A 115,343-nucleotide genomic window follows, 5' to 3' on the forward strand; every position below is an offset into this window, starting at 1 on the left:
TTAAGCCACAATTGCCGATAAAAATGCGGGTAACGCGCCTGCTCACGAGAGACATGAAGCGAGTACTGAATCCAGGGCAAGGCAAGCATCGCCATCAGCAGTAAGCGCCAACCGTAGAACATAAAAACTTCATGTTGCCGCCACTTATCACTGTCCTCGACTTGCCACTTTAGCCAGACGCTCATCGCCAGCACCACAACAAAGATCAGCGCCATCCAGTACCACAGCGCGCGTTGTTTGAAAGAAACGACAGTAAGCAAAAGTGCCGAGGTGATCGCAATCGTCGCAGGCATGCCATAGAACAGCCAGTCGTCGTTATGGGGAACCAGATATGTCATCAGCAGGTAGCATAATGCCCCCTGCAACAGGCCGATAAATATCATGCCCAAACGCGTCGTACGTGAAATTTCAGCACTATCCATGTCAGTTTCCAGAATGAAGGGAAAAGCTAATTATCGCATCAACTTCACAATTTTGAGCATTGGCAGGCTGATTTCAGACTAAAGCGACGGGAAGTGAATCGATATTGTTTATGTATGAGTTACGTTATTTTCTTACGTGAATGCGATTACACTCACAAGATTCCCGCCAAAAACACTATCCATTAACGTTTTAAGAACATTTTCCACAACAAAAAAGGGTTTCCTGCCATAATATCCGCCTCTTTGTGACAGGAGTCGCAGCGTATTCGGTTATTCGTGGAATTACCGGATGCGTAAATCTATGAGCCTTGTCGCGGTTAGCAATCCCTAAAAAACCTTACTATTCCAGGTAATACATATTGGCTAAGGAGCAGTGAAATGCGTGTGAACAACAGTTTAACCCCGCAAGATCTCAAGGCTTATGGTATCAATGACGTTCAGGATATCGTTTACAATCCAGACTACGACACGCTTTATCAGGAAGAACTTGATCCAAACCTGGAAGGTTACGAGCGTGGCGTGTTAACGAATCTGGGCGCCGTTGCAGTTGATACCGGTATCTTTACCGGACGTTCGCCAAAGGATAAGTACATTGTCCGTGACGACACCACACGAGACACACTCTGGTGGTCAGACAAAGGTAAAGGTAAGAACGACAACAAACCGCTTTCCCAGGAAACCTGGCAGCATTTGAAAGGGTTAGTCACCCATCAACTCTCCGGCAAACGTCTGTTTATCATTGATGCTTTCTGCGGTGCTAATGCGGATACCCGTCTTGCCGTGCGCTTCATTACCGAAGTCGCCTGGCAGGCACATTTTGTCAAAAACATGTTCATCCGCCCGAGCGACGAAGAACTGGTTGATTTCAAACCTGATTTCATCGTGATGAACGGTGCAAAATGCACTAACCCACAGTGGAAAGAACAGGGTCTGAACTCCGAAAACTTCGTGGCGTTTAACCTGACGGAACGCATTCAGTTAATTGGCGGCACCTGGTACGGCGGCGAGATGAAGAAAGGTATGTTCTCCGTCATGAACTACCTGCTGCCGCTGAAAGGCATTGCATCGATGCACTGCTCAGCAAACGTCGGTGAAAAAGGTGATGTGGCGGTCTTCTTTGGCCTGTCCGGTACCGGTAAAACCACGCTGTCCACCGACCCGAAACGCCGCCTGATTGGCGATGACGAACACGGCTGGGATGACGACGGCGTGTTTAACTTTGAAGGCGGTTGCTACGCGAAGACCATCAAACTGTCTAAAGATGCTGAGCCGGAAATCTACAACGCGATCCGCCGTGATGCCCTGCTGGAAAACGTCACCGTGCGCGAAGATGGCTCCATCGATTTCGATGATGGTTCCAAAACCGAGAACACCCGCGTTTCCTACCCGATTTATCACATCGACAATATCGTTAAGCCGGTGTCAAAAGCGGGTCATGCCACCAAAGTCATCTTCCTGACCGCCGACGCATTTGGCGTACTGCCGCCGGTCTCTCGTCTGACGGCAGATCAAACGCAGTATCACTTCCTGTCTGGCTTTACCGCCAAACTGGCTGGCACCGAGCGTGGCGTAACTGAGCCAACGCCAACCTTCTCCGCCTGCTTTGGCGCGGCATTCCTGTCGCTGCACCCAACGCAGTACGCAGAAGTGCTGGTGAAACGCATGCAGGCGGCAGGTGCGCAGGCATATCTGGTTAACACCGGCTGGAACGGTACTGGTAAGCGTATCTCTATCAAAGATACTCGCGCGATTATCGATGCCATTCTGAACGGCTCGCTGGATGATGCGGAAACGTTCCGTCTGCCGATGTTTGACCTCGCAATCCCGACCGAGCTGCCAGGCGTGGATACGCGCATTCTCGATCCGCGTAATACCTACGCGTCTCCGGAGCAGTGGCAGGAAAAAGCCAACGCGCTGGCGAAACTGTTTATCGAGAACTTCGAGAAATACACCGACACCCCTGCGGGTGAAGCACTGGTTAGCGCCGGACCGAAGCTGTAACGAAAAGCGTCGGATAGCGGTTTCGCCATATCCGGTCTACAGCAACAAAAAGGGAGGCATTTCGCCTCCCTTTCTTATACGTCTTTCGTGATACCCTGCGCGCGCGTGAAAGGAACCGGAAGCCAGGCGCGTATCGACAGCCCACCTCGCTCACTGGTCCCAATTTCCAGCATACCGTTATGGTTATCAATAATACGCTGTACAATCGCCAGTCCCAGCCCCGTACCGCTGGTGCTACGCGCGCTGTCACCGCGGACAAACGGCTGGAACAGATGTTTCCGCTGCTCCGGCTTGATGCCTGGGCCATCATCTTCCACCTGGAACCAGGCGCGATGCGCTTCCATACCGCTGCTGACCTTAATCCAGCCATTACCGTAACGGGCGGCGTTAACCACCATATTAGCAACCGCGCGTTTGATAGACAGTGGGTGCATCTTCACCTGAATGACGCCAGGGCGTAATGCAGTATCGATTTCACGCTCGTAACCACTTTCTGCCGCGATCACTTCACCTAATACCGAGTTCAGATCGGCCATCTCCATCGGCATCTCCTGACCAGTGCGCAGGTAATCGATGAACTGTTCAATAATGGCATTACACTCTTCGATGTCCTTGTTGATGGACTCCGCGAGGTATCCGTCTTCTTCGCCCATCATTTCCGTCGCCAGACGGATACGCGTAAGCGGGGTGCGTAAATCATGGCTCACGCCCGCCATTAACAACGTACGGTCATCGGCCAACTGCTTTACGCCGGCGGCCATATGGTTGAAGGCTCGGGTAACAGAGCGCACCTCAGAGGCGCCATATTCGCGCAGCGGCGGCGGAATAATGCCTTTCCCCACCTGTAACGCCGCATGTTCAAGATCCACCAACGGTCGGTTCTGAATACGGATAAATAGCCACGCGCCACCAATAGCCAGCAGCATGATCGCCAGCGTATAGCGGAACAGCGGTGAGAAGTCACCCTGATGTATTTCAGTGAGCGGCACGCGTACCCAAATGTTGGGCGACAGCCAGGTTTTCAGCCAGACGACAGGCGAGCTCTTGTTCACCTCAACGCGGACTTCCGTCGGGCCGCCCAGCTGCTGTGCCATCTGATGGCTTAAGAATTCATAGTGTTGCGCCCAACGCAGACCGGCTTCTTCAGCGGCCTCGTTGGAATAGAGGGAAATACCGAGCTCACGGTAAATTTCCCGACGAAATGCAGGTGGCACTACCAGTTGCGTACCGTCCTCCAGTTGCAGTTTATCAGTCATCAGCATACGGACTTCGTAGGCCAGGACCTTATTAAACTGCTGGAGGCTTGGCAGAATCGCGAAGTTCAGCACCACAAGGTAGGTCGTCACCAGGCTTGCAAACAGCAAGGTGACGATAAGCAATAACGTGCGAGCAAACGAACTTCGTGGCGAGAAGCGCATTCGCCTCATGCTTTAGAACCGTCCGGAACAAAAACATAGCCCAGACCCCATACGGTCTGAATATAACGAGGATGCGCCGGGTCTTCTTCCACCATACGACGCAGACGAGAAATCTGCACGTCGATGGAACGTTCCATCGCAGAGTACTCACGACCCCGCGCCAGGTTCATCAGTTTATCGCGGGACAGCGGTTCACGTGGGTGACTTACCAACGCTTTCAGCACCGCAAATTCACCGCTGGTGAGCGGCATAGGCTCATCTTCGCGGAACATTTCACGAGTCCCCAGGTTCAGCTTAAACTTACCGAAAGCGATAACAGCTTCTTCCTGAGAAGGTGCGCCCGGCAGTTCGTTCGCCTGACGACGCAACACAGCGCGAATACGCGCCAGCAGTTCACGCGGGTTAAACGGTTTCGGGATGTAATCGTCAGCACCGATTTCCAGTCCAACGATACGGTCAACCTCTTCGCCCTTCGCCGTCACCATAATGATCGGCATCGGGTTGCTTTGACTGCGCAGGCGGCGGCAAATTGACAGGCCATCTTCCCCCGGCAGCATTAAATCCAGAACCATCAAGTGGAAGGACTCACGGGTCAGCAGACGATCCATCTGCTCAGCGTTTGCGACGCTTCGAACCTGGAAGCCCTGCTCGGTCAGATAACGTTCCAGAAGCGCACGCAAGCGCATGTCGTCATCGACCACCAGAATCTTATAGTTCTCTTGCATTGTTATTACTCCCAAAGGTTCGCAACAATTAAGTGTATATTCTTAAGAAAGCTAGCGTGAGTCACCAGCGAATTCTGGTATGAATTCCAGGCTAAATTGTTACAAAGCATATTAAACAGCAGCTTAAGTATACAATGTTTCTCGCAATACATTATTTATTCTGTTGATATGCTCATGTAATACTAATTGTGCGCATCATCACAGAGTCGAAGGTAAAACAATAAGATGAAAACGCCCCTGATAACCCGTGAAGGGTATGAAAAACTCAAACAAGAGCTCAATTATCTCTGGCGTGAAGAGCGCCCGGAAGTCACCAAGAAGGTTACCTGGGCCGCAAGTCTGGGCGACCGCAGCGAAAATGCCGACTACCAGTATAATAAAAAGCGCCTGCGCGAGATTGACCGTCGCGTCCGTTATTTGACCAAGTGCATGGAGAATCTGAAAATTGTCGATTACTCCCCGCAGCAAGAGGGTAAAGTCTTCTTTGGCGCGTGGGTCGAGATTGAAAACGACGATGGCGATATCCGTAAATTCCGCATTGTCGGCTACGATGAAATCTTTGGCCGTAAGGATTACATCTCTATCGATTCCCCCATGGCGCGTGCGCTGCTGAAAAAAGAGGTCGACGATCTCGCGGTGGTGAACACCCCTGCCGGGGAAGCCAGCTGGTACGTGAACGAGATCGAATACGTGAAGTGAGACCGGAACAATCCGAAGCCCCTGCAGATGACTGGCATTTTTGCCAGTCAGTCCGTATAACTATCCCCTGATTTTTTATCCTATAGACGAAGCTATCCATGATGAATGATTCTTTCTGCCGCATTATCGCAGGTGAAATTCAGGCTCGTGCTGAACAGGTAGAAGCTGCCGTTCGCCTGCTTGATGAAGGGAACACCGTGCCGTTTATCGCACGTTATCGTAAGGAAATCACCGGCGGTCTGGATGACACGCAGCTGCGTAATCTGGAAACCCGTCTGGGATATCTGCGGGAACTGGAAGACCGCCGTCAGGCGATCCTGAAATCTATCGGCGAGCAAGGCAAACTGACCGACGACCTGGCGAAGGCAATCAACGGCACGTTAAGTAAGACCGAACTCGAAGACCTCTACCTGCCGTACAAACCTAAACGCCGTACCCGTGGACAAATCGCCATTGAAGCAGGTCTTGAGCCTCTGGCGGATCTGCTGTGGAACGAGCCGTCTCACGACCCGGAAACCGAAGCCGCTAAATATCTCAATGCCGAAAACGGCGTGGCGGATACCAAAGCCGCTCTCGACGGCGCGCGCTACATCCTGATGGAGCGCTTTGCCGAAGATGCCGCCCTGCTGGCAAAAGTCCGTGACTACCTGTGGAAAAATGCCCATCTGGTCTCCACTGTGGTGAGCGGGAAAGAAGAAGAAGGTGCAAAATTCCGCGATTACTTCGATCACCATGAGCCGATCTCCACCGTTCCTTCTCACCGTGCGCTGGCCATGTTCCGTGGGCGTAACGAAGGCGTGCTACAGCTTTCTCTGAATGCCGATCCACAGTTTGATGAGCCGCCAAAAGAGAGCCACGGCGAGCAGATAATCCGCGATCATCTGGGCCTGCGCCTGAACAACGCACCAGCAGACAGCTGGCGTAAAGGCGTTGTCAGCTGGACATGGCGCATTAAGGTACTGATGCACCTCGAAACCGAACTGATGGGCACCGTGCGTGAACGTGCGGAAGATGAGGCCATTAACGTCTTTGCCCGTAACCTGCACGATCTGCTGATGGCCGCGCCTGCGGGTCTGCGCGCCACCATGGGCCTCGATCCCGGTCTGCGTACCGGTGTAAAAGTGGCGGTTGTTGACGGTACCGGCAAGCTGGTCGCCACCGACACTATTTATCCACATACCGGTCAGGCTGCCAAAGCCGCCGTTGCCGTTGCGGCGTTATGTGAGAAATACCACGTAGAGCTGGTGGCGATTGGTAACGGTACGGCGTCGCGTGAAACCGAGCGTTTCTTCCTCGATGTACAGAAGCAATTCCCGCAAGTGACCGCACAGAAAGTGATCGTCAGTGAAGCCGGGGCATCGGTTTACTCTGCTTCCGAGCTGGCGGCACAGGAGTTCCCGGATCTCGACGTGTCATTGCGTGGCGCGGTGTCTATCGCCCGTCGTCTGCAGGACCCGCTGGCTGAGCTGGTGAAAATCGATCCGAAATCTATCGGCGTGGGTCAGTATCAGCACGACGTTAGCCAGACCCAGCTTGCCCGTAAGCTGGATGCGGTGGTGGAAGACTGCGTAAATGCCGTCGGCGTCGATCTGAACACAGCCTCCGTCCCCCTGCTGACCCGCGTTGCCGGCCTGACGCGCATGATGGCGCAAAACATCGTCGCCTGGCGTGATGAGAACGGCCAGTTCCAGAACCGTCAGCAGTTGCTGAAAGTCAGCCGTCTGGGGCCAAAAGCCTTTGAACAGTGCGCGGGCTTCCTGCGTATCAACCACGGCGATAACCCGCTGGATGCTTCCACGGTTCACCCGGAAGCCTACCCGATAGTGGAACGCATTCTGGCAGCAACCGAACAATCGCTGCGTGACCTGATGGGCAACAGCGACGAACTGCGCAATCTGAAAGCCGCCGATTTTACCGACGAACGATTCGGGGTACCAACTGTCACCGACATCATCAAAGAGCTGGAAAAACCAGGTCGTGACCCGCGTCCTGAATTCAAAACCGCGCAGTTTGCTGATGGCGTTGAAACCATGAACGACCTGCTGCCAGGAATGATTCTGGAAGGGGCGGTCACCAACGTCACCAATTTCGGCGCGTTTGTGGATATCGGCGTTCACCAGGACGGTCTGGTGCATATCTCTTCGCTGTCGAATAAGTTCGTCGACGATCCACACACCGTGGTGAAAGCGGGTGACATTGTGAAGGTGAAAGTGCTGGAAGTTGACCTGCAACGTAAGCGTATCGCGCTGACCATGCGTCTGGACGAGCAGCCGGGTGAAACCAATGCGCGTCGCGGCGGCGGGAACAACGATCGCGCTCAGGGCAATCGCCCGGCACCGAAAGCCGTAAAACCTCGCGGTCGTGACGCTCAACCCGCGGGCAACAGCGCGATGATGGATGCGCTGGCGGCGGCAATGGGTAAAAAACGCTAGTGTGACCTTTGTGCCGGATGACGGTGTCAATACCTTATCCGGCATATTTAATATATTCCCCGCTTTTCACCACAATATATTTATCACTTTATTAACAGATGAAACTTTAATTAAACATTAAGATTCTCAATAATTACCTTCACGAATCATTCGTTCCAAACCAGAATAAATGTTGAGGCATATCAAAATTGGCGCAAATTATTATCTAATTCCACATTCCGTCACATTTATTCTATTGATGATAGAAACCATTCTCATTATCATTGTTTTGTTGATTATTTACTCTTTCCTTACGTTGGCTAATCATCTGGTCTCATGCCGCCCTGTCGCCCCATGAGGTAATCATCCAGTTAGCGAGATATAAGTAGGTCCCTATGCAATTCACTCCTGACAGTGCGTGGAAAATTACCGGCTTTGCCCGTGAAATCAGCCCGGCTTATCGTCAGAAACTGTTGTCACTTGGCATGCTGCCCGGCTCCTCCTTCAACGTGGTACGCGTCGCCCCGCTCGGCGATCCTATCCATATCGAAACACGTCGCGTAAGTCTGGTATTGCGTAAGAAAGATCTGGCGTTATTAGAAGTGGAAGCGGTTTCCTGTTAATACAGTGAGTCTATAAAAATGAAAAAATTAACCATTGGTTTAATTGGTAATCCTAATTCCGGCAAGACAACCTTATTTAACCAGCTCACCGGTGCACGCCAGCGTGTGGGTAACTGGGCTGGTGTGACCGTCGAGCGTAAAGAGGGCCATTTCGCGACCACAGACCATCAGGTCACGCTGGTCGACTTACCCGGTACCTATTCACTGACGACGATCTCATCGCAGACGTCGCTCGATGAGCAAATTGCCTGCCACTACATTTTAAGCGGTGATGCGGATCTGTTGATCAACGTGGTCGATGCGTCAAACCTTGAACGCAACCTCTACCTGACGTTGCAACTGCTTGAGTTGGGCATCCCCTGCATCGTCGCGCTGAACATGCTGGACATTGCTGAGAAGCAGCAAATCCGTATCGATATCGACGCCCTTTCTGCTCGTCTTGGCTGCCCGGTAGTGCCACTGGTTTCCACCCGTGCGCGTGGTATTGAAGCGCTGAAGCTGGCGATTGATCGCTACAAGGAAAACGACACCGTCGAGCTGGTCCATTATGCCCAGCCGTTGTTGCAGGAAGCGGACTCCCTCGCCGATGCAATGACCAAAGACATGCCACTGAAACAGCGCCGCTGGCTGGGCCTGCAGATGCTGGAAGGCGATATTTACAGCCGCGCTTACGCCGGTGATGCCGCACAAAACCTGGATGCTGCCGTTGCTCGTCTGAGCGAAACGATGGACGATCCGGCGCTGCATATTGCCGATGCCCGTTACCAGTGTATTGCCGCTATCTGCGATACCGTCAGCAACACCCTGACCGCAGAACCCAGCCGCTTCACCACCGCAGTAGATAAAATCGTCCTTAACCGCTTCCTCGGTCTGCCGATTTTTCTGTTCGTGATGTACCTGATGTTCCTGCTCGCCATCAACATTGGCGGTGCGCTGCAACCGTTGTTTGACGTCGGCTCCGTGGCGATCTTTATCCATGGTATTCAGTGGATTGGCTACACGCTGCACTTCCCGGACTGGCTCACTATCTTCCTCGCACAGGGGCTTGGCGGCGGGATTAACACCGTCCTGCCGCTGGTACCGCAAATCGGCATGATGTATCTGTTCCTCTCCTTCCTCGAAGACTCCGGCTACATGGCGCGCGCCGCGTTTGTGATGGATCGTCTGATGCAGGCGCTGGGACTGCCGGGCAAATCATTTGTCCCGCTGATCGTCGGCTTTGGCTGTAATGTACCGTCCGTGATGGGCGCACGTACGCTGGACGCCCCGCGTGAACGTCTGATGACCATCATGATGGCGCCGTTTATGTCCTGCGGCGCACGTCTGGCGATTTTCGCCGTCTTTGCCGCGGCGTTCTTTGGTCAGAACGGCGCGCTGGCGGTCTTCTCGCTGTACGTGCTGGGTATCGTGATGGCGGTGTTGACCGGTCTGATGCTCAAACACACCATCATGCGTGGTGAAGCAACGCCGTTCGTGATGGAGCTGCCGGTGTACCACGTGCCGCACATCAAGAGTCTGATCATTCAGACCTGGCAACGCCTGAAAGGCTTCGTTCTGCGTGCGGGTAAAGTCATCATCATCGTCAGCATTTTCCTCAGCGCGTTTAACAGCTTCTCGCTCAGCGGAAAAATCGTCGACAACATCAACGACTCTGCTCTGGCCTCCGTTAGCCGTGTTATTACCCCTGTGTTTAAACCGATTGGCGTTCACGAAGATAACTGGCAGGCAACCGTAGGTTTGTTCACCGGCGCGATGGCGAAAGAAGTGGTGGTGGGTACGTTGAACACGCTCTATACCGCAGAAAACATTCAGGAAGAAGAGTTCAATCCGGCAGATTTCCACCTTGGCGACGAGCTGCTCGGTGCGGTGGATGAAACCTGGCAAAGCCTGAAAGACACCTTCAGCCTGAGCGTACTGGCTAACCCTATCGAAGCCAGCAAGGGCGACGGTGAAATGGCGACGGGCGCAATGGGTGTGATGGGCGAGAAATTTGGCAGCGCCGCCGCCGCGTACAGCTACCTGATTTTCGTGCTGCTGTATGTGCCGTGCATTTCAGTGATGGGCGCTATCGCACGCGAATCCAGCCGTGGCTGGATGGGCTTCTCGGTTCTGTGGGGGCTCAATATCGCTTATTCGCTGTCAACGCTGTTTTATCAGACGGTTAGCTACAAAGAACACCCGACCTACAGCCTGGTGTGCATTTTAGCGGTCATCCTGTTTAACATCGTGTTGCTGGGCCTGCTGCGTCGGGCTCGTAGCCGCGTAGACCTCGCACTGCTGGCGACCAACCGAACGGCAAGTTCCTGCTGCTCCAGCACCACTGGCGATTGCCACTAAGGTTATCGACAATGGCATCGCTTATTCAGGTTCGTGATTTATTGGCTTTGCGGGGGCGCATGGAGGCAACACAAATTAGCCACACGCTGCACACCCCGCAGCCGATGATTGACGCCATGCTGAATCAGTTAGAAAAGATGGGTAAAGCCGTGCGGATTCAGGAAGATGCCGACGGGTGTCTCTCCGGAAGCTGCAAAAGTTGCCCGGAAGGTAAAGCCTGTCTGCGCGAGTGGTGGGCTTTGCGCTAGTTTGATGCCGGATGGCGCTACGCTTATCCGGCCTACAAATAACTGCAAATGTTCAGGCCGGATAACTCGTTTATGCAGATATCCGTTACTTTAGAAACAATTCAGTTTCTGTTTTAACGCCACCAGCGCTGCGCAAAACTCGGCAGGATGCGAGATAAACGGCGCATGCGCCGCTTTGGCAAACACCAGTGACTCGCTCTGCGGCCACAGGGCATCGAGCATCGGGACGACTTTGCGCGGAACCAACCCGTCAAGATAACCGTACAACCGCAGGAAAGGCATTTCCACCGAGCACAATGGCTCACGCAAATCGACCGTTTTCAGGATCTCCAGTCCGCCATTGAGCACTTCGACGTTCGGCATGGGTAATGCCAACACCGTTTTCTTCAGCGCTCGCGCATCCTGACGGGCGGTTTCCGTGCCCATCGTTTGCAACGCCAGAAAACGCTCCACCGTACGCTGAAAATCTTCGCTCAACTGCTGCTGGAAACCTGCCAGCACGTCTGGCTTGATGCCTGGCCACTCCTCGCGCGCGCTAAAGCAAGGGGAAGATGCCACAGTCACCAGCGCCTGAACGCGCTCAGGATGGGTCAATGCGACCTGGCTCGCCACCAGACCACCCAGACTCCAGCCGAGCCAAATAGCTTTCTCCGGTGCCTGTTTTAATACTCGCTCAGCCATCTCTTCCAGCGACATCGCGCCGAAACCCTGGCTGCGGCCAAATCCTGGTAAGTCGACAAGATGCAGCGTGAAATGCGAGCTCAGTTCCTCGCTTATGCAATGCCACACTTGCGCATTCAGTCCCCATCCGTGCAGTAGCACAAGATGGCAATTTCCCGAACCCTGGGTCTGCCACCAGATGTCATTCATCAGTTATTGTTCTCTTTTAGCCTAACAGGATGTTTCTATGCTAACAGTACCGGGATTGTGCTGGCTATGCCGAATGCCCCTGACGTTAGGGCATTGGGGGATCTGTTCAGTCTGCGCACGGGCAACGCGTCAGCACGTCAGCCTTTGCCCTCAATGCGGACTCCCTGCCGCCCACGATGTCGTTCCCTGCGGACGTTGCCTACAAAAACCACCGCCGTGGCAGCGCCTGGTCACCGTCAGCAACTATGTTCCGCCGTTGAGCGGACTTATCCACCAGTTCAAGTTTTCGCGACGCAGTGAAATGGCCTCCGCCCTTTCACGTTTGCTGTTGCTGGAAGTATTACGGGCCCGGCGCGTCAGCGGTCTTCCCCCGCCGGACAGGCTGGTCAGCGTCCCGCTCTGGCAACGCCGGCACTGGCGCAGGGGGTTTAATCAGAGCGAATTACTGTGTCGCCACCTGGCGCGCTGGCTGGGCTGCGACTGGGACAGCCGGACCATCTCGCGGGTTCGGGCAACCGCCACCCAGCACCATCTCAGCGCCCGATTGCGTAAACGTAACCTGAAAAACGCCTTTCGCCTTGAATTGCCGGTGCAGGGACTCCATATGGTTATTGTGGATGATGTCGTCACTACCGGAAGTACCGTCGCGGAAATCGCGCAGCTGCTTTTACGCAACGGCGCGGCGACTGTCCAGGTATGGTGCCTGTGTCGAACCTTGTAGAGCCTCGATGATGGGCGTATTATAACCGAGTAAAATAGTCAACTATTAGGCCATTACTATGATCCATATTTCCGATGCTGCACAAGCGCACTTTGCCAAACTGCTGGCAAATCAGGAAGAAGGGACACAAATCCGTGTATTTGTGATCAATCCCGGCACGCCTAACGCTGAATGCGGCGTTTCTTATTGTCCGCCGGACGCCGTGGAAGCAACCGACACCGCCATTAAATTTGACCTGCTGACCGCATATGTTGATGAACTGAGCGCACCGTATCTGGAAGATGCAGAAATCGATTTCGTCACTGACCAATTAGGTTCTCAGCTGACGCTGAAAGCACCGAACGCCAAAATGCGCAAAGTTGCCGATGATGCGCCGCTGATGGAACGCGTGGAGTACATGCTGCAATCACAGATCAACCCACAGCTGGCAGGCCACGGTGGCCGTGTCTCCCTGATGGAAATTACCGATGAAGGCTTCGCCATTCTGCAGTTTGGCGGCGGCTGTAACGGTTGTTCAATGGTCGATGTGACGCTGAAAGAAGGTATCGAGAAGCAGCTGCTGGCTGAATTCCCTGAACTGAAAGGCGTTCGCGATTTAACCGAACACCAGCGTGGCGAGCACTCTTACTACTAACGACCAGACTTGTAGGCCCGGTAAGACGCATCCGCGTCGCCACCGGGCATCGATGCCGGATGGCAGCGTAAACGCTTTATCCGGCCTACGCCCTTACATTTCTCTGCACGTATCCTGTAATAATCCCCCTCATAATTTGACCAGCCTCTCATAATTTAAATTTTGCATGTCCAGGTGATTTTCAAGTGCAGCATGTTACCCGTATCATTCGTATCAGCACCCAAGACGCACATAACAGCCAGCTAAACAGATTAGTTTTACGGGCAATCAGCATTGGTGCTGTGAATACGCTGTTCCCGGTCGGGACAATCAGAATTTGTCATCTAAACACTGACGTTACCCATAACAAAGCAAAGGCCAGGTAAATCATGCCATTAGTCATCGTTGCTATCGGTGTAATCTTGTTACTCCTCCTGATGATCCGTTTCAAAATGAACGGTTTCATCGCTCTCGTCCTGGTGGCGCTTGCTGTCGGATTGATGCAAGGGATGCCACTGGATAAAGTCATTGGTTCTATTAAAGCCGGTGTCGGCGGAACCCTTGGCAGCCTCGCCCTGATTATGGGTTTTGGCGCCATGCTGGGCAAAATGTTGGCAGACTGCGGCGGCGCGCAGCGCATTGCGACCACGCTGATTGCTAAATTCGGCAAGAAACATATTCAGTGGGCGGTGGTATTAACTGGCTTCACCGTTGGTTTTGCCCTGTTCTACGAAGTTGGCTTCGTGCTGATGCTACCGCTGGTATTCACCATCGCTGCTGCTGCGAATATTCCGCTGCTGTACGTTGGTGTGCCGATGGCTGCGGCGCTGTCCGTAACGCACGGCTTCCTGCCGCCGCACCCGGGTCCAACCGCTATCGCTACCATTTTCCACGCCGATATGGGTAAAACCCTGCTGTTTGGCACGATTCTGGCAATCCCGACCGTCATTCTCGCAGGTCCGGTGTACGCACGTTTCCTGAAAGGCATCGATAAGCCAATCCCGGAAGGTCTGTACAGCGCGAAAACCTTCACTGAAGAAGAAATGCCGGGCTTTGGCGTCAGCGTCTGGACCTCTCTGGTACCGGTGATCCTGATGGCAATGCGCGCCGTGGCGGAGATGATTCTGCCGAAAGGACATGCTTTCCTGACGGTTGCAGAATTCCTCGGTGACCCGGTTATGGCAACGCTTATCGCGGTGCTGATTGCGATGTTCACGTTTGGTCTGAACCGTGGGCGTTCGATGGATCAGATTAACGACACGCTGGTGTCCTCAATCAAAATTATCGCGATGATGCTGTTGATCATCGGTGGTGGCGGTGCCTTCAAACAGGTCCTGGTTGATAGCGGCGTCGACAAATACATCGCTTCAATGATGCACGGCTCTAACGTGTCTCCACTGCTGATGGCATGGTCTATTGCGGCGGTTCTGCGTATCGCACTGGGTTCAGCAACCGTTGCAGCAATCACCGCAGGTGGGATTGTGGCGCCGCTGATTGCAACCACCGGCGTAAGCCCTGAGCTGATGGTTATCGCAGTCGGTTCCGGTTCTGTCATTTTCTCCCACGTGAACGATCCTGGCTTCTGGCTGTTCAAGGAGTACTTCAACCTGACCATCGGTGAAACCATCAAGTCATGGTCAATGCTGGAAACCATTATCTCCGTCTGCGGTCTGGTAGGGTGTCTGCTGCTGGGTATGGTGGTTTAATCGAGACGGCTTGTAGGCCGGATAAGGCAAAGCCGCCATCCGGCAATATGCGCCAGAATTGCCTGATGGCGCTGCGCTTATCGGCCTACGAGCTATCACCATAAAAAAGCCGGGGAATCCCCGGCTTTTTTACTTCTTCTTCGCGGCTGCTTTTCGCCGCTTATCCAAATCCTTAATCAGTTTGTTCACGCCCTCATCGGCAAACATCTGCTCCAGCGTGGCGGTAAGCTTACGCCGCCAGTTTTTGTACTGATCGCTGGTGCCCGGAATATTGACCGGTTCCGCCATATCCAGCCAGTCTTCCGGTTGCAGACCCAGGAGTGCACTGTTGCTGTCAGCGATGTAGCGTTGCATGCCGCGATTGAGGATCGGCGTCATCGACATCAGCGATGCCTTATGCCCGGCACGTTTTGGCAGACAACCGTACTTATGCAGTGCATCCAGCAGCCCCTGTTTCGCCAGTTCCCGATCCTGATACAACCCTCGCAGCACAACCTCATCCGGATACAGCCCCAGCGCTTTACCCAATGTCAGGTCGCCGCTGTCCCAATAACCTTTAAGCGTAGGAAGGTCATGCGTCGCCGCGACTGCCATTGATTGTTCCGGGTACGCTTGCGGCGCACGGAAGTTTTTCTCATGGTCATTCTCAAAATAGAGCACTTTGTAGGAGTACACGCCGCTGTCGCGCAGCTTGCTGACGATCTCCACGGGCACAGTACCCAGATCCTCACCAATTACCATGCAGTGATGGCGTTTACTTTCCAGCGCCAGAATTGAAAGCAGGTCATCGACCGGATAATGCACGTAAGCGCCATGATCGGCAGTTTCACCGTAGGGGATCCACCACAGACGCAGCATCGACATCACATGATCGATGCGCAGCGCGCCGCAGTTCTGCATATTGGCACGCAGCAGTTCGATAAACGGTTCGTAGGCCCGTGCCGTGATGATGTGCGGATCCATCGGCGGCAGCCCCCAGTTTTGCCCAAGCGGCCCAAGAATATCCGGCGGCGCGCCAACTGAGGCTTTCAGACAATACAGTTCACGGTCACACCAGGTCTCTGACCCACCTTCGGCCACGCCAACCGCCAGATCACGATACAACCCAATCGGCATGGCAAAGCCCTGACTGGTTTCCCAACAATCCGCAAATTGGGTATACGCCAGCCACTGCAGCCACAGGTAGAAATCCACCTCATCACGATGCTCTGCGCAGAACTGTTTGACCTCCGGCGAATCTACCGACTGAAAAGCTTCCGGCCACACCGGCCATCCCCAGCGCAACGCATCCTCTTTCACCTGATGCGCATGCAGCGCATCAAAGGCTGCCTGCCAGTACAGGCTGTCGCCTTGCTGAGTCACAAACTGGCGAAATGCTGCCATCTGCTCGTCGTCACGAGCGGAGAAGCCTTTCCACGCCATGCGCAGCGCGGTCATCTTCAGTGCGGTAACGGCAGAATAATCAACCCACTCGGCATCCCGCGCGCGTTGCAGGGTTTGCTGAGTTGTAGGCTTCAGCCACCAGCTTTGCGCCTCTTTGCTCAGATGAAAATCTTCCACTGCGTTGACGTCGATATATATGACGTTCAACCAGCGGCGCGAAGACGGACTGTACGGACTGGCGCTCTCCGGGTTCGCCGGATACAACGCATGAATCGGATTAAGACCGATAAACGCCCCACCGCGTTTCGCCACGTCCACCAGCATGGTACGGAGATCGCCAAAGTCGCCAATTCCCCAGTTTTTCTCTGAACGCAGGGTGTAGAGCTGAACGCACGCGCCCCACAGTTTTTTCCCCTCCAGCAGCGCCTGCGGTTCATAGCAGCGCCTTGGCGCCACAATGACTCGACAGTGGGTGCGCAGCTCGCCCTGCGTCAATGTCAGTGTGTGATAGCCCTCCGGCAGTTTCGTCGGAAGGTGAAAAGATTTGCCGCCGATGGCATGCCCTTTGTGCTGTACGCCATCTTCAGTGGTCAGCAGCCAGCTAAACTCCCCGCTACCCTCAACCGCCAGCGGCATTTTCTTACCCGCGGTATACACCATGACATTCGGCACCGGAGTTACCGCCACCTGAGTAGCAGCGGTGGTGCGATGCATGGCGTCAAGCAAACGCCGTTTGGTTTCGGCACCAATAGACTGCGGTTTACCGTGAGCGTTAATGTAATTGGGGCTGATCCCCGCCGCCAGCGCGGCATTATCCAGACGTTTGCTTTCCATCGCGATTCCTTAGCGTTTCGCCTGCCAGATACGCGCCTGATAATCGCGGATGGAGCGATCTGAACTGAACATACCGCAGCGCGCGGTATTCAGGATCGCCGCCCGCGTCCAGGCATCCTGGTCACGATACAACACATCAACGTGCTTCTGCGCCTCAACATAGGCCGCGAAGTCCGCCATCACCAGATACGGGTCACCGCCCAGCTTGCCGATACTGTGCAGCATCTGGTCAAAAGCATGTTTATCGCCGTCGCTGTATTTACCGCTTTCAAGCTCCTTCAGAATCGCATCCAGCACTTTGTCTTTCTTACGCCATTTCACCGGATCATAGCCTTTCGCTTTCAGCGCCTTCACCTCTTCCACCGTGTGGCCAAAGATAAAGATATTCTCATCGCCCACCTTCTCAGCGATTTCGACGTTAGCGCCATCCAGCGTACCCACCGTTAACGCGCCGTTCAGCGCCAGTTTCATATTACCGGTACCGGAAGCCTCTTTCCCTGCGGTTGAGATTTGCTCAGAGATATCCGCCGCCGGGATCAGCATTTCCGCCGCCGAGACGCAGTAATCCGGCAGGAACACGACCTTCAACTTATCGCCAACTTTCGGGTCATTATTGATGGTTTCCGCTACCTTGTTTATGGCGAAAATGATGTTCTTCGCCAGGTAGTAACCCGGAGCCGCTTTCGCCCCAAACAGGAATACGCGCGGTACACGATCCGCCTGCGGGTTTTCACGGATTTCTTTGTACAATGCCAGAATATGCAACAGGTTCAGGTGCTGGCGTTTGTACTCATGCAGGCGCTTAATCTGAATATCAAAGATAGCGTTAGTCGTTATCTCAATGCCGGTACGCGCTTTAATAAACTTCACCAGCCGCGCTTTGTTCGCCAGCTTGATGTCACGATACTGCTGACGGAATGTCGCATCGTCGGCGTATTTTTCCAGGTTAATCAGTTGGTCTAAATCGTTGGCCCACTCTTTTTTCAGCGATTTATCCAGCAGCGCGGCCAGCGCCGGGTTGCACTGCTTAATCCAGCGACGTGGGGTAATCCCATTGGTGACGTTATGGAATTTGTTCGGCCACAGTTGGTGATATTCAGGGAACAGATCTTTCACCACCAGATCAGAGTGCAGCGCCGCCACACCATTAACCGCAAAGCCGCTGACTACGCACATATTCGCCATGCGCACTTGTTTGTTGTACACCACCGCCAGCTTCGCCCAAACGGCGGCATCGCCTGGCCAGGTTTTATCGACCAGTTTCTTAAAGCGGTCATTAATCTCTTTGATGATTTGCATATGACGCGGCAGCAGCGCTTTCACCAGTTTCTCATCCCAGCACTCAAGCGCTTCGGGCATCAGAGTATGGTTGGTGTAAGCAAACGTTTTGCTGGTGATCGCCCAGGCATCGTCCCAGCTCATCTGGTGTTCATCGATCAGCACGCGCAGCAGTTCAGGGATCGCAATAGTCGGGTGGGTGTCGTTCAGTTGAATAACTTCGTAGTCGGCCAGTTCGTGCAGTTTACGTCCCGCCAGATGATGACGGCGCAGAATGTCTGCCACGGAGCAGGCACACTGGAAGTACTGCTGCATCAGGCGCAGCTTTTTACCTGCCGTATGGTTATCGTTCGGGTACAGCACTTTAGTGAGTTTTTCGGCGTCGATCCCCTGCTGCTCGGCGCGCAGGAAATCACCGTCGTTAAATTTGGTCAGGTTAAACGGGTGCGCGTGGCTGGCCTGCCACAGACGCAGCGGCTGTGCCACGCCGTTGCGGTAGCCCAGTACCGGCAGATCCCATGCCTGACCGGTGATGGTGAATCCAGGCTCCCAGCACCCATCTTTGGTGACCTTGCCGCCAATGCCGACTTGCACATCCAGTGCTTCATTGTGGCGAAACCACGGGTAGCTGCCGCGATGCCAGTCGTCCGGGGCTTCCATCTGTTGCCCATCGGTAAAGGACTGACGGAACAGGCCGTACTGGTAGTTGAGGCCATAGCCCGTCGCCGACTGGCCAACCGTTGCCATCGAATCAAGGAAGCAGGCTGCCAGACGCCCCAATCCACCGTTACCCAACGCCGGATTGGTTTCTTCTTCCAGCAGGTCGGTCAGGTTGACGTCATGCGCTTTCAGCTCATCGCTCACCGCCTGATACCAGCCGAGGTTGAGCAAGTTGTTCCCAGTCAGACGGCCAATCAAAAACTCCATTGAGATGTAGTTAACATGGCGCTGATTTTTTGCCGGTTTCACCGCAGGCTGGGCGCTGAGTAACTCAGCCAGCGCTCCACTCACGGCCTGCCACCACTGGCGCGACGTCATTTCTTGAGCCGACAGTAAACCGAAGCGCTGCCACTGACGCGTCAGGGCAGCCTGAAATTGATCTTTGTTGAAAGTAGGCTGTGACATAGGGGTTCCAGATCCTTAGGTAATAAAACAACGTTATCGCTAGTTTGCCTGGCTCGTTGTTGACCTTCCTCATCCTGGCAGGGATTAGGCAGGGAGGAGGAGCGGGGATGAGCGTTAAAATGTGATCGCCGCCACTTTAAGAGGGGTATTATGGCTGAGAAATACGCAGGCTCTCCGCATACCCCTGAAATGCATCGCGGTTTTCGCATTAATCAAAAGAGATTATCCAGACATTATCAAACAGGAAGATGACATTTAGAAAAAATATGTAAACGGAGAAATAGTTTCTAACCTGAAATACACATTCTGCTTGAAATATTTCACATGAAAGTTTTAAGTCGAGCACAAAATTCATCGACTTTTATTCATCAGTACAGTAACCACATAAAAAAAGAGGAGTTATTCCACCCCGTAAAAATAACGCTGGATCCAGTTACCATGCCTGTTGCGACTCTTTAAAACAATTATTGCAATAGATGTATAGATTTGTGACATAGTGCAAAATCAGACACACAAAAAGTCCGCTTAGCTTGCAATAAATCCCGTTCTGGCCGACCTTATATCTATTAATTACGAAGCGCAAAAAAAATCATTTTCCCCCATATTCACACAGTGAAGTGACTAACTTATGTTGATTCCGTCTAAATTAAGTCGTCCGGTTCGACTCGACCATACGGTGGTTCGTGAGCGCCTGCTGGCTAAACTTTCCGGCGCGAACAATTTCAGGCTTGCCCTGATAACAAGTCCGGCTGGTTATGGAAAAACAACGCTTGTTTCACAATGGGCGGCGGGGAAGAACGAATTAGGCTGGTACTCCCTGGATGAAGGCGATAACCAGCAAGAGCGCTTCGCCAGCTATTTGATTGCGGCAATCCAACAGGCGACCGGTGGGCACTGCACCACCAGCGAAGCCATGGTGCAAAAACGCCAGTATGTCAGCCTGACTTCACTGTTTGCCCAGCTGTTCATTGAACTGGCGGAGTGGCATCGTCCACTCTATCTGGTCGTGGATGATTATCATCTGATCTCCAATCCAGCCATCCACGAAGCGATGCGTTTTTTCCTGCGCCATCAGCCGGAGAATCTGACGCTAGTCGTGCTGTCGCGTAACCTACCGCAACTGGGCATTGCCAACCTGCGCGTACGCGATCAACTGCTGGAAATCGGCAGCCAGCAGTTGGCCTTTAACCACCAGGAAGCCAAACAATTCTTTGACCGTCGCCTGTCCTCCCCAATTGAGGCTGCGGAAAGTAGCCGCATGTGCGATGACGTTGCAGGCTGGGCCACGGCGCTACAGCTGATCGCCTTATCTGCCCGTCAGAACAACCATTCCGCCCACCAGTCGGCACGACGTCTGGCCGGCATCAACGCCAGCCATTTATCCGATTATCTGGTCGATGAAGTCCTGGACAGCGTCGATATCGGAACCCGCCATTTCCTGCTAAAAAGCGCCATCCTGCGCTCGATGAACGATGCGCTGATTGTTCGGGTCACGGGCGAAGAAAACGGCCAAATGCGGCTGGAGGAAATTGAGCGCCAGGGATTATTCCTGCAGCGGATGGATGATGTCGGCGAATGGTTTAGCTATCACCCGCTATTTGGCAGCTTTTTACGCCAGCGTTGTCAGTGGGAGTTAGCTACCGAACTTCCCGAAATACACCGCGCCGCTGCTGAAAGCTGGATGGCGCAAGGTTTTCCGACCGAAGCCATCCACCACGCGCTGGCGGCAGGTGACGCCCATATGCTGCGCGACATTCTGCTCAATCATGCGTGGGGGCTGTTTAACCACAGCGAACTGGCATTACTTGAAGAGTCATTGAAAGCCCTGCCGTGGGAAAGCCTGCTGGAAAATCCACGCCTGGTGCTGCTGCAGGCCTGGCTGATGCAAAGCCAACACCGCTACAGCGAAGTTAACACCCTGCTGGCTCGCGCAGAGCAGGAAATGAAAGGCGATATGGAACAGACGCTACATGCCGAATTTAACGCTTTACGTGCGCAGGTAGCGATTAACGACGGCAACCCGGACGAGGCAGAACGTCTGGCAAAACTGGCGCTGGATGAATTACCGATTGCCTGGTTTTATAGTCGCATCGTTGCCACGTCAGTGCACGGTGAGGTTCTGCACTGTAAAGGCGATCTCACGCGTTCTCTGGCGTTGATGCAACAAACAGAGCAAATGGCGCGTCACCATGACGTCTGGCATTACGCGCTGTGGAGTCTGATCCAACAAAGCGAAATTTTATTTGCCCAGGGCTTTTTACAGGCCGCCTGGGAAACACAGGGAAAAGCGTTCCAGCTGATTAAAGAGCAGCATCTGGAACAGCTGCCGATGCACGAGTTTCTGGTGCGTATCCGGGCGCAACTCCTGTGGGCATGGGCGCGTCTGGATGAATCAGAAGCCTCTGCCCGTAGCGGCATTGAACTGCTTGCAACCTTCCAGCCGCAGCAACAGCTTCAGTGCCTGGCGCTGCTGGTTCAGTGTTCGCTGGCGCGGGGCGATCTGGACAACGCGCGTAGCCTGCTCAACCGTCTGGAAAACCTGCTGGGCAACGGCCACTATCACAGCGACTGGATCTCCAACGCCGATAAGGTGCGCGTCATTTACTGGCAAATGGTCGGTGACAAAAACTCCGCCGCCAACTGGCTGCGCCACACACCGAAACCAGAATTCGCTAACAACCACTTCCTGCAAAGCCAGTGGCGTAACATCGCCCGCGCGCAGATCCTGCTGGGTGAGTTTGAACCGGCAGAGATTGTGCTGGAAGAACTAAACGAAAATGCGCGTAACCTGCGCCTGATGAGCGATCTTAACCGTAACCTGCTGCTGCTTAACCAGTTGTACTGGCAGGCGGGACGTAAAAATGACGCACAGCGGGTGTTGCTCGACGCCCTGCAACTGGCGAACCGCACCGGGTTCATCAGCCACTTTGTGATCGAAGGCGAGGCCATGGCGCAGCAGTTACGCCAGCTGATTCAGCTCAACACATTACCGGAACTTGAACAGCATCGTGCGCAGCGTATTTTGCGCGAGATTAACCAGCATCACCGCCACAAATTCGCCCACTTTGATGAAGGGTTCGTTGAACGCCTGCTCACCCACCCGGACGTCCCGGAGCTGATCCGTACCAGCCCGCTGACCCAGCGTGAATGGCAGGTTCTCGGTCTGATTTATTCTGGCTACAGCAACGAGCAGATTGCCGGTGAGCTGGCTGTTGCCGCGACGACCATTAAGACGCATATCCGCAACTTGTACCAAAAGCTTGGCGTGGCGCACCGCCAGGATGCGGTGCAACATGCGCAGAAGCTGCTGAAAATGATGGGGTATGGCGTTTAGTTAACGCCTGATGCGCCACGCGTATCAGGCCTGGAACCCGCTTAGCACAGCTCTAACTGGATATGATGGTCGGCGATGACCTGCATCACGCCAGCGGGCGGCAGCGTGTCGGTATATACCGCATCCACCATGCTGATACTGCCCATGTTCACCATCGCATTACGACCAAACTTCGAGTGATCCACCACCAGCATCACATGGCGCGAATTCTCAATAATCGCGCGTTTGGTGCGAACTTCGTGATAATCAAATTCCAGCAGCGAACCATCGCTGTCGATACCGCTTATCCCTAAGATGCCAAAGTCCAGACGGAACTGTGAAATAAAGTCGAGGGTCGCTTCGCCCATAATCCCGCCATCGCGGCTTCGCAGTTCGCCACCGGCCAGAATAATGCGGAAATCCTCTTTTGCCATCAGCGTATTAGCCACATTGAGGTTGTTGGTCACAATGCGCAGGTTGCTGTGATTAAGCAGCGCATGAGCGACCGCTTCCGGCGTGGTGCCAATGTCAATAAACAGCGTGGAGCCGTTCGGGATCTGCGTGGCAACTTTACGGGCAATACGCTCTTTTTCCGCCGTTTGCGTCGCTTTACGGTCATGCCACGGGGTGTTGACCGAGCTGGAGGGCAGCGCCGCGCCGCCGTGATGGCGCAGAATCATGTTCTGATCGGCCAGATCGTTGAGATCGCGGCGAATCGTCTGCGGGCTGACGGAGAAATGCTCCACCAGTTCCTCGGTGCTGACGTATCCCTGTTTCTTTACCAGTTCGATGATCGCGTCATGTCGTTGTGTTTGCTTCATTATGGTTCCCTGAAATTACGTTCGTTTTCGCACATGAATAGTATCAGCAAATGCCATTGCCAGACCGACGGCCAGCCCGGCGATATGTGCGCCGTTCGCCATCGACATGCCGAACACATCAAACCAGCCGGCAACAATCCACATCAAAGCAAAGATAATCAAACCACGCTGCAGGAAAATACCGCTTTGCGGATCGCGCTCTCCACGCAACCACACGTAGCCCATCAGGGCGTACACTACGCCGGAAAGTCCACCGAACCACGGGCCGCTAAATTTCTGCTGCACATAGCCGCTCAACAACGCGCTAATTACGGTAATGACGATCAGTTTTCCGCTGCCGAGTCGTTTTTCAACCGCGCCGCCGAGATACCACCACCACAGCAGGTTGAAGAGAATGTGCATCAGTGAGAAGTGCATAAACGCGTGGGTGAAATAACGCCAGAATTCAAATTTCAGCGTAGGATCAAACGGCCATGCCAGCCAGAGCATAACCGCCTGGTCACCCATCACATTCATTGCGATAAACACCAACACACACGCGGCCATCACCGCCCAGGTCACCGGACCCGCACGTTCGCGCAACGTAGCAAGAAACGGATAGCGTTGATAGCGCAAACCGCTGTCGGTCTGCCCCGACTGCCAGCTTGCCGCCAGATAACGCGGATCGCCCGGATTCTCCAGAAAACGCGCCAGTTCAGCCCGTACACGCTCAGCCTGGGACTCATCCGCCAGCCAGACATCCGTTTGCTGATGTTGTTGAATCGTCAGGATAACGCCCTGTGTTGCCATGTAATCAACAAACGCCTGCGCCACGCGAGGGTTAGCAAAAGAGGTAATCATCAACATGGTTGCTGTCGCTTATTCCACACAAAAGAGGACAGTATATAGACCCTGCCTGTTTCAGGCTGCATCTTTGTTATACCCGCCATACTTAAATGAAGGGGATAGCTTACGAACCAAACGTCACTTCTGCAGGAAAATGTCGATGCCAGGCATCAAAGCCGCCATCGACACTGTAAACCGCATCATAACCTTGCTGAAGCAGATACTGTGCCGCACCTTTACTGCTGTTGCCGTGGTAGCACATCACCATCACGGCGGTATCGAAATCGTGGTCACGCATAAACGTCCCCAGCGTATCGTTCGTCAGATGAAACGCCTGGGGTGCGTGACCCATCGCATAACTTTGCGGATCGCGAATATCCACCAGCACCGCCATTCCGTGCAGTAGTTTCTGATGGGCTTCTTCGACATTGATACATTCAAACTGATCCATGGTGTTCTCTTTTTAAGTTCTACTTATGTTCTGGCAGGTAACCAATATTACCCTCCAGTGTACGTTGCCTGAGCAGGTAAACGCCATAATGTTATATGTATCACTGTAAATTGTTTATCCGATGTTACCAATGGCGCGATTCTTTGCTATTATGCTCGATAACGAACATTAATGAGCTATAACGAAAGTGCGAGAGGCCAGCATGGAAACCAAAGATCTGATTGTGATAGGTGGAGGCATCAACGGTGCCGGTATCGCGGCAGATGCCGCTGGACGCGGATTATCCGTGCTGATGCTGGAAGCACAGGATTTAGCCTGCGCGACCTCCTCCGCCAGCTCCAAACTCATTCACGGTGGCCTGCGCTACCTGGAACACTACGAATTCCGTCTGGTTAGCGAAGCGCTGGCCGAACGTGAAGTGCTGTTGAAAATGGCACCGCATATCGCCTTCCCAATGCGCTTTCGTTTGCCCCATCGCCCGCATCTGCGTCCGGCATGGATGATCCGTATTGGTCTGTTTATGTACGATCATCTGGGCAAACGCACCAGTTTGCCGGGTTCGACCGGTTTGCGTTTTGGCGCGGATTCCGTAATGAAACCCGAGATTGTGCGCGGTTTCGAATATTCTGACTGCTGGGTAGACGATGCGCGTCTGGTTTTGGCAAACGCCCAAATGGTTGTGCGTAAAGGTGGGGAAGTATTAACCCGTACCCGCGCAACCTCCGCTCGTCGCGAAAACGGTCTGTGGGTTGTTGAAGCTGAAGATATCGATACCGGTAAAAAACACACCTGGCAGGCGCGCGGTCTGGTCAACGCCACCGGTCCGTGGGTAAAAGAGTTCTTCGACGACGGCATGCATCTGCCGTCACCATACGGTATCCGCCTGATTAAAGGCAGCCATATTGTGGTGCCGCGCGTGCATACCCAGAAGCAGGCTTACATCCTGCAAAACGAAGATAAGCGTATTGTGTTTGTTATCCCATGGATGGACGAATTCTCGATCATCGGGACGACCGACGTCGAATACAAAGGCGACCCAAAAGCAGTGAAAATTGATGAGAGTGAAATCAATTACCTGCTTAAGGTCTACAACGCGCACTTTAAGAAACAGCTGGGCCGTGACGATATCGTCTGGACCTATTCAGGCGTACGTCCGCTGTGCGATGACGAATCGGACTCACCACAAGCTATCACCCGTGATTACACGCTGGATATCCATGATGAAAACGGCAAAGCACCGCTGCTGTCGGTCTTCGGCGGCAAGCTGACGACCTACCGTAAGCTGGCTGAACACGCGATGGAAAAACTGTCGTCTTACTATCAAGGCATTGGGCCAGCATGGACCAAAGAGTGCATCCTGCCAGGCGGCGATATTGGTGGTGACCGTGAGGATTTCGCGGCAAAACTGCGCCGTCGCTATCCGTTCCTGACCGAGTCGCTGGCGCGCCATTATTCACGCACCTATGGCAGCAACACGGAATGGATCATCGGCGAAGCGACTTCGGTTGCCGAGTTGGGCGAAGATTTTGGCCATGAATTCTATGAAGCCGAGCTGAAATACCTGGTCGAGCACGAGTGGGTTCGCCGTGCAGAAGATGCACTGTGGCGTCGTACGAAAGAAGGGATGTGGCTGAATGCCGAGCAGCAGTCGCGCATGACCCAGTGGCTGACAGAGTACGTTGAGAAACACCAGCTGTCTCTGGCATCCTGATAAAAATGCCGGATGGCAGCTAACGCCTTATCCGGCCTACGAGAGTATATAAACGTAGGCCGGGCAAGCGAAGCGCCCCCGGCATCGTGTATTACAACCGCACCGAATCAATATGCCAGATGTTCTCGGCGTACTCTTTGATCGTCCTGTCCGACGAGAAGTAGCCCATATTAGCGATGTTTATCATCGACTTCGTGGTCCACTCTTCCGGGTGACGATACAGTTCATCAACCTTATCCTGACAATCAACGTAGCTGCGATAATCCGCCAGCACCTGATAGTGGTCGCCAAAGTTGATCAGTGAGTCCACCAGGTCACGGTAGCGTCCCGGCTCCTCGGGGCTGAATACGCCACTGCCGATTTGCGTCAGCACCTGGTGCAGCTCTTCATCTTTCTCGTAATACTCACGCGGCTTGTAGCCCTGACTACGCAGCGCCTCCACTTCTTCCGCAGTATTCCCGAAGATAAAGATATTCTCTGCGCCCACATGCTCCAGCATCTCAACGTTAGCGCCATCCAGCGTACCGATGGTCAGCGCACCATTGAGAGCAAATTTCATATTACTGGTCCCGGAGGCTTCGGTCCCGGCTAGTGAGATTTGCTCAGACAGGTCGGCGGCAGGAATAATCACCTGCGCCAGGCTGACGCTGTAGTTAGGAATAAACACCACCTTCAGCTTGTCGCCAATCTGTGGATCGTTGTTAATCACTTTCGCGACATCGTTAATCAGGTGAATGATGTGCTTCGCCATGTAATAGGCCGAAGCCGCCTTACCGGCAAAAATATTCACACGCGGCACCCACTCGGCGTCAGGATCGGCCTTAATACGGTTGTAGCGGGTGATCACATGCAGCACGTTCATCAACTGACGCTTGTACTCGTGAATACGCTTGATCTGCACATCAAACAGCGATTTCGGATTCACCACCACATTCAACTGCTGCGCGATGAGCGTCGCCAGCCGCTTTTTGTTCTCCAGCTTCGCATGACGCACCGCCTGGTTCACCAGCGGGAAATCGCAGTGTTGTTCCAGTTCGCTGAGCTGACTGAGATCGGTGCGCCAGGTACGGCCAATGTTCTCATCCAGCACATTGGAAAGCGCCGGGTTCGCCAGCGCCAGCCAGCGACGCGGCGTCACGCCGTTGGTAACGTTGCAAAAACGGGTTGGGAAGATCTTCGCAAAGTCAGCGAACAGCGACTGTACCATCAGGTTGGAGTGCAGCTCAGAAACGCCGTTAACCTTGTGACTCACCACCACCGCCAGCCATGCCATACGCACCCGGCGGCCGTTGGATTCATCGATGATCGACGTCCGCCCCAACAGATCCGTATCGCTCGGATACTGCTCCTGCAGCGTTTTCAGGAAGTAATCGTTAATCTCAAAGATGATTTGCAGGTGGCGCGGCAGAATTTTACCCAGCATATCCACCGGCCAGGTTTCCAGCGCCTCGCTCATCAGCGTATGGTTGGTATACGAGAAGACCTGACAGCACACCTCAAAGGCATCGTCCCAGCTAAACTTGTGCTCATCAATCAGCAGACGCATCAGCTCAGGAATCGACAGCACCGGATGGGTGTCATTGAGGTGAATAGCAATTTTATCTGCCAGATTATCGTAGGTTTGGTGCAGCTGATAATGGCGACTCAGAATGTCCTGGATCGTCGAGGAGACCAGGAAATATTCCTGACGCAAACGCAGCTCGCGCCCGGAATAGGTAGAGTCATCCGGATACAGCACGCGGGAGACGTTCTCGGAGTGGTTTTTATCTTCCACCGCCGCAAAATAGTCGCCCTGGTTAAATTTACCGAGGTTGATTGCGCTACTGGCCTGGGCGTTCCACAGACGCAGCGTGTTGGTGGCGTCAGTGTCGTAACCCGGGATAATCTGGTCATAAGCTACCGCCAGAATCTCTTCGGTCTCGATCCAGCGCGTTTTCTTGCCTTCCTGCTGAATACGCCCGCCAAAACGCACTTTGTAGCGTGTATTGTGGCGTTTAAATTCCCACGGGTTACCGTATTCCAGCCAGTAGTCCGGCGACTCTTTCTGTCGGCCATCGACAATATTCTGTTTGAACATCCCGTAGTCATAGCGAATACCGTAACCGCGCCCCGGCAGACCCAGCGTTGCCAGAGAGTCAAGGAAGCAGGCCGCCAGACGACCAAGACCACCGTTACCAAGACCAGGGTCGTTCTCTTCGTCAATCAGATCTTCAAGATCCAGCCCCATGCCTTCCAGCGCATTTTTGACATCGTCATAAATCCCCAACGATAACAGTGCATTGGAAAGCGTGCGGCCAATAAGAAACTCCATTGACAGATAATAGACCTGGCGAGTTTCCTGCGATAATTGCGCACGGTTAGAGCGCAGCCAGCGCTCCACGAGACGATCGCGCACCGCGAATAACGTGGCGTTAAGCCACTCATGTTTGTTGGCAATGACCGGATCTTTGCCAATCGTGAACATCAGCTTGTAGGCGATAGAATGCTTAAGAGCCTCTACGCTGAGTGTGGGCGATGCATAAGTAAATGGAGCATTCATATAGGTGATTCCTGGATATCTATTTCAGGCGATAGTAAAGCTCACGGTAGGACTTCGCCGCGACTTGCCAGCTAAAATCCATTGCCATTGCCTGACGTTGCACAAACCGCCACAGCGAAGGGCGCGACCACAACACGAAAGCACGCCGGATCGCCCGTAACAGCGACCAGGCATTACTATCTTCAAATACAAACCCACTGGCGATACCGTCCGCCAGGTTTTCCAACGAACTATCAGACACCGTATCAGCCAGCCCGCCGGTACGCCGCACCAGCGGCAACGTGCCGTACTTCAGTCCATACAATTGCGTTAAGCCGCACGGCTCAAAACGGCTGGGCACCAATATCACATCGGCTCCGCCCATGATGCGATGCGAGAAGGCCTCGTGATAACCAATCTGCACGCCAACCTGGCCTGGATGTTCCGCGGCCGCAGCTAAGAACCCTTCCTGCAATACCGGATCGCCCGCGCCGAGCAACGCCAGTTGTCCGCCCTGCTCTAACAACCCAGGCAGCGCTTCCAGTACCAGATCCAGCCCTTTTTGACTGGTCAGACGGCTGACTACGGCAAACAGCGGCACTTTATCGTTAACCTTAAGTCCCATCGCAATCTGTAGCTGCCGTTTGTTCTCGGCCTTCTCTTCCAAAGAGTCACGCGTATAGCGCGACGCCAACAGCAGATCGGTTTCCGGGCTCCAGATTTTTTCATCAACACCGTTCAGCACGCCGGAAAGACGCCCTTCGCGATGGCGCTGCTGCAACAACCCTTCCATGCCGTAGGCGAACTGCGGCTCGGTAATTTCCCGCGCGTAGGTCGGACTGACCGCCGTAATGTGGTCGGCGTAGTACAACCCGGCCTTCAGGAACGAAATCTGCCCGTTAAATTCCAGTCCGTGCACGTTAAAGAACGACCATGGCAATTGGATGTCATCCATATGCTTTGCATAAAACATGCCTTGATACGCCAGGTTGTGTACGGTGAACACCGATTTCGCCGGATGGCCGCGCGCCGCCAGGTACGCTGGTGCCAGGCCAGCGTGCCAGTCATGCGCATGCACCACATCCGGGCGCCAGAATGGATCAAGGCCGCAGGCCATTTCACAGCCGACCCAACCCAACAGCGCAAAACGCAGCACGTTATCGGTATACGCAAACAGGTTCGTATCGTGATACGGGCTCCCGGGACGGTCATAGAGATGCGGCGCATCAATCAGGTAAATGCCGACGCCGTTGTAGTGTCCGAACAGCAGCGTGATCCTGCCCGCGAAGGTATCCCGGCGCGTCACGACCTGCGCATCGGGAATGCCGCGACGAATATCAGGAAACGCCGGAAGCAACACGCGGGCATCCACACCGTCCGCAATTTGTGCCGCAGGTAACGCCCCAATAACATCCGCCAGTCCCCCGGTTTTTAACAGGGGGAACATCTCTGAACAAACGTGTAAAACCTGCATTATCGCTCCTGTTTGATTTGCAGTTTGCGTAGCATTTCACGCGTGACCAGCACAATGCCTTCCTCTGAGCGGTAGAAGCGACGAGCATCTTCTTCCGCATTTTCGCCAATCACCATGCCCTCAGGAATGATGCAGGCGCGATCGATAATGCAACGACGTAAGCGACACGAACGTCCCACCCACACTTCAGGTAACAACACTGCCGAATCAATGTTACAGAAAGAATTCACCCGCACTCGCGGGAACAGTACGGACTGCACCACCACCGAACCGGAAATAATACAGCCGCCGGAAACCAGCGAGTTCAGCGTCATGCCGTGGCTACCGGAACGGTCCTGCACGAATTTCGCCGGCGGCAGCGATTCCATATGCGTACGGATTGGCCAGTCCTGGTCGTACATATCCAGTTCAGGCGTCACCGAAGCCAGATCGAGGTTCGCCTTCCAGTAGGCTTCCAGCGTTCCCACATCACGCCAGTATGGCTCGGATTCCGGGTCAGACTGCACGCAGGACAACGGGAACGGATGTGCATACGCCATGCCAGCTTCGGTGATTTTTGGGATGATGTCTTTGCCAAAATCGTGACTGGATTTTTCATCGAGATCATCTTCCGCCAGCAGTTCATACAGATAATCGGCGTTGAAGATGTAGATCCCCATACTGGCAAGCGATTTGGTCGGATCGCCAGGCATCGCCGGCGGGTTGGCTGGTTTTTCAACGAATTCGATAATTTTGTCGTTTTCATCAACAGCCATTACGCCAAACGCACTGGCTTCTTCGATCGGCACTGGCATACAGGCGACGGTGCAACGTGCGCCTTTCTCGACGTGGTCGATCAGCATGCGTGAGTAGTCCTGCTTATAAATATGATCGCCTGCGAGGATCACCACATATTCCGCTTTGTAGCGTCGAATGATATCCAGGTTTTGGGTCACCGCATCCGCCGTGCCGCGATACCAGTTTTCACCCTGCATTCTCTGCTGTGCAGGCAGCAGATCGACGAACTCGTTCATCTCTTCGCTAAAGAATGACCAGCCGCGCTGAATATGCTGCACCAGGGTATGTGACTGGTACTGCGTGATCACGCCAATACGACGGATCCCGGAGTTAATGCAGTTGGATAAGGCAAAATCAATAATGCGGAATTTACCGCCAAAGTGCACGGCGGGCTTGGCTCGTTTGTTGGTTAAATCTTTCAGACGGGTTCCGCGGCCACCGGCCAGGATCAGGGCAACAGATTTTAATGGCAGCTGGCGCGCCAACATTACACGATCGTTCTTCTCTAAACTCACCATGACTAACTCCTTTTTATCTTCTCTGGAACACACACAGTCCGTGCGCAGGTCCCTGCCAGACAGCCGTAAGCACCGGATTATCCTCTCCGGCAAATGGGGGAATGGCGTGCCATTCCCCTTCAGGTAAAACAATATCTGTCACCTCAAGCGTGGCGTTTATTGCAATCAGAAAACGGTCTGAAAGCTGGATTTGCATCTGCCTCGGGCCGTTTTGCCACTCATCCGCACTTAAGGGTTGTGCGTACTTATTCAGCCAACGAACATTGCCATCGCCCTCTTCCCACCAGCAATCACCCGTTAATGCGGGTATTTGCTGACGCAGATGAATCAGCGCCGCAGCAAATGTGGTTAGCCCACTGTTTGCCTGCTGCCAGTCCAGCCAGGTTAAGGCGTTATCCTGACAGTAAGCGTTATTGTTGCCGTGCTGGCTATGACCATGCTCATCGCCCGCCAGCAACATCGGCGTCCCCTGGGAGAGCAACAGCGTGGTTAACAGCGCATGAATGCTGTCGCGCCGCCGCTCAATCAGGTCCAGCGTGCCGCCTAATCCTTCTTTACCATGATTGTCGCTGTAGTTATTGCTAGTGCCGTCCCGATTTTCCTCACCATTCGCTTCATTGTGCTTATTTGTGAAGCACACACAGTCGCGCAGCGTAAAACCGTCATGCGCGGTCACCAGATTGACGGAAGCGCTGGGTTTGCGGCCATTGCGTTTAAACACATCGCTGGATGCGGCGAAACGTCCGGCAAACTCTCCTAAAGACAGATTACGCTGAAGCCAGAAGCGTCGACTTGCATCGCGAAAATGGTCATTCCACTCGGCAAACGGCGGTGGGAAATTACCCACCTGATATCCGCCTTCACCAATATCCCACGGTTCCGCAATCAGTTTGACGCGAGAGAGCAGCGGACAGTTTTGGATCGCGGTAAACAGCGGCGCATCCTGACGAAACGCCGGCGTACGCCCCATGACGGATGCTAAATCAAAACGAAAGCCGTCCACGTGACAGGTTTCAACCCAATAACGCAGGCATTCGCAGGCATACTCCACCACGCCGGGATGGCTCAGATTGAGGGTGTTGCCACAGCCGGTCCAGTTGTAGTAATCGCCATCTTCCCTAATCCAATAATAGCTACGGTTATCAATTCCGCGCAGCGAGAAGACCGGCCCATCAAGATCCAGTTCGGCGCTGTGGTTCAAAACGATATCGAGAATGACCTCAATACCCGCTTTATGCAGTGCTTTTACCGCATCACGAAACTCATCCAACGCACTCTCTGGCGAGCAGGCATAAGCCGGATGCAATGCAAACATCGCTACCGGGTTGTACCCCCAGTAGTTCGACAATCCCAGCCGCTGAAGACGCGGTTCGTTGGCGAAATGCGCGACGGGCAACAGCTCCAGCGCGGTAATGCCAAGACGCTTGAAATAGTCGAGCATCACCGGATGACCCAACGCTTTGTAAGTCCCGCGAATCTCTTCCGGCAGGTCAGGATGCAAATACGTCAGCCCTTTGACATGCGCTTCGTAAATCACGGTATTGCCCCACGGCGTGCGTGGCGGGGTATCGTCTTCCCAGTCATACCGATCTGACACCACCACGCTTTTCAGGGCGATGGCGGCGTTATCATGGTGATCCGGTTCATTTAGCCCGCCGTGTAGCAGCGGGTTATCTTTTAACTCGCCCTCTACCCGACGCGCGCAAGGGTCGAGCAGCAGTTTCGCCGGATTAAACCGGTGGCCCTGCTGTGGTTGCCACGGGCCATGTACACGATAGCCATAGCGCAGACCGGGACGGGCGTTGGCCAGATAGCCGTGCCAGATATCCCCGCTACGCCCCGGCAGGTCGTAGCGGTGTTCGCAACCTTGCTCATCAAATACGCATAACTCAACGCGTTCGGCATGGGCCGAGAAAAGGGTGAAATTGACGCCATGGCCGTCATACGTTGCACCATGGGGTGTGGCGTTGCCGGTTGCCAGTTGCGTCATTACCCCTCCCGAACCAGCCAAATCGTTGCCAGCGGAGGCAACGTAAGGCTTAGTGAGTGCTGCCGACCATGGCTGGCGATTTCATCACTGTGCACTGCCCCACCATTACCGGTATTGCTGCCGTGGTAGTGCATCGAGTCGGTATTGAGGATTTCACGCCATTTGCCCGGTTGATTGATGCCAAAACGGTAGCCATGGCGCGGCACTGGCGTGAAGTTACTGGCGACGATAATTTCATTACCGACCTTGTCACGACGGACAAAAATCAGCACCGACCGTTCGTTGTCATCTACCACCAGCCACTCAAAGCCATAGGCATCAAAATCCAGCTCATGCAACGCTTTATGATGACGATAGGTGTGGTTCAGGTCGCGGACCAGTCGCTGTACACCGTGGTGCCAGTTGTCGCCGCCTTCCAGCAGGTGCCAGTCGAGGCTGGCGTCGTGGTTCCATTCGCGTCCCTGAGCAAACTCATTGCCCATAAACAGCAGTTTCTTGCCTGGGAAGGCCCACATCCAGCCGTAGTAGGCGCGCAGGTTGGCAAACTTCTGCCACGCATCGCCCGGCATGCGGTCGAGAATCGATTTCTTGCCGTGTACGACTTCATCGTGTGACAGTGGCAGAACAAAGTTTTCGGTGTAGTTGTACAGCATGCCGAAGGTCAGCTTATCGTGGTGATACTGACGATGAACCGGGTCCAGTTTCATGTAATCCAGCGTGTCGTGCATCCAGCCCAGGTTCCACTTGTACCAGAAACCTAAACCGCCCATATCCTGCGGTCTTGAGACGCCGGCAAAGTCGGTGGACTCTTCCGCCATGCTCACCGCACCAGGCACCTGTTCACCAAGAATACGGTTGGTATTGCGCAAGAACTCAATGGCTTCGAGGTTTTCGCGACCACCAAATTCGTTCGGAACCCATTCCCCTTCTTTACGGCTGTAGTCGCGATAAATCATCGATGCCACAGCATCCACGCGCAACGCATCGATACCAAAGCGCTCAATCCAGTACAGGGCATTGCCCACCAGATAGTTGCTGACTTCACGACGGCCATAGTTGTAGATCAGCGTATTCCAGTCCTGGTGATAGCCTTCACGCGGGTCGCTGTGTTCATACAAACTGGTGCCATCAAACTGAGCCAGACCAAAGTCGTCCGACGGAAAATGGCCCGGAACCCAGTCGAGGATCACGTTCAGCCCCGCCTGATGGGCGGCATTGATAAAATAGCGGAAGTCATCGCGCGTGCCGAAACGGCGGGTCGGCGCGTACATGCCGGTAGGCTGATAACCCCAGCTGCCGTCAAACGGGTGTTCGTTAATCGGCAGCAGTTCAAGATGGGTAAAGCCCATCCACTTGGCGTAAGGCACCAACTGATCCGCCAGCTCACGATAGCTCAGCCAGAAGTTGTTATCGGTATGACGACGCCATGAACCCAGATGCACTTCATAGATAGAGATTGGCGCATCAAACTGGTTAGCTCTTTTGCGCTCCTCAGTTTGCACCACTTTTTCCGGCAAACCACAGATAAGCGATGCGGTTTCCGGGCGCATTTGCGCTTCAAACGCGTAGGGGTCGGCTTTAATACGCAGCTTACCGTTCGCATCGATCATCTCGTATTTATACAGCTGCCCCTGCTGGGCTCCGGGGATAAACAGCTCCCAGATACCACTCTCTTTACGCAGGCGCATGGGGTGGCGTCGACCATCCCAGTAGTTGAACTGTCCCACGACTGAAACACGCTGTGCATTCGGCGCCCAGACGGAGAAACGCGTGCCGGTAACGCCATCCATAGTGTCCGCATGCGCACCCAGCGTCTCGTAAGGTCGCAGGTGCGTACCTTCAGATAACAGCCAGGCATCCATATCCTGGATTAGCGGGCCAAAACGATAAGGGTCATCAATCAGATTCTGCTGTCCATGCCAGACAACGGCCAACTGATAGCGAAAGAAATTCTTACGGCGGGGAAGTACTGCACAAAAAAAACCGCGAGAGTCGAGGCAATCCAGCTTGCCGACTTTACGTCCGGTTTTTGGTTCGATCACCCACACTTCGGTGGCGTCAGGTAATAGGGCGCGGACTTCAAGTCCAGCGTCAGTTTGGTGCATACCGAGTACGGAAAAAGGATCCGCAAAATGGCCTGCAATTAGCGCATTAATCACGTCTCTATCGATACGAACGGACATGGTTGTCATCCTGTTTTATGGTGTCACCCCTTCCAACTGATTTTCGACATCAGGTAGTGACACTTTTTTTGACCTGAACGGCGCAGCACAATTGTGCATCCTCTCTGCGTCGTCCCACCTTCAGGCAACAACTTAATACCTCCGGTACTAAGTCACCCTTAAAGAATAGCCAATGCTTTATCTTACTCCTGGTAAAAAATGAAACATCTGCGCTTACTCCTGTATTACGCAAAAAAAAGGGCGACTCAGCACCCTTTATTCATTAACAAACCATTACGCCAGTTGACGTAACATGCGGCGCAATGGCTCCGCAGCACCCCAAAGCAGCTGGTCACCTACGGTAAAGGCTGACAGGAACTCCGGTCCCATATTCAGCTTACGTAGACGACCTACTGGCGTGGTCAACGTGCCGGTAACGGCCGCCGGGGTTAACTCACGCATAGTGATTTCACGATCGTTTGGTACCACTTTCGCCCACGGGTTGTGCGCCGCCAGCAGTTCTTCCACGGTCGGAATAGACACATCTTTTTTCAGTTTAATGGTGAACGCCTGGCTATGGCAGCGCAGCGCGCCGACGCGCACGCACAAACCATCAACCGGGATCACCGAAGACGTGTTGAGAATTTTGTTGGTTTCCGCCTGCCCCTTCCACTCTTCACGGCTCTGGCCGTTATCGAGCTGTTTGTCGATCCACGGAATCAGGCTACCGGCCAGCGGTACGCCAAAGTTATCAACCGGCAGGTCACCGCTGCGGGACAGGGTCGTTACTTTGCGCTCGATGTCGAGGATAGCAGAGGAAGGCGTCGCCAGTTCATCGGCCACATGGCTATACAGATGCCCCATCTGCGACAGCAGTTCACGCATATGGCGCGCGCCGCCGCCGGAAGCCGCCTGGTATGTTGCCACGGATACCCAGTCAACCAAATCATTGGCAAACAGGCCGCCGAGCGACATCAGCATCAGGCTAACGGTGCAGTTACCGCCGACAAAAGTCTTAATGCCTTTGTTCAGACCGTCGGTAATGACATCCTGGTTAACCGGATCGAGAATGATGATGGCATCGTCTTTCATGCGCAGTGAAGAAGCCGCGTCAATCCAGTAACCCAGCCAACCGCTTTCACGAAGCTTTGGATAGATTTCGTTGGTATAATCGCCGCCCTGACAGGTCACGATGATATCGAGCGCCTTTAGCGCGTCCAGATCATAAGCGTCCTGAAGCGTGCCGGTCGCGGATCCACCGAACGTCGGTGCCGCCTGCCCGAGCTGGGAAGTAGAAAAGAAAACAGGGCGAATGGCGTCAAAGTCGCGCTCTTCAACCATGCGTTGCATGAGAACAGAGCCGACCATACCGCGCCAGCCGATAAAACCAACATTTTTCATAGCGTTTTTTTCCTGCAGAGATGTGTGCTGTGTATGCTAACCAGTATCCTACTGGCCTATCCTTCACCATACAAAAAGCAGCCAAAGTCGCAAGTGAAATTAATCAATGATAGCGAAGCCATCAGTAATGCGACTTATCCCGCTGCGCAAGCAAGCAGAAAGTCCGTGGTAATTATCAGGGAATTTGAGTTATGAATGAAATCATTTCAGCGGCAGTTTTGTTGATCCTGATTATGGATCCGCTCGGAAATTTGCCCATTTTCATGTCCGTATTAAAACATACCGAACCAAAACGCCGCCGCGCGATTATGATTCGCGAGCTGTTTATTGCGCTGTTGGTGATGCTGATATTTCTGTTTGCGGGCGAGAAAATTCTGGCATTTCTTAACCTGCGCGCGGAAACCGTGTCGATCTCCGGGGGCATCATTTTGTTCCTGATCGCCATTAAGATGATTTTCCCCAGCGCCACCGGGAATAGCACCGGACTTCCGGCAGGCGAAGAGCCGTTTATCGTACCGCTGGCGATTCCGCTGGTAGCAGGCCCAACAATCCTGGCTTCATTAATGCTGTTGTCGCATCAATACCCTAATCAGATGGGGCATCTGGTGATTGCGCTGCTGATCGCCTGGGGCGGTACGTTTGTGATTCTGTTGCAGTCGTCGCTGTTTTTACGCCTGCTGGGGGAGAAAGGGGTGAACGCGCTGGAGCGCCTGATGGGGCTGATTCTGGTGATGATGGCCACCCAGATGTTCCTCGATGGCGTACGGATGTGGATGAAGGGGTGATGTACTCGTTTCACGCCGGGTGGCGGCTTCGCCTTACCCGGCCTACGATGTGGATGTGTGCTCATTTGTATGCCCGGTAAGCATAGCGCCACCGGGCAATCAGCGCCGTGAATGTGTTTATGAGAAACACCTCAATCATCTAATCCCCTGAAAAAACGTATTTTCATTTCTGCGAAGCGCCTTCCGGAATGCCCTCTTGTCAGCATCGTGGATAAGCCTTATCTTCTCGCTGCACCTGCAAAATCAGGTGTCAGAATTAGCCTTCTGAAAATCATACTGGCGACATATACTTCTATGTCGTGCGACCGATTTCGTCTCAATGGCGGGTCGAGCGGAGGCGTCGCAAGACGCGCCGGTATCCAGTATGACCGGTAAGGCTAACTCCGCTCGATTCCGCCACCCGCGAGATTAGCCTCTCCGGTGGTGGTTTAAATAAAACATACTGGAGGCTGCCCTATGGCGACTCCCCCTCTCTTTTCACACTCTTTATTTACCCTGCCCTTTAGCCATGCCACGGACTTCACCGAACTGGCGGATAACTGCGAGCGTTTTGTCGAAGGACTGGTTGAATGCCATGACCCGGTTGAAAAACTGGCGATTTGTGCACGTTTGTCGGCCTGTCTCGCATTATTGCAACCGACCTTAACGGAGCCTGTACCGCAGCATCTGCAGGCCAGTCTGACGGTAGAAACATTCCCGACCCGTTTTCCCCTTTTCGAGCCTGAGCCCGACCAGATGGGGCGTTACTGCCAGCTTTTGACGCATTTGCTGATGAGCAAAACGCTTTCTGATGATATGGAGCGAGTGGCGGGTGATTTGCTGCAGGATTTGGTGGGCTATTTCGCCGACACGCTGAAAGCGCCGCGTTGGTTGAAAACCGAGGATGGGGTGATGGTGCTGTAAAAAAGCCGGGTGACGCTTGCGCTTACCCGGCCTACGATGTGGATGTGTGCTCATTTCCAGGCCCGGTAAGCGCAAGCGCCACCGGGCAACAAGACTCAGCTCAACAGCTGGAAGGCAATCATACCGACAATTGCGCCGACCGTACCGAGGATGGTTTCCATCATCGTCCAGGTCTTCAACGTTTGTGCTTCCGTTGCGCCGGTAAATTTACCGAACAACCAGAAACCGGCGTCGTTAACGTGGCTGACCACGATCGAGCCGCCTGCGATACAAATAGACAGTGCCGCCATCTGTGCGCCGGAGAAGTTTAGCTGTTCAATCACCGGCATCACCAGACCGACCGCCGTTAAGCACGCCACGGTCGCAGAACCCTGAATGATACGCACCGCTGCCGCCAGCACGAAGCAGGTAATGGCAATCGGCAGACCCATTCCGGTTAACGCTTCGCCCAGCGCCGGACCGACGCCGGAATCAACCAGCACTTGTTTAAACACGCCACCTGCACCAATCACCAGCAGGATAATCCCCGCCGGTTGCAGCGCATGACCGCAGATCTCCATCACTTTGTCTTTTGGCATACCCTGGCGAATCGCCAGGCCGTAAATAGCCACCAGACACGCTACCAGAATCGCGGTAAACGGGTGACCGATAAACTCGAACCATTCATAGGTTGTAGAACCGACCGGCACAAAGCGCGCGGCGATAGTTTTCAGACCAACCAATACCAGTGGCAGCAGGATCAGCGACAAGCTAAAGCCGAAGGACGGCATTTTACCTTCGCCCAGATGCGGCTCGGTAATGTCATCAGGAATGTTCAGCTCAACGTAACGGCTGATGAAATTACCCCACAGCGGCCCGGCGATAATCATGCCCGGAATCGCGGCACACAGGCCAATCAGGATCATCCAGCCAAAGTCAGCGTGCATCTGTGAAGCCAGCAGCATTGGCGCAGGCCCCGGCAGGAGAAACGCCGCCGCCGCCGCCACACCCGCAAACAGCGGAATGACTAATTTAACCAGGTTGGTACCGGTGTGACGCGCCATCGAGAATGCGACACTTATCAGCAGCACAATCGCCACTTCAAAGAACAGCGGCAGCGCGCAAATCAGACCGGCCAGGCCAATCGCGTAATGTGCGCGGCTGTGGCCGAAGGATTTCAGCATTTTGACGGCAATTTGATCGACTGCACCGGTCTCATGCAAAATCTTGCCGAACATCGCCCCCAGCGCCACAACAATCGCCAGGAAACCGAGCGTGCCTCCCATCCCTTTTTCCATGGTCGCAGCGATTTTATCGAGCGGCATACCGGAAAAGAGACCTGCACCAATAGACACCACCATCAAAGCAAGGAAGGCGTGCATACGCGCCTTCATCACTAAAAACAGCAGTAATAAAACGGACCCTACTGCTGTTAAAACAAGCGTTAATGTACTCACTACTTACTGCCCTGGTTAATAACCTCAATGGTGCTGGCGACCACACCGTCCAGTGGTTGATCGATATCGACCACCAGTACATCGTTTTCATTCGCACCTGGTTCTTCCAGCGCTTCAAACTGGGTCACCAGCATCTGCGTTTTGAAGAAGTGGCCTTTACGCGCTTTCAGGCGGCTTTCGATAACGTCAAAATCCCCTTTCAGATAGATGAAAGAGAGGTTCGGGTTACCGTCGCGCAGCTGGTCGCGATAGACTTTTTTCAGAGCGGAACAGACGATCAGCGAAACCTTGTTGGTACGCTGCATCGCAAAGGCGGCGTCGTTCAGCGCCTGTAACCACGGTTTACGGTCATCATCGTTGAGTGGCTCACCGGAAGCCATTTTCATGATGTTGCTGCGCGGATGGAGAAAATCGCCATCAAGAAACGCGGCCTGCAGTTGATGCGCCACAAGGCTTGCGACAGCAGATTTACCGCTGCCCGATACGCCCATCAGAACGTAAACGTGGTGATCATGATTAGTCGTGCTCAAAGCGTTGCCCCCACTGGTACAAGAATCTGGAAATTGTTACGGGTAACTGTTATCGGTAACATTGTCCAGCCGGATAAATAGAGAAGCAATATCCATTCGTGCCCGAAGTGTATAAGTGTGAGCTACTTCAAACTTGTTGGCTTAAATAGATCCGCCCGGTGACAAGGTGAAACCTAAATCTAACATTTTTGGTGTGACTGCTTCACCACGGATGCGCGCCAGCAGGCGTTCAGCGCCAATGCTGCCCATGCGTTCACGCGGCGTGAGCACGCTCGCCAGACGCGGCTCCATCACCTGTCCGATGTCGTGACCGTGGAATCCGGCAATCGCCATGTCATCCGGGATTTTTAGCCCTAAACGCTGGCATTCGAAGGCCGCCCCTACCGCCAGGTCATCGTTGGTACAGAAGACGCCATCGAGCTGCGGGTATTCACGTCGCGCCTGACGGATGAGTTCAATACCGGAGGAGTAGGAAGAAGACTGTTCCACCATTACGCTGTACGGCACCAGGTTGGCATCGCGCATTGCCTGCTCGTAGCCTCTCTGTTTGATGATAGTACGTTCATCAAGACGTGCGCCAAGATAGGCAACATGACGGTGCCCGCGGGCAATGATCGCGGCAGTCATTTGGCGCGCGGCTTCGAAGTTGTCAAAACCGACGGCGATATCCAGACACGGGGACTGGCTGTCCATCAGCTCAACCACCGGGATACCGGCGACCTCAATCATTTTCAGGGTACGAGGCGTGTGGCTACGTTCGGTAAGGATCAGGCCATCAATATTCCACGACAGCATCGATTCCAGACGCTCCTGTTCCATCTCGGGTTTATAGCCGTAGTGCGCCAGCATGGTCTGATACCCATGGGCGTCGGTAACGGCCTCAATACCGCGTAGCACTTCAGCAAAAACCTGGTTGGTAAGAGAGGGCAACAGGACGCCGATAGCACGGCTGGTGGCGTTAGAAAGGATATCAGGAGCGCGATTGGGAATATAACCCAGCTCATCAAGTGCAGCGGCAATTTTGCCCCGCAGCGCCACGGAGACCTGCTCCGGATTACGCAAAAAGCGGCTGACCGTCATTTTGGTCACGCCCACGCGGTCGGCTACATCCTGAAGTACGGGTCTTTTCTTTTTCATCGTCCTGAAGCGTTAAAAAGGGATAGATTTTCCCAGTTTACCACGGACGTGCGTGAACCTTCGCAGAGAAAAAAAGGAGTTTTTGATTGTGAGAAATACACAAAATCATTCGAGTTGCATCAAGGCGGCGACGCAGTGAATCCCCGGGAGCGTACATTAAGTACGCGACCGGGGTGAGCGAGGAAAGCCAACACAGGTGCGGCTTGAAGGATGACGTGTATTTTTATACAGGCGGCAGGTCAAACAGTAACACTTCGCTGTCGCTGTCGGCATGAATAGAAATAGCCTGCTCATCCCAGATTGCCAGACCATCGCTGGTGGTCGCTTTGGTTCCGTTAATGGTGACGTTGCCTTTAACGACCTGGATCCAGACGCGACGTTCAGCGGCAATCTGATGTACCGACTGCTCATCTTTAAGCAGCGCCCAACGGTACAGCTCCATATCCTGGTACACTTTCAGCGAACCATCGCGGGCATCCGGCGACAGCACCAGTTGTTTACCCTGAACAGCATCGAAACGACGTTGCTCGTAACGCGGCGTAATGCCATTTTCCTGCGGCATGATCCAGATCTGATACAGATGCAGCTTCTCAGTATTGCTCGGGTTGTACTCCGAGTGACGGATCCCCGTCCCGGCGCTCATAATCTGAAACTCTCCGGCCGGCACCTGCTCTTTGTTGCCCATGCTGTCCTGATGTTCCACCGCGCCTTCCAGCACGTAGGTCAGGATTTCCATGTCTTTATGGGGGTGAGTGCCAAAGCCCTGGCCTGCGTCAATCACGTCATCGTTAATCACGCGCAGTGCCGAAAACCCCATAAAGTTCGGGTCATAGTAGTTGGCAAAAGAGAAGGTATGCCAGGAATCGAGCCAGCCATGATTCGCATGACCGCGGTCGTTAGCTTTGCGTAAATAGATCATTGTGTTCACCCCCAGATGTTTTCGATGGAGTAAGTGTGGACTCAATCCGCCCGGGATCATAGAGGGTGAAAATTGACTCCTCTGTTCAAAAAATATGAACAAGCCCAGAGGAGTCTGTGCAAGCTATTTAGCGAGGGTTATCGTCGCCGGAGACGCCTGTTCAAAGGCGCGTTCGAGAAGTTCCAGGTTGGTAAGAACTTCAGATTCCTTGACGTAATTAGGCGTACCGGCGGTCAGCGTCTGGTATAGCGCATCATAGACGCGACCATAGTCCCCGACTTCCGGTTTCATCTCTTCTTTTACCGTCAGGCCGTCATCGTTGACATACTCCAGTACCCCGATGGAATCGTCAGCAGCGAAACCTGGCTCACCCGGCATGATATTGGCCTTCAGGCTGGTTTCCTGCTGGTCGATGCCGTACTTCACAAACGAGCCTTTGGTGCCGTGAACGATAAATTTCGGATAGTCAATTTTCACCAGATGACTGGTTTTAACAATGGCTTTCAGGTCGCCGTAAAACAGCTGTGCTTCAAAGGTATCGTCCGGGTTCGCTTTATTACGCAGGCTGCGGATGTCATAGGCCACATGATCGGGGCGTCCGAACAGCGAGATAATCTGATCCATGGTGTGTACGCCCAGGCCATAAAACGCGCCGTCCTGCGGCAGTCCCGGCTTAGTTTCCGCCACCGGACGGTAGTAATCGAAATGGCTTTCAACCTCAACAATTTCGCCGAGTTTGCCGCTCGCAATCGCCTTTTTAGCGGTGAGGAAGCAGGAGTCAAAACGACGATTCTGATATGGCGTAACGGTCAGCCCTTTGCTTTGCGCCAGTTCGAACAGCACTTTTGCTTCTGCCAGCGTCGGCGTGAACGGTTTCTCAACCAACACGTTTTTACCCGCCTCCAGCGCACGTTTGGCGTAGTCAAAATGGCTGTCAGCATGAGTACAAACGATCACTAACTTCACCTGCGGATCGTTTAAGATCTCGTCGAGGTCACTGGTGAAGTGAATATGCGAATACTGCGGCGCCTGCTCTTCCGGTTTCGCGTTGCGGCGGAAAATATGTGCGACATGCCAGCTGTCTTTGCGGTTGAGGACGTAAGGTAAATGGTAGCGAGTGGTACTTTTACCAAAACCAATAAATGCGCAGTGTAAGGTCATGAGACAATCCTTTTGAAGATGATTATCTACACCATAGCGCAAAGCGGCTGGAGACTGAATGTTGGATTCTTTGCCGGATGCGGCGTTGCCTTATCCGGCCTACAAAGCAGATGCCTCAAGCTCAAGCTCGGGCGTCAGTGGCGCAGGCAGATTATTCACGGCCTGCGCGCAGCAACCGGAGCGTACACAGAGTACGTGAGGATTGCGAGCACAGCCCGGGATTAAGCTGACAAGCAAACTAGCCCGAAACCCAGCCTCAAAAAAAAAGCCAGCAAAAGCTGGCTAAAGTAATACTGGAAGCAATGTGAGCAATGTCGTGCTTTCAGGTTCTCCGTAGGGGTTCCCCTGAACGCAGAGCAATAATAATCATTCTCATTCGCACTTGTCTACTTCTTTTTGCAAAAAAATGCAGTTGACGGAATTTTCTTTCTCAGCGAGGGTAAAGACTCAATTAACCCTGAAGGAGATAAGGAATGAGTGAGATAGTGATTCGCCACGCTGAACCTAAAGATTACGACGCCATTCGTCAGATCCATGCCCAGCCGGAGGTGTATCACAACACGCTACAGGTTCCTCATCCTTCCATGGAGATGTGGCAAGAGCGACTAACCGAACGGGTCGGAATCAAACAACTGGTCGCGTGCATTGATAATATCGTCGTCGGACATCTCTGCATCGACGTTGCTCAGCGCCCCCGCCGCAGCCATGTCGCCGATTTTGGTATCTGCGTTGATGCCCGCTGGCAGAATCGCGGCGTTGCCAGCGCGCTTCTCCGTACGATGATCGACATGTGCGACAACTGGCTACGCGTCGACCGTATCGAATTAACGGTGTTTGTTGATAACGAACCTGCGGTTGCGGTCTATAAAAAGCATGGCTTTGAGATCGAAGGGACAGGTAAGAAATACGGCCTGCGCAACGGCGAGTACGTGGATGCGTACTTTATGGCGCGCGTGAAATAACGGGTAAGAAACCAACCGCCAGGAAGCACTCGCCGGGCCTGCATCAACGGCAGACCCGGCAATACCATCAATATCCTGCAGTTAAATCATCCACGGAACGCGGGTCGGATGCGCCATACAGTGCGCCATCCGGTCCTACCATAATGCTCTGTGTGCTACCCATCGCTTCCTTCAGCGCGACTTTCTGCCCTTTCTGCTCCAGCAGCTTAATGGTGTCCGGGCTAAACCCTTTCTCAACGCGCAGTTCATCGGGCAACCATTGATGATGGAAGCGCGGCGCGTTGGTCGCTTCAGCGACATTCATTCCAAAATCAATGCTGTTGACTACCATTTGCAGCACGGTAGTGATAATTCGGCTCCCGCCAGGGCTACCGGTAACCAGCCAGGTTTTCCCGTCTTTTACCACAATAGTCGGCGACATCGACGACAGTGGGCGCTTCTTCGGCCCAACAGCGTTAGCATCGCCGCCCACCAGCCCGTAAACGTTCGGCACACCCGGCTTGGCGGAGAAATCATCCATCTCATTATTGAGCAGAATGCCGGTGTTACCCGCTACAATGCCGGTTCCGAAGGTGGTATTCAGGGTATAGGTCACTGCCACGGCATTCCCGTCTTTATCTACCACCGAGAAGTGAGTGGTCTGGTTACTTTCATAGGGAGCAAGTTTGCCAGGCTTGATTTGGCTGGAAGGCCTGGCCTTGTTGATATCAATCTGATCGGCAAGCGATTTGGCATAAGCTTTGTTGGTCAGCGCCTGCCATGGCACTTTCACAAAATCCGGGTCGCCCAGATACTCCGAGCGGTCGGCGTAGGCATATTTTTCTGCTTCAGCCATGATCTGCATGGCATCGGCGCTGCCAAACCCGTACTTCTTCATATCAAAGTTTTCGAGAATATTGAGGATCTGCACGATGTGAATACCGCCAGAGGACGGCGGTGGCATCGAGAAGACTTGATACCCGCGATAGTCGCCGCTAATCGGCGTACGCTCCACGGCTTTATAGCTGGCTAAATCCTCTTTGGTCATCAACCCGCCGTTTTTCTGCATTTCCCCAGCTATCTGATCGGCAATCGCCCCTTTATAAAACGCATCCGGGCCATTTTCGGCAATCATCTCGAGGCTTTTCGCCAGGTTCGTTTGCACCAGCTTGTCGCCCTTTTTCAGCGGCTCGCCGTCTTTCCAGAAAATGGCTTTGCTGTTCTCGTGATTAGGGAGCACTTCGCTGCCATAGGTTTTCAGATCGTCAGCCAGCGCATCGTTAACCACAAAGCCTTCTTCCGCCAGCTTCATTGCCGGGCGCACGACTTTGTTCAGCGGCATCGTGCCGTATTTCTCCAGCGCCAGCGAGAAACCCGCCACCGTACCCGGCGTACCGGATGCCAGATGCGATGTCAGCGACTTTTTCGCATCAGCGTTGCCCTGCTCATCAAGGAACATATCGCGAGTCGCGCCAGCTGGCGCCATTTCACGAAAATCAATCGCCGTGGCGTTACCGTCTTTGGTACGCAGTAGCATAAACCCACCGCCGCCCAGATTGCCCGCCTGCGGATGCGTCACCGCCAGCGCGTAGCCAACGGCTACAGCGGCATCAACGGCATTCCCGCCCTGTTTCAGAATATCCACCCCAACCTGCGTGGCCAGCGCATCCACGGAAGCCACCATCCCCTGCTGCGCACGCACAGGATGGAACACATCTTCTTCAACACCGTAGGATACCGGCGGTGGCGCAGCCGGTGCAGCAGCCACGCTAAAACAACTTCCTGAGAGCAGAGCAGCAATGGCTACCCGGCGTAAAAACGTCGGTTTTATCATCGTTATTCTCCAGATTTATGGGGTCGGCCCCCACTAAGCCTGGTGCATAACTCTGAAATAATCATCGTAACGGTAAGAAAGGAGTAAACTTAAGCGATCCCCGAGAGGAGAAAAGCGATGAAACGACTCTTACTTTTAGCCATGCTATTGCCGTTTGCAGGTTTTGCACAGCCCATCAACACCATGAATAACCCGAATCAACCCGGTTATCAGATCCCGAGTCAACAGCGTATGCAAACACAAATGCAAACGCAGCAAATTCAACAGAAAGGGATGCTCAACCAGCAGTTGCAAACGCAGACACGCATGCAGCAACAGCATATGGAAAACCAAATCAACGCCAATTCCCAGCGAGTACGTCAGTCTCAGCCAGGTGAGTTGAATTCCGGCCAGCAGCAAATGCTGCCCAACAGCAATGGCGGGATGTTAAACGGAACGCATAACCCGGACAACTCGCTGAATAAACAGCAACAGATGCTGCCGGAAAAAAAGAATGGCGACATGCTGAAGCCCTCCAGCACGCCGCAACCTAACGTTCCGTTAAAAACGCTTGGACCTTAACAGGGCTGGAAATCCGGCCCGATGACATCAATGGCATCGGTACAGATGCAGTCTACCCCCCAGCGTAGCAGTTCTGCCGCGCGCTGGGGTCGGTTGACGGTATACACCAGAATCCGCAGCCCCGCATCGCGCAACGCATCCACGCGCGCTTCATCCAGCAGCTTATGATTAAGATGAATAGAGACACAGTCCAACCGGGTGGTGAGCTCTCGCCAGTCCTCGCGCCACTCATCAAGCAGTAAACCACGCGGCAGCTCAGGCACCGACTGCTGCGCCGCTTCAAGCGCATCAATTTCAAAAGATGACAGTAGCGGCGACGTCATTCCCGACCACAGTTCACGCGCGGCCAGCGCCACGGCTTTCCCGGTCAGCACCCCGGTTCCCGTGGTCGGTTTGATTTCAATATTCGCCATCATGCCATGCTGGCGGCAGCGCTCAGCGACTTGCGAGAGCAGCGGCAGCGGTTCGCCTTTAAACTCACCGCTAAACCAGCCCCCGGCATCCACACGCAATAAATCCTGCCAGTTCAATTCGCCAGCCACGCCCCAGCCGTTGCTGGTGCGCTCCAGGTTGTCGTCATGCAGCAAGAAGATCTCACCGTCTTTCGACAATTTAGCGTCAAACTCAATCATGGTGTGACCGTATCGCGCTCCCATGTCGATTGCCGCCAGGGTGTTTTCCGGTGCCAGCTTACCGCCGCCACGATGGGCGACAATATGGGGGTAAGGCCAGTTACTCATACACGTTGTCCTGTTTCGCCATCAAAAAGATGCAGATGATTTTCTGGCAGATGCAGCCACAGCGTGCTGCCTGCCGTCGGGCGATGCTGATGCGCCAGTCGCACCACCAGCTTTTGCTCACCCCAACGTCCATGTGCCAGATTATCCGCACCCAGCATTTCCAGCGTGTCGACGACCAGCGGCACGCCACCTTCGGCCTGCGAGCTTAGCGCAATATGCTCCGGGCGGATACCCAGCGTCATGTTACGCCCAATACACTCCCCGACGCTTTTCCCTATAGGTAACGACATGCCATCGCCCAACTCAAAATGCGTACCCGAGGCGCTGATGCGACCATCCAGCAGATTCATCGCCGGGCTGCCGATAAAACTCGCCACAAAGCGGCTGGCGGGTTTTTCATACACCTCAACCGGGGTACCGATTTGCTCGGCAATGCCTTTGTTCATCACCATTACCCGTTGGGCGAGGGTCATCGCTTCAACCTGATCGTGCGTCACGTACAGCGAGGTGGTTTTCAGTCGGCGATGCAGATGTTGTAACTCCAGACGCATCTGTACGCGCAGCTTGGCATCAAGGTTAGAAAGCGGCTCATCGAACAGGAATACCGCCGGGTCGCGGACAATCGCCCGCCCCATGGCCACACGCTGGCGCTGGCCGCCAGAAAGCTCGCGTGGACGACGTTTAAGCAGGCCATCCAGCTCAAGAATACGCGCCGCCTCTTTCACCCGCTCAGCAATATGCTCCTTGCCCATCCCGCGGATTTTCAGTCCCCAGGCCATATTTTCTTCCACGCTCATATGCGGGTACAACGCGTAGTTCTGGAAGACCATCGCAATACCGCGATCTTTCGGTTCCATCTCGGTGACGCGCTTATTATCAATCCAGATATCGCCACCGCTCACCCGTTCAAGCCCGGCCACCATCCGCAGCAGCGTAGATTTACCGCAACCGGATGGCCCAACCATCACAATAAATTCCCCGTCCGCAACGTCCAGCGTCAGCGGTTTAATCACCTGGGTTTTGCCGTCCCAGCTTTTGGTTACTGCCTGTAGTTTTAAACCAGCCATTTTATTTCTCACTGTCCACTAAACCACGCACAAACGCGCGCTGCATGGCTAACACGATGATTACCGGAGGGATGAGCGTCAGCAGCATGGCTGCCATTACCTGGTTCCACTGCGTGGTGCCTTCACCGGTGGCAATCATGCCTTTAATACCCGCCACCGCAGTGCCCAAATTGACGTCGGTAATAATTAACAACGGCCACAGATACTGGTTCCAGCCGTAGATAAAGGTGATCACGAACAACGCCGCCAGATTGGTTTTTGACAGCGGTAGTACGATATCGCGGAAAAAACGCATCGGTGACGCGCCGTCAATACGCGCCGCCTCAACCAGTTCATCCGGCAGGGTCATAAAGAACTGACGGAACAGGAAAGTCGCTGTCGCAGATGCCATCAACGGCAGCGTCAGCCCCGCATAGCTGTCGAGCATCTTCAGGTTGGCGATCACTTCTACCGTCGGGAAAATACGCACCTCAACCGGTAGCATCAGGGTGATAAAAATCATCCAGAAGAACAGGTTGCGCAGCGGAAAGCGGAACCAGACGATGGCGAATGCGGAGAGCATAGAGACGGTAATTTTCCCTACCGTAATGCTGAACGCCATGATGAAACTGTTGAGCATCATCAACCAGAACGGTGCGCTATTCACGCCTACGCCGTTGACCCAGATGTATTTCATGTTTTCCAGCAGCTGTGTGCCGGGAACCAGCGTCATCGGCGTCTCAAACACCGCTTTATTGTCCAGCGTCGCCGCGACAAACGCGACGTACAACGGAAACAGGATCACCATGATTCCCATAATCAACATGGCATGGCTGAATATTGTCAGCCCACGACGGTTCTCAATCATTGGTAACGCACCTTACTTTCCACATAGCGGAACTGCACCACCGTCAAAATAATGACCAGGAACATCAACACCACCGATTGTGCAGCGGAAGAAGCCAGATCCAGTCCGACAAAACCTTCGCGGTAGATCTTATAAATCAGCGTCGTCGTCGCCTGTACCGGCCCGCCCGCAGTGGCAGCATCAATCACCGGGAAGGTGTCAAAGAAGGCATACACCAGGTTCACCACCAGCAGGAAGAAGCTCACCGGGGCAATGAGCGGCAGCGCCAGTTTAAAGAAGCGGCGAACCGGCCCCGCACCATCAATCGCGGCGGCTTCGATCAGCGAGCGAGGAATAGACTGCAGTGCGGCAAAGAAGAACAGGAAGTTGTAACTAATCTGCTTCCAGACCGACGCAAACACCACCAGGAACATCGCCTGACCGCTGTTTTGCGCATGGTTCCAGTCATAGCCAAACTCACCGAGAAAATGGGTAATCAGCCCGCGCCCGGGGTTAAACAGGAAGATCCACAGCACAGCGGCAACGGCGGGCGCAACGGCGTAGGGCAACAGCATCAACGTTTGATAAAAACGGCTGCCGCGCACCACGTAATTCACCAACGCGGCAAAAAATAACGACACCAACAGGCCGCTCACCGTAACCAACGAGCTGAACTTAATAGTGGTCCAGAATGAATCAAGGTAGTACGGGTCATGGAACAGTGCGACAAAGTTTTCCAGTCCGACAAACTGGCTGGAAAGACCAAACGGATCAACGGATTGTAGTGAGTACCACAGCGCTTCACCGGCGGGCCAGATAAAGAAAATAACGGTGATGACCAACTGCGGAGCCACCAGTAAATAGGGAAGCCAGCGCGAGCGGAACACCGGACGGGATGAGGACATGTAGATTTGATTCCTGAACAGCGCCGGATGGCGCTACGCTTATCCGGCCTACGCGCATTTGTAGGCCGGGTAAGGCGCAGCCGTCACCCGGCATTTCACATTACGATTTGGTCGATTGCTCAAAGCGGCGCAGTAACTGATTGCCACGCTCAACGGCGGCATCCAGCGCCTGCTGCGGGGTTTTCTTCCCGGTCCAGACGCTTTCCAGCTCTTCATCCACAATGGTACGGATCTGCGGCATATTGCCCAGACGCAGCCCTTTGGTGTACGGCAACGGCGGCTTGTTCAGCATTTGACGGGTGGCGATATCCGCGCCCGGGTTCTTCTCATAGAAACCCTGCTCGCGGGTCAAATCGTAGGCGGCGGTGGTGATCGGCAGATAACCTGTTTTCTGATGCCATTCGGCAGCAATTTCAGGTTTCGCCAGGAAGTTGAGGAACTCCGCCACGCCTTCGTAGGTGGCTTTGTCTTTACCCTGCATCACCCACAGACTGGCCCCACCGATAATGGCGTTCTGCGGCGCGCCCTTCACATCGGCATCGTACGGCATCATCCCGACGCCATAGTTGAATTTCGCGTAGTGGCGGATGTCAGCCAGAGAACCGGAAGACGCGGTGGTAATGGCGCAATCCCCGTTGTAGAACTTCTCGGTCGACTCATCTTTACGCCCGAAGTAGCTGAAATCGCCCTTTTTATTCAGCTCTTCCAGCAGCGCGATATGCTTCACCTGTTCCGGCTTGTTGAACTCCAGTACTGCATCAGTACCGTCAAAACCGTTATTTTTAGTCGCGACTGGTAATCCGTTCCAGGCGCTGAAGTTTTCAATCTGGATCCAGCCCTGCCAGCCGCTGGCATACCCGCACTTCATACCTGCGGCTTTCAGCTTCGCGGTGTATTCCGCCAGATCCTGCCAGGTTTTCGGCGGTTGCTCAGGGTCTAAACCGGCTTTTTTGAAGGCATCTTTGTTGTAGTACAGCACCGGGGTGGAGCTGTTAAAAGGCTGGGAGAGTAAATGTCCGCTTTTAGAGTCGGTGTAATAACCGGAAACCGTCGGTACAAACTGAGACTCATCGAAGTTAATGCCAGCCTCTTTGAATACTTCATACACCGGTTTAATGGCTTTCGAAGCCATCATCGTTGCCGTACCCACTTCATAAACCTGCAGCAGCGCAGGCGCGTTTCCGGTACGGAAGGCGGCAATACCTGCGCTCAGGCTCTGCTCGTAGTTGCCTTTGTACTGCGGAACAATTTTGTAGTCGGGATTGGCGGCATTAAAACGTTGCGCCAAAGAATCAACCTCTTTACCCAGTTCGCCTTCCATTGAGTGCCAGAATGGGATGGTGGTGACCGCCAGTGCCTGACCTGCAAACGCCAGGCTAAGCGCCAGTCCTAAAGCTGTATGTCGTAACGATATCATCGGTTATCTCTCTTGTTGTGCCGGATGCGCGATATCACGCGTTTTATGCTCGCGGGGGTAACATGACATGCTCGAATGACAGAAAAATAACTTTTTTATTACAAAAAAAAGATAGTAAGGCGACAGAGAGATGGCAAGGCAGTGACGATTGCAAGAAGGGAAAGTGGGAGCTGAGACACGTACAGGCTATTTGGGTGATACGCCGGATAGCGGTGCTCACGCATCGTATCCGGCCTATACATACTGTAGGCCGGATAAGGTGTTTACACCGCCATCCGGCAAGGTGGCTGAGAGTTAACCGCCCAGATACGCACTACGCACCGCTTCGTTAGCCAGCAATGCATCACCGGTATCTTCCAGCACCACGTGGCCGTTTTCCAGCACGTACCCACGGTCAGCGAGTTTCAGTGCCTGGTTGGCGTTTTGTTCGACGAGGAAAATCGTCATCCCCTGCTCGCGCAATTGCTCAATGGTGTTAAAGATCTGCTGGATGATAATCGGCGCCAGACCCAGCGACGGTTCATCAAGCAGTAGCAGCCTCGGCTGGCTCATCAAAGCCCGGCCAATCGCCAGCATCTGCTGCTCACCACCAGACATAGTTCCCGCACGCTGGATACGACGCTCATGCAGACGTGGAAACAGGTCATACACCCACTTGATGCGTTTCTGAAACTGGTCTTTCTCGGCAAAAAAGCCCCCCATCGCCAGGTTCTCTTCTACCGTCATACGGGAAAACACGCGACGCCCTTCCGGGACAATCGCCACTGCTTCACGCATGATTTTTGCCGTCTGCCAGTCGGTAATATCTTTACCATCAAAGACAATACGCCCACTTGTTGCCCGAGGATCGCCACACAGCGTTCCGAGCAGCGTGGTTTTTCCCGCGCCGTTGGCACCAATAAGCGTCACGATTTCACCCTGGTTGATATACAAGCTGACGTCGTGCAGCGCCTGGATCTTGCCGTAGTGGGCGTTGACGTTGTCAAAAGACAACATGACTTTTTCCATCTTATGCCTCACCACCATTATGCTTCGCCTAAATAGGCGCGGATCACGTCCGGGTTGTTACGAATCTGCTCCGGTGTCCCGTTCGCCAGCGGCGTCCCCTGGTTCACCACGTAAATACGGTCTGAAATGCCCATCACCAGCTTCATGTCGTGCTCAATGAGCAGGATGGTGGTGTCGTGATGGTCGCGCAGCTCAGCAATCAGCTCATCCAGCTCTTTGGTTTCTTTCGGGTTAAGACCCGCAGCAGGTTCATCGAGCATCAGAATTTCCGGCTGAGTGACCATGCAACGGATAATCTCAAGACGGCGCTGGTCGCCATAGGCCAGGTTGCTCGCCTGCCGGTTAGCATGCTGCAGCAGGCCGATACGATCAAGCCAGGTGGCGGCGCGCTCCAGCGCTTCATCCTGCGCGCGGCGAAAAGCAGGGGTTTTTAGCAGCCCGGAGAAAACCCCAGCTTTCAGTTGCTGATGCTGCGCCACCAGCAGATTTTCAATCACTGTCATTTCGCGAAACAGACGCACATGCTGGAAGGTACGCACCACGCCCATGCGCGCAATTTGCTGGCCCGGCAGCCCTTCCAGGTGCTGGTCGCGCAGCTTAATCGTCCCGCCGGTCGGCTTATAGAACCCGGTCAGGCAGTTGAAGACCGTGGTTTTCCCCGCGCCGTTCGGGCCAATCAGAGAGACAATCTCTTTTTTATGCAAATCCAGAGACACATTGTTGACTGCCAGCAGGCCGCCAAAACGCATCATCAGGCCGCTAACCGATAATAATGGCTGACTCATGCCTGCTCTCCTTTTGCTTCCCCGTTTTTCAGCTTCAACTGTGGACGGGTCATCGGCAGCAAGCCCTGCGGACGCCAGATCATCATCAGTACCATCAAACCACCCAGCATTAACATGCTGTATTCATTGAAATCACGCATCAGTTCACGTGAGACCACCAGCAGGATGGCCGCCAGGATCACCGCAAACTGCGATCCCATCCCCCCCAGCACGACAATCGCCAGCACAAAGGCCGACTCGGCAAAGGTGAATGATTCCGGACTGACAAAACCCTGGCGCGCGGCAAACAACGTACCGGCAAAACCGGCAAACGCGGCGCTGATGGTAAAGGCGGTCAGCTTGATACGCGTAGGGTTTAAGCCCAGTGAACGGCAGGCAATTTCATCTTCACGCAGCGCTTCCCATGCACGGCCCAGCGGCATACGCAACAGGCGGTTGATGACAAACAGCGAGAACACCACCAGCAGCAGCGCCACCAGATAAAGGAAAATCACACGATCAGAGGGATCGTACTTGACGTTAAAGAAGTTGCTGAAGGTATCCCAGCCGCCTTCACGGGCGCTACGGCTGAATTCCAGACCGAAAAAGGTCGGTTTAGGGATCTGGCTGATACCGTTCGGGCCACCGGTGACTTCTGTATTATTGAGCAACAGGATACGCACGATTTCGCCAAAGCCTAAGGTCACTATTGCCAGGTAGTCGCCGCGCAGACGCAGAACCGGGAAGCCAAGCAGGAAACCTGCCGCCGCCGATACCAGTCCCGCCAACGGCAAACAGGTCCAGAAACCAAGACCGTAATAGTGGTTCAGCAGCGCAAAGGTATACGCACCAATGGCATAGAATCCGCCGTAGCCCAGCACCAGCAAGCCGGAAAGGCCGACCACCACGTTTAAGCCGAGGCCGAGGATGATATAAATCATCGTCAGCGTAGCGATATCCACCGTGCCGCGCGACACCATAAATGGCCATGCGACAGCAATGACCAACAGCGCCACCAGAAACAGCTTCTGTTTGACGGTTGAGCCATCAATCGCCGGCAGAATGAACTTCGGTCCGGAGACGCTCTTCAGGCTCTTCTGGAAAACGGGACGCAGCAGTTGGAAAAGAAAGACCACGCCGGTACCGATAAACACCCACTGCCAGCGGATATCCGCAGCGGTATCCACCACCAGCTTCGTGCCATCCAGTTCCAGTTGAACGCCCATGAAGACGCCCGCCAGGATGAAAAACATAACCGCTGAAAGCAGCGCCATTGCAAAATGCATCGGTTTCATACTTTCTCTACCTCCGGGCGACCCAGAATACCGGTCGGCATTACCAGCAGCACCAGAATCAGCAGTGCGAACGACACCACATCTTTGTATTCCGTACTCAGATAAGCAGAGGAGAGCGCTTCCGCCACGCCCAGAATCAGGCCGCCGATCATCGCCCCTGGAATGCTACCGATACCGCCAAGAACCGCCGCGGTAAAGGCTTTCATCCCGGCCATAAAGCCAATATAGGGGTTAATTACACCGTAGAACTGTCCAAGCAACACACCTGCTACCGCCGCCATTGCTGCGCCAATCACAAAAGTCAGCGCGATCACGCGGTCAGTGTTAATGCCGAGCAGGCTGGCCATTTTCAGGTCTTCCGCGCAGGCACGACAGGCGCGTCCCATACGCGAATAGCGGATAAACAGCGTCAGCGCCAGCATCGCAAGGAAGGTCACAATCCAGATAACCAGCTGCATGGTAGTGATGGACGCAGAGAAGTTTTCACTGCTGCCGACAGTCCACTGACCGTTAAACAGGCTGGGCAGCGCCACGTCGCGCGAGCCTTCCGTCAGGCTGACGTAGTTTTGCAGGAAGATAGACATCCCGATGGCGGAAATCAGCGCGATCAGGCGCTTGGAGCTGCGTACGGGCCGATACGCCACGCGTTCAATGCTCCAGCCGTAGGCGCTGGCAATCACGATAGCACCGACGAAGCCTGCGGCAACCAGCAGCCAGCTGGAATCAATACCCATCATCATTAGCGCAGCGATGATCATAAAGGAGACATAACTGCCGATCATATACACCTCGCCGTGGGCGAAGTTGATCATGCCGATAATGCCGTACACCATCGTGTAGCCAATGGCGATCAGCGCGTAGGTGCTTCCCAGCGTGACGCCGTTAAACATCTGCTGCAAGAAATAGAGGAACTGCTCGGACATAAGGTAACCTTTTTAAACCCGCCCGTTTTGCACGGGCGGTGGGATAACGCGTCTTCAGGTATTACTTCGCGACAGTCGATGAACCATCCGCGTGCCACTGGAAGACACCAAACTCAAATCCCTTCAAATCGCCTTTTTCGTCCCATTTCAGCGGCCCAATCACGGTATCAGCCCCGTGTGCTTTCAGATCTTTCACCAGATCCAACGGCTCTTTGCTGCCGCTACGATCCATCGCTGTCGCCAGTGACTGAACGGCTGCGTAAGTGATCCATACGTAAGGTCCGCTTGGATCTTTCTTGTCAGCGTTGAGCGCATCAACGATAGCTTTGTTAGCCGGATCCTGGTCATAGCGTTTTGGCATGGTAACCAACATCCCTTCAGCGGCATCACCGGCAATGTTAGACAGGGAGGCATTTCCCACGCCCTCTGGTCCCATAAACTGCGTCTTCAGGCCAACTGAACGCGCCTGACGCAGCATTTGCCCCATTTCCGGGTAGTAGCCACCGTAATAAACGAAGTCGATATTTTCTTTTTTCAGGCGGGCGATCAGCGCAGAAAAATCTTTCTCCCCGGCGGTGATCCCATCAAAGAAGACGATGTTGGCTTTACCTGCTTTCAGGCTGTCCTGCACCGAACGCGCCAGGCCTTCACCGTACTGCTGTTTGTCATGAATGATGGCGATACGCTGTGGCTTCACCTTCTCCAGGATGTATTTCGCGGCAGTCGGCCCCTGAGAGGAGTCCAGACCCGCGGTGCGCATGATGTGCGCGTAACCACGCTGCGTCAGTTCCGGGTTGGTCGCGCCCGGGGAAATCATCAGAATGCCTTCATCTTCGTAAATATCTGATGCCGGTTGAGTCGACGATGAGCACAGATGTCCTATCACATACTGAATGCCATCGTTGACGATTTTGTTCGCGACGGCAACGGCCTGTTTCGGATCGCAGGCATCGTCATATTCCACGGCGACCAGCTTGTCGCCTTTGATCCCACCTTTGGCATTGATATCTTTAATCGCCTGACGTGCGCCATTAAATTCCATATCGCCCCACTGCGCGACCGGACCTGACATCGCGCCAACAACAGCGACCTTGATATCTTCCGCCATGACAGCGTGCGACATTGCCAGTGCTATCACCCCTGCGATGATGGTTTTCGCATTCCGTTTCATATTCCTGAATCCCCATTCGTGACGTGTTTACACTTCATCCTTCAAGCTGCCTCTGTGTTGGCTACGTTAGCTCACTCCAGTCACTTACTTATGTAAGCTTCTGGGGATTCACTCTCTTGTCGCCTTGATGCAACTTGAATGATTTTGTGTATATATGTTGTATTTATATGGTCAAAAAGCAGACTGTGCTTTTTTTGAACTGTACTATTTTTACCAGTCTCATTAATGGTTTAGCGCAGTTTTTTAAGCAAATTACGGCTAAAAGCTCTATTTTTCAGTCGATTAAGAAAAGATAATATTCTGCTTTTCACTATAGATAAACAAAAAAAAGTGCATTTGTCAGCATAAAATAACGGTACAAAGAGCCGAATAAAATGCTGCATTCCAGGGGATTATCCTGCCTGTTTTTCAATCTCTGATGTTTCAAACTGTCAATATCGTTGTTACAAAACTATTAACCTGGTTAATCGAATAAAAAAGAGAAAGCATCCGGGTGAATTATTTCGGTACACTGATTCCATCTTTTGTGATTTGGACATGCTGTTAATGAAGCTGACCATCGTTCGTTTAGAAAACTTCAGTGCTCAGGATCTCATCGATCTTGGCAAAATCTGGCCGGAATATTCCGCCTCATCATTAAGCGTAGATGAAACGCACCGGATCTATGCCGCACGCTTTAACGAGCGCCTGCTTGGCGCAGTACGCGTCACACTGAGCGGTACGCAAGGTGCACTGGATTCCTTACGTGTACGCGATATCACCCGCCGTCGTGGCGTTGGGCAGTATTTGGTTGAAGAAACTCTCCGCGAAAACCCGGACGTGAGTTCATGGTGGATGGCCGACGTCGGCGTGGAAGACCGCAGCGTGATGGCCGCGTTTATGCAGGCATTAGGTTTTACGGCCCAGGAGAATGGCTGGGAAAAAAGATAAAAAAGCCGGATGGCGCTGACGCTTATCCGGCCTACGAAGTACTCGTTGTAGGCCCGGTAAGCAAAGCGCCACCGGGCAGTTACTCATTTAGCGTCTGTCGCCGTACCATTTGCATGCCAGTCAAACACACCGAATTCGAAGCCTTTCAGGTCGCCTTTCGCATCCCATGACAGTGGCCCCATGACGGTTTCCACCGAGTTTGCTTTCAGGTATTTGGCAATTTCAGCCGGATCGTCAGACTGGTTCAGACCGGCCTGCAAAGATTGCAGCGCGGCGTAGGTCGTCCACACAAATGCACCGCTTGGGTCCTGTTTTTTGGCTTTGATCGCATCCACAATCGGTTTGTTCGCTGGTACCTGGTCGTAGTTCTTCGGTTTCGTTACCAGTAAACCTTCTGCTGATTCACCGGCAATGTTAGACAGCGACACGTTCGCGACCCCTTCAGGTCCCATAAACTGAGTTTTCAGACCCGCGGCGCGAGACTGGCGCAGGATCTGCCCCATTTCCGGGTGGTAACCGCCGTAGTAAACGAAATCGATGTTCTCTTTCTTCAGACGTGCCACCAGCGTAGAGAAATCTTTCTCACCGGCGGTGATCCCGTCGAAGAACACCACGTCAGCGTTGGCTTTCTTGAGGTTGTCCTGCACGGAGCGCGCCAGACCTTCGCCGTACTGTTGTTTGTCATGCACGATAGCAATGCGCTTCGGCTTCACTTTATCGACAATGTATTTCGCCGCAGTTGGGCCCTGATCGGAATCCAGACCGGTGGTACGTAACACCAGGTTATAGCCGCGTGCGGTCAGTTCCGGTGCCGTTGCCGCTGGAGTGATCATCAGAATACCTTCGTCTTCATAGATATCTGACGCAGGTTGAGTGGAAGAAGAACACAGGTGGCCGATAACGTATTTAATCCCGTCGTTGACCACTTTGTTAGCAACCGCTACCGCTTGTTTCGGGTCACAGGCATCGTCATATTTTACCATGACCAGTTTGTCGCCTTTCACGCCGCCCTTGGCGTTGATATCAGCAATGGCCTGTTCTGCGCCGGTAAACTCCTGATCGCCATACTGCGCCACCGGGCCGGACATCGCGCCGACGACGGCAACTTTAATATCCTTAGCAAAGGCCATATTGCTCAAAGACAGGGCGATACATCCTGCCAATAACGCTTTACCCTTCATATTCATCCTGACAATCCCCATTATTGTGGTTATTACGTGTGTTGTGATGTTGTTGTTCAGCACTTTATGTCGATTATTGGATAGCCACCCGTGCTTTAGCAGCATACTCTGCTAAAACATACCCGATTTTTATTATTTTGGAATAGCTAAATTTACATCCAGATAACAAATTCGTGTCGGTGGAGGGGAGGAAAGGAAAGGTCGTAGGCCCGATAAGCGAAGCGCCATCGGGCCTACGTGTTGCCGGATGGCAGCGTAAACGCCTTATCCGGCCTACAAAAAACAAAACCCCCGAATTCACATTCGAGGGTTCATTGGCAATGCGCGAAGATTACGCTTCGATCGCCGCACGCAGTTTTTTCATCGCGTTCTTTTCAAGCTGACGAACACGTTCAGCGGAAACGCCGTAGCGATCGGCCAGTTCCTGCAACGTCGACTTGTTGTCTTCGTCCAGCCAGCGGGCACGAATGATGTCCTGGCTACGCTCGTCCAGACCTTCCATTGCGTGAGTCAGCTTGTTTGCGGCCTGATCTTCCCAGTTATCCTCTTCAATGCCATCGGCAAAGTTGGAGGATTTATCCTGCAGATACAGAACCGGAGCCATCGGCTGGCTGTCGGACTCATCGTCCGAAGACATGTCAAACGTCATGTCCTGCGCCGCCATACGGGATTCCATTTCGCGCACGTCTTTGCTGGAAACCCCCAGCTCGCGGGCAACCATTTCCACTTCATCCTGGTTAAACCAGCCCAGACGCTGCTTGGTTTTGCGCAGGTTAAAGAACAGCTTACGCTGTGCTTTGGTGGTCGCGACTTTCACGATACGCCAGTTACGCAGAACGTATTCGTGGATCTCGGCTTTGATCCAATGCACGGCGAAGGAAACCAGGCGCACACCCACTTCGGGGTTGAAACGGCGCACGGCTTTCATCAGGCCGATATTACCTTCCTGAATCAGATCCGCCTGCGGCAGGCCATAGCCCGCATAGTTACGAGCAACATGAACAACAAAGCGCAGGTGAGACAGGATCAGCGTTTTAGCTGCTTCCAGATCGCCCTGGTAATGCAGCTTTTCAGCAAGTAGCCGCTCCTCGTCAGCCGACAACATCGGCCACGCGTTCGCAGCCCGGATGTAAGACTCCAGGTTACCAACAGGGGCTAAAGCTAAATTTTGCATTTCTTTGGTCATTCAAATCCTCTCAATCTTTGTCATCTGGCGTTGGTAAAAACCAATAGCAACAACCATGCCAGAGCTTATGAGCAACGAGAATATCATTCAATCTTTTATCAGACAGTGATTTTATCCACAAGTTCCATGTCGTAATGTGTATAAATTACGCACAAAATGTGACATCACGATGAATGCGCCGGGAAGAGAAAACAGAGCTCTTTCCCTGCAGAGCGAACTACTCAGTGCAGGGAAAGATTATACCAGAGATTTTTTAATCGGGGGTAAAGTGGCGTAAATGTTGAACCGTGGCAAGCCAGGCTGCCACCCAGCCAATCATTGAGCATACCAGCAGTAACAGCAAGCACTCATCGAATGATAAGCCGTTGATATCAAACTTCGTTCCGAAAACTTGCGCCACTTCCGTGACCGCTGACGACAGTCGCATCACCAAAATTTCTGACAAAATCAGTGAAAGAAATGCGCCAGAAAAACCGAGCAGCGCGCCGCCGTAAAGGAACGGACGCAGGATAAATCCATCCGTCGCACCAATCAGTTTCTGTACGTTAATAGTATCGCGACGCGCAAAAATGCTCAGACGCACGCTGTTACCGATGACGAGGAAGACCGCCGCCACCATCAACACACCAATCATCGCGGAAACGCGTCCGACAAGGCCCGTCAGCGCAGCCAGTCGCGCAAACCAGCTGTCATCCATACGTACTTCATCGATACCGTTGATTTGTGCAATACGATCACGCAGCGTGTTCAGTGATTCCGTGCCCTGGAAATCCAGTTTCGGGATCACCACCGCCACGGCCGGAAGTGGGTTTTCTTCCAGCATATCCAGCGCACCGCCAAAGCCAGACCAGTTACGGAATTCGCCCAGCGCATCGTCACGGGAGAGGTAATTCACTTTCTCCACGCCCTGCTCGGCCTGTAACTGCCCCACCACACGTGCTGCCGCATCATCATCCAGCGTTTTTTGCAGATATACGGTGATCTGCGGGGACGGGTAATACTGGCTTGCCGCCTGATTCACGTTCTTGTAGACCATGTAACAAACACTTGGCAACGTCAGTGAGATAGCGATAACCATCACCGTCAGGAACGTCGCCAACGGTTTACTTTTCAGGTCCTGCAACGCCCCCTGGAACGCATAGCGCACTTGCTCGTTAAAGACGTTGGTTTTACGCGAGTTCGGTTTTGGCGACGCTTTCGCACGTTTTGGCGCGTTGCGACCGCCCTCTCCTGGCGCACCGCCCGATTTACGGAAACGATCCAGTCGTCCACCGAACTGTTTGATTTGATTAATAGCGTCGCGTCTATTCATTCGCCAGGCCTCCATGCAGGTGTCCGTCACTCAGGACAAGCTGGCGATAAGAACGACGGGAGATTAGCCCAATATCGTGCGTCGCCATTAATACCGTTACCCCGACGCGATTAAACTCTTCGAACAGACGTAGGATCCCTTCTGACAGCGCGTCGTCAAGGTTCCCCGTCGGTTCATCCGCCAGCAGTACCGCAGGCTTGTTCACCACCGCACGGGCGATGCCCACACGCTGCTGTTCACCGCCGGAGAGTTGAATCGGGAAGTTCTTCGCTTTGTCCAACAGCCCGACTTTATCCAGCGCCGCTGACACGCGACGACGAATATCGTCCCCGCTGGCACCCGCAATGATCAGTGGGATTGCCACGTTGTCGAAGACGGTTCTGTCCATCAACAGGTGGTGATCCTGAAAGATCATGCCGATCTGGCGACGCAGAAACGGCACTTCACGGTTTTTCAAACGACTGATGTCGTGCCCGCTGAAGTAGATCTTCCCGGCACTGGGCCGTTCAATTCCACAGATCAGCTTCAGCAGGGTACTTTTACCCGCGCCGGAGTGGCCGGTCAGAAACGCCATCTCGCCAGGCTGCATATGGAATGTGACTCCCTGCAGCGCTTGTCTCCCACCGAGATAGGCCTTGCTGACATGTTCAAAGCGAATCATTGTTAATCCTCTCGGGCAAAAAGTGCCTCTATAAAATCGCCCGCTTTAAACGGACGTAAATCCTCGATACGTTCGCCCACACCGATATAGCGGATAGGGATGCCAAACTGATCGGCAACCGAGAAAATGACCCCGCCTTTCGCCGTTCCGTCCAGCTTGGTCAGGGTGATACCGGTTAAACCCACCGCTTCATGGAACAGTTTGGCCTGGCTTATCGCATTCTGCCCGGTACTGGCATCGATAGTCAGCATAACTTCATGCGGCGCATCAACGTCCAGCTTCTTCATCACGCGAACGATTTTTTTCAATTCTTCCATCAGGTGCGATTTGTTCTGCAAACGCCCTGCGGTATCAGCGATCAGCACATCTACGTTACGCGCCTTCGCCGCCTGAATGGCGTCAAAGATAACGGACGCGGAATCCGCGCCGGTATGCTGAGCAATCACCGGGATGTTGTTTCGCTGACCCCAGACCTGCAGTTGCTCCACCGCCGCCGCACGGAAGGTATCGCCCGCCGCCAGCATCACCGATTTACCCTGCTGCTCAAACTGACGCGCCAGCTTACCGATGGTGGTGGTTTTACCCACACCGTTAACGCCAACCATTAAGATAACAAATGGCGTTTTACCCTCAACATTCAGCGGCTCGTCAACCTTTGCCAGAATCTCGCCCATCTCATCTTTCAGCAGGCCGTACAACGCTTCTGCATCTTTGAGCTGCTTGCGGCTGGCGCCTTCTGTCAGATTTGTAATGATCTTGCGGGTTGTTTCTACGCCCACATCGGCAATCAGCAGTTGCTCTTCCAGCTCTTCAAACAGATCATCGTCGATCTTTTTACCACGGAACAGACTGATAAATCCGGAACCGAGGTTTTCTTTGGTTTTCAGCAGACTACGCTTCAGGCGTGCAAAGAAACCTTCTTTGGTTGGTTTTTCCTGCTCCTGCACAGCGTCTTCTACCACAGCCTCTTCTGCTGCAGGCGTGTCTTCAACAGGCTCAACAGTCGCGGCATCTTCAGCAATTTCTGCCACCGCTTCAGCGGCCAACGCCTGTGCTTCCAGCTCTTCATCAGTTAGCTGTGGCTCGTTTTCGGCTTCTTCTTCAACCGCCTCAACGATTTCAACGGTTTCCACTTCAGCCTGCCACTCTTCGGCAGAAACGTCTTCGGCTTTAACCTCTTCCGGCAGCGGTAATTCTTCGCGTTCGGTCACTGCCGCGGGTGCCGGTGTTTCCACTATTGATTCAACGACCGGTTGCTGTTGTTGAGCTACAGGCTCTTCTTCCGGCTGCAGTTTCTCAATTTCCGCAACCTGTTCAGTGACTTCAACGACTTCAGCAGCAAAGGCTTGCGTTTCCGCCTCGCTACGGGTTTCCTCGACGTGCGGCTGTTCGTCAACGACGGTAGTTTCTTCAGCAACCGGTTGTTGTTCTTCGTTTTTTAGTTCTGTCTCGTTTTCCGGTGCCTGCTCTTTTTGACCAAAGCCCAGCCAGGAAAAAAAGCCACGTTTTTTCTCTTTCGCCATTTGCGACTACACTCCCCCGCTGTTGCTTCATGGCACAGCGTCAACGCTATGTACATAGCAGCTAAAAAAATGATGAAATAGTCTATCACTTATACCCAATGAATTTCGAGTTACGTCAAGACGGCAAGCGCACGAATCCCGATAAGCTTACTTTTAGTAAGTGATTCGGGTGAGTAAGTGCAGCCAACGAAGAGGTAACTTGAAAGGCGAAGGGTTAACTTAACTCACATCACCGCCTGGAATGACATGCTATAGGCGGATTGAGCAATAATAGAAATGAAAAAACCGAATCACTCAGGCAGCGGTCAGATCCGCATTATTGGCGGGCAATGGCGAGGCCGTAAACTCCCGGTTCCGGACAGCCCCGGACTGCGTCCAACCACCGACCGCGTACGCGAAACGCTGTTTAACTGGCTGGCACCGGTAATGGTTGATGCCCGTTGCCTGGACTGCTTCGCCGGAAGCGGCGCGTTGGGTCTGGAAGCACTCTCCCGCTATGCGGCAGATGCCACGCTTCTGGAGATGGATCGCGCGGTTTCGCAACAGTTACAAAAAAATCTCGCCACGCTGAAGGTAACACATGCCCGCGTCATCAACACCAACACCCTGACGTTTTTAGCTCAGACGGGCACACCGCATAACGTGGTGTTTGTTGATCCACCGTTTCGCAAAGGATTACTGGAAGAAACATTAACACTTCTGGAAACTCGCGGCTGGCTGGCAAACGAAGCGTATATTTACGTGGAAAGCGAGGTTGAAAACGGTTTGCCGCCGGTTCCGGTGAACTGGTCGCTATACCGTGAGAAAGTCGCCGGACAGGTCGCCTATCGCCTGTATCAACGTGAAGCACAAGGAGAGCAACATGCTGATTAATCTGGGACGTCTGTTAATGCTGTGTGTCTGGGCATTCCTGCTACTGAATATTTTTCAACCGTTCCCACGTCCGCTCAATATCTTCGTGAATGTGGCACTGGTGTTTATGGTGCTGATGCACGGCATGCAGTTGGCGCTGCTGAAATCAACCATGCCGAAAGATGGCCCGCAAATGACCAGCGGCGAGAAAATCCGCATTTTCCTGTTTGGCGTATTTGAACTGCTGGTCTGGCAGAAGAAGATTAAAGACCAGTTGAAGAAGTAATGGTGCTCACTTTGCCCGGTATCACGTAGCGAGCCGGGACGGCAAAACCTGTAGGCCGGATAAGGCGTAAGCCGCCATCCGGCATCAGCCAAATGAAACCTTAGCGTTCAGCCGTAAAATCAACAAAACGCGAACCCTTGTAGCTCAGTGTCCCTTTGTCGCCAACCGTTAACGTATGATACTGCTGGGCGTCCAGACGAAACGTCTGCTCCAGGCCGCCGCTTTGCGGTTTGAAGCTGGCTTCATAGCGCATGCTGGTGCCCGCTGGCGTAACATCCTGTTGACGTGAACGCCGGTCATTTAGCGGCTTTTCCCGCTTATTACTCACCACCACCCTTTTTTGTACCAACGGTGCAGCATCATTTTCCGCTTTTTCCCGCCGCTGCTGGACAAAGCGAAACGACGCGGCAATAACGATTAAGGCAATGATCACAATAAAAAAAAGGGGTGGCTTACTCATAGTATTAACCCATCAGAAAATGCGGAAATAAGCATACCTTGCCTGTTATGGTGTTGTCATCCTGCGGTATCGGACTCTACACTGGTCAATAGAGCCGTAAGCACCCCGCTTACGAAAAAATAACGAATTCAAGGAACTAAGATGCTTTGGTCGTTTATCGCTGTTTGTCTTTCCGCATGGTTGTTCGTGGATGCTTCTTATCGTGGGCCCGTCTGGCAACGCTGGGTCTTTAAACCCCTGACGTTATTGCTCCTGCTGCTGCTGGCCTGGCAGGCACCAATGTTTAACGCCATCAGCTACCTGGTACTGGCCGGCTTGCTGGCTTCGCTGCTGGGCGACGCGCTGACGCTATTGCCGCGCCAACGCCTGCTGTACGCAATTGGGGCATTCTTCCTGTCGCATCTGCTGTATACCATTTACTTCGCCAGCCAAATGACGCTGTCGTTCTTCTGGCCTTTGCCGCTGGTACTGGTGGTGCTGGGGGCGTTGCTGATTGCCGTGATCTGGACACGTCTGGAAGAGCTGCGCCTCGCTATTTGTACCTTTATCGGCATCACGCTGATGATGGTCTGGATGGCTGGCGAACTGTGGTTCTTCCGCCCGACCGCTCCGGCGCTGTCAGCATTTATGGGCGCATCGCTCCTCTTCATCGGCAATATTGTCTGGCTGGGGAGCCATTACCGTTACCGCTTCCGCGCGGATAATGCGATTGCTGCCGCCTGCTACTTCGCCGGACATTTCCTGATTGTTCGTTCGTTGTATCTTTAAAAACCCTTGACTCTGGAGTCGACTCCAGAGTGTATCCTCCGGTTAATACGAAATGATTATCAATCGGAGGATGCCATGTCGACACCAGAGACCAATGGCAAAAAAGCCCCACAATTCTCTTCTTTCAAGCCAGCGCCTGCGCCACAAAAGGCGGATGACTGCTGCTGCGACGGAACTTGCTCCACTACACCACCCGTATCCGATACCGTTGACGGGACTCGCTATTCCTGGAAAGTGGCGGGCATGGACTGCGCGGCCTGTGCGCGTAAAGTCGAGAATGCAGTCCGCCAGGTCAGCGGCGTTAACCAGGTTCAGGTTCTGTTCGCCACCGAAAAGCTGGTGGTAGATGCCGGTTCCGATATCCGCGAGCAAATTGAAAGCGCAGTGCAGAAAGCCGGCTACACCCTGCGTGATGAGCAGGCGCCAGAAGAAGCCCCCGAATCACGGTTTAAAGAAAATCTGCCACTGATTTCATTGATTATCATGATGGCCATCAGTTGGAGACTGGAGCAGTTCAATCACCCCTTCGGCCAGATAGCATTTATCGCCACCACCCTGGTGGGTCTGTATCCCATTGCACGTCAGGCGCTGCGCCTGATGAAAACCGGTAGCTACTTTGCCATTGAAACGCTGATGAGCGTCGCCGCCATCGGCGCACTGTTTATCGGCGCGACAGCGGAAGCCGCTATGGTGCTGCTGCTGTTTTTAATTGGCGAGCGCCTGGAAGGATGGGCTGCCAGCCGAGCCCGTAAAGGGGTCAGTGCGCTAATGGCGCTGAAGCCGGAAACCGCCACGCGTCTGCGTAACGGCGAGCGCGAAGAGGTTGCCATTAACACCCTCCAGCCAGGCGACATCATTGAAGTTGCTGCCGGGGGACGTTTACCCGCCGACGCTAAACTGGTTTCTGGTTTTGCCAGCTTTGATGAAAGTGCATTGACGGGTGAATCTATTCCGGTTGAGCGGACATTGGGCGAGAAAGTCCCAGCAGGCGCCACCAGCGTGGATCGTCTGGTCACGCTGGAAGTGCTCTCCGAACCGGGCGCCAGCGCCATTGACCGTATTTTGAAGTTGATTGAAGAAGCGGATGAACGTCGCGCCCCCATTGAGCGCTTTATTGACCGTTTCAGCCGGATTTACACCCCAGCCATTATGGCGGTTGCGCTGCTGGTCACCCTTGTACCACCGCTGCTGTTTGCCGCATCCTGGCAGGAGTGGATTTATAAAGGGCTGACGCTGCTGCTGATTGGCTGCCCATGTGCACTGGTGATTTCAACCCCCGCAGCTATTACCTCTGGTCTTGCCGCCGCGGCGCGGCGCGGGGCGTTAATCAAAGGCGGTGCCGCACTGGAACAGTTGGGCAGAGTCACACAGGTGGCGTTTGATAAAACCGGCACCCTGACCGTGGGTAAACCGCGCGTCACTGCGATTCACCCGGCGAGCGGTATTGGCGAAGCTGAACTGCTGGCGCTGGCGGCAGCGGTAGAGCAAGGCGCAACGCATCCGCTGGCCCAGGCCATTGTCCGTGAAGCACAGACGCGTGAACTGAGTATTCCGCTGGCGACAGAACAGCGTGCGCTGGTTGGCTCAGGGATTGAAGCACAGGTAAACGGTGAGCGCGTACTGATTTGCGCGGCGGGCAAACATCCTGCTGATGCCTTTGCCGGGCAGATAAGCGAACTGGAAAGCGCAGGCCAAACGGTGGTGCTGGTGCTGCGTAACGATACTGTACTCGGCGTACTGGCCCTACAGGACACGCTGCGCGACGACGCTCACAGCGCTATCGCCGAGCTTGATCAGATTGGCGTGAAAGGGGTGATCCTGACCGGCGACAATCCTCGTGCGGCAGCTGCTATTGCCGCTGAACTGGGGCTTGAATTCAAAGCGGGGCTATTACCGGAAGACAAGGTACAGGCCGTTACCCAGCTCAACCAACGGTCACCGCTGGCGATGGTCGGCGATGGGATCAACGATGCACCAGCGATGAAAGCCGCCACCATCGGCATTGCCATGGGTAGCGGAACCGATGTTGCACTGGAAACCGCCGATGCGGCTCTGACGCATAACCGTCTTCGTGGCCTGGTGCAAATGATTCAGCTGGCGCGCGCCACCCACGCCAATATTCGACAAAATATTGCGATTGCGTTAGGTCTGAAAGGGATTTTCCTTGTTACCACGCTGCTGGGGATAACCGGATTGTGGCTGGCAGTGCTGGCAGATACCGGGGCGACGGTACTGGTGACCGCTAACGCGCTGCGGTTGTTACGTAAAGGATAGTTTTTTGCCGGATGGCGGCGTTGCCTTATCCGGCCTACGGGTTACACGTTCTTTGTAGGCCGGATAAGCGTTAGCGCCATCCGGCATAACATGATTACTGGCCTTTGCGCAGCAGATAGCGGTATGGCAAAGAGTCGGTCTCTTTTGCCACCAGCTCATGTTCCATAAAAGTACAGAAGCCGGGAATATCGCGGGTTGTCGCCGGATCGTCTGCAACAATCAGCAGCGTCTCACCGGCCTGCATGCCGCGCACGGTTTTACGCACCATCATGACGGGTTCCGGACAGCGTAACCCCTGCGCATCAAGGGTATGGTCAGGAGAAGTAAACAGATCGCTCATCGTAGTCTCATTCATACAAAAACGGCGTTATTTTACGCTCTGTTGTGGCGTAAGCCAATCAGGTTAACGATTGCGTGAAAAACAGCCATTGCAATGTGTTTTTAAAGCAGTATCATGCGACGGTTTTTTATTGGGTTCCCTCACCCCATCCAACAAAAAGGTCACAATATGACTCCGTTTACACAAAATCAGCGCGTAAAAGCGTTGTTCTGGCTATCGTTATTTCATCTGCTGGTGATCACCTCCAGCAACTATCTGGTGCAACTTCCGATCTCCATCTTTGGTTTTCATACCACCTGGGGCGCGTTTAGCTTTCCGTTTATTTTCCTCGCCACCGATCTGACCGTGCGTATCTTTGGCGCACCGCTGGCAAGACGCATCATCTTTGCCGTGATGGTTCCGGCGTTGCTGATCTCGTATGGTGTGTCGTCACTGTTCTATATGGGCTCCTGGCAAGGTTTTGATGCGCTGCTGCACTTTAACCTGTTTGTCGCCCGTATCGCCGCCGCCAGCTTTATGGCTTACGCACTGGGACAAATTCTGGATGTGCATGTCTTCAACCGCCTGCGTCAGAACCGTCGCTGGTGGCTCGCGCCTACGGCTTCCACGCTGTTTGGCAACATCAGCGATACGCTGGCGTTCTTCTTTATCGCCTTCTGGCGCAGCCCGGATGCCTTTATGGCCGAGCACTGGATGGAAATCGCGCTTGTCGATTACTGCTTCAAAGTGCTGATCAGTATTATTTTCTTCCTGCCGATGTACGGCGTGTTGCTGAATATGTTACTGAAAAGGCTGGCAGATAAATCTGAAATCTCTGCATTGCAGACGAGTTAAAGGTTCATTTTCCGAGTTGTGATAAGATGGACGAATGAGCCGTTATGGCCGTTTATCGAAAGGAAGAAGTCAATGCGCAATCTGGTTAAATATGTCGGTATTGGCCTGCTGGTTATGGGGCTTGCGGCCTGTGATAATAGCGATACAAAAGCGCCAGCAGAGGGTGCTGCCGCACAAAGCAGCGCCGCCGGACAACCGGTTAACCTGCTCGATGGCAAACTCAGTTTTTCCCTACCGGCGGATATGACCGATCAGAGCGGTAAGCTGGGTACTCAGGCGAACAATATGCACGTTTATTCTGACGCAACCGGCCAGAAAGCGGTAATTGTGATTGTCGGTGACGATACCAGCGAAGCACTGCCTGTACTGGCAAAACGTCTGGAAGATCAGCAGCGTAGCCGTGACCCGCAGCTGCAGGTGGTCACTAACAAGTCAATTGAGCTGAAAGGCCACACGCTGCAGCAGTTAGATAGCATCATTTCAGCGAAAGGCCAGACTGCTTACTCCTCCGTGGTGTTGGGCAAAGTGGACAACCAACTGCTGACCCTGCAAATCACGCTGCCTGCTGACGATCAACAGAAAGCACAGACCACGGCAGAAAACATCATTAACACGCTGGTTATCCAGTAATCGTTATGACGATGATGCGGCCTCCGGTGACACCACCTGAGGCCGTTTTTTTAGCCGCCATGTCAGCAATAACGCCACCGCCACCAGCCCAGCTGCCGCCAGATAGATAACCGGCACGCCCGCCCATGTCATTACCAGTCCCGCCAAAGGCCCGGTGACACCCAGCGACAAATCCATAAATACCGTATAGGTCGCCAGTGCCGCGCCCTGATTCTGCTGCGGGACCGCTTTTACCGCTACCACACCCAGCGCCGGGAAGACCAACGAGAACCCTGCGCCGGCCAGTAGCACGCCAATTTTCGCCATCCACGGCATGGAAGCCATCCCGACCAACAATAGCCCAACAATTTCGACGCTAAAGCAGATCATCGCGACATTCAGCCCGCCTAATCGGTTGATGCCATTTGGGAATAGCAGACGAGTACCGACAAACGTGCAGCTAAATAGCGTCAGCGCGAAAGCCGCGCCGTCCCAGCCTTTGGCATCATAAAACAGGGTAATAAACGTGGCGATCACCCCAAAGCCGGCAGAGGCCAACGCCAGTGCCATACCGTACGGCCAAACTCGCCCAAGCACCGCGCGAAACGGCAACGGTTTGCCTTTGCTGGCCTTTACCGCCGGACGAGGGAGCGCCAGCAATATTGCCAACAGCGCCACGGCCATCACGGTCAGCGCCAGCCCCTGTAAGCCACCCCAGGCGTAACATAGCACTCCCAACGGCGCACCGATCGCCATCGCCCCATAGGTGACAATACCGTTCCATGAAATCACCCGTCCAATGTGCATTGAGCCAACCACTCCAACGCCCCACAATGTAGAGCCGGTCCCGGCAAAACTTTGCCCGATACCCAGAATCACGCGCCCCAGGCACAGCAGCAATAAACTGGCCAGCGGCCAACCATGAGAGCTCCCTGCCAGCAAATAGCCCAGACCACTTAAAAAACAGCCACACAGCCCAAATACCACAATCTTTTTCGGCCCCAGCAAATCGGCATAGCGACCGGCATGAGGACGGCTCAACAACGTCGCGAAATATTGCAGACTGATAACCAGCCCGGCCCAGAAGGCACTAAACCCCATAACATCATGGACATAACCAGGTAAAACCGCGAGCGGCAGGCCGATGGTCAGATAGCTGGCGAAGTTAAACATCACCACGGAGACAATGCGCAGATTAAGGCGTAAACCGCTCAGCGTCGGTTCAGCGACGGGTTCGGGCATGGAGGGTCACCACATATTCACAACAGTGTTTCATTTCTACCATGTTGCCGCGCAGAAATCAGTAACCAGATTAGGAATATCGGTAGCAAGCCAGCCGCTACACTTAATGCAAAAACGCAAACAGGAAGAAAATATGACAACCGCTCAGCCCGATAAAACGGGTTTGCACATTTTACTCAAACTGGCTGCTTTGGTGGTGATCCTCGCCGGTATTCATGCCGCAGCGGATATCATTGTGCAACTACTGCTGGCCCTGTTTTTCGCCATTGTGTTGAATCCGCTGGTCACCTGGTTTATTCGCCGGGGAGTACGCCGCCCGGTTGCCATTACGCTCGTCGTGGTGGTCATGCTGTTCGTCCTCACGGCACTGGTCGGCGTTCTGGCGTCGTCGATCACGGAATTCATGGCTATGCTACCCAAATACAACAAAGAGCTGACGCGCAAGATCCTGTATCTGCAAGAGATGGTGCCCTTTCTGAATTTGCATATGTCGCCAGAGCGCATCCTGCAACGTATCGATTCCGACAAACTCATGACCTTCACCACCACGCTGATGACCAGCCTTTCCGGTGCGATGGCAAGCGTCGTTCTGCTGGTAATGACGGTGGTCTTTATGCTGTTTGAGGTACGCCACGTCCCCTATAAAATGCGCTTTGCGCTGAACAATCCGCAGATCCATATTGCGGGGCTGCATCGGGCATTAAAGGGCGTATCTCACTATCTGGCACTGAAGACGTTGCTCAGCTTATGGACTGGCGCCATCGTCTGGCTGGGGTTGGCGCTAATGGGCATTCAGTTTGCTCTGATGTGGGGCGTGCTGGCCTTCCTGCTCAATTATGTGCCCAACATTGGCTCAGTCATTTCCGCCGTCCCGCCCATGATTCAGGCGCTGCTGTTCAATGGTCTTTACGAGTGCGTGCTGGTCGGCGCGCTGTTTCTGGTGGTGCATATGGTGATTGGCAATATCCTTGAGCCGCGTATGATGGGGCATCGCCTGGGATTGTCGACACTGATCGTTTTCCTTTCCCTGTTAGTATGGGGATGGCTGCTCGGCCCGGTAGGCATGCTGCTCTCTGTGCCGTTAACCAGTGTGTGTAAAATCTGGATGGAAACCACCACCGGTGGCAGCAAACTGGCCATTTTGCTGGGTCCCGGCAGACCCAAAAGTCGGCTACCCTGAAAAACTACCAACCGAGGTAGTTTTTATCTTTTTATATGCCCGTTAAACTGATATCCATACAGGTATATATCGCAATTTATCTTAAATAAAGAGTGAAAAGGATTTCATTTTTTAATAAAGAAAATACATAAGTCAACGTACGGATATCTTTGCCAAACCACATAAGAATAATGAATCCCCCCACAGCATTTAACTCAAACTATCTGCCTATATTTAAAGGTTATTTTATTTGATACGTTTTATCTAAAAATCTATACTTCTCGCCGATGATTACGCTGAAAAATTTCCGTTGAAGAAAGTCACCGAATATTACCATCCGGCAACCTCATCGCCTTGCTATCGGACACGTGAAATAACATGCTGATTTAGCTTAAATAAAATCACAGGTGCTGCAGGGTGATCATTATTTCGAAGCTTATTATTAAACACGTATAAACAGTACTTTGAGAGGGAGTTTTAATGAAACAGTATATTAAGTGGTTTGCGGCCATTGCCGTTGTCGGTGCGCTGGCGGGATGTGCGCGTACTGCGCCGATCGATCAAGTTCACACCAGCGTAAGCGCGGGGCACACTCAGGATCAGGTTAAAACCGCGATTCTGAAAGCGGGCATTCAACGCCAATGGGTCATGTCTGAAGCCGGTCCTGGTGTCATTAAAGCACGCCAACAAACCCGCGATCATGTGGCTGAAGTCCGTATCACCTATACCGCCACCAGCTATGACATTAAATACGACAGCAGCCTTAACCTGCAGGCTTCTGGTGGAAAAATCCATAAAAACTACAACCGCTGGGTACGCAATCTGGATAAAGACATCCAGCTCAATCTGTCAGCCGGCGCCAATCTGTAATTACGCCTAAAGTCGGGCCGAAAAGGCCCGATACTCTTATTCTCCGTCATTTAACAGGTTGTCCCCACATGTACGAACAGGATTCGCTTAGCGCGCTGGATGCCATTACTGAAGCACAACGTATCGCCTTTGCCCCTATGCTTTTTCAAACCGCGTTGTGTCTGCGAAATGCGGGAGTACTCACCTGGCTGGACAAGCAAGGTAAACGCGGCGCCACGCTCGACGAAATTACCGAGAACAGCACCATCAACGAATATGCCGCCAGCATCCTGTTAGATATGGGGTTAAGTGGGCGAATCATTACCCACAAAGAAGGATATTATTACCTCGCAAAAGTCGGCCACTTCCTTTTACATGACACGATGACGCGTGTGAATATGGATTTCACCCAGGATGTTTGTTATCAGGGACTGTTCTATCTGGAGAATGCGCTGAAAGAAGGGAAGCCCGCGGGATTAAAAATTTTTGGCGACTGGCCAACAATCTATCCTGCACTGTCGCAATTACCCCTGGCGGCGCGTGAAAGTTGGTTCGCTTTCGATCATTACTATTCAGATGGCGCATTTGATGCCGCATTGCCATATGTATTCGCCAGCGCCCCTGCAACCCTGTACGATGTCGGCGGAAATACCGGGAAATGGGCATTATGTTGTTGTCAACATGATGACAATATTGCAGTCACTCTATTAGATTTGCCGCAACAAATTGCACTTGCCCGCGAAAATATCGAAAATACGGGATTATCCCATCGCATAAATTTCCATGCTGTGGATATGCTTAGCGACTCGCCTTTACCCGCAGAGGCAGATATCTGGTGGATGAGCCAATTTCTGGACTGTTTTTCCCCGGAACAAATTATCGCCATACTGAGCAACATTGCTCGGGTGATGAAACCGGGCGCGAAGCTGTGCATTATGGAACTGTTTTGGGATGCCCAAAAATTTGAAGCGGCCTCATTTAGCCTGAATGCGTCTTCGCTTTATTTTACCTGTATGGCAAATGGCAACAGCCGTTTCTACAGCGTAGAGAAGTTTTACCACTATCTGAATCAGGCAGGTTTTCAGGTAGATGAACGTCACGACAACTTAGGTGTTGGGCATACTTTATTGATATGTCAGAAGAAAAAATAAGAAACAATCGGAACAACCGATTTACCGCGGATACGCGTTGATGAAATTTGCTTTCAACATTATCGACTGGCAGGCCAAGGCGCCAGGATTAAGCGAAACAGAACAGTGGCATGAATGGTCACGGTTTTCGCACGCCATCGATCCCACCGCGCCATTGGCTAAACTCAGCGAGTTACCGATGATGACGGCTCGCCGCCTCAGCTCCGGTAGCAAACTGGCCGTTGATTGCGGGCTGACGATGCTACGCCGTCATGATATCGATGCCGTGTTGTACACCAGCCGCCATGGTGAACTGGAGCGTAACTACAGGATCCTGCACGCCCTTGCGACTGAGCAGGCACTCTCACCGACCGATTTTGCCCTCTCCGTGCATAATTCTGCTGTGGGAAACCTGACCATCGCCGCGAAAAAGCCGATTGTCTCCTCCTCGCTTTCCGCTGGCAGGGATACGTTCCAGCAGGGGCTATGCGAAGTCATCGGGCTGTTGCAGGCGGGATATCAGCGCGTATTGATGGTCGATTTCGACGGTTTTCTTCCCGAGTTTTATCATCCACAGTTGCCGCCTGATATGCCGACATGGCCGTTTGCCGTCGCGCTGGTTATTGAATCCGGTGATCGCTGGCAATGCGAAACCCGTCCACACTGCGCGCAAGGTGAGACGCCATTGCCGCAAGGCCTGTTGTTTTTACAACATTATTTGCAAGATACCGCGGCGTTTACCCTACCAGGCGAGCGCGTGCAGTGGCAGTGGAGTCAGGGATGAACACGATTTTCCTGCGGCTTAATTGGGTATGGCGACTGGTGATGACCGGTTTTTGCTTTGCCCTGTTTGGCCTCGGCGGGCTCCTCCTTTCTACTGTCTGGTTTAACGTATTGCTCATCGCAGTATGGGATAAAACCCGACGTCGGCGTATCGCCAGACGCAGCATTGCTGCCAGTTTTCGCCTCTTTTTAACGGTGGTGAAACGACTTGGCGTGCTGGATTACCAGATTGCAGGACGAGACATTTTACGCAACGAACAAGGGTGTCTGGTCGTCGCCAATCACCCGACGCTCATCGACTACGTGCTACTGGCCTCGGTCATGCCAGAAACCGACTGTCTGGTGAAAAGCGCATTACTAAAAAATCCGTTTCTTGGCGGCGTGGTTCGGGCAGCAGATTATCTAATTAACAGTCAGGCTGATGCACTGTTACCCGCGTGCCAGCAACGTCTGGAACAAGGCGATACCATTTTAATTTTCCCCGAGGGAACCCGTACACGCCCCGGAGAGGAAATGACGTTACAGCGTGGCGCGGCGAATATCGCCGTACGCTGCAGCAGCGATTTACGCATCGTAACCATAAACTGCAGCGAACAAATGCTGGATAAAGAAAGCAAATGGTACGACGTCCCATCGATAAAGCCCATGTTTACCATTTCAGTACACGAACGGGTTAAGATCGACCAATTTTACGACGCAAATTCACAAGAACCGGCGCTGGCCGCAAGGCAGTTGAACCGGCATCTTTTGCTTCAATTACAACCAGGTACTTTACCTCTTTCAGGAATTAATGATGCAAGCGCTTTATCTTGAAATCAAAAACCTCATTATAACGACATTGAATCTCGACGAACTGACAGCCGACGATATTGATACCGAAGCGGCACTCTTTGGCGATGGATTAGGTCTGGACTCAATCGACGCCCTGGAGCTGGGGCTGGCGGTGAAAAACGAGTATGGCGTGGCCCTCTCAGCAGAGAGCGAAGAAATGCGCCAGCACTTCTTCTCCGTCGCCACGCTGGCATCGTTCATTCACGCGCAACGTGCCTGAGGATAGTCCGTTATGACCGAACAAAAAGCCATTTACGAAGAAGTCTCCTCACTGCTGGTCAAGCTGTTTGAAGTCGACCCGCAGGACATTAAGCCTGAGGCGCGCCTGTACGAAGATCTGGAACTCGACAGCATCGACGCCGTCGACATGATCGTGCATCTGCAAAAGAAAACCGGCAAGAAAATCAAGCCGGAAGAGTTCAAAGCAGTACGCACCGTACAAGATGTCGTCGACGCGGTAGAACGCCTTCTCAAAGAAGCGTAATTCACCGTGTCGGGCACTCGCTCGCTGCCAGTCGTACAACTGCTAACAGGCCTACTGTTGTTGGCCTGGCCGTTTTTGATCTGGTTTGGCCTTGCGCATAACAGTCTGCACTGGTTGCTACCGTTGATGGCGCTACTCCTTTTTTTACGCTTTCGCCAGACCCGGCGACAGGCGGGGCCGTTGCGCGTCGTGACACAGGTCGTGGCGGTCGCGGGTATCACGTTGTGCATTGCCAGTTATCTGCTCAAAACGCATCAGTTGCTGCTGTTTTACCCGGTAGTGGTAAACGGCGTCATGCTGTCGGTATTTGGTGGCTCTCTGTGGTCCGCGATGCCCATTGTTGAACGCCTGGCGCGGCTGCGCGACCCAAATCTGCCCGAGGCAGGAGTACGCTACACACGCCGTGTGACACAAATCTGGTGCGCCTTTTTCATCATCAACGGCAGCGTTGCGCTCTTTACCGCACTGAATGGCGATATGACCCTGTGGACGACCTGGAACGGTATGGTTTCCTATCTGCTGATGGGAACATTGATGGCCGGCGAGTGGTTAGTTCGCCAGCTGGTGATAAAACGAGATACCCAATGAAGCAGCCCCTCACACTTGCTCAATGGCTCTGTGACCCACGCCCGAACGACGTCCCTGTTGCGTGGCAGGAAGAGCATACCTGGACGCTGGGTCATCTGCGCCATGATGTGGCCCAGTTGATAACGTACCTGCAGCAGCAGGAAGGTGAACGCTGGGCATTGTGCTTCGAGAACAGCTATTTATTTATCGTCGCGCTGCTGGCCACGCTCCATGCTGGCAAAACGCCGGTGATCCCAGGGCACTGTCGCGTTTCGTTGTTAAACGAGCAGCACAGGCTGTTTGACGGCGTACTGAGCGATAAAGCGCTGGAATGGCAGGGGACACTGCGGGTGGTCAGTTCTGCCATGGCATCCGTAACCCACGACATCACGTTTCCGGCAATACGCAGCGATGCCTTTGTGGAGCTGTTCACTTCCGGTTCGACCGGCCAGCCGAAACGCGTGATCAAACCGATCGCTCGTCTGGATAGCGAAGCGGCATTGCTCGCGACACGCTTTGCCGATCGCCTCGCAGGTTGCCGGGTGGTCGCGTCAGTGGTTCCGCAACATCTGTATGGTCTGACGTTTCGTATCTTCTTGCCGATGGCCTTAGGTCTGCCGCTGCACGCGGCAATGCTTTGGTATGCCGAACAACTGGCGGCGCTGAGCCATGAGCATCGGTATGCGTTTATCAGCAGTCCGGCGTTTCTGAAACGCCTCGACCACCACCTGGCACCGCCGCCGGTCGAACTGATTCTGTCTGCGGGCGGTATGCTGCCCTGGCAGGACGTCGCGCAGGCTGCTGACTGGCTGAATGTCTGGCCCGATGAGATCTACGGCAGCACTGAAACCGGGATCCTTGCGTGGCGTTATCGCCATCAAGATGATGTGGCATGGCGGCCTTTTCCCGGCGTCAGATTTCAGCCAGAAAATGATGCGTTTCGCGTATTTTCACCGCTAATTGCCGCTGATGATGGCCTGTTGCTCGATGATATTCTGCAATTTACCGAAAACGGTCAGTTTCGCCTGATGGGCAGGCGCGGGCGAGTCGTCAAGATTGAAGAGAAACGCATTTCACTCAGCGAAGTGGAGCAACGCTTGCTGGCACTGGACGGTATCCGTGATGTCGCGGCATTGCCGGTCTCACGCGGGGGGCGCCAGGGCGTTGGCGTCCTGCTGGTACTGGATGACAAAGCCCATCAACGCTGGCTCGCGTGCGGAGGAAAACCGCAAGAACTGACCTGGCGACGTTCGCTGTTGCCCTGGCTGGAGCCGGTCGCCGTTCCCCGCTACTGGCGGGTGATTGATGAGATTCCGGTCAACAGTATGAACAAGCGTGTCTATGCGCAATTACAGGAGTTATTTCATGAAACCCCATGAAATCGAGCGCCATCAGGCACAGCCTCAACAGGCTGAGATTGTTTTACATCTCGACCCTTCGCTGTTTTGGTTCAGCGGGCATTTTGCCGTGCAGCCACTACTGCCAGGCGTTGCACAGCTGGATTGGGCGATGCATTACGCCACCACGTTGCTGGTTCCTGGCTGGCGTTTTCACAGTATTCAGAATGTGAAGTTCCAGTCACCGCTATTGCCTGGAACCACCGTCACCCTGAGTCTGAGCTGGCAGGAAGAACGTCAGATGCTCTCTTTTAGTTATCAGCGCCACGACGGTGAAGCGCGCCATACCGCCAGCAGCGGGAAGATTCGGTTATGCCGCTGACGTTTTCCCCCTGCGTGTTGATCCCCTGCTATAACCACGGCGCGATGATGTCGGGCGTTTTGGATCGTCTTCAGCCATTCAATCTCCCCTGCATTGTGGTGGACGATGGCAGCGACAAGGCCACACAAGATCAACTGGCACGCCTGGCGGCAGAATACAGCAATCTGACGTTAATTCGCCTGCCGGTCAACGCAGGCAAAGGCGCGGCGGTGATTAGTGGAATTCAGGCGGCGGCAGATGCCGGTTTCAGTCATGCCGTGCAGGTCGATGCCGACGGTCAGCATGCCATTGAAGATATTCCCAGGCTGCTTGCATTGGCAAAAGAACATCCGGCAGCGCTCATTTCCGGGCAACCGATTTACGATGATTCTGTCCCTCGCTCGCGCCTGTACGGACGCTGGGTAACCCACATCTGGGTGTGGATAGAAACGCTTTCGTTGCAGCTAAAAGACAGCATGTGCGGCTTCCGGGTGTATCCGGTGGCACCAACACGGCAACTGGCACAGCGCGTGACGCTCGGCAAACGAATGGATTTTGATACCGAAGTAATGGTGCGCCTCTACTGGCAAGGCAACCCCAGCTATTTTATCCCCACGCGAGTCATCTATCCGCAGGACGGGCTATCCCATTTCGACGCGCTCAAAGACAATCTGCGCATTTCATTAATGCACACTCGCCTGTTTTTTGGCATGTTGCCGCGCATCCCCGCCCTGCTTTTTCGTCGTTCATCAACACACTGGGCGCAGCAGCAGGAAGTCAAAGGGCTGTGGGGAATGCGTCTGATGCTGCTGGTCTGGCGTTTACTCGGTCGCAAAGCCTTCTCCCTGCTACTGTATCCGGTAGTCGGCGTTTACTGGCTCACCGCATCAACTGCCCGAAAAGCCTCTCAGAGCTGGATTCGCCGCGTACGGGCGCAGCTGATCGCACGCCGGATGCCAGTACCGTCAAACCTGACCAGTTATCAGCATTTCCTGCGTTTTGGCAGCGCAATGCTGGATAAGATTGCCAGCTGGCGCGGTGAGCTGCATGTCGGCCGCGATGTTGTTTTTGCACCAGGCGCAGAAGAGACGCTAAATGTCAGCGACCCGCGAGGAAAACTGCTGCTGGCCTCACATTTGGGCGACGTCGAAGCCTGTCGGGCACTGGCCCAGCTACAGGGCAGTAAAACAATCAATGCGCTGGTATTTAGCGATAACGCCCAACGCTTTAAACAAATTATGGAAGAGATGGCCCCGCAGGCTGGGTTAAACCTGCTACCGGTGAACGATATTGGCCCGGATACCGCCATTCTGCTCAAAGAGAAACTGGATCGTGGCGAATGGATAGCCATCGTTGGCGATCGCATCGCAGTCACTACCCAACGTGGCGGCGAATGGCGTGTCTGCTGGAGCCGCTTTATGGGGCAAGTTGCGCCATTCCCACAGGGCCCGTTCATTCTTGCGTCTATTTTACGCTGTCCGGTGGATCTGATTTTCGCCCTGCGCCAGCAGGAGAAACTACGCATCCACTGCGAACCATTTGCTGACCCGCTGCTCTTGCCGCGAGCCACCCGACAACAGGCATTACAGAATACCGTCGATCGCTATGCCGAACGTCTTGAGCACTATGCACTTCAGTCGCCACTCGACTGGTTTAACTTTTTCGATTTCTGGCAGCTGCCGGACACCAAAGACAAGGAGTAAAGGGTGCTTAACGATCCCCGCTTTACGGCTGAAGTCGAGCTGACTATTCCGTTTCACGACGTCGATATGATGGGTGTAGCGTGGCATGGCAACTACTTCCGCTATTTCGAGATTGCCCGCGAGGCACTGCTGAACCAATTCAATTACGGTTATCGGCAGATGAAAGAATCTGGCTATCTGTGGCCCGTGGTCGACACGCGGGTAAAGTATCGCAACACCCTGACTTTCGAGCAGCGTATCCGTGTGCGTGCCCGTATTAAAGAGTTCGAAAATCGCCTGCGTATCGACTACGACATTTTCGATGCTGAAACAGGAAAACGCGCCACAACGGGCTATACCATCCAGGTCGCCGTGGATGAAAAAAGCCGTGAGCTGTGCTTTGTCAGCCCGGACATTTTGTTTGAACGAATGGGAGTGACGCCATGAAATTATGGCCATTGTTGGTGCTGCTCATCAGCCCTTTTGTGAGCGCCCTGACGCTTGATGACCTGCAACAGCGTTTTACCGAACAGCCGGTCGTTCGCGCCCATTTCGATCAAACCCGGACGATAAAAGATCTGCCGCAGCCGCTGCGGTCTCAGGGCAAAATGCTGATCGCCCGTGACCAGGGTCTGTTGTGGGACCAAACCGCGCCGTTCCCGATGCAACTGTTGCTTGATGATAAGCGGATGGTTCAGGTGATTAACGGTCAGCCACCGCAGACCATCACCGCCGAAAACAACCCGCAAATGTTCCAGTTCAATCATCTGCTACGTGCATTATTCCAGGCGGATCGTAAGGTGCTGGAGCAAAACTTCCACGTGGCCTTTACCGACGTAGGGGAGGGGCGCTGGACGTTACGCCTGACGCCAATCACCACGCCGCTGGATAAGATTTTCGCGACGATTGATTTAGCCGGCAAGACCTACCTGGAGAGCATTCAGCTCAATGACAAACAGGGCGATCGCACCGCTATCGCGCTTTCCCAACACCAACTGACGCCAGCGCAACTGACCGATGATGAACGCCAACGCTTTGCCGCCCAGTAAACGTCCTGCGCTATTATGGGGGCTCGCCTGCCTGATTATGCTGGGCGTCTTGTTGACGCTACTCCCGCAGGCCAGGCTCAATAGCAGCGTGCTGGCCATGCTGCCAAAACAGGCAATGGGCGACATTCCACCGAGCCTGAACGAGGGCTTTATGCAACGCCTCGACCGGCAGCTGGTCTGGCTGGTGAGCCCCGGTAAGCAACCGAACCCGTCGGCGGCCCACGACTGGCTGACGCTACTGCAAAAATCGCACGCGCTGGCCCAGGTGAAAGGCCCGATGGACGCCGACAGCCAGCAGGCATGGGGCGCTTTCTTCTGGAAACACCGTAACGGCCTGATAGATAACGATACCCGCACTCGTCTGCAAAACGGCGGCGAAGCCCAGGCCCAGTGGATCCTGTCCCAGCTATACTCCGCGTTCTCCGGCGTCAGCGGCAAAGAGTTGCAAAACGATCCCCTCATGCTGATGCGCGGCTCGCAGTTGGCCATGGCTAAAAATGGGCAGCGTTTGCGCCTGATGGACGGTTGGCTGGTCACTCAGGACGAGCAGGGCAACTACTGGTATCTGTTACATGGCGAGCTGACCGGCTCATCGTTTGATATGCAACAGACGCACCAATTGGTCACCACGCTGAATACGCTGGAAGGTGAGTTCAAAGCCCACTATCCGCAGGCACAATTGCTGTCTCGCGGTACGCTGTTCTACAGCGATTACGCCAGCCAGCAGGCGAAACAGGATATCTCGACCCTCGGCATAGCGACCGTAATCGGGGTGATCCTGCTCATCGTGGCCGTGTTTCGTTCACTGCGTCCGCTGCTGCTGTGCCTGATTTCAATTGGTATTGGCGCGCTGGCGGGAACCGTCGTCACGTTGCTGATTTTTGGCGAACTCCATCTGATGACGCTGGTGATGAGCATGAGCATCATCGGTATTTCCGCCGACTATACGCTCTACTATTTAACCGAACGGATGGTGCACGGTGCAGAAACATCACCATGGCAAAGCCTTGCCAAAGTACGCAATGCCCTGCTCCTGGCACTACTCACTACCGTGGCGGCTTATCTGATTATGATGCTGGCCCCCTTCCCCGGTATTCGCCAGATGGCGGTATTCGCGGCGGTGGGTCTGAGTGCCTCGTGCCTGACGGTCATTTTCTGGCATCCATGGTTGTGTCACAGGTTACCGGTGCGCCCGGTTCCGGCAATGGTACTCATGCTACGCTGGCTTGCCGCCTGGCGGCGGAATAAGAAATTATCCGTTGGCCTACCGGTGGCGCTGGCGGTGTTCTCGTTGGCAGGCATGGCGACGCTACGCGTAGACGATGATATCTCACAGTTACAGGCGCTGCCGCAGGGCATTCTCGCTCAGGAAAAAGCGATTACCGCCCTGACCGGGCAAAGCGTCGACCAGAAGTGGTTTGTCGTGTACGGCAAATCCGCTCAACAAACGCTGGAGCGACTGGAAGCCTTTACTTCCGCGCTGGAAGAGGCAAAAAAAGACGGATTACTCAGCGGATATCGCACTATTCCGTTAAATTCGCTCGCCCGGCAGCAGCAGGATCTCACCCTGTTAAAAGATGCCGCGCCCGCCGTCACAAAGGCCTTAAACAGCGCCGGACTGGCAACGGTGAAACCCGATCTTAGCGCCATGCCGGTCACCGTCGATGTCTGGCTTTCCAGCCCGGCCAGTGAAGGCTGGCGCTTACTGTGGCTGTCGCTGGCGGATGGTGAAAGCAGCGTGCTGGTTCCCGTTGCAGGAGTGAAACAAAGTGATGCTTTAAACACGCTCAGCACGAAATATTCCGGCGTTGCGTGGGTGGATCGTAAGAGCAGCTTTGACAATCTGTTTGCCCTTTATCGCTATATTCTGACGGGCTTGCTATGCGTTGCGCTGGCGGTAATTGCCTGTGGCGCCGTCATTCGACTTGGCTGGCGTAAGGGCTTTATTAGCCTGGTCCCCTCGGTGCTGTCTTTAGGTTGTGGTCTGGCGGTACTGGCTCTGAGTGGTCATGCGCTCAACCTGTTCTCGCTGCTGGCACTGGTGCTGGTGCTGGGGATTGGCATTAACTATACGCTGTTTTTCAGTAATCCACGCGGTACGCCACTGACGTCGCTACTGGCTATCACACTGGCGATGATGACCACGCTCCTGACGCTCGGCATGCTGGTCTTTAGCGCCACTCAGGCAATCAGCAGTTTTGGCATTGTATTGGTGAGCGGTATTTTCACTGCATTTTTGCTGTCACCCCTGGCGATGCCAACGAAAAGAGAGAAGAAGAAAAGATGATGTTATCGACATTTTTTGCCGGGTGGCGGATTCGCCTTATCAGGCCGTTAATGATGGCGCTCGCCGCACTGGTTCTTGCCGGTTGCAGCCACACACAGCCGGAACAGCAAGGCCGCCCGCAAGCCTGGCTCGCACCGGGCAGCCGTGTGACGCTACCTGCTCCGGGGATTTCTCCCGCGGTGAATTCACAACAGCTGCTGACCGGAAGTTTTAACGGCAAAACTCAGTCGCTGTTGGTCATGCTTAATGCTGATGATAAGAAAATCACACTGGCCGGGCTGTCATCAGTTGGCATTCGCCTGTTCCTCGTGACTTACGATGAAAAAGGATTGCACACCGAACAATCGATCATCGTTCCGCAACTGCCGCCCGCCAGTCAGGTGCTGGCTGACGTGATGCTCAGTCATTGGCCAATTAGCGCCTGGCAACCGCAATTACCTCAAGGCTGGACGCTCGTCGATACGGGCGATACACGTGAACTGCGCAATAGCAGTGGCAAACTGGTCACGGAAATCACGTATCTGAATCGCAAAGGAAAACGCGAACCGATCAGCATTGAACAGCACGTATTTAAATACCACATCACCATTCAATACCTGGGTGACTGAGATGATCTACATTTCTGCCGTTGGCATGATTAACGCGTTAGGCAATAACACCGATGAAATCGCCGCCAACCTCACACGTGGCATCGCGCCGGGAATGCGTCCGCGCGCGAACTGGCTGCAAGGACACCCACCCGCCGTATTAGCAGGCGTTGACGGTGATCTACCCGCGATCCCTCAGCAATTTAGCGCACATCGTTCGCGCAATAACCAGCTACTGCTGGCAGCACTGGCACAAATCCAGCCACAGGTGGATGACGCTATCGCCCGGTTTGGTCGCGATCGTATTGCTGTCGTTCTCGGCACCAGCACCTCCGGTCTGGATGAAGGTGACGTTCACGTTGATCTGATGCTCAACGACAAAGAGAGCACCGACTGGCGCTACCCGCAGCAGGAACTGGGCGATCCGTCGCGTTTTCTTAGCCACTGGCTGGCGCTGGATGGCCCGGCCTTTACGCTCTCAACCGCCTGCTCGTCCAGTGCACGGGCTATCATGAGCGGGCGTCGCTTAATCGAATCTGGTCTGGTGGATATTGCCATTGTCGGCGGTGCCGATACGCTAAGTCGGATGCCCATCAACGGTTTCCACAGTCTGGAATCGCTCTCCCCAACGCGATGTCAGCCGTTTGGCCGCGACCGCAATGGGATCACCATCGGCGAAGGCGCCGCATTGATGGTATTAACCCGCGAGCCACAGCCCATTGCGCTGCTGGGCGTCGGCGAATCCAGCGATGCATACCATATTTCGGCTCCCCATCCGCAGGGAGAAGGTGCCATTCGCGCCATAGGCCAGGCGCTTAACGACGCAGGAATGACACCGGAACACGTGGGCTATATCAATCTGCACGGAACGGCCACTCCGCTAAACGATCAGATTGAGTCCAACGTCGTAAGCACGCTATTTGGCGACACGGTCCCATGCAGTTCAACCAAACACCTGACCGGGCACACGCTGGGCGCGGCGGGGATCACCGAAGCAGCAATCAGTATGCTGATTCTGCAACGCAACCTGCCCCTGCCACCGCAGGATTTTAGCCAGTCGCCGCGCGATGAAACATTGCCACCCTGCGGCATCATTGAACAGCCGCAGCCGCTGACTCGCCCGGTAATCTTATCTAACTCGTTCGCCTTCGGCGGTAATAATGCCAGCATCCTGCTCGGGAGAATCTCATGAGCCACTATTTATCACCGGGCGACTATTTACCGCATGACGCGCCGATGCTACTCCTTGAAGAGGTCGTCAGTGTGGCGGACGAAACCGCCACCTGCCACGTAACAGTATCGGCAAACAGCGTACTGGCTCCTTTCCTCGACCCCGATGGCAATCTGCCCGGCTGGTTCGCACTGGAATTAATGGCGCAGACCATTGGCGTCTGGTCTGGTTGGCACCGCCAGCAACAAGGTCAGGCGAGTATTGCATTAGGTATGGTGCTGGGCGCACGCGAGTTAGTCTGTGCTGCGGGTGTTCTGCCTGCCGGGAAGAGGCTGAGCATTCATGTCAAATTGCTGATGCAGGATGCACGATTCGGTAGCTTTGAATGCGTCATTCAGGCAGACAACACGACGCTGGCAACCGGTCGCGTCAACACCTTCCAGCCGACAACAGAAGAAATTAACACGCTATTTCAACAAGGAGCGTCCACATGAGTCGTTCAGTTTTAGTTACGGGTGCCAGCAAAGGTATCGGTCGCGCCATCGCCAGACAACTGGCGGCAGATGGCTTTGTGGTCGGCGTGCACTATCATCGCGATACGCAAGGTGCACAAGACACGCTGGAGGCTATCCTCGCCGCTGGCGGCGCAGGGCGTCTGTTGGCGTTTGACGTTGCCAATCGCGAGCAGTGCCGTGAAGTACTGGAGCACGATATTGAGATTAACGGCGCATGGTACGGCATTGTCAGCAACGCCGGAGTGACGCGTGATGCCGCCTTCCCTGCGCTCAGCGATAACGACTGGGATGCGGTGATCCACACTAACCTCGACAGCTTTTACAACGTCATTCATCCGTGCATTATGCCGATGATTAGCGCACGCCAGGGGGGGCGTATCATCACACTGTCTTCAGTATCCGGCGTGATGGGCAACCGCGGTCAGGTTAATTACAGTGCAGCAAAAGCCGGTATTATTGGCGCCACCAAAGCGCTGGCCATCGAACTGGCAAAACGCAAAATTACCGTAAACTGCATTGCACCAGGGCTGATTGATACCGGGATGATCGAGATGGAAGAAGCCGCATTGAAAGAGGCGATGTCGATGATCCCCATGAAACGGATAGGTCAGGCTGAAGAAGTGGCCGGGCTTGCCAGTTATTTAATGTCGGATGTGGCGGGCTATGTCACTCGCCAGGTGATTTCCATCAATGGAGGGATGTTATGACACGTCGTGTCGTGATTACAGGCATGGGCGGCGTCACCGCCTTTGGGGAAAACTGGCAGGATGTCTCCGCCAGGCTATTGGCGTATGAAAATGCGGTACGCAAAATGCCGGAGTGGCAGGTTTATGACGGACTGCACACGCTGTTGGGTGCGCCGATCGACAACTTCACTCTGCCGGAACACTATACCCGCAAGCGCATTCGCGCCATGGGTCGCGTGTCGCTGATGTCCACTCGCGCATCGGAACTGGCGTTAGAACAGGCCGGACTGATTGGCGATCGGGTACTGACCAACGGTGAAACCGGAATAGCATACGGTTCCTCCACAGGCAGCACCGGGCCGGTGAGTGAGTTCGCGACCATGCTGACCGAGAAGCACACCAATAACATCACCGGCACGACCTACGTGCAAATGATGCCGCACACCACGGCTGTTAACACCGGATTGTTTTTCGGCCTGCGTGGGCGAGTCATCCCGACATCCAGCGCCTGCACCTCCGGTAGCCAGGCAATTGGTTACGCATGGGAAGCCATCCGACACGGTTATCAAACGGTGATGGTTGCCGGCGGTGCAGAAGAACTGTGCCCTTCCGAAGCCGCCGTATTTGATACGCTGTTCGCCACCAGCCAGCGCAACGACGAACCGAAAACCACCCCCTCCCCATTCGATGAAAAACGCGATGGTCTGGTCATCGGGGAAGGTGCTGGTACGCTGGTGCTGGAAGAGTTGGAACACGCTAAAGCGCGCGGAGCAACGATTTACGGTGAAATCGTCGGCTTTGCCACTAACTGCGATGCTGCCCATATCACCCAGCCACAGCGTGAGACAATGCAGATTTGCATGGAAAAATCGCTGAGCATGGCCGGTATTAGCAGCCGGGATATCGGCTATATTTCAGCGCACGGTACCGCAACCGATCGTGGCGATATTGCAGAAAGTCAGGCGACTGCCGCAATTTATGGTGATAATGTGCCGCTATCCTCGCTTAAAAGCTATTTTGGGCATACCCTTGGCGCTTGTGGCGCACTTGAGGCCTGGATGAGTCTGCAAATGATGCGTGAAGGCTGGTTTGCGCCTACGCTGAATTTGAGTCAGCCAGATGCCAATTGTGGCGCGCTGGATTACATTATGGGTGAAGCCCGCAAGATTGATTGCGAGTTTTTGCAGAGCAATAACTTTGCGTTTGGCGGCATCAATACTTCTATCATCATCAAACGTTGGCCGTGATATGTACCGGATCGTTCTAGGGAAAGTTTCTGATTTAAGCACCGGCGTGCTGCCTGATGCGCTCTATGAGCAGGCACCGCAGGGCGCACGCCGCGCACGCTGGCTGGCGGGCCGCGTGCTGCTTTCCCATGTCCTTTCGCCATTGCCTGATATCGTCTACGGCGAGCAAGGAAAACCGGCCTTTTCGGCCGACACGCCGCTGTGGTTCAATCTTAGCCACAGCGGTGATGACATTGCTCTGCTGCTTAGCGACGAAGGGGAAGTGGGCTGCGATATTGAAGTCGTGCGCCCGCGCGAAAACTGGAAGACGCTGGCGAATACGGTGTTCAGTCTTAGGGAGCATGCCGAAATCGAAGCAGAACATCCGGACCACCAACTGGCGGCTTTCTGGCGCATCTGGACGCGCAAAGAAGCCATCGTTAAGCAGCGTGGCGGCAGCGCCTGGCAAATTGTCAGCATCGATAGCACTACGCTGACATCCTCGCTCTCCGTTAGCCAGTGCCAGCTCGAAACCCTGAGTCTGGCCGTGTGCACGCCAACGCCATTTACCCTGACAGCCGACGCCGTGCAGAGGCTGTAACTCCCGCATTCCCTGTGCGCCGACGCGCGACATGAAAGGTTAACTGCAGATGCAACGAGTCACCATTACTCTCGATGACGATTTACTGGAAACGCTGGATAGCCTGAGCCAGCGCCGTGGTTACAACAATCGTTCTGAAGCGATTCGCGATATTTTGCGTGGTGCGCTGGCGCAGGAAACGACCCAGGAACATGGCACTCAGGGCTTCGCGGTACTCTCATATGTTTATGAACATGAGAAGCGTGATTTGGCCAGTCGCATTGTTTCGACGCAGCACCATCACCATGATTTGTCGGTCGCTACGCTACACGTTCACATCAACCATGACGACTGCCTGGAAATCGCCGTTCTGAAAGGCGATATGGGCGATGTTCAGCATTTTGCCGATGATGTGATTTCCCAGCGCGGGGTGCGCCACGGTCATTTGCAGTGCCTGCCAAAAGAAGAGTAATTACCTTATTCGTTGCCGGGGGCGCTTCGCTTGCCCGGCCTACACCCGTTCTCGTTTGTAGGCCGGATAAGGCGCCGCCGCCATCCGGCAATAATATTCACGCCATCGTGCCAATCGTCTTGCGAAAGCGTAACAGCGCTATCAGGAAAAACGCACCGCCAATCGCCAGTAGCGTCAGGAACTGCGGCCAGACGATACTGAACCCAGCCCCACGATAAAGAATCGCCTGCGCCAGGCTGACAAAGTGGGTGGTCGGCATGGTTAGCATGATGTCCTGCACCGCCTGCGGCATACTTTCACGCGGCGTAGAGCCGCCGGAGAGCATCTGTAACGGCAGCAACACCAGAATCATCAGCAGTCCCAACTGCGGCATGGAGCGCGCCAGTGTGCCCATAAAAATACCGATCGAGGTGGTCGCGAACAAGCTCAGCGCCACGCCCAGCATAAACAGCGGTATCGAACCTTCAATGGGTACGCCGAGCACGCCTTTTACCATCAACATCAACGACAGGCCAGAAACCACCAGCACCACCAGCCCCATCGACCAGATTTTTGCCATCATGATCTCAAATGGCGTTACCGGCATGACCAGCAGATGTTCTATCGTCCCGTGCTCACGCTCGCGGATCAGCGCCGAGCCGGTGAGCACAATCGCCAGCATGGTGATGTTGTTGATAATCGCCATCACCGCGCCAAAGCGGGCGGGTTCCAGATTGGGGTTAAAACGCATGCGCATTTCCAGCGCCACCGGCGGCTCGCTGTTGTCACGGTAACGCGCCACAAAGCTGTTCACCTCGCCGCTGATGATATTCTGAATATAGCTGTTGCCGGTAAAGGCCTGGCTCATCCGCGTGGCATCGACGTTAACCTGAATATCCGGCTGCCGCCCGGCCAGCACATCACGCTGAAAATCAGGCGGAATATTCACAGCAAAGGTATAGCGTCCGGCATCCAGCCCGGCATCCATCTCATCGGCGGTGATCATCTCCGGCGGTAAAAACCACGGGCGATAAAAGCTGTTCACAATGCGATTCGACAACTGCGACTGATCCATATCGGCGATGGCTATCGGTGCCAGGTGCAGCGAACCTGGGAGCACGGTGGCGGAAGAGTAAACCGAAATCGTGAAGGCGAAGACGATCAGCGTCAGCATCGCTTTATCACCCAGCAGGCTGCGTAGCTCTTTGATGCCAAGGTTATAAATATTACGTAGTCGGCGCATCACACCTCCTGTTTTTTCAGCAGTAATACGCTCAAACCAATCACCACCGGAATGGCTACCGCCAGCGGCATAAACAGCTGCCAGAGATCCGTCAGATCCAACGCTTTAGAGAACGTCCCGCGCGCAATGGTCAGAAAATGGCTGGTCGGATAAATTTCGCCAATCCAGCGTCCAGGTCCTTCGAGCGAGGCGACCGGGTCGATCATCCCGGAAAACTGCGTCGCCGGGATCAGCGTAATAATTGCCGTACCAAAAATGGCGGCGATCTGGCTTTTCATAAACGTGGAGATTAACAACCCCAGTCCGGTGGCAATGGTGACGTACAGCAGCGCGGCCAGCGTCAGAGTCATAAAGCTGCCCTTATGCGGGACGCCGAACACAAACACCGACAGCGCACACAGCAGCAGGAAGTTCAGCATCCCCAGCACGATGTACGGCAACTGTTTGCCGAGTAAAAACTCGCTGCGAGTCGTGGGTGTAACGTACAGGTTGATAATCGATCCCAGCTCTTTTTCGCGCACCACGCTGAGGGCACTGAGCATGGAAGGGATCATCATCAGCAGCAGCGGGATCACTGCCGGAACAATCGCCGGCAGGCTCTTCACATCCGGGTTGTAACGATAGCGAGTTTCAATGGTCATCAGCCCGTTTTGCCCACTGGCATTGGGTTGATGCGCCATCACGTCCTGTAGCCAGGTCTGGTGCATCGCCTGCACGTAGCCTCTGACCGTTTCAGCGCGGCTCGGCATTGCGCCATCGACCCAGACGCCAATCTTCACCGGCGTGCCACGCGCGATATCGCGGCCAAAGTTTGGCGGGATCTCTATTGCTACCGCCACTTCGCCCGAACGCATCCGTTTGTCCAGCTCGTCATAACTGGTGAGCGGCGGCTGTTCGATAAAATAGCGCGATCCCGCCAGATTCAGCGTCCACGCCTGGCTACTGACGGTCTGGTCACGATCGAGCACCGAAAAACGCAGGTTTTCCACATCCATGCTGATGCCATAACCCATGATCAGCATCAGGATCACTGTGCCCATCAGCGCCAGCGTTGAACGAACCGGGTCACGTCGCAGCTCCAGCGCTTCACGGCGGCTGTAGCTGAACAAGCGCCGCAGGCTAAAGCCCTGCCGCGGCGGCTGACTGTTTTCATGCACTGCCGGGACATTGGCTGGCGCTAACTGAGCTTCCGGCGCCGGGCCTGCCGCTTCCTGTAACCAGGAGATAAACGCCTCTTCCAGACTGGCGGCACCACGCTGTTTCACCAGTTCCTGCGGTGTGCCGCTGGCCAGTACTTTTCCGGCGTGCATCAGCGACATCCGGTCGCAGCGCTCCGCTTCGTTCATAAAGTGGGTAGAGATAAAAATGGTCACTTTGTCCTGCCGCGACAGATCGACCATCAGTTGCCAGAACATGTCCCTCGCCACCGGATCGACCCCGGAGGTCGGCTCATCAAGAATCAACATTTCCGGGCGATGGATCACTGCCACCGCCAGCGACAGGCGTTGACGGATCCCCAACGGCAGCGCGCCGGGCAACGCGTCTTCGACATCGGTCAGCGAAAAGCGCTCGCTCATCTCTTGTACCCGCCCGGGGATTTCCGCTTCGGGGATATGGAACAGTCGCGCATGTAGTTCGAGGTTTTGCCGGACGGTCAGCTCGCTGTAGAGCGAAAACGCCTGCGACATATAGCCCACCCGGCGGCGGGTATCGATATTCTTCGGGTCAACCGCTTGCCCAAACAGCCACGCCTCACCTTCGCTTGCGGGTAGCAGACCGGTGAGCATCTTCATGGTGGTGGATTTACCGCAGCCGTTGGAGCCGAGAAAACCGAAGATTTCCCCGCGGGGAATACGAAAGTTAACGTGGTCAACGGCGACAAACTTGCCGAAGCGCATGGTCAGATCTTTCGCTTCAATAGCAATTTCTTCCTGCTCAGCGTGATACGGCGGGATCACCACCGGTTTATGCGCCTGGCGCTGGGCTTCAGGTAGCAGCGCGATAAACGCCTGCTCCAGCGTGTTGCTGTTGGTTTGTTCGCGTAGCTGCTGGGCGCTCCCAGTGGCTAACACCTCCCCGGCGTTCATCGCTACCAGCCAGTCAAAGCGCTCGGCTTCTTCCATGTAAGCGGTCGCAACCAGCACGCTCATGTTGGTCTGTCGCTGGCGAATGCTGTTAATTAGATCCCAGAACTGGGCGCGGGACAGCGGATCGACCCCGGTGGTGGGTTCATCGAGAATTAACAGTTCCGGGTCGTGGATTAACGCGCAGCACAGCCCCAGCTTTTGCTTCATCCCGCCCGAGAGTTTCCCGGCGGGACGGTCGCGAAACGGTGCCAGGCCGGTGCTGTTCAGCAGCTCGGTAATCCGCGCTTCGCGTTCCGCTTTATCATGACCAAACAGCCGGGCAAAGAAATCGACGTTCTCATACACCGACAGCGTATGGTACAGGTTTTTCCCTAACCCCTGCGGCATCCAGGCAATGCGCGGGCAGACATCCCGTCGATGTTTTGGGTCGCGCATATCGCCGCCCAACACCATCACGTTGCCGTGTTCAATGACTCGCGCACCGGAGATGAGCGACAGCAGGCTCGATTTTCCGACGCCATCCGGGCCAATAAGCCCCACCATGCAGCGGGCGGGGATATCCAGCGTGATATTGTTCAGCGCGACCGTTGTCCCGTAATGCTGACTCACGCCGTCAAGGTGCGCCACGGGAGGAACGGGAACCAGCGCCAGATGCGTCATTGCGGCAACCTCACCACCAGGTCGTCAGGCCAGGGGCGATTTTCATCAACACGCACCCAGGCCATGCCCGGCAGACCGGTTTTCACGTACTCCAGGTGCTGCTGTAACAGCTCCGGCGGGATACGCGCTTTCACGCGGAACATCAGTTTTAGCCGCTCATCACTGGTTTCAACCGTTTTCGGCGTGAACTGCGCGACGCTTGCGACAAAGCTGATGGTCGCAGGAATACGCAGATCCGGCGCGGCATCCAGCACCAGTCGCGCTTCACCGCCAATCTTCAGCAGGCCAGCCTGTTCGGTCGGCAAGAAGAATGTCATGTAGACATCGCTGAGATCGACCATATTCAGCACGCGCCCGCCTGCTGACAGCACTTCGCCCGGTTCAGCCACGCGGTACTGCACGCGACCATCGCGCGGGGCTTTAAGCTCGCTGTCATCGATATCTGCCGCAATGCGTCGTTCGGTAGCCTGTGCGGCTTCGACCCGGGTTTGCGCCTGAATGATGCTGGTACGGGCGGCTTCAATCGCCGCTTTCGCGGCAGAGACCTGCGCCTTTGCCGATTCCAGCGCAGCACGCGCACTTTCAGCGGCGGCCCTGTCGTCATCCAGTTGTTGCTCAGATACCGCACCACGCAGGGACAGTGAACGGGAGCGTACGTGGCGTTTAGAGACCGACTGCAACTCTGCTTCACGCTGTTTTACCACCGACTGCGCGGCGCGCATTTCGCTTTGCCGTTGTTCCAGCAACGCCCGTGCCGCCGCCACCGCACTTTCCGCTTCTTTGATTTGCGCGACCGCTTCCAGCCGCTGCTCGTGCAGCACGCGGGTATCCATTTTCGCCAGCACCTCGCCCTGACGAACGAACTGCCCTTCCGACACGAGGATCGTATCAATACGTCCGGCAATTTTGGTGGCAATATCCACTTCAGTGGCTTCAATTCTGCCGTTGCTGGCGGCAAACCCTTCCGGTATCCCCGCAGGACGCAACATCCACCATGCTATTGCAGCAACCACCACCACAATACCCGCGCCCCACCACACCAGATGACGCTTAATCTTATCCATATTCGACCCGCCGTAATCCCTGTTATCAAACGATGCGTGTCACAAAACCCACTGAACTGCTATTCAGTGAGAGATTCCATCCGGGATGAGAAGGAATGAGAAATAATGGCCAAAGAGCGGACAGGCGTTAAGGCAACGCATACCGCGAAGGAAGTGAGTGACGAAAATGCTGTGAAATCGGGTAGTAATGTTGTCATCATCAGCGTTCCTGGCCGGAAATGAAACACGCATACTCATAACTGCTGTCTATTGAATACTAACACCTGGTTTCGATATGTCTATTCGGTTGTCGTTTCCAGTTCAGCCCTGGCACAAGAAATATTTCGTATATCAACGATTGATAAACAATCGCAACTATAAACATAATCAATGATTAGGCATCCCTATAATAGCGGCTCATTTACCGATCTCGTTATGGCGAGGCTCCTGTACAAATACAAGTTACCGCCCTGCTGGTATCGAGAGAGACCACTCAGGGAAATACAGGCATCCATCGAATCAAGGTGTTGCCAAGGTAACTTCTGACGATTTCACCATCGGACAGATACGTTGTTCAGTGCTAAAACCAGGACGTAGGGATCTGCCTGTGCTAACCCTGTCTTGTTCGCCCCTATGAGAGATTTTTATAGGGAATTACACCATGTCATCTATGCCACTCTGCGCCGCTCATCATCCTATGCCGGATTTCAATGGCGACGCTATCGCCCAATATATGCGCACCGATTTTATTACTCTGCCGGACCATCTCAGCGTTAACGGCGCTCGCGAGTACTTTGTCTCCCAACTCAAAACGGATGACATCCCAGGCCAGGTCTTTGTTGTGGCTGGAAAAGCGCTGCGCGGGGTGTTATCCATCAAGCGCTTATTGCAGGAAAAAGATACGTCGCTGAACATCAACCATCTTACGGACAGCTGTTTATTTCATGTAAAGCCTGATGATGAACGGGCGCAGGTCGTTGCCGAGTTAGCCGAACGCGAAGTCGATCTGGTTGCTGTCGTTGAGAGAGGTGAGCTGGTCGGTTGTCTGATGGAAAAAGAGATCGCTCATCTACAGGAAGATGATGTTACCGAAGACGTTCAGCTTCAGGGCGCCACGCTACCGCTGGAAAAACCCTATCTGGAAATTAGTCCGTGGACATTGTGGAAAAAGCGTTCGGTCTGGCTCCTGCTGCTGTTTGTCGCAGAAGCCTATACCAGCAGCGTGCTTCAGCATTTTGAAGAGGCGCTGGAATCCGCAATTGCCCTGGCCTTTTTTATTCCGCTATTAATTGGTACTGGCGGCAACAGCGGTACGCAGATCACTTCGACGCTGGTACGTTCAATGGCGCTGGGAGAAGTGCGACTGCGCGATATGGGCCGGGTGATCCGCAAAGAAGTTTCAACTTCGCTGCTGATCGCTCTGACGCTGGGCCTGGCAGGGTGCTTGCGCGCGTGGATGATGGGCATCGGCATGGAAATCACGCTGATCGTCAGCCTGACGCTGGTTTGCATTACATTGTGGAGCGCCGTGGTGTCATCAGTGATCCCCATGGTGCTTAAGCGTATCGGCATTGATCCCGCCGTGGTTTCAGCCCCGTTTATCGCCACGCTTATCGACGGTACCGGGTTAATTATCTACTTTAAAATCGCCCAGCACTTTCTTGGTCTGAACTAATGATAACGCCCGGCAGCTCAGGTTGTCGGGCGTCACAGTCAGGCTGGCGCTAAATCTTGCGCACATGCCCAGGCGCTCGACCACGCCCACTGGAAGTTATACCCACCCAACCAGCCGGTGACATCCATCACTTCACCAATAAAGTACAGCCCTGGCACTTTGCGGGCTTCCATCGTGCGCGAAGACAGTTCGTTGGTATCCACGCCACCCAGCGTGACTTCCGCTGTGCGATACCCTTCGGTACCGTTCGGCTGCACCCGCCATTCAGTGAGCGTCTCCACCAGCGTTTGCTGATCGCGCACGTTAAGTTGTTTCAGCGTCGCATCCGGGATTTGCCCTAATTGCTGCAGGCATTCCACCAGACGTTTCGGTAACTGCATCGCTAACGTGTTCTTTAAGCTCTGATTTGGATGTGCGCTTCGTTGTTCGTCGAGAAAGCTCGCAAGGTCAACATCCGGCAACAAATTAATGCTGACAAATTCGCCGGGCTGCCAAAAACTGGAAATTTGCAAAACGGCCGGGCCTGAAAGCCCACGGTGCGTAAAGAGCAGGTTTTCACGAAATACGGTGCCGTCTTCAGCGGTGATAACGGAAGGAACAGACACGCCTGAGAGCACCTGAAGCTGCTCCAGCAATGGCTTATGCAACGTAAAGGGCACCAGGCCTGCGCGCGTCGGCAACACCTTCAGTCCAAACTGTTCGGCAATTTTATAACCAAACGGCGTTGCCCCCAGACCCGGCATGGAAAGCCCACCGGAGGCAATAACCAATTTTTTCGCACCGACCGTCATCCCGTTCAGTTCCAGAATGAAGCCATCATCATCCTGTGCGACGCTCAGGACTTCGCTACGTAACCGCATCGTAACGTTACCTTTTTCGCACTCGGCAACCAGCATATCGACGATTTGTTGGGCCGAATCATCGCAGAACAGCTGACCGAGCGTTTTTTCGTGCCAGGCAATGCCGTGTTTACCCACCAGATCAATAAAGTCCCACTGCGTATAGCGAGCCAGCGCCGATTTGCAAAAATGCGGGTTTTGACTCAAATATGCAGCCGGTTCCACATAAAGATTGGTAAAGTTACAACGACCTCCGCCGGACATGAGGATCTTACGTCCAGGCTTTTTACCATTATCAATCAGCAGTACTTGACTGCCTGCTTGCCCTGCCTGCGCGGCACAGAACATACCCGCTGCGCCAGCGCCTATAATAACGGTATCAAACCTTTCCACGTTGCGATCCTCTCTAAAAAGCGGGCGTGAATTGTAAAGATTCCTCAGTGGTCGCACCAGCACCAAACTATCAATAATAGGTATTTATATGAATTCTATAGGATAATTCTTTAGTGGTGTAAAACAAAGCAGGAGACAAATCAAAAAAACTCTATATTTCACTTTGCCCGCGCCGCCAAAGTCACTGATAATGCGCCGCGTTCATGTCCTCAAAATGGCGTAACGTCCTATGCTACATTTGTTTGCTGGCCTGGATTTACATACCGGGCTTTTATTATTGCTTGCTCTGGCTTTTGTGCTGTTCTACGAAGCAATTAACGGCTTCCACGATACAGCCAATGCTGTCGCAACCGTGATCTATACCCGTGCAATGCGTTCGCAATTGGCGGTGGTCATGGCTGCGTTGTTCAACTTCTTTGGTGTTTTGCTGGGTGGTCTCAGCGTAGCTTATGCCATCGTGCATATGCTACCAACGGATCTGCTGCTCAACATGGGTTCTTCACATGGCCTCGCCATGGTGTTCTCTATGCTTCTGGCGGCAATTATCTGGAACCTCGGTACCTGGTACTTTGGTCTGCCTGCATCCAGCTCCCACACGCTGATTGGCGCGATCATCGGTATTGGTTTAACCAATGCGTTGATGAACGGGACTTCAGTGGTGGATGCACTTAACATCCCGAAAGTGCTCAATATTTTCGGTTCGCTGATCATTTCCCCTATTGTCGGTCTGGTGTTCGCTGGCGGTCTGATCTTCTTGCTGCGTCGTTACTGGAACGGCACCAAGAAGCGGGCGCGTATTCACCTGACTCCTGCAGAGCGTGAAAAGAAAGACGGTAAGAAAAAGCCGCCGTTCTGGACGCGTATCGCACTGATCCTCTCCGCTATCGGTGTGGCGTTCTCTCATGGCGCTAACGATGGGCAGAAAGGTATTGGTCTGGTAATGCTGGTACTGATTGGCGTAGCGCCTGCAGGCTTCGTGGTGAATATGAATGCTTCTGGTTACGAAATTACGCGTACCCGTGATGCTATCAATAACGTCGAAACCTACTTCCAGCAGCGTCCTGATTTGCTCAAACAGGCGACCGGCGTTGATCAGTTGGTTCCGTCTCCGACGGAAACGGCGACAACGACCCCAGCAGAGTTCCATTGTCACCCGGCAAATACCATCAACGCGCTTGAGCGTGCAAAAGGTATGCTGGCGAACCTGGAAACCTACGACAAGTTAAGCGTTGATCAGCGTAGCCAGCTGCGTCGCATTATGCTGTGCATTTCTGATACGACCGATAAAGTCGTGAAACTGCCTGGCGTAAGCAGCGACGATCAGCGACTGCTGAAGAAACTGAAAACCGACATGCTGAGCACCATTGAGTACGCACCCGTCTGGATTATCATGGCTGTTGCTCTGGCTCTGGGCTGCGGTACGATGATTGGCTGGCGTCGCGTGGCGACCACTATCGGTGAGAAAATCGGTAAGAAAGGCATGACCTATGCTCAGGGGATGTCGGCACAGATGACTGCCGCAGTCTCTATCGGTCTCGCCAGTTACACCGGTATGCCTGTTTCCACCACGCACGTTCTCTCCTCTTCTGTTGCAGGGACGATGGTTGTTGACGGTGGCGGTTTGCAGCGTAAAACGGTAACCAGCATTCTGATGGCCTGGGTCTTCACCCTGCCAGCAGCGATTATGCTTTCCGGGGTGCTGTACTGGCTATCCCTGAAGCTAATCTAAGCGCATGCACAGTAAAAAAGCGGGTCAGCAAACTGACCCGCTTTTTTTGTATCTGTCGTTGACATCAGTGCCAGATAATCAGCGCGACCATACTGATTAACACCAGCCCACATAACGCGCTGGTAAGGATGAACTGACCGCGAACCCGCTCACAGCGGCGAATAAACTCATCGTCATGATGATCACGGTAACGCTGAGCGTAGATATACCACACCAGACGCATCTGCTTGTTAGGTTGCCCATGCGAGGTAAAAAAGCCGCCCCCATCAACATACTGGTAAAGTAATGGATCGCAACCACGAAGTACCACTAACAGTGCGCGTAGCGAAGAAAAATAACGCGCCATATTAACAATGCAAACGACACATAAAGCCCAGAATAACGCAATGGTGCTTATCATATCTCCTCCCCGGCGACCCGCCCACGGAACTCCTTTCCGGGACTACCGCTCCCCGATACCCTGCCAAACCATTCAGTGAAGAGCACAACCGAAACCGCTCGTGTTAGTGTCACGCATCCGAGCGCCTCTCTAAATAGTGTAGGAGATTAGTTAATTTTTTTGCCAGAAGGTTAATCACTATCAATGCAATTAACTAAAAAATTTGTTTAACTACTTGGCAAGCAAGGCGGATTGACGGATTATCCCGGTCGCTATAATGTAAGGATAGTCCTTAAAAGGTACGTTTTTACGACTGGGCTAGCCCCGCGCATAAAGTTCGCAGGACGCGGATGACGCGGCGGCAAATGAACGCCAGCAGGCTAGTCATCGACAACTTATGGAAGGAGTAACACTATGGCTTATAAACACATTCTTATCGCGGTTGATCTTTCTCCAGAAAGCAAAGTTCTGGTTGAAAAAGCGGTCTCTATGGCGCGGCCTTACAATGCGAAAGTCTCCCTTATCCACGTTGACGTAAACTATTCTGACCTGTACACCGGGCTAATCGACGTGAATCTGGGCGATATGCAGAAACGCATTTCTGAAGAAACCCACCACGCGTTAACCGAGCTGTCCACCAATGCAGGCTACCCAATCACCGAAACCCTGAGCGGTAGCGGCGACCTGGGTCAGGTTCTGGTTGATGCCATCAAAAAATACGACATGGATCTGGTCGTTTGTGGCCACCACCAGGATTTCTGGAGCAAGCTGATGTCCTCCGCGCGCCAACTGATCAACACCGTCCACGTCGACATGTTGATTGTTCCGCTGCGTGACGACGAAGAAGCATAAAACGCTGGCCGTCGGGAGATAACCCGGCGCGCTGCAAGTCGTTAAGCCTGTAAACGCCCGCCTGTGCGGGCGTTTTTGTTTTTATCATTCAGACACAATTAGTACATCAATCCAACAAACAAATCATAATTAGTGTGATCAACTAATTGGATCGAAATCTATCTCTATAATACTCTACGACTGCGGCCAATCACCGCAGTCTATAACAAAATAAGACTTTTTCGGCGCGTTTAAGCATACGCGTTCATACTTTTCGGGATGGCTTTGAAAGGCGAAGGAATATGAATACTACTGCACCTACGGGCTTGCTGCAGCAACCTCGTCCGTTCTTCATGATCTTCTTTGTGGAATTATGGGAACGATTTGGCTATTACGGCGTTCAGGGCATCCTGGCGGTATTTTTTGTTAAGCAACTCGGATTTTCTCAGGAACAGGCATTTGTCACCTTTGGCGCGTTTGCGGCATTGGTATACGGCCTGATCTCCATCGGCGGCTATGTCGGCGACCATCTTTTAGGTACCAAACGCACGCTGGTGCTCGGCGCTATCGTGCTGGCACTTGGTTACTTCATGACCGGGATGTCACTGCTCAAGCCCGACCTGATTTTTATTGCTTTGGGTACCATTGCCGTCGGTAACGGGCTGTTTAAAGCCAACCCGGCAAGCCTGCTGTCAAAATGCTATCCGCCGAAAGACGCCCGTCTGGACGGTGCTTTCACCCTGTTTTATATGTCGATTAACATCGGCTCGCTGCTGTCGCTATCGCTGGCGCCGGTGATTGCCGATAAGTTTGGCTACGCGGTGACCTACAACCTGTGTGGAGCCGGGCTTATTGTCGCGCTGTTGGTCTACTTTGCCTGCCGTGGAATGGTGAAGAATATCGGTTCAGAGCCAGACCATAAGCCGCTGAATTTCCGTAATCTATTCTGCGTGCTGGCCGGAACGGTAGTGATGGTATTTATCTGCGCCTGGCTGATGCACAACGTGCAGATTGCCAACCTGGTACTGATCGTCCTGTCGATTGCCGTGACTATCATCTTCTTCCGCCAGGCATTCAAACTGGATAAAACCGGACGCAATAAGATGTTCGTGGCCTTTATCCTGATGCTGGAAGCGGTGGTGTTCTACGTGCTGTACGCGCAGATGCCAACTTCGCTGAACTTCTTTGCTATCAATAACGTGCACCATGAAATTCTTGGTTTCGCCATCAACCCGGTAAGCTTCCAGGCCCTGAACCCGTTCTGGGTGGTACTGGCGAGTCCGGTGCTGGCCGCAATCTATACCCGTCTGGGAAACAAAGGCAAAGATCTGACCATGCCGATGAAGTTTACGCTTGGCATGTTCCTGTGCTCGCTGGGCTTCCTGACGGCCGTCGCTGCCGGAATGTGGTTTGCTGATGCGCAAGGGCTGACGTCGCCGTGGTTTATCGTGCTGGTTTATCTGTTCCAGAGCCTGGGTGAACTGCTGATTAGCGCCCTGGGACTGGCGATGGTCGCCGCTCTCGTGCCGCAGCACCTGATGGGCTTCATTCTCGGGATGTGGTTCCTGACGCAGGCCGCCGCCTTCCTGATGGGGGGTTATGTCGCCACGTTCACCGCCGTACCAGAGAACATCACCGACCCGCTGCAAACGCTGCCTATCTACACCAACGTCTTCAGTAAGATAGGCCTGGTCACCCTGGCGGTAACGGTGGTGATGGCGATTATGGTGCCATGGCTGAACCGCATGATTAATACGCCGAGCACCGAGCAATAACCTTCAGTGCCGGATGGCGGCTATTGCCCAATCCGGCCTACATTCAACATGCCCGGTCGCCTTGCGCTATCGGGCATTTTCACTCACTACCCTTTACGCGCGTCTATCCACTCCTGCACTTCCACCACAAAGGTGTCCGGCGCTTTGCGGTACATTTTGCGCGCCAAGTCCAGAATCGTATGCTGGCCGAGCGCTTCTTCCATCCGCTGCTGGGCCATGTCCATTACCGAACGCACACCACAAATGCCTTCACAGGCCCACTCTGGTGGATGCTCCTCAAATACCGCCAACCGCTGGCGAATTTCACGACATTCAAAGATGCGCTTATCACCATCAATAGCATTCACCACATCCAGCACGGTGATGTGTTCAGCAGGTTTAGCGAACTGGAAACCACCGCCCTTGCCTTCGATGCTGCGCACCAGACCCGCTTTGGACAGACGGGTGAAAATTTTAGCCAGGTAGTCATATGGCACACTTTGCAGTTCGGCAATTTCCCGCACGCTCATATCCCGCGCGTCGCCCTTACTGTCGACCATACACATCAGGCTATGAATGCCGTACTCAACCCCGGAACTGTAAAATGCCATTTTTATCTCAGCCAAAATGAATCTGAGTTTATTGTAGCTTTTTCATCTAAGGCATTCCAGAGAACAGAGTAACTCCTTATGAGAATAAAAAGATAAATAGATAATTATCAGATAGATAACAAAATACCCTGGCGCAATACAGAAAAAAGGATCAGGATCGCATTGCAATCCATAACTACGACCAATAAAATCCGAGTAAATAAATCGTAGTCACCAGTGAGATAAAACCAATGCAAAAACAAATTCTGATCGTGGGCGCCGGTTTTGCCGGTATGTGGGCAGCATTGAGCGCCGCACGCCTGGCGGATAAAAACCAGCAAACCATTGATATTACGGTGATTGCGCCTCAGCCAGAGCTGCGTGTACGCCCGCGTTTTTATGAAAGCGCGGTCCACTCGCTGGTCGCCCCGCTGCAACCGTTATTCGACGCCACCGGCGTTAACTTCCTGCAAGGTCACGTCGAGCAGATCCTCCCGGCCTCTAAAGAAGTCAGTTGGAAAGATGCCAACGGTGATATTCATCTACGCCGCTACGACCGCCTGGTACTCGCCAGCGGCAGTCACGTAAACCGCGACGCCGTTGCCGGTGCTGCAGAACACGCCTTCGACCTCGACCAGCTCGAAAGTGCCGCCGTACTGGAACAACACATTAAGGATCTGGCGCAGCAGCCAGAGAGCGAGGCTCGTAATACCGTGGTAGTCTGCGGCGGCGGCTTTACCGGGATTGAGATGGCGCTGGAATTACCGGGCCGTCTGCGCGAGATTTTGGGTGCCGATGCTAAGACCAGAGTTGTCGTAGTTGAACGCGGTGCACAGCCGGGCGCACGCTGGAGTCAGGAGCTGCGGGATGTCATCGCACAGGCATCAGCCGAACTGGGCGTTGAATGGCGGGTGAATACGGAAGTAGAGTGCGTGGATGCGTCCGGCGTAACGCTGAAAGATGGGCAGACCATCGCCTCACAGACCGTTATCTGGACGGTTGGCGTGCAGGCAAACGGGCTAACGGCACAAATTGACGCACCGCACGATCGTCAGGGCCGCCTGCATGTGGACGCAAACCTTCAGGTCATCGGCCATGATGATATCTATGCCACCGGCGATGTGGCTTACGCCGCCACCGATGACAAAGGTAATCACGCGCTAATGACCTGCCAGCACGCTATTTTACTGGGCAAATTTGCCGGTAACAACGCCGCCGCCAGCTTGCTGAACGTTGCGCCATTGCCGTATCGTCAGGAAAACTACGTCACCTGTCTGGATCTTGGCGCATGGGGCGCGGTATATACCGAAGGGTGGGATCAGCAGGTGAAACTGACGCGTGAAGACGCGAAGAAGCTGAAGGTATCAATTGTCAGTGAGTTGATATATCCACCGAAGGCTGACAAGGCCGTGGCGTTTGAGATTGCCGATCCTTATGCTCCGTTTGTTTAACCCGTGATGCCGGATGGCGGCTAACGCCTTATCCGGCCTACTAACGGCGCCGAACTGTAGGCCCGATAAGCGTAGCGCCATCGGGCACTATAGCTGACCATCTGGCCTATGCCGTTCCCGCATAAATATCGAACCGATGCCCTTTGGTAACTACCGCGTTCGGCGTGGCGACATCCGCCAGCGGCGGCGCGTAGTCCGGGCGCTTCACTACCACACGTTTAGTCGCCAGCTGACGTGCTGGTGCCAACAAACCATCGGCATCTAAGTCTGGCCCCACCAACGACTGAAACACGCGCATCTCTTTTTTCACCAGCGCGCTTTTCTGCTTATGCGGGAACATCGGATCGAGGTACACCACCTGCGGGCGCGGCGTGATATCGGTCAACGCCGTCAGACTGGACGCATGGATCAGTTGTAATCGCTCCTGCAGCCACAGCCCGATTTCCGGATCTGCATAACCACGGGCCAGGCCATCGTCGAGCAGCGCCGCCACCACCGGATTACGTTCCAGCATCCGTACATGGCAGCCAACGGAGGCCAGCACAAACGCATCACGCCCCAGTCCTGCGGTAGCATCTACCACATCTGGCAGGTAATCGCCTTTAATGCCGACAGCCTTCGCCACCGCTTCACCGCGGCCACCGCCAAACTTGCGCCGATGGGCCATGGCACCGCCCACGAAATCCACGAAGATACCGCCGAGTTTAGGTTCATCGCGTTTGCGCAGTTCCAGATGCTCCGCTGTCATCACCAACGCCATCAGGTTGTCTTCATCGTGCTCCAGTCCCCAGCGGGCGGCAAGAACAGATAAGGCGCCGTCTCCGGCGCCTGTTTCATCAAGTAAGCAGATTTTCACGCGAATAATCAGCCTTTAATCCCGTAATGCTCCAGCATTGCATCCAGCTGTGGCTCGCGGCCACGGAAGCGCTTGAACAGTTCCATAGGCTCTTCAGAACCGCCACGGGTGAGGATATTATCGAGGAACGATTGTCCGGTTTGACGGTTGAAAATCCCTTCATCTTCGAAGCGAGAGAAGGCATCTGCCGCCAGTACGTCGGCCCACAGATAGCTGTAGTAACCCGCCGCGTAGCCACCAGCAAAAATGTGGCTGAAGGCATGCGGGAAGCGACCCCATGTTGGGCCAGGCACCACGGCGACCTGTTTCTTGATTTCGGCCAGCGTGTCGAGGATTTTCGCCCCTTGCTGCGGGTTAAACTCAGCGTGCAGACGGAAATCAAACAGGCCGAATTCCAGCTGACGCAGAATAAACAGTGCAGCCTGGTAGTTTTTCGCCGCCAGCATTTTATCCAGCAGCTCCTTCGGCAGCGGTTCACCGGTCTCAAAGTGACCAGAAATAAACGCCAATGCTTCCGGCTCCCAGCACCAGTTTTCCATAAACTGGCTCGGCAGTTCGACCGCATCCCATGGCACACCGTTGATACCGGAAACACCGGCGGTTTCGATACGGGTCAGCATATGGTGCAGACCGTGGCCGAACTCGTGGAACAGGGTAATCACTTCATCGTGGGTAAACAGCGCCGGTTTACCGTTCACCGGACGGTTAAAGTTACAGGTCAGGTAGGCGACCGGTTTTTGCAACGTGCCGTCGGTTTTACGCATCTGGCCGACGCAGTCGTCCATCCACGCCCCGCCGCGTTTATGTTCACGGGCATACAGGTCGAGGTAGAAGCTGCCGCGCAGCTCGTTGTTTTCGTCATACAGCTCGAAGAAACGAACTTCCGGGTGCCAGACGTCAACATCGGCGCGCTCTTTGGCGGTAATGCCATAGATACGTTTAACCACTTCAAACAGACCGTTAACGGCTTTGTTCTCCGGGAAATAGGGGCGCAGCTGCTCGTCGCTGATACTGTAGAGATGCTGTTTTTGTTTCTCGCTGTAGTAAGCGATATCCCACGGCTGCAGCTCATCAACACCAAATTCCGCTTTCGCGAAGGCGCGCAGTTGAGCCAGCTCTTTCTCCCCCTGCGGACGGGCACGTTTCGCCAGATCGGTCAGGAAGTCGAGGACCTGCTGCGGGTTTTCCGCCATTTTGGTAGCCAGAGATTTAAAGGCGTAGCTTTCAAAGCCCAGCAGCTGTGCCAGTTCGTGACGCAGCGCGAGGATCTCTTCCATTATCGGGCTGTTATCCCATTTACCCGCGTTTGGCCCCTGGTCAGACGCGCGGGTGGAGTAAGCGCGGTACATCTCTTCGCGCAGCCCCTGGTTATCACAGTAGGTCATCACCGGCAGGTAGCTTGGGATATCCAGCGTTAACAGATAGCCTTCCTGCTCTTTGGCTTCCGCCTGAGCCTTCGCCGCAGCCAGCGCGCTTTCCGGCATACCTGCCAGTTCGGCTTCGTCGGTGACTAACTTCGTCCAGCCCATCGTGGCATCAAGGACGTTATTGCTGTACAAGTTGCCGAGCTCAGACAGGCGGGTGGCAATTTCACCATAGCGCTGCTGTTTTTCCTTCGGCAGGCCAATACCAGAAAGCTCAAAATCGCGCAGCGCGTTATCAACCGCTTTTTTCTGTGCGGTGTTCAGGGTGGCGTAATGATCGCCATCGCGCAGGTCGCGGTAGGCTTTGTACAGCCCCTCATGTTGCCCAACCCAGGTGCTGTATTCAGACAACAGCGGCAGCGTTTGTTCGTAGGCTTCGCGCAGCTCCGGGCTGTTTTTCACCGAATTCAGGTGACTGACCGGAGAGAAAATACGTCCCAGGACATCGTCCACTTCCGCCAACTGCTGGCAGAGATTTTCCCAGGTATACGGCGCGCCCTGCGCAACCACGCGTTCAACGTTTTCGCGGCAATCGTTTAGCGCCTTAGTCACAGCGGGCACGACATGCTCAGGCTGAATTTTAGAAAACGGTGGCAGTTCGAAGGGAGTCAGCAATGGATTGGTCATTAGCGCGGTCCTGTTGAAAAGAGTGAATGAAGCGCGTATCCGGCGCTGTACATATTATTTGTAGAATGGGGTTAAGTGTAGAGGATTTCAATGCTAACCGTGACGGAAAGACGCCCGGTGGTGCTGCGCTTACCGGGCCTACGGGTAATCTGTGCCAATCTGCTGTAAACTGTGGCAAATCGTCATTTCAGCGGAATTTCATTACCCATGCTCAGTTATCGCCACAGTTATCACGCAGGCAACCACGCCGACGTCCTGAAACACACCGTCCAGAGCCTGATCATTGAATCGCTCAAAGAGAAAGAAAAACCGTTTCTCTATCTGGACACCCATGCTGGTGCTGGCCGTTATCAGCTGAGCAGTGAGCATGCCGAACGTACTGGTGAATATCTGGAAGGGATCGCCCGTATCTGGCAACAGGACGATTTGCCAGCCGAACTGGAACCCTACATTGGCGTGGTGCAGCACTTCAACCGCAGCGGTCAGCTGCGCTACTACCCGGGTTCTCCGCTGATTGCCCGCCAGTTGTTGCGTGAGCAGGACAGCCTGCAATTGACAGAACTGCACCCGAGCGACTTTCCTCTGCTGCGCGGCGAATTTCAGAAAGATGAGCGCGCGCGCGTGGCCAAAGCCGATGGTTATCAGCAACTGAAAGCAAAATTGCCGCCGGTTTCACGTCGTGGGCTGATCCTTATCGATCCACCCTATGAAATCAAAAGCGACTACCAGGCGGTGGTGACCGGTATTAACGAAGGCTACAAGCGTTTCGCGACCGGCACCTATGCGCTGTGGTATCCGGTGGTTCTGCGCCAGCAAATCAAACGTATGATTCATGATCTGGAAGACACCGGCATTCGCCGCATCCTGCAAATTGAGCTGGCGGTGCGCCCGGACAGCGATCAGCGTGGTATGACGGCTTCCGGCATGATTGTGATTAACCCGCCGTGGAAGCTGGAACAGCAGATGAACAACGTCCTGCCGTGGCTACACAGCAAACTGGTTCCGGCAGGAACCGGGCACACCTCCGTCAGCTGGATCGTGCCGGAGTAATCGCAGCCATCGGTGGAACCTTTTAAATTCAGGTATACAATCGCGGATATTTTGGCGGATGGCATAACGCTTCTCCGCCCTACAATGAACATGAAGGAGCGGTCATGACCAAGCACTATGATTACATCGCTATCGGCGGCGGCAGCGGCGGTATTGCTTCCATTAACCGTGCGGCAATGTACGGCCAGAAATGCGCACTGATTGAAGCCAAAGCGTTAGGCGGCACTTGCGTCAACGTTGGCTGCGTACCGAAGAAAGTGATGTGGCATGCCGCGCAGATCCGCGAAGCTATTCATATGTATGGCCCGGATTATGGTTTCGACACCACTATCAATAAGTTTGATTGGGATAAACTGATCGCCAGCCGTACCGCCTATATCGATCGCATCCATACCTCTTATGATAACGTGTTAGGTAAAAATAACGTCGATGTCATTAAAGGCTTTGCCCGCTTCGTTGATGCTAAAACCATTGAAGTGAACGGTGAAACAATCACTGCCGATCATATTTTAATTGCGACCGGCGGCCGCCCAAGCCATCCGAATATTCCGGGTGTGGAATACGGCATCGACTCCGACGGTTTCTTTGAGCTGCCCGCGCTGCCGAAACGCGTGGCGGTCGTCGGCGCTGGCTACATCGCCGTTGAACTGGCTGGCGTGATTAACGGTCTGGGCGCGCAAACACATCTCTTTGTGCGTAAACACGCGCCGCTGCGCAGCTTTGATCCGATGATTGTCGAAACCCTGGTTGAAGTGATGAACACTGAAGGCCCGACCCTGCATACTCACGCTATTCCAAAAGCCGTGGTTAAAAATGCAGACGGCAGCCTGACTCTGCAACTGGAAGATGGTCGTAGCGAAACGGTAGATTGCCTGATTTGGGCGATCGGTCGTGAACCGGCAACCGACAACTTCAATCTGGCTGCAACGGGTGTGAAAACCAACGAAAAAGGCTACATCGTCGTGGATAAATACCAGAACACCAGCGTTCCGGGGATTTATGCCGTCGGCGATAATACCGGTGCCGTTGAACTGACGCCGGTTGCGGTTGCCGCAGGCCGTCGTCTGTCCGAACGTCTGTTTAATAACAAGCCGGACGAGCATCTGGACTACAGCAACATTCCAACCGTGGTCTTCAGCCATCCGCCAATTGGTACTGTAGGGTTAACCGAGCAGCAGGCACGCGAACAGCACGGCGATGACCAGATAAAAGTGTATAAATCATCGTTTACCGCGATGTATACCGCCGTTACCTCTCACCGCCAACCGTGCCGCATGAAGCTGGTCTGCGTTGGGCCAGAAGAGAAGATTGTCGGTATTCACGGCATCGGCTTTGGCATGGACGAAATGCTGCAAGGCTTCGCGGTGGCACTGAAAATGGGCGCCACCAAGAAAGACTTCGATAACACCGTTGCCATTCACCCGACGGCGGCAGAAGAGTTCGTGACCATGCGTTAATCGCACTTCATGAGTGTTAAAGGGCAAAGAGGGGTTAGCTCTTTGCCCTTAGTTACGTTTCCTCTATCAGTTCAAAAGTTGCAGCAGATAGCGGATCAGCTCCAGCAACGCGATTAACGCTCCCAGAACGATGATTGCTTTATCAATCACCCGTTTTCTCCATCAGATGGAGTGAGAATGCACCCGCTTACTCATCCATTGCCTGTCACGGGGCATGCTCCATTGTTAGATGATAACTATCTCACCCCGGCCAGAGCATCGGCCAACGGCACCACCCGTTTCGCCGATCAGGACTTAGAAAGCGTTTAGCGCGCGTCCGGAAGGGATAAGTTACAGAGCCAACTGGATAAATATACAGTTCTTTTAATCGTAACTGCCAGCGCATTCTTGCAATAGTACCGTTAAGGTAATAGGATTGAAGCGTTAGATGATAACTATCTCACTCCGGCCAGAGCCACCAACTCGGGCTGAAGCGTAAAAAAACCGACGTGAAGTCGGTTTTTTTACGCCCGAATCAGGACCAGGGCAAAGTCTATTTACCCTGCATATACGGCGTATACACCCCATTCAGACTCTCAAGGAATACCACAATATCGTCGATATCTTCCTGCGGCAGTTCCTTACCGACCTGATAACGCAGCATCAGTTTTACCGCGCCATCGAGCGTCGGTACATCGCCACGATGGAAATAAGGTGCAGTTAGCGCAACGTTACGCAGACCAGGCACTTTCTGACGCAGCTTGTCACGTAATTCATTCGTAACGTTCATCCGGCCAATATCTGCCGCGGTGACGTCACCAAAATTAAAGTCCTTTTTCAAACCCAATGGTTCAAATGAGCGTCCGCCTAAAATAATACCACCATGACAGGTCGCACACTTATTATCCTTAAACAGCTGATAACCCTTTTTTTGCTGGGCAGTTAACGCCGTTTCATCACCACGTAGCCATTTATCAAACGGCGAATTTGGCGTAATCAGCGTTTTTTCAAACTCAGCAATCGCATCAGTAATATTGTCACCACTAAATCCCTGCGGATAAACCGCGATAAATTGTTGCTTCAGAAGCGGATCTTTATCCAGTTTCTGGATAATTTCATCCCAGGATTTCGATGCCATTTCAATGGGATTTAACGGCGGGCCCCCCGCCTGAGCTTGCAACGTCGGCGCACGCCCATCCCAGAATTGCTCCACATTAAACACCGAGTTAAATACCGTCGGCGCATTAATAGGACCGACAGCGCCCCCCACGCCGATTGACGTTTTTCTGCCATCCACGCCGCCCGCATTCAGGGCATGGCAATGCGCACAAGAAATCGTGCTATCACCGGAAATCCGTGGGTCATGATAGAGCGAGAAACCGAGCGCCACTTTACGGGCATCTGTCGGGATACTTTCCGGTATCGGTTGAACCGGTTCATTGCGATGTTGAGCTGCCGTATCACTGCTGGCGTAGTACTGCTCACGTTGTTTTGCTACCCAGCCAAGAATCTCTTGGCGTTCAGCATCACTAATCTTACCGGCCCAGTGCAGCGCGGTATAACGCGTCGGCGGCATAGTATCGTACTGCATCACCCATTCAATTTTATTCAGATCGCTTTGCGAAACGGGTTTATCCGCGACCAGTGCCGCACGTACGGCTTCAAGATTGAAGGATTTATATCCCAGTTGAATATCGTAATTCATCAACTGTTTAGCGACAGGAAAAGAAGAATAGAAAGGTAATTCCGCTGAAGGGGTATGACAATAATCGCATCCTTTTTCGCGTAAAAACCCTAATACTTTATTATTTTCTTCCAGCGTAGAAGCCTGGACATCAGCTTGTTTACTACGTTGATTATCGTGATACCACACATAACCGGATAATCCAAAATAACAAATCACGATGCCTGCTATAGCCATCGCGGTAAGACGGGTAATGATTTTCATTATTTTACCCTCACCGTTGTGAGTTATTGTGACCCAGAAAATTAGAATAATTAATGCACCGTCTTTGTCAGACCTGACCATCATAGGAAATGGGGGGATTACTTTTTTGATAAGTATCAATCAATTACATGGGCGGGAACTATCGATAGAATAGCCTGCGCCTATTATAAGAATGAGCCGTTACCTGGTTCTATTCACACCTCGTTGCAATCGAATGTTCTGAAAATGAAATAGTTTTAGATTGTGAATAATTATAAATTTCTCATTGTTATCATTGGGATAGTTTTATTTCTTTATTATTGGAAAGCATAAAAACGTGATCGACCGCACGCTTTACTCACCCGGCATCGAAGCGAATGTCTACGCTTAACAGACAACCAGGCAATAGCCTTAGCATTTCAACAGTTACCGGAGGTCTTTCTCATTATGCTCAACCAGAAACTACCCCACGCCCCTTCAGAAGAACTGACGATCGACGTCGATCTACTTTATGAAATGGATCCGTGCGAGTTAAAGCTGGATGAAATGATTGAGGCGGAGCCTGAACCGGAAATAATTGAGGGACTTCCCGCCTCGGACGCGTTAACCCCCGCCGATCGTTACCTTGAGCTTTTTGAACACGTCCAGTCATCAAAACTGTTTGCTGATAGCAAAACCTTTCCAGACTGCGCACCCAAAATGGACCCGCTGGATATTTTGATTCGCTATCGCAAGGTTAAACGCCACCGGGACTTTGACCTGCAACGCTTTGTCGAGAACCATTTCTGGCTGCCGGAAACCCCCACCAGCGAATATGTTTCCGACCCTGAAAGCTCGCTGAAAGAGCATATTGATCAACTGTGGCCCGTGCTGACTCGCGAGCCGCAGGATCATATTCCCTGGTCTTCGCTGCTGGCGCTACCGCAGTCATACATCGTGCCAGGCGGACGCTTTAGCGAAACCTACTATTGGGATTCCTACTTCACCATGCTGGGTCTTGCGGAGAGTGGCCGGGAAGACTTACTGAAATGTATGGCAGATAACTTTGCCTGGATGATCGAAAACTATGGTCACATCCCGAACGGCAACCGCACCTACTATCTGAGCCGCTCCCAGCCACCGGTCTTCGCGCTAATGGTCGAACTGTTTGAAGAGGATGGCGTACGCGGTGCGCGTCGTTATCTTGAACATCTCAAAATGGAGTACACGTTTTGGATGGATGGCGCCGACTCGCTGGTGCTTAATCAGGCGTACCGCCACGTGATCAGAATGCCGGACGGTTCTCTGCTCAACCGCTATTGGGACGATCGTGATACCCCGCGCGATGAGTCCTGGCTTGAAGACGTAGAAACGGCTAAGCATTCAGGCCGACCACCTAATGAGGTTTATCGGGATCTGCGTGCAGGTGCGGCCTCCGGTTGGGATTATTCATCACGTTGGTTGCGCGATGCCGGTCGCCTCGCCAGTATCCGCACCACCCAGTTCATCCCGATTGACCTGAATGCGTTCCTCTACAAGCTGGAAAGTACGATTGCGAACATTTCTGCATTAAAGGGAGAGCGAGATACCGAAGCGTTGTTTCGCCAGAAAGCCAGCGACCGCCGTGCCGCCGTGAACCGCTATTTGTGGGACGACGAAAATGGCTGCTATCGCGATTACGACTGGCGACGTGAGCAAATGGCCCTCTTCTCTGCCGCCAGCATCGTTCCGCTGTATGTCGGCATGGCGACCCACGAACAAGCTGACCGACTCGCCAACACGGTACGCAGTCGCTTACTCACGCCAGGCGGCATTTTAGCAACCGAGTATGAAACCGGTGAACAGTGGGATAAACCCAACGGCTGGGCACCGCTGCAATGGATGGCGATTCAGGGATTTAAACTGTATGGCGATGACCATCTCGGCGATGAGATAGCCCGTAACTGGCTGAAAACGGTTAATATTTTTTATCAGGAACACCACAAGCTAATCGAAAAATACCATATCGCTGACGGCACGCCGCGCGAAGGCGGCGGTGGGGAATATCCGTTGCAGGACGGCTTTGGCTGGACGAATGGCGTGGTGCGCCGATTAATCGGTTTGTACGGTGAACCGTAAATGTCTGACGGCCTGATGCCACGAAATGCATCGGGCCGTTAGTTAATGGCATCGTACAGCGCGGTGTGGATTTTCTGCCATTTCTTGTTCTCTGCATTTGGATCTGCACGCACACGCAGTTGGGCCTGTTCCACATCATATAGCTGACGAGCAACGACCTCCGGTGTCGAGCAGAAACTTTGTAGGTAGCTTTTATGCAGTGACGTCAGTGATGCACCATTCGACATGGCATGACTGATCGTAGTCATAAACTGCTGGCAGGGTTTAGCCTCATCCATCTGTGAGGGATACCGCAGCAGCAGCTTCAGAACTGCGGTGTTCCCTGCGGAAAATGCCTGCTCCGTCCACGCCAGCTTCCAGTCCATCCCCCCTTGCAGGAACAGTGACGTGACGCGGGTATCGTTGCGATCGATAGCCGCTCGCATATTAAAGGTATCCCATGTAATGCCCATTCGGGTCACCGAGTCTCGCGCGGAAGGCGCATCACGCCGCGGCTCTTCCTGCACTATCTCAACAGTTTGCCCTGAAGATGCTTGCGGTGCAGGTGCATTAAATAGCCAGAAAGCGCCCAGCGAGATCGCCAGAACCATGACACCGACAGCCACCCACAGCATGCCGGAAATCAGCTGTTCACGCTCTTCGGCCGTGCGCTGCGCTCGCTTTTCAGGAGGATCGATACTGTCGGCAATTTCCTTTTTATCGCCTCCAGCCTGCTCGTCTTTTTGCCTTGCCGTTTCCCAGAATTGACGAACCGTCGGCTCATCAGATTCCAGATACGATGCAGGATTGATACGCGTTCGGCGCTCTTCAAACGCCCGCTGCACAGAATGCGTAATTTGTTGGTACTGGTAATTTAACAGCATCAGCTGTACTGACGTCAGCGGTTGCTGAGCAATGACAGCGTTTCGCGCCAGTCGGCAATCATCCAGAAACATTCGCAGCGTTAAGCGCGGTTCGACAAACAGCATCAACACTGACGTATCATTAAAAATCTGCGTAAAGTGGCGAACAAATAGCTTCTTATCGACCACCATCAACGCCAGTTCGCTAAACAACATGCCGTCCAGCGCATCACGCCCTTCGCCCAGCTTTAACCAGCGACGCAAGCGTTCGGCGCCAAAGTGCTGCTTCAGGAAACTGTTTAGCGGATGCTGATCTGGCCATACCCGGGCGACGAGGGCTTTGAGCGTTAACTCTATTGCGCGAAGCTGACGCTGCGCCCACATCTGCGCATCCGGCCCCCCGATTTCGATATCGGTTTGATAGTTCAGGAGCGGCTGTTGCTGGCGTAATTGCTCCAGTGCTGCCACAAAACGCAGCGCGGAAATCAGCTGGTTTTCACTGACATCCTGACCGCTTTC

The 115,343-nt window shown here is 53.8% G+C and carries 103 protein-coding genes and 1 riboswitch (2 of these 104 only partly in view); of the genes, 53 read left to right on the forward strand and 50 right to left on the reverse strand.

Translation table 11 applies throughout. From position 1 onward, the window contains the following. Positions 1–422, reverse strand: the 5' end (the start) of a protein-coding gene (locus OGX91_RS07920) for a DUF4153 domain-containing protein (RefSeq protein ID WP_199947419.1). It extends 1,297 nt beyond the left edge of the window; the window shows 422 of its 1,719 coding nt (coding positions 1–422); it begins with the start codon at positions 420–422; its stop codon lies off the left edge, out of view. Between the two features lie 378 nt (positions 423–800). On the opposite strand from OGX91_RS07920, the gene pckA reads away from it, so the two are divergent. Further along, positions 801–2,423 (forward strand): phosphoenolpyruvate carboxykinase (ATP), encoded by a 1,623-nt coding sequence (gene pckA, locus OGX91_RS07925; RefSeq protein ID WP_005121629.1) that lies wholly within the window; start codon positions 801–803, stop codon positions 2,421–2,423. Positions 2,424–2,497: 74 nt separating this feature from the next. On the opposite strand, the gene envZ is transcribed toward pckA, so the two are convergent. Further along, positions 2,498–3,850 carry a two-component system sensor histidine kinase EnvZ gene (gene envZ / locus OGX91_RS07930; RefSeq protein ID WP_040231728.1) on the reverse strand — a complete coding sequence of 451 codons (1,353 nt, stop codon included), beginning with the start codon at positions 3,848–3,850 and terminating at the stop codon, positions 2,498–2,500. Continuing rightward, positions 3,847–4,566 carry an osmolarity response regulator transcription factor OmpR gene (gene ompR / locus OGX91_RS07935; protein ID WP_001157751.1) on the reverse strand — a complete coding sequence of 240 codons (720 nt, stop codon included), beginning with the start codon at positions 4,564–4,566 and terminating at the stop codon, positions 3,847–3,849. The genes envZ and ompR overlap by 4 nt, the downstream gene beginning before the upstream one ends. Positions 4,567–4,791: 225 nt before the next feature. On the opposite strand from ompR, the gene greB reads away from it, so the two are divergent. The 5 genes from greB (at position 4,792) to feoC (ending at position 10,884) form a co-directional block, all read left to right on the forward strand. Then, on the forward strand, positions 4,792–5,265 hold the full coding sequence (gene greB, locus OGX91_RS07940) for a transcription elongation factor GreB (protein WP_286625895.1): 474 nt from the start codon (positions 4,792–4,794) through the stop codon (positions 5,263–5,265). A 98-nt stretch (positions 5,266–5,363) separates the two neighbouring features. After that, entirely contained in the window at positions 5,364–7,697 is a 2,334-nt protein-coding gene (locus tag OGX91_RS07945; RefSeq protein WP_040231727.1) for a Tex family protein, read from the forward strand. Between the two features lie 374 nt (positions 7,698–8,071). Continuing rightward, positions 8,072–8,299 carry a ferrous iron transporter A gene (gene feoA / locus OGX91_RS07950; RefSeq protein WP_003023519.1) on the forward strand — a complete coding sequence of 76 codons (228 nt, stop codon included), beginning with the start codon at positions 8,072–8,074 and terminating at the stop codon, positions 8,297–8,299. Between the two features lie 18 nt (positions 8,300–8,317). Beyond that, on the forward strand, positions 8,318–10,636 hold the full coding sequence (gene feoB / locus OGX91_RS07955) for a Fe(2+) transporter permease subunit FeoB (protein ID WP_188232006.1): 2,319 nt from the start codon (positions 8,318–8,320) through the stop codon (positions 10,634–10,636). Positions 10,637–10,647: 11 nt separating this feature from the next. After that, a complete protein-coding gene (feoC, locus tag OGX91_RS07960) occupies positions 10,648–10,884 on the forward strand; it encodes a [Fe-S]-dependent transcriptional repressor FeoC (protein ID WP_003023516.1) in 237 nt (78 codons plus the stop codon). A gap of 90 nt (positions 10,885–10,974) precedes the next feature. On the opposite strand, the gene bioH is transcribed toward feoC, so the two are convergent. Then, positions 10,975–11,754 (reverse strand): pimeloyl-ACP methyl ester esterase BioH, encoded by a 780-nt coding sequence (gene bioH / locus OGX91_RS07965; protein ID WP_005121623.1) that lies wholly within the window; start codon positions 11,752–11,754, stop codon positions 10,975–10,977. A 37-nt stretch (positions 11,755–11,791) separates the two neighbouring features. On the opposite strand from bioH, the gene gntX reads away from it, so the two are divergent. From gntX to gntT, 3 genes are all read left to right on the forward strand, one after another. Beyond that, on the forward strand, positions 11,792–12,475 hold the full coding sequence (gene gntX, locus OGX91_RS07970; protein ID WP_286625898.1) for a DNA utilization protein GntX: 684 nt from the start codon (positions 11,792–11,794) through the stop codon (positions 12,473–12,475). A gap of 58 nt (positions 12,476–12,533) precedes the next feature. Beyond that, positions 12,534–13,109 carry a Fe-S biogenesis protein NfuA gene (gene nfuA, locus OGX91_RS07975; RefSeq protein WP_005121621.1) on the forward strand — a complete coding sequence of 192 codons (576 nt, stop codon included), beginning with the start codon at positions 12,534–12,536 and terminating at the stop codon, positions 13,107–13,109. Positions 13,110–13,477: 368 nt separating this feature from the next. Further along, positions 13,478–14,794: a gluconate transporter gene (gene gntT / locus OGX91_RS07980; protein ID WP_003023507.1), complete on the forward strand. Its 1,317-nt coding sequence runs from the start codon at positions 13,478–13,480 to the stop codon at positions 14,792–14,794. Positions 14,795–14,923: 129 nt separating this feature from the next. Here gntT and malQ read toward each other — a convergent pair whose 3' ends face one another. After that, entirely contained in the window at positions 14,924–17,011 is a 2,088-nt protein-coding gene (gene malQ / locus OGX91_RS07985; protein WP_005121620.1) for a 4-alpha-glucanotransferase, read from the reverse strand. Positions 17,012–17,020: 9 nt separating this feature from the next. Next, positions 17,021–19,414: a maltodextrin phosphorylase gene (gene malP / locus OGX91_RS07990; RefSeq protein WP_286625901.1), complete on the reverse strand. Its 2,394-nt coding sequence runs from the start codon at positions 19,412–19,414 to the stop codon at positions 17,021–17,023. Between the two features lie 628 nt (positions 19,415–20,042). Between malP and malT the strand changes: the two genes are divergently transcribed. Continuing rightward, positions 20,043–22,748, forward strand: coding sequence for an HTH-type transcriptional regulator MalT (gene malT, locus OGX91_RS07995; protein WP_286625902.1), 2,706 nt, complete (start codon positions 20,043–20,045; stop codon positions 22,746–22,748). Between the two features lie 41 nt (positions 22,749–22,789). Here malT and OGX91_RS08000 read toward each other — a convergent pair whose 3' ends face one another. From OGX91_RS08000 to glpE, 3 genes are all read right to left on the reverse strand, one after another. Then, on the reverse strand, positions 22,790–23,548 hold the full coding sequence (locus OGX91_RS08000) for a DeoR/GlpR family transcriptional regulator (RefSeq protein WP_003023499.1): 759 nt from the start codon (positions 23,546–23,548) through the stop codon (positions 22,790–22,792). A gap of 15 nt (positions 23,549–23,563) precedes the next feature. Continuing rightward, positions 23,564–24,394: a rhomboid family intramembrane serine protease GlpG gene (gene glpG / locus OGX91_RS08005; protein ID WP_005121615.1), complete on the reverse strand. Its 831-nt coding sequence runs from the start codon at positions 24,392–24,394 to the stop codon at positions 23,564–23,566. A gap of 103 nt (positions 24,395–24,497) precedes the next feature. After that, positions 24,498–24,824: a thiosulfate sulfurtransferase GlpE gene (glpE, locus tag OGX91_RS08010; RefSeq protein WP_005121614.1), complete on the reverse strand. Its 327-nt coding sequence runs from the start codon at positions 24,822–24,824 to the stop codon at positions 24,498–24,500. Positions 24,825–25,026: 202 nt separating this feature from the next. Between glpE and glpD the strand changes: the two genes are divergently transcribed. After that, complete coding sequence (glpD, locus tag OGX91_RS08015; protein WP_005121613.1) at positions 25,027–26,535, forward strand: glycerol-3-phosphate dehydrogenase; 1,509 nt, start codon at positions 25,027–25,029, stop codon at positions 26,533–26,535. Positions 26,536–26,626: 91 nt separating this feature from the next. Here glpD and glgP read toward each other — a convergent pair whose 3' ends face one another. The 6 genes from glgP to asd all read right to left on the reverse strand — a co-directional run bounded on the left by glgP (position 26,627) and on the right by asd (position 37,375). After that, complete coding sequence (gene glgP / locus OGX91_RS08020) at positions 26,627–29,074, reverse strand: glycogen phosphorylase (protein ID WP_005121612.1); 2,448 nt, start codon at positions 29,072–29,074, stop codon at positions 26,627–26,629. Positions 29,075–29,093: 19 nt separating this feature from the next. Then, positions 29,094–30,527: a glycogen synthase GlgA gene (gene glgA, locus OGX91_RS08025; protein WP_040231717.1), complete on the reverse strand. Its 1,434-nt coding sequence runs from the start codon at positions 30,525–30,527 to the stop codon at positions 29,094–29,096. Further along, positions 30,527–31,822 carry a glucose-1-phosphate adenylyltransferase gene (glgC, locus tag OGX91_RS08030; RefSeq protein WP_005121610.1) on the reverse strand — a complete coding sequence of 432 codons (1,296 nt, stop codon included), beginning with the start codon at positions 31,820–31,822 and terminating at the stop codon, positions 30,527–30,529. Before glgC ends, glgA begins: the two co-directional genes overlap by 1 nt. Before the next feature lie 13 nt (positions 31,823–31,835). After that, positions 31,836–33,812: a glycogen debranching protein GlgX gene (gene glgX, locus OGX91_RS08035; protein ID WP_286625905.1), complete on the reverse strand. Its 1,977-nt coding sequence runs from the start codon at positions 33,810–33,812 to the stop codon at positions 31,836–31,838. Beyond that, positions 33,812–35,995, reverse strand: a complete 2,184-nt coding sequence (gene glgB / locus OGX91_RS08040; protein WP_040231714.1) for a 1,4-alpha-glucan branching enzyme — start codon at positions 35,993–35,995, stop codon at positions 33,812–33,814. Before glgB ends, glgX begins: the two co-directional genes overlap by 1 nt. A 273-nt stretch (positions 35,996–36,268) precedes the next feature. After that, on the reverse strand, positions 36,269–37,375 hold the full coding sequence (gene asd, locus OGX91_RS08045) for an aspartate-semialdehyde dehydrogenase (protein WP_182289698.1): 1,107 nt from the start codon (positions 37,373–37,375) through the stop codon (positions 36,269–36,271). A gap of 191 nt (positions 37,376–37,566) precedes the next feature. Here asd and yhgN point away from each other — a divergent pair, with 191 nt between their 5' ends. Further along, positions 37,567–38,160, forward strand: coding sequence for an NAAT family transporter YhgN (gene yhgN / locus OGX91_RS08050; RefSeq protein ID WP_003023480.1), 594 nt, complete (start codon positions 37,567–37,569; stop codon positions 38,158–38,160). Between the two features lie 456 nt (positions 38,161–38,616). After that, entirely contained in the window at positions 38,617–39,063 is a 447-nt protein-coding gene (locus tag OGX91_RS08055; protein WP_286625908.1) for a hypothetical protein, read from the forward strand. 95 nt (positions 39,064–39,158) lie between these two features. On the opposite strand, the gene gntU is transcribed toward OGX91_RS08055, so the two are convergent. The 5 genes from gntU to OGX91_RS08080 form a co-directional block, all read right to left on the reverse strand. Further along, positions 39,159–40,499, reverse strand: coding sequence for a gluconate transporter (gene gntU, locus OGX91_RS08060; RefSeq protein ID WP_005121605.1), 1,341 nt, complete (start codon positions 40,497–40,499; stop codon positions 39,159–39,161). Continuing rightward, positions 40,499–41,029: a gluconokinase gene (gene gntK / locus OGX91_RS08065; RefSeq protein ID WP_040231708.1), complete on the reverse strand. Its 531-nt coding sequence runs from the start codon at positions 41,027–41,029 to the stop codon at positions 40,499–40,501. Before gntK ends, gntU begins: the two co-directional genes overlap by 1 nt. Positions 41,030–41,170: 141 nt before the next feature. Then, on the reverse strand, positions 41,171–42,166 hold the full coding sequence (gntR, locus tag OGX91_RS08070) for a gluconate operon transcriptional repressor GntR (protein WP_008786351.1): 996 nt from the start codon (positions 42,164–42,166) through the stop codon (positions 41,171–41,173). A gap of 223 nt (positions 42,167–42,389) precedes the next feature. Beyond that, positions 42,390–43,085, reverse strand: a complete 696-nt coding sequence (yhhW, locus tag OGX91_RS08075) for a quercetin 2,3-dioxygenase (protein ID WP_005121602.1) — start codon at positions 43,083–43,085, stop codon at positions 42,390–42,392. Positions 43,086–43,208: 123 nt separating this feature from the next. After that, positions 43,209–44,246, reverse strand: coding sequence for an oxidoreductase (locus OGX91_RS08080; protein WP_005121601.1), 1,038 nt, complete (start codon positions 44,244–44,246; stop codon positions 43,209–43,211). Between the two features lie 58 nt (positions 44,247–44,304). On the opposite strand from OGX91_RS08080, the gene OGX91_RS08085 reads away from it, so the two are divergent. Further along, a complete protein-coding gene (locus tag OGX91_RS08085) occupies positions 44,305–44,445 on the forward strand; it encodes a hypothetical protein (RefSeq protein ID WP_286625911.1) in 141 nt (46 codons plus the stop codon). 274 nt (positions 44,446–44,719) lie between these two features. Continuing rightward, complete coding sequence (gene yhhY / locus OGX91_RS08090; protein ID WP_005121599.1) at positions 44,720–45,208, forward strand: N-acetyltransferase; 489 nt, start codon at positions 44,720–44,722, stop codon at positions 45,206–45,208. 67 nt (positions 45,209–45,275) lie between these two features. Here the strand turns inward: yhhY and ggt are convergent, their stop codons facing one another. After that, a complete protein-coding gene (gene ggt, locus OGX91_RS08095) occupies positions 45,276–47,021 on the reverse strand; it encodes a gamma-glutamyltransferase (RefSeq protein ID WP_182289694.1) in 1,746 nt (581 codons plus the stop codon). A gap of 117 nt (positions 47,022–47,138) precedes the next feature. Here ggt and OGX91_RS08100 point away from each other — a divergent pair, with 117 nt between their 5' ends. Beyond that, positions 47,139–47,582 carry a DUF2756 family protein gene (locus tag OGX91_RS08100; protein WP_005121597.1) on the forward strand — a complete coding sequence of 148 codons (444 nt, stop codon included), beginning with the start codon at positions 47,139–47,141 and terminating at the stop codon, positions 47,580–47,582. Here the strand turns inward: OGX91_RS08100 and ugpQ are convergent. From ugpQ to livK, 10 genes are all read right to left on the reverse strand, one after another. Continuing rightward, positions 47,579–48,322, reverse strand: coding sequence for a glycerophosphodiester phosphodiesterase (ugpQ, locus tag OGX91_RS08105; RefSeq protein WP_286625912.1), 744 nt, complete (start codon positions 48,320–48,322; stop codon positions 47,579–47,581). The two genes, OGX91_RS08100 and ugpQ, sit on opposite strands and share 4 nt — an antisense overlap. Continuing rightward, complete coding sequence (locus OGX91_RS08110) at positions 48,319–49,389, reverse strand: sn-glycerol-3-phosphate import ATP-binding protein UgpC (RefSeq protein ID WP_005121595.1); 1,071 nt, start codon at positions 49,387–49,389, stop codon at positions 48,319–48,321. Before OGX91_RS08110 ends, ugpQ begins: the two co-directional genes overlap by 4 nt. Before the next feature lies 1 nt (position 49,390). Next, on the reverse strand, positions 49,391–50,236 hold the full coding sequence (ugpE, locus tag OGX91_RS08115) for a sn-glycerol-3-phosphate ABC transporter permease UgpE (RefSeq protein ID WP_003023450.1): 846 nt from the start codon (positions 50,234–50,236) through the stop codon (positions 49,391–49,393). Further along, positions 50,233–51,120: a sn-glycerol-3-phosphate ABC transporter permease UgpA gene (gene ugpA / locus OGX91_RS08120; protein WP_182289692.1), complete on the reverse strand. Its 888-nt coding sequence runs from the start codon at positions 51,118–51,120 to the stop codon at positions 50,233–50,235. Before ugpA ends, ugpE begins: the two co-directional genes overlap by 4 nt. 100 nt (positions 51,121–51,220) lie before the next feature. After that, entirely contained in the window at positions 51,221–52,537 is a 1,317-nt protein-coding gene (gene ugpB, locus OGX91_RS08125; protein WP_040231703.1) for a sn-glycerol-3-phosphate ABC transporter substrate-binding protein UgpB, read from the reverse strand. Between the two features lie 294 nt (positions 52,538–52,831). After that, on the reverse strand, positions 52,832–53,545 hold the full coding sequence (gene livF, locus OGX91_RS08130) for a high-affinity branched-chain amino acid ABC transporter ATP-binding protein LivF (RefSeq protein ID WP_137378492.1): 714 nt from the start codon (positions 53,543–53,545) through the stop codon (positions 52,832–52,834). A 17-nt stretch (positions 53,546–53,562) separates the two neighbouring features. Beyond that, on the reverse strand, positions 53,563–54,330 hold the full coding sequence (livG, locus tag OGX91_RS08135) for a high-affinity branched-chain amino acid ABC transporter ATP-binding protein LivG (RefSeq protein WP_061068754.1): 768 nt from the start codon (positions 54,328–54,330) through the stop codon (positions 53,563–53,565). Next, positions 54,327–55,604 (reverse strand): branched chain amino acid ABC transporter permease LivM, encoded by a 1,278-nt coding sequence (gene livM, locus OGX91_RS08140; RefSeq protein WP_005121591.1) that lies wholly within the window; start codon positions 55,602–55,604, stop codon positions 54,327–54,329. The genes livG and livM overlap by 4 nt, the downstream gene beginning before the upstream one ends. Beyond that, positions 55,601–56,527: a high-affinity branched-chain amino acid ABC transporter permease LivH gene (gene livH / locus OGX91_RS08145; RefSeq protein ID WP_003023435.1), complete on the reverse strand. Its 927-nt coding sequence runs from the start codon at positions 56,525–56,527 to the stop codon at positions 55,601–55,603. Before livH ends, livM begins: the two co-directional genes overlap by 4 nt. Before the next feature lie 61 nt (positions 56,528–56,588). Continuing rightward, entirely contained in the window at positions 56,589–57,698 is a 1,110-nt protein-coding gene (gene livK / locus OGX91_RS08150) for a high-affinity branched-chain amino acid ABC transporter substrate-binding protein LivK (protein WP_149691838.1), read from the reverse strand. Positions 57,699–58,244: 546 nt separating this feature from the next. Between livK and panM the strand changes: the two genes are divergently transcribed. Beyond that, complete coding sequence (gene panM / locus OGX91_RS08155; protein ID WP_005121587.1) at positions 58,245–58,628, forward strand: aspartate 1-decarboxylase autocleavage activator PanM; 384 nt, start codon at positions 58,245–58,247, stop codon at positions 58,626–58,628. A gap of 83 nt (positions 58,629–58,711) precedes the next feature. Here the strand turns inward: panM and OGX91_RS08160 are convergent, their stop codons facing one another. From OGX91_RS08160 to ftsY, 5 genes are all read right to left on the reverse strand, one after another. Beyond that, positions 58,712–59,815 (reverse strand): branched-chain amino acid ABC transporter substrate-binding protein, encoded by a 1,104-nt coding sequence (locus OGX91_RS08160; protein WP_005121586.1) that lies wholly within the window; start codon positions 59,813–59,815, stop codon positions 58,712–58,714. Positions 59,816–60,140: 325 nt separating this feature from the next. After that, the gene (gene rpoH / locus OGX91_RS08165) at positions 60,141–60,995 is read right to left on the reverse strand and encodes an RNA polymerase sigma factor RpoH (protein ID WP_005121585.1); all 855 of its coding nucleotides are present in this window, start codon (positions 60,993–60,995) and stop codon (positions 60,141–60,143) included. 253 nt (positions 60,996–61,248) lie between these two features. Continuing rightward, a complete protein-coding gene (gene ftsX, locus OGX91_RS08170; protein WP_005121584.1) occupies positions 61,249–62,307 on the reverse strand; it encodes a permease-like cell division protein FtsX in 1,059 nt (352 codons plus the stop codon). Further along, positions 62,300–62,968 carry a cell division ATP-binding protein FtsE gene (ftsE, locus tag OGX91_RS08175; RefSeq protein ID WP_005121583.1) on the reverse strand — a complete coding sequence of 223 codons (669 nt, stop codon included), beginning with the start codon at positions 62,966–62,968 and terminating at the stop codon, positions 62,300–62,302. The genes ftsX and ftsE overlap by 8 nt, the downstream gene beginning before the upstream one ends. A 2-nt stretch (positions 62,969–62,970) precedes the next feature. Further along, positions 62,971–64,491 carry a signal recognition particle-docking protein FtsY gene (ftsY, locus tag OGX91_RS08180; protein WP_199947410.1) on the reverse strand — a complete coding sequence of 507 codons (1,521 nt, stop codon included), beginning with the start codon at positions 64,489–64,491 and terminating at the stop codon, positions 62,971–62,973. A gap of 276 nt (positions 64,492–64,767) precedes the next feature. Here ftsY and rsmD point away from each other — a divergent pair, with 276 nt between their 5' ends. Together rsmD and OGX91_RS08190 are read left to right on the forward strand one after the other, a co-directional pair. Continuing rightward, positions 64,768–65,364 carry a 16S rRNA (guanine(966)-N(2))-methyltransferase gene (gene rsmD, locus OGX91_RS08185; RefSeq protein WP_199947409.1) on the forward strand — a complete coding sequence of 199 codons (597 nt, stop codon included), beginning with the start codon at positions 64,768–64,770 and terminating at the stop codon, positions 65,362–65,364. Beyond that, complete coding sequence (locus OGX91_RS08190; protein WP_005121580.1) at positions 65,354–65,629, forward strand: DUF1145 family protein; 276 nt, start codon at positions 65,354–65,356, stop codon at positions 65,627–65,629. Before rsmD ends, OGX91_RS08190 begins: the two co-directional genes overlap by 11 nt. Positions 65,630–65,729: 100 nt before the next feature. On the opposite strand, the gene OGX91_RS08195 is transcribed toward OGX91_RS08190, so the two are convergent. Further along, entirely contained in the window at positions 65,730–66,089 is a 360-nt protein-coding gene (locus OGX91_RS08195; RefSeq protein WP_040231698.1) for a DUF2500 domain-containing protein, read from the reverse strand. Positions 66,090–66,230: 141 nt separating this feature from the next. Between OGX91_RS08195 and OGX91_RS08200 the strand changes: the two genes are divergently transcribed. Together OGX91_RS08200 and zntA are read left to right on the forward strand one after the other, a co-directional pair. Further along, positions 66,231–66,857 (forward strand): lysoplasmalogenase, encoded by a 627-nt coding sequence (locus OGX91_RS08200; RefSeq protein WP_199947408.1) that lies wholly within the window; start codon positions 66,231–66,233, stop codon positions 66,855–66,857. A gap of 75 nt (positions 66,858–66,932) precedes the next feature. Beyond that, a complete protein-coding gene (zntA, locus tag OGX91_RS08205; RefSeq protein ID WP_286625922.1) occupies positions 66,933–69,131 on the forward strand; it encodes a Zn(II)/Cd(II)/Pb(II) translocating P-type ATPase ZntA in 2,199 nt (732 codons plus the stop codon). Positions 69,132–69,225: 94 nt separating this feature from the next. Here the strand turns inward: zntA and tusA are convergent, their stop codons facing one another. Next, positions 69,226–69,471: a sulfurtransferase TusA gene (gene tusA, locus OGX91_RS08210; protein WP_005121576.1), complete on the reverse strand. Its 246-nt coding sequence runs from the start codon at positions 69,469–69,471 to the stop codon at positions 69,226–69,228. Positions 69,472–69,639: 168 nt separating this feature from the next. On the opposite strand from tusA, the gene OGX91_RS08215 reads away from it, so the two are divergent. After that, positions 69,640–70,305, forward strand: a complete 666-nt coding sequence (locus OGX91_RS08215) for a 7-cyano-7-deazaguanine/7-aminomethyl-7-deazaguanine transporter (protein ID WP_005121575.1) — start codon at positions 69,640–69,642, stop codon at positions 70,303–70,305. Positions 70,306–70,377: 72 nt separating this feature from the next. Continuing rightward, positions 70,378–70,935, forward strand: a complete 558-nt coding sequence (locus OGX91_RS08220) for a DcrB family lipoprotein (protein WP_005121574.1) — start codon at positions 70,378–70,380, stop codon at positions 70,933–70,935. 3 nt (positions 70,936–70,938) lie between these two features. Here the strand turns inward: OGX91_RS08220 and OGX91_RS08225 are convergent, their stop codons facing one another. Beyond that, entirely contained in the window at positions 70,939–72,156 is a 1,218-nt protein-coding gene (locus OGX91_RS08225; RefSeq protein ID WP_005121572.1) for an MFS transporter, read from the reverse strand. A 133-nt stretch (positions 72,157–72,289) separates the two neighbouring features. On the opposite strand from OGX91_RS08225, the gene OGX91_RS08230 reads away from it, so the two are divergent. The 21 genes from OGX91_RS08230 (at position 72,290) to nikR (ending at position 89,912) form a co-directional block, all read left to right on the forward strand. After that, positions 72,290–73,336, forward strand: a complete 1,047-nt coding sequence (locus tag OGX91_RS08230) for an AI-2E family transporter (protein ID WP_040231696.1) — start codon at positions 72,290–72,292, stop codon at positions 73,334–73,336. 471 nt (positions 73,337–73,807) lie between these two features. Beyond that, positions 73,808–74,185, forward strand: coding sequence for a hypothetical protein (locus OGX91_RS08235; protein WP_122973906.1), 378 nt, complete (start codon positions 73,808–73,810; stop codon positions 74,183–74,185). A gap of 68 nt (positions 74,186–74,253) precedes the next feature. After that, positions 74,254–75,315 carry a methyltransferase gene (locus tag OGX91_RS08240; RefSeq protein ID WP_286625925.1) on the forward strand — a complete coding sequence of 354 codons (1,062 nt, stop codon included), beginning with the start codon at positions 74,254–74,256 and terminating at the stop codon, positions 75,313–75,315. Between the two features lie 40 nt (positions 75,316–75,355). Then, positions 75,356–76,078 (forward strand): beta-ketoacyl synthase chain length factor, encoded by a 723-nt coding sequence (locus OGX91_RS08245; protein WP_286625927.1) that lies wholly within the window; start codon positions 75,356–75,358, stop codon positions 76,076–76,078. Beyond that, the gene (locus OGX91_RS08250; RefSeq protein WP_286625929.1) at positions 76,075–76,890 is read left to right on the forward strand and encodes a lysophospholipid acyltransferase family protein; all 816 of its coding nucleotides are present in this window, start codon (positions 76,075–76,077) and stop codon (positions 76,888–76,890) included. The genes OGX91_RS08245 and OGX91_RS08250 overlap by 4 nt, the downstream gene beginning before the upstream one ends. Next, the gene (locus OGX91_RS08255) at positions 76,871–77,128 is read left to right on the forward strand and encodes a phosphopantetheine-binding protein (RefSeq protein ID WP_040231687.1); all 258 of its coding nucleotides are present in this window, start codon (positions 76,871–76,873) and stop codon (positions 77,126–77,128) included. The genes OGX91_RS08250 and OGX91_RS08255 overlap by 20 nt, the downstream gene beginning before the upstream one ends. A 12-nt stretch (positions 77,129–77,140) precedes the next feature. Further along, positions 77,141–77,392 carry an acyl carrier protein gene (locus OGX91_RS08260; RefSeq protein ID WP_005121566.1) on the forward strand — a complete coding sequence of 84 codons (252 nt, stop codon included), beginning with the start codon at positions 77,141–77,143 and terminating at the stop codon, positions 77,390–77,392. A 6-nt stretch (positions 77,393–77,398) separates the two neighbouring features. After that, positions 77,399–77,980 carry a COG4648 family protein gene (locus tag OGX91_RS08265; protein WP_040231686.1) on the forward strand — a complete coding sequence of 194 codons (582 nt, stop codon included), beginning with the start codon at positions 77,399–77,401 and terminating at the stop codon, positions 77,978–77,980. Further along, complete coding sequence (locus tag OGX91_RS08270; protein WP_005121564.1) at positions 77,977–79,338, forward strand: AMP-binding protein; 1,362 nt, start codon at positions 77,977–77,979, stop codon at positions 79,336–79,338. The genes OGX91_RS08265 and OGX91_RS08270 overlap by 4 nt, the downstream gene beginning before the upstream one ends. After that, positions 79,325–79,678, forward strand: a complete 354-nt coding sequence (locus tag OGX91_RS08275; RefSeq protein ID WP_172741969.1) for an ApeI family dehydratase — start codon at positions 79,325–79,327, stop codon at positions 79,676–79,678. Before OGX91_RS08270 ends, OGX91_RS08275 begins: the two co-directional genes overlap by 14 nt. Beyond that, a complete protein-coding gene (locus OGX91_RS08280; protein ID WP_005121562.1) occupies positions 79,669–81,360 on the forward strand; it encodes a glycosyltransferase family 2 protein in 1,692 nt (563 codons plus the stop codon). The genes OGX91_RS08275 and OGX91_RS08280 overlap by 10 nt, the downstream gene beginning before the upstream one ends. 3 nt (positions 81,361–81,363) lie before the next feature. Beyond that, positions 81,364–81,786, forward strand: coding sequence for an acyl-CoA thioesterase (locus tag OGX91_RS08285; RefSeq protein WP_005121561.1), 423 nt, complete (start codon positions 81,364–81,366; stop codon positions 81,784–81,786). Next, a complete protein-coding gene (locus OGX91_RS08290; protein WP_286625935.1) occupies positions 81,783–82,388 on the forward strand; it encodes a LolA family protein in 606 nt (201 codons plus the stop codon). Before OGX91_RS08285 ends, OGX91_RS08290 begins: the two co-directional genes overlap by 4 nt. Beyond that, complete coding sequence (locus OGX91_RS08295; RefSeq protein ID WP_286625936.1) at positions 82,357–84,675, forward strand: MMPL family transporter; 2,319 nt, start codon at positions 82,357–82,359, stop codon at positions 84,673–84,675. Before OGX91_RS08290 ends, OGX91_RS08295 begins: the two co-directional genes overlap by 32 nt. After that, on the forward strand, positions 84,672–85,283 hold the full coding sequence (locus OGX91_RS08300) for a DUF3261 domain-containing protein (protein ID WP_072041456.1): 612 nt from the start codon (positions 84,672–84,674) through the stop codon (positions 85,281–85,283). The genes OGX91_RS08295 and OGX91_RS08300 overlap by 4 nt, the downstream gene beginning before the upstream one ends. A 1-nt stretch (position 85,284) precedes the next feature. Then, complete coding sequence (locus OGX91_RS08305) at positions 85,285–86,454, forward strand: beta-ketoacyl-[acyl-carrier-protein] synthase family protein (RefSeq protein ID WP_005121557.1); 1,170 nt, start codon at positions 85,285–85,287, stop codon at positions 86,452–86,454. Beyond that, a complete protein-coding gene (locus tag OGX91_RS08310; RefSeq protein WP_040231676.1) occupies positions 86,451–86,927 on the forward strand; it encodes a hotdog family protein in 477 nt (158 codons plus the stop codon). Before OGX91_RS08305 ends, OGX91_RS08310 begins: the two co-directional genes overlap by 4 nt. Next, positions 86,924–87,655 (forward strand): 3-ketoacyl-ACP reductase FabG2, encoded by a 732-nt coding sequence (locus OGX91_RS08315; RefSeq protein ID WP_199947402.1) that lies wholly within the window; start codon positions 86,924–86,926, stop codon positions 87,653–87,655. The genes OGX91_RS08310 and OGX91_RS08315 overlap by 4 nt, the downstream gene beginning before the upstream one ends. Further along, positions 87,652–88,881: a beta-ketoacyl-ACP synthase gene (locus tag OGX91_RS08320; RefSeq protein WP_005121552.1), complete on the forward strand. Its 1,230-nt coding sequence runs from the start codon at positions 87,652–87,654 to the stop codon at positions 88,879–88,881. The genes OGX91_RS08315 and OGX91_RS08320 overlap by 4 nt, the downstream gene beginning before the upstream one ends. Before the next feature lies 1 nt (position 88,882). Beyond that, on the forward strand, positions 88,883–89,461 hold the full coding sequence (gene acpT / locus OGX91_RS08325; RefSeq protein WP_040231672.1) for a 4'-phosphopantetheinyl transferase AcpT: 579 nt from the start codon (positions 88,883–88,885) through the stop codon (positions 89,459–89,461). 49 nt (positions 89,462–89,510) lie between these two features. After that, positions 89,511–89,912: a nickel-responsive transcriptional regulator NikR gene (gene nikR / locus OGX91_RS08330; RefSeq protein WP_005121550.1), complete on the forward strand. Its 402-nt coding sequence runs from the start codon at positions 89,511–89,513 to the stop codon at positions 89,910–89,912. Positions 89,913–90,009: 97 nt separating this feature from the next. On the opposite strand, the gene OGX91_RS08335 is transcribed toward nikR, so the two are convergent. From OGX91_RS08335 to OGX91_RS08345, 3 genes are read right to left on the reverse strand one after another with little or no spacing between them, the layout of a single operon-like run. Further along, the gene (locus OGX91_RS08335; protein WP_005121549.1) at positions 90,010–91,134 is read right to left on the reverse strand and encodes an ABC transporter permease; all 1,125 of its coding nucleotides are present in this window, start codon (positions 91,132–91,134) and stop codon (positions 90,010–90,012) included. Further along, a complete protein-coding gene (rbbA, locus tag OGX91_RS08340; protein ID WP_286625937.1) occupies positions 91,134–93,881 on the reverse strand; it encodes a ribosome-associated ATPase/putative transporter RbbA in 2,748 nt (915 codons plus the stop codon). Before rbbA ends, OGX91_RS08335 begins: the two co-directional genes overlap by 1 nt. Next, on the reverse strand, positions 93,878–94,945 hold the full coding sequence (locus OGX91_RS08345) for an HlyD family secretion protein (protein WP_005121547.1): 1,068 nt from the start codon (positions 94,943–94,945) through the stop codon (positions 93,878–93,880). The genes rbbA and OGX91_RS08345 overlap by 4 nt, the downstream gene beginning before the upstream one ends. 401 nt (positions 94,946–95,346) lie before the next feature. Continuing rightward, positions 95,347–95,530: riboswitch (M-box (ykoK) riboswitch) on the forward strand. 55 nt (positions 95,531–95,585) lie between these two features. Here OGX91_RS08345 and OGX91_RS08350 point away from each other — a divergent pair. Beyond that, positions 95,586–96,599, forward strand: a complete 1,014-nt coding sequence (locus OGX91_RS08350) for a magnesium transporter (protein ID WP_040231669.1) — start codon at positions 95,586–95,588, stop codon at positions 96,597–96,599. Between the two features lie 38 nt (positions 96,600–96,637). On the opposite strand, the gene OGX91_RS08355 is transcribed toward OGX91_RS08350, so the two are convergent. After that, positions 96,638–97,831, reverse strand: a complete 1,194-nt coding sequence (locus OGX91_RS08355) for a BaiN/RdsA family NAD(P)/FAD-dependent oxidoreductase (protein WP_182289677.1) — start codon at positions 97,829–97,831, stop codon at positions 96,638–96,640. Between the two features lie 229 nt (positions 97,832–98,060). Between OGX91_RS08355 and pitA the strand changes: the two genes are divergently transcribed. Next, positions 98,061–99,560, forward strand: a complete 1,500-nt coding sequence (gene pitA, locus OGX91_RS08360; RefSeq protein WP_286625939.1) for an inorganic phosphate transporter PitA — start codon at positions 98,061–98,063, stop codon at positions 99,558–99,560. Positions 99,561–99,624: 64 nt separating this feature from the next. On the opposite strand, the gene uspB is transcribed toward pitA, so the two are convergent. Next, a complete protein-coding gene (gene uspB, locus OGX91_RS08365) occupies positions 99,625–99,960 on the reverse strand; it encodes a universal stress protein UspB (protein WP_003023371.1) in 336 nt (111 codons plus the stop codon). 393 nt (positions 99,961–100,353) lie between these two features. On the opposite strand from uspB, the gene uspA reads away from it, so the two are divergent. Together uspA and dtpB are read left to right on the forward strand one after the other, a co-directional pair. Beyond that, on the forward strand, positions 100,354–100,791 hold the full coding sequence (gene uspA, locus OGX91_RS08370) for a universal stress protein UspA (RefSeq protein ID WP_003023368.1): 438 nt from the start codon (positions 100,354–100,356) through the stop codon (positions 100,789–100,791). Between the two features lie 281 nt (positions 100,792–101,072). After that, the gene (gene dtpB, locus OGX91_RS08375) at positions 101,073–102,545 is read left to right on the forward strand and encodes a dipeptide/tripeptide permease DtpB (RefSeq protein ID WP_286625941.1); all 1,473 of its coding nucleotides are present in this window, start codon (positions 101,073–101,075) and stop codon (positions 102,543–102,545) included. 86 nt (positions 102,546–102,631) lie between these two features. On the opposite strand, the gene OGX91_RS08380 is transcribed toward dtpB, so the two are convergent. Continuing rightward, positions 102,632–103,135 (reverse strand): RrF2 family transcriptional regulator, encoded by a 504-nt coding sequence (locus tag OGX91_RS08380; protein WP_286625943.1) that lies wholly within the window; start codon positions 103,133–103,135, stop codon positions 102,632–102,634. 230 nt (positions 103,136–103,365) lie between these two features. Here OGX91_RS08380 and OGX91_RS08385 point away from each other — a divergent pair, with 230 nt between their 5' ends. After that, positions 103,366–104,565, forward strand: coding sequence for an NAD(P)/FAD-dependent oxidoreductase (locus OGX91_RS08385; RefSeq protein ID WP_286625945.1), 1,200 nt, complete (start codon positions 103,366–103,368; stop codon positions 104,563–104,565). Positions 104,566–104,671: 106 nt separating this feature from the next. Here the strand turns inward: OGX91_RS08385 and rsmJ are convergent, their stop codons facing one another. Together rsmJ and prlC are read right to left on the reverse strand one after the other, a co-directional pair. Further along, positions 104,672–105,421 carry a 16S rRNA (guanine(1516)-N(2))-methyltransferase RsmJ gene (rsmJ, locus tag OGX91_RS08390; RefSeq protein ID WP_286625947.1) on the reverse strand — a complete coding sequence of 250 codons (750 nt, stop codon included), beginning with the start codon at positions 105,419–105,421 and terminating at the stop codon, positions 104,672–104,674. An 8-nt stretch (positions 105,422–105,429) separates the two neighbouring features. Next, positions 105,430–107,472: an oligopeptidase A gene (gene prlC / locus OGX91_RS08395; protein ID WP_286625948.1), complete on the reverse strand. Its 2,043-nt coding sequence runs from the start codon at positions 107,470–107,472 to the stop codon at positions 105,430–105,432. Positions 107,473–107,679: 207 nt separating this feature from the next. Between prlC and OGX91_RS08400 the strand changes: the two genes are divergently transcribed. Continuing rightward, the gene (locus OGX91_RS08400) at positions 107,680–108,522 is read left to right on the forward strand and encodes a 23S rRNA (adenine(2030)-N(6))-methyltransferase RlmJ (protein ID WP_005122498.1); all 843 of its coding nucleotides are present in this window, start codon (positions 107,680–107,682) and stop codon (positions 108,520–108,522) included. A 104-nt stretch (positions 108,523–108,626) separates the two neighbouring features. Next, positions 108,627–109,979, forward strand: coding sequence for a glutathione-disulfide reductase (gorA, locus tag OGX91_RS08405; protein WP_040231656.1), 1,353 nt, complete (start codon positions 108,627–108,629; stop codon positions 109,977–109,979). Positions 109,980–110,045: 66 nt separating this feature from the next. On the opposite strand, the gene dinQ is transcribed toward gorA, so the two are convergent. Continuing rightward, complete coding sequence (dinQ, locus tag OGX91_RS08410; RefSeq protein WP_003837776.1) at positions 110,046–110,129, reverse strand: damage-inducible type I toxin DinQ; 84 nt, start codon at positions 110,127–110,129, stop codon at positions 110,046–110,048. 27 nt (positions 110,130–110,156) lie between these two features. On the opposite strand from dinQ, the gene OGX91_RS08415 reads away from it, so the two are divergent. Further along, the gene (locus OGX91_RS08415; RefSeq protein WP_005122496.1) at positions 110,157–110,288 is read left to right on the forward strand and encodes a hypothetical protein; all 132 of its coding nucleotides are present in this window, start codon (positions 110,157–110,159) and stop codon (positions 110,286–110,288) included. Positions 110,289–110,511: 223 nt separating this feature from the next. On the opposite strand, the gene OGX91_RS08420 is transcribed toward OGX91_RS08415, so the two are convergent. Continuing rightward, positions 110,512–111,906, reverse strand: coding sequence for a cytochrome-c peroxidase (locus tag OGX91_RS08420; RefSeq protein WP_286625950.1), 1,395 nt, complete (start codon positions 111,904–111,906; stop codon positions 110,512–110,514). A gap of 426 nt (positions 111,907–112,332) precedes the next feature. Here OGX91_RS08420 and OGX91_RS08425 point away from each other — a divergent pair, with 426 nt between their 5' ends. After that, positions 112,333–113,982: an alpha,alpha-trehalase gene (locus OGX91_RS08425; RefSeq protein WP_199947395.1), complete on the forward strand. Its 1,650-nt coding sequence runs from the start codon at positions 112,333–112,335 to the stop codon at positions 113,980–113,982. Positions 113,983–114,020: 38 nt separating this feature from the next. Here OGX91_RS08425 and OGX91_RS08430 read toward each other — a convergent pair whose 3' ends face one another. Next, a protein-coding gene (locus OGX91_RS08430) for an STY4199 family HEPN domain-containing protein (protein WP_199947394.1) crosses the window boundary here: on the reverse strand, positions 114,021–115,343 show its 3' portion. The gene runs 267 nt beyond the window's last position; the window shows 1,323 of its 1,590 coding nt (coding positions 268–1,590); the start codon falls outside the window, past its right edge; its stop codon occupies positions 114,021–114,023.

Origin of the sequence: Citrobacter sp. Cpa228 (genome assembly GCF_030333085.1) — a bacterium.
Lineage (GTDB): Bacteria > Pseudomonadota > Gammaproteobacteria > Enterobacterales > Enterobacteriaceae > Citrobacter > Citrobacter pasteurii.

Excerpts from the sequence above, each read along its gene's own strand:
- glgB (WP_040231714.1), bottom strand. The coding sequence starts at position 35,995 with ATGTCCGTTCGTATCGATAGAGACGTGATTAATGCGCTAATTGCAGGC.
- yhhW (WP_005121602.1), bottom strand. The coding sequence starts at position 43,085 with ATGATCTATTTACGCAAAGCTAACGACCGCGGTCATGCGAATCATGGC.
- malP (WP_286625901.1), bottom strand. The coding sequence starts at position 19,414 with ATGTCACAGCCTACTTTCAACAAAGATCAATTTCAGGCTGCCCTGACG.
- OGX91_RS08195 (WP_040231698.1), bottom strand. The coding sequence starts at position 66,089 with ATGAGTAAGCCACCCCTTTTTTTTATTGTGATCATTGCCTTAATCGTT.
- feoB (WP_188232006.1), top strand. The coding sequence starts at position 8,318 with ATGAAAAAATTAACCATTGGTTTAATTGGTAATCCTAATTCCGGCAAG.
- panM (WP_005121587.1), top strand. The coding sequence starts at position 58,245 with ATGAAGCTGACCATCGTTCGTTTAGAAAACTTCAGTGCTCAGGATCTC.
- OGX91_RS08260 (WP_005121566.1), top strand. The coding sequence starts at position 77,141 with ATGACCGAACAAAAAGCCATTTACGAAGAAGTCTCCTCACTGCTGGTC.
- nfuA (WP_005121621.1), top strand. The coding sequence starts at position 12,534 with ATGATCCATATTTCCGATGCTGCACAAGCGCACTTTGCCAAACTGCTG.
- livG (WP_061068754.1), bottom strand. The coding sequence starts at position 54,330 with ATGAGTCAGCCATTATTATCGGTTAGCGGCCTGATGATGCGTTTTGGC.
- glpG (WP_005121615.1), bottom strand. The coding sequence starts at position 24,394 with ATGTTGATGATTACCTCTTTTGCTAACCCTCGCGTGGCGCAGGCGTTT.
- glgC (WP_005121610.1), bottom strand. The coding sequence starts at position 31,822 with ATGGTGAGTTTAGAGAAGAACGATCGTGTAATGTTGGCGCGCCAGCTG.
- asd (WP_182289698.1), bottom strand. The coding sequence starts at position 37,375 with ATGAAAAATGTTGGTTTTATCGGCTGGCGCGGTATGGTCGGCTCTGTT.
- OGX91_RS08055 (WP_286625908.1), top strand. The coding sequence starts at position 38,617 with ATGGCGACTCCCCCTCTCTTTTCACACTCTTTATTTACCCTGCCCTTT.
- gntX (WP_286625898.1), top strand. The coding sequence starts at position 11,792 with ATGCTAACAGTACCGGGATTGTGCTGGCTATGCCGAATGCCCCTGACG.
- OGX91_RS08000 (WP_003023499.1), bottom strand. The coding sequence starts at position 23,548 with ATGAAGCAAACACAACGACATGACGCGATCATCGAACTGGTAAAGAAA.
- gntT (WP_003023507.1), top strand. The coding sequence starts at position 13,478 with ATGCCATTAGTCATCGTTGCTATCGGTGTAATCTTGTTACTCCTCCTG.
- livM (WP_005121591.1), bottom strand. The coding sequence starts at position 55,604 with ATGAAACCGATGCATTTTGCAATGGCGCTGCTTTCAGCGGTTATGTTT.
- glpD (WP_005121613.1), top strand. The coding sequence starts at position 25,027 with ATGGAAACCAAAGATCTGATTGTGATAGGTGGAGGCATCAACGGTGCC.
- pckA (WP_005121629.1), top strand. The coding sequence starts at position 801 with ATGCGTGTGAACAACAGTTTAACCCCGCAAGATCTCAAGGCTTATGGT.
- OGX91_RS08225 (WP_005121572.1), bottom strand. The coding sequence starts at position 72,156 with ATGCCCGAACCCGTCGCTGAACCGACGCTGAGCGGTTTACGCCTTAAT.
- pitA (WP_286625939.1), top strand. The coding sequence starts at position 98,061 with ATGCTACATTTGTTTGCTGGCCTGGATTTACATACCGGGCTTTTATTA.
- OGX91_RS08270 (WP_005121564.1), top strand. The coding sequence starts at position 77,977 with ATGAAGCAGCCCCTCACACTTGCTCAATGGCTCTGTGACCCACGCCCG.
- OGX91_RS08385 (WP_286625945.1), top strand. The coding sequence starts at position 103,366 with ATGCAAAAACAAATTCTGATCGTGGGCGCCGGTTTTGCCGGTATGTGG.
- ompR (WP_001157751.1), bottom strand. The coding sequence starts at position 4,566 with ATGCAAGAGAACTATAAGATTCTGGTGGTCGATGACGACATGCGCTTG.
- OGX91_RS08420 (WP_286625950.1), bottom strand. The coding sequence starts at position 111,906 with ATGAAAATCATTACCCGTCTTACCGCGATGGCTATAGCAGGCATCGTG.
- OGX91_RS08160 (WP_005121586.1), bottom strand. The coding sequence starts at position 59,815 with ATGAATATGAAGGGTAAAGCGTTATTGGCAGGATGTATCGCCCTGTCT.
- OGX91_RS08255 (WP_040231687.1), top strand. The coding sequence starts at position 76,871 with ATGCAAGCGCTTTATCTTGAAATCAAAAACCTCATTATAACGACATTG.
- tusA (WP_005121576.1), bottom strand. The coding sequence starts at position 69,471 with ATGAGCGATCTGTTTACTTCTCCTGACCATACCCTTGATGCGCAGGGG.
- OGX91_RS08290 (WP_286625935.1), top strand. The coding sequence starts at position 81,783 with ATGAAATTATGGCCATTGTTGGTGCTGCTCATCAGCCCTTTTGTGAGC.
- glgX (WP_286625905.1), bottom strand. The coding sequence starts at position 33,812 with ATGACGCAACTGGCAACCGGCAACGCCACACCCCATGGTGCAACGTAT.
- ugpE (WP_003023450.1), bottom strand. The coding sequence starts at position 50,236 with ATGATTGAGAACCGTCGTGGGCTGACAATATTCAGCCATGCCATGTTG.
- OGX91_RS08345 (WP_005121547.1), bottom strand. The coding sequence starts at position 94,945 with ATGGATAAGATTAAGCGTCATCTGGTGTGGTGGGGCGCGGGTATTGTG.
- feoA (WP_003023519.1), top strand. The coding sequence starts at position 8,072 with ATGCAATTCACTCCTGACAGTGCGTGGAAAATTACCGGCTTTGCCCGT.
- OGX91_RS08240 (WP_286625925.1), top strand. The coding sequence starts at position 74,254 with ATGTACGAACAGGATTCGCTTAGCGCGCTGGATGCCATTACTGAAGCA.
- envZ (WP_040231728.1), bottom strand. The coding sequence starts at position 3,850 with ATGAGGCGAATGCGCTTCTCGCCACGAAGTTCGTTTGCTCGCACGTTA.
- OGX91_RS08275 (WP_172741969.1), top strand. The coding sequence starts at position 79,325 with ATGAAACCCCATGAAATCGAGCGCCATCAGGCACAGCCTCAACAGGCT.
- OGX91_RS08245 (WP_286625927.1), top strand. The coding sequence starts at position 75,356 with ATGAAATTTGCTTTCAACATTATCGACTGGCAGGCCAAGGCGCCAGGA.
- rpoH (WP_005121585.1), bottom strand. The coding sequence starts at position 60,995 with ATGACCAAAGAAATGCAAAATTTAGCTTTAGCCCCTGTTGGTAACCTG.
- gntR (WP_008786351.1), bottom strand. The coding sequence starts at position 42,166 with ATGAAAAAGAAAAGACCCGTACTTCAGGATGTAGCCGACCGCGTGGGC.
- livK (WP_149691838.1), bottom strand. The coding sequence starts at position 57,698 with ATGAAACGGAATGCGAAAACCATCATCGCAGGGGTGATAGCACTGGCA.
- OGX91_RS08250 (WP_286625929.1), top strand. The coding sequence starts at position 76,075 with ATGAACACGATTTTCCTGCGGCTTAATTGGGTATGGCGACTGGTGATG.
- ftsX (WP_005121584.1), bottom strand. The coding sequence starts at position 62,307 with ATGAATAGACGCGACGCTATTAATCAAATCAAACAGTTCGGTGGACGA.
- uspA (WP_003023368.1), top strand. The coding sequence starts at position 100,354 with ATGGCTTATAAACACATTCTTATCGCGGTTGATCTTTCTCCAGAAAGC.
- acpT (WP_040231672.1), top strand. The coding sequence starts at position 88,883 with ATGTACCGGATCGTTCTAGGGAAAGTTTCTGATTTAAGCACCGGCGTG.
- glgA (WP_040231717.1), bottom strand. The coding sequence starts at position 30,527 with ATGCAGGTTTTACACGTTTGTTCAGAGATGTTCCCCCTGTTAAAAACC.
- OGX91_RS08315 (WP_199947402.1), top strand. The coding sequence starts at position 86,924 with ATGAGTCGTTCAGTTTTAGTTACGGGTGCCAGCAAAGGTATCGGTCGC.
- glgP (WP_005121612.1), bottom strand. The coding sequence starts at position 29,074 with ATGAATGCTCCATTTACTTATGCATCGCCCACACTCAGCGTAGAGGCT.
- OGX91_RS08190 (WP_005121580.1), top strand. The coding sequence starts at position 65,354 with ATGCTGATTAATCTGGGACGTCTGTTAATGCTGTGTGTCTGGGCATTC.
- gorA (WP_040231656.1), top strand. The coding sequence starts at position 108,627 with ATGACCAAGCACTATGATTACATCGCTATCGGCGGCGGCAGCGGCGGT.
- feoC (WP_003023516.1), top strand. The coding sequence starts at position 10,648 with ATGGCATCGCTTATTCAGGTTCGTGATTTATTGGCTTTGCGGGGGCGC.
- OGX91_RS08100 (WP_005121597.1), top strand. The coding sequence starts at position 47,139 with ATGAAACGACTCTTACTTTTAGCCATGCTATTGCCGTTTGCAGGTTTT.
- OGX91_RS08350 (WP_040231669.1), top strand. The coding sequence starts at position 95,586 with ATGTCATCTATGCCACTCTGCGCCGCTCATCATCCTATGCCGGATTTC.
- nikR (WP_005121550.1), top strand. The coding sequence starts at position 89,511 with ATGCAACGAGTCACCATTACTCTCGATGACGATTTACTGGAAACGCTG.
- zntA (WP_286625922.1), top strand. The coding sequence starts at position 66,933 with ATGTCGACACCAGAGACCAATGGCAAAAAAGCCCCACAATTCTCTTCT.
- greB (WP_286625895.1), top strand. The coding sequence starts at position 4,792 with ATGAAAACGCCCCTGATAACCCGTGAAGGGTATGAAAAACTCAAACAA.
- livF (WP_137378492.1), bottom strand. The coding sequence starts at position 53,545 with ATGGAAAAAGTCATGTTGTCTTTTGACAACGTCAACGCCCACTACGGC.
- OGX91_RS08200 (WP_199947408.1), top strand. The coding sequence starts at position 66,231 with ATGCTTTGGTCGTTTATCGCTGTTTGTCTTTCCGCATGGTTGTTCGTG.
- OGX91_RS07945 (WP_040231727.1), top strand. The coding sequence starts at position 5,364 with ATGATGAATGATTCTTTCTGCCGCATTATCGCAGGTGAAATTCAGGCT.
- prlC (WP_286625948.1), bottom strand. The coding sequence starts at position 107,472 with ATGACCAATCCATTGCTGACTCCCTTCGAACTGCCACCGTTTTCTAAA.
- OGX91_RS08080 (WP_005121601.1), bottom strand. The coding sequence starts at position 44,246 with ATGACCTTACACTGCGCATTTATTGGTTTTGGTAAAAGTACCACTCGC.
- OGX91_RS08415 (WP_005122496.1), top strand. The coding sequence starts at position 110,157 with ATGCACCCGCTTACTCATCCATTGCCTGTCACGGGGCATGCTCCATTG.
- rbbA (WP_286625937.1), bottom strand. The coding sequence starts at position 93,881 with ATGACGCATCTGGCGCTGGTTCCCGTTCCTCCCGTGGCGCACCTTGAC.
- ugpA (WP_182289692.1), bottom strand. The coding sequence starts at position 51,120 with ATGTCCTCATCCCGTCCGGTGTTCCGCTCGCGCTGGCTTCCCTATTTA.
- OGX91_RS08305 (WP_005121557.1), top strand. The coding sequence starts at position 85,285 with ATGATCTACATTTCTGCCGTTGGCATGATTAACGCGTTAGGCAATAAC.
- OGX91_RS08220 (WP_005121574.1), top strand. The coding sequence starts at position 70,378 with ATGCGCAATCTGGTTAAATATGTCGGTATTGGCCTGCTGGTTATGGGG.
- OGX91_RS08295 (WP_286625936.1), top strand. The coding sequence starts at position 82,357 with ATGATGAACGCCAACGCTTTGCCGCCCAGTAAACGTCCTGCGCTATTA.
- rsmD (WP_199947409.1), top strand. The coding sequence starts at position 64,768 with ATGAAAAAACCGAATCACTCAGGCAGCGGTCAGATCCGCATTATTGGC.
- malT (WP_286625902.1), top strand. The coding sequence starts at position 20,043 with ATGTTGATTCCGTCTAAATTAAGTCGTCCGGTTCGACTCGACCATACG.
- OGX91_RS08380 (WP_286625943.1), bottom strand. The coding sequence starts at position 103,135 with ATGGCATTTTACAGTTCCGGGGTTGAGTACGGCATTCATAGCCTGATG.
- uspB (WP_003023371.1), bottom strand. The coding sequence starts at position 99,960 with ATGATAAGCACCATTGCGTTATTCTGGGCTTTATGTGTCGTTTGCATT.
- OGX91_RS08310 (WP_040231676.1), top strand. The coding sequence starts at position 86,451 with ATGAGCCACTATTTATCACCGGGCGACTATTTACCGCATGACGCGCCG.
- OGX91_RS08425 (WP_199947395.1), top strand. The coding sequence starts at position 112,333 with ATGCTCAACCAGAAACTACCCCACGCCCCTTCAGAAGAACTGACGATC.
- glpE (WP_005121614.1), bottom strand. The coding sequence starts at position 24,824 with ATGGATCAGTTTGAATGTATCAATGTCGAAGAAGCCCATCAGAAACTA.
- ftsY (WP_199947410.1), bottom strand. The coding sequence starts at position 64,491 with ATGGCGAAAGAGAAAAAACGTGGCTTTTTTTCCTGGCTGGGCTTTGGT.
- OGX91_RS08280 (WP_005121562.1), top strand. The coding sequence starts at position 79,669 with ATGCCGCTGACGTTTTCCCCCTGCGTGTTGATCCCCTGCTATAACCAC.
- OGX91_RS08085 (WP_286625911.1), top strand. The coding sequence starts at position 44,305 with ATGTTGGATTCTTTGCCGGATGCGGCGTTGCCTTATCCGGCCTACAAA.
- ggt (WP_182289694.1), bottom strand. The coding sequence starts at position 47,021 with ATGATAAAACCGACGTTTTTACGCCGGGTAGCCATTGCTGCTCTGCTC.
- OGX91_RS08300 (WP_072041456.1), top strand. The coding sequence starts at position 84,672 with ATGATGTTATCGACATTTTTTGCCGGGTGGCGGATTCGCCTTATCAGG.
- malQ (WP_005121620.1), bottom strand. The coding sequence starts at position 17,011 with ATGGAAAGCAAACGTCTGGATAATGCCGCGCTGGCGGCGGGGATCAGC.
- OGX91_RS08230 (WP_040231696.1), top strand. The coding sequence starts at position 72,290 with ATGACAACCGCTCAGCCCGATAAAACGGGTTTGCACATTTTACTCAAA.
- yhgN (WP_003023480.1), top strand. The coding sequence starts at position 37,567 with ATGAATGAAATCATTTCAGCGGCAGTTTTGTTGATCCTGATTATGGAT.
- OGX91_RS08400 (WP_005122498.1), top strand. The coding sequence starts at position 107,680 with ATGCTCAGTTATCGCCACAGTTATCACGCAGGCAACCACGCCGACGTC.
- ugpB (WP_040231703.1), bottom strand. The coding sequence starts at position 52,537 with ATGATATCGTTACGACATACAGCTTTAGGACTGGCGCTTAGCCTGGCG.
- livH (WP_003023435.1), bottom strand. The coding sequence starts at position 56,527 with ATGTCCGAGCAGTTCCTCTATTTCTTGCAGCAGATGTTTAACGGCGTC.
- OGX91_RS08335 (WP_005121549.1), bottom strand. The coding sequence starts at position 91,134 with ATGCGCCGACTACGTAATATTTATAACCTTGGCATCAAAGAGCTACGC.
- OGX91_RS08215 (WP_005121575.1), top strand. The coding sequence starts at position 69,640 with ATGACTCCGTTTACACAAAATCAGCGCGTAAAAGCGTTGTTCTGGCTA.
- OGX91_RS08320 (WP_005121552.1), top strand. The coding sequence starts at position 87,652 with ATGACACGTCGTGTCGTGATTACAGGCATGGGCGGCGTCACCGCCTTT.
- yhhY (WP_005121599.1), top strand. The coding sequence starts at position 44,720 with ATGAGTGAGATAGTGATTCGCCACGCTGAACCTAAAGATTACGACGCC.
- dtpB (WP_286625941.1), top strand. The coding sequence starts at position 101,073 with ATGAATACTACTGCACCTACGGGCTTGCTGCAGCAACCTCGTCCGTTC.
- ftsE (WP_005121583.1), bottom strand. The coding sequence starts at position 62,968 with ATGATTCGCTTTGAACATGTCAGCAAGGCCTATCTCGGTGGGAGACAA.
- OGX91_RS08110 (WP_005121595.1), bottom strand. The coding sequence starts at position 49,389 with ATGGCTGGTTTAAAACTACAGGCAGTAACCAAAAGCTGGGACGGCAAA.
- bioH (WP_005121623.1), bottom strand. The coding sequence starts at position 11,754 with ATGAATGACATCTGGTGGCAGACCCAGGGTTCGGGAAATTGCCATCTT.
- ugpQ (WP_286625912.1), bottom strand. The coding sequence starts at position 48,322 with ATGAGTAACTGGCCTTACCCCCATATTGTCGCCCATCGTGGCGGCGGT.